Below are 115,343 nucleotides of genomic sequence, written 5' to 3'. Positions count from 1 at the left end.
AACAGTGCCTTCCCAAACTGCTTGAATTCATCCGCAACCGATGCAATCAGGAGCAGAACACCGCAGGCGATGCGCTTTCACGAGATTCCTGGCCCGAAGCGCTGCTTGCTCAGATTGAGTGTGTTGCTGCACGTGAATCGACAGGAGAATCTCCCGTTCCAGTGCTGCTCACACCCGGCACTATCACGCCCGCATCCAGCCTTGATGTTGCACTACTGCTGGCAGCGTCTAGGGATATGCCCGCAGCGATAGTGCATCAAATTGTTGAACTTCCGGGGTTTCATCCCAATGCCACCAATAGAAATAAGTTAACCCCGTTTTATCTTGCTGCAGAGTACGGAAACACAGTCTTTGCTGCTGCCCTGATGGGCCGAGGCGCAGCTTACGCCGTGAAGTTCAAAGACCAATTCCCCATGCTTCAAGTGGCCATCGAGAATCAACATCTGTCTTTTGTCCAATGGTTTCTTCAGGCATTACCTGACCATCAAAGGGTTGAAGTTGTCATGGCAAAAACCCACGAAGGCACTTCCATGGTGCACCTGGCGGCACAATACCCTGAATTCTTAAAAGCGATTCTGGTCTTCCTGCCCGATCAATTAAGGGTAGACATCTTGATGAGAATGAGATTAAAGGGAGATACCGTGCTACACACGGTGGCAAGAAATAACCCCAGGTTTCTTAAAGAGATTCTGAATTGCTTACCAGAGGCGGCAAGGACAAACGCTGTCACGGAAATGAATGATTCTGGGATTACCGTAATGTACCTAATCACAGGCAGCCACCACGAACTTTTGATAGATGTTTTGAACTGTCTGCCGGAGGCAGACAGAGCCGGAATCGTGTTAAAAACCTACTCAATGGGCAATACTTTGCTGCACCTGGCCGCAGTCTATCCAGAAACCTTACAATCACTTCTGGACTACCTTCCGAAGGAAGTATTGGCAGACGCCATAACATTAAAGAATCAAGTTGGCATTACTGTGCTCCATTTAATCGCAGGAAAATCACGATCTGATCTCCTGAAACAGTTGCTGGACTATTTACCTGAGATTAAAAGGGCAGACGCCGTGATGGAGCAGGATAAATTTAGAAATACTTTACTGCACAACGCTACAAACGACTCCCGATCCTTAATCGCGCTTCTGGACTACCTTCCGAAAGCAGCAGTGGCAGACGCTTTGAGGTTAGCGGATATGTATAAAATGACTGTATTGCATCTGGCCGCATTTAAATGCCGCGATGTCCTGATGCAGTTGCTGGATTATCTACCCGAGCCGGCAAGAACAGATGCCATAGTGGCACAGGACGGAAATGGCGATACCGTGCTACATCTTGCCGCGAGCTATTACAAAACCTTGGAACTGGTTATAAATTCTATTTCGAAGCCAGCATTGGCAGGCGCTTTGACGTTAAGAAACACATTTGGTGAAACCGTACTGCACGGCTCGGCAAACCACAGCCCAGATGTTCTGAAACAGCTGTTGGATTACCTGCCTGAGGAGGCAAGGTTAGATGCCGTTATGATGAAAGACAGCTATGGCAATACGGTGCTGCACCTGATCGCACAAAATCGTCCTGATCTCCTGGTACAGTTGTTGGATTACCTTCCTGAGGCGTCAAGAGCAAGCGCTTTGAAGGAGCGTAACGTAGATACTGTATTTCACAATGCCGTAGAAAACACCAGATACCTACTGGAACTTCAGGACTACTTTCCGAAGGCAGTAGTGGCAGAAGCAGCAGAAGCAGTGATGCTAAAGACCCCAAATGAATATACCGTGCTGCACCTGATCGCAGGAAATCGTCCTGATCTCTTGGTACAGTTGTTGGATTGTCTTCCCGAGGCGGCAAGAGCAGGCGCCTTATTGGCACAAGACTACGCTAGCAATACTGTGCTGCACCTGATTGCAGAAAAACGCCCCGATATCCTGGTACAGTTGTTGGATTGCCTTTCTGAGCAGTCAAGAGCTGGTGTTATACTTGCTCAGTACGGATATCTCATTAGAGTTCTGACGCTGGTCGAAAACGCAGGAGATACTGAATCCCTAAGTTATCTTAAAGCAATACTGGAACAAGTTAAAAATCGAACGGCTAATCAACTTGGTCCAGATTCATCCAGCCCCGATCACGATTCAGACTCTGCACTATCCCTAACCGCGTCATCATCAGATAGCGGTACTTCTGCACCCATTGGTTTCCATTCATTCTTTATCGTGGAGTCGCTAAGGCTCCAAGATCCGGACAATCAGGGAGAACAAAATACATTCAAGAGATGAGTTTTGCGCTCAGAAGAAAAAGGTCGGCCACCTCGCTTAAAGCCCTCAGGTTAAAGAACCAGCTGCCCTCGCCTCCGCGCTCAGCGTGGGGGCGGGCCTTTACAATGAGGTCGCGCAGTGCTCGATTCCTATCTTTTTGTAGAAATTACCTCACTTTTTATTCGTCATCCTGAAGAAGGTAAGAGTCCTTATTTTTAATCATGAAATTACGTGTTGTTCGTAAATCCTGACAGAATTCGCATAATCATAAGATTTGACTAAACTAAATTATATAAAAATTAAAAAGTTGAGCTTAAACAATATGGATATTACTCCTTTTTTCAAATTGATGGTGGATAAAGAGGCTTCGGATTTATTTTTTAGTGTGGGTGCTCCACCCAATATTAAAATTCAAGGAGTGACCTCTCCGATTGGACAAGCAGCAATTAAAAGCCAGCAAATGGCGGAAATTGTTTTATCGATAACCAATGATGAGCAACAAAAGGAATTTGAGGCCAATATGGAGTTGAATATGGCTTTATCGATCAACGGTGTGGGGCGTTTCCGGATCAATTTATTTCGTCAACGGGGTGAAGTGGCGATGGTGGTGCGTTATATAAAAGGGGTGATCCCATCCATAGAAGAGTTAAGATTGCCGTTGATATTAAAATCGATCGTACAGGAAATTCGCGGTCTGGTGTTGGTTGTTGGATCTACTGGCTCGGGGAAATCAACAACTTTGGCCGCTATGATTGATCATCGAAATGAAACGACCAGAGGGCATATTCTGACTATAGAAGATCCCATTGAATTTGTACACGAACACAAGAAATCCATAGTCGATCAGCGTGAAATCGGAATTGATACTTTAAGTTATGATAATGCCCTGAAAAATGCCATGAGGGAAGCGCCAGATGTTATTTTGATTGGAGAAATACGCGAGCGTAATTCCATGAAACATGCCATCGCTTACGCTGAAACTGGGCATTTATGTATTTCTACCCTGCATGCCAATAATGCAAACCAAACCCTGGATCGGATTATCAATTTTTTTCCTGAAGACGCTAAACAACAGATTTTAACGGATTTATCTTTGAATTTACGAGCGATTATTTCTTTGCGATTAGTTCCTGGAATTGACAACCAACGCATCGCGGCAGTTGAGATATTAATTAATACACCCTATATCTCGGATTTGATTGAGAAGGGTAAGGTTGAGGAAATCAAGGAAGTCATGGCTCGAAGCACTGAGCAGGGGATGCAGACTTTTGATCAGGCATTACTCAATTTATATAAAGACGGTAAAATTACTAAAGAAAGTGCTATTAAATACGCTGATTCTAAAAATAACGTAGGATTACAAATTCGTCTTAATGAAGAAAAGACCTTTGATTCTAAAGACGATAATTTGACGATTCAACCAGATGATTTGGATAAATTGTAATAAAGACGCTTGTTTTGATTATTTTGCACAGTGTGGTAAAATAATGATCTATTAATTTAAGTCGTATCCTTATGGTTTCATTTTATAATATTAATGATATTAAACTCGGAAAGCCGTTCCATTCCGGGCATGAAACCTATCCGGACGCAAGCCATATTCCTCCTGGTAGAGGTGGGAAGCCGATAAGGATTATTTTTAAAAAAAATAAATTCAATAATCCTCAGTATTCACAACTGGAAATCGCTTTTAGCAAACTGGCTCGCTTGTTTATGTTCGGGAATTCGATTCCTGATCAAAAATTGGTAGTGGATGATTCTAATCATATTGTCGGATTGGGAATTGAGCACCTTTGCTATATTGTAGAAAAAAACGAAGGGTTAAATCACTCTTTTTATTCTTTGAAACACTCGGTTTCAATCAAGGAATTGAAGAAAAAAACCGTACGTTCTGCAGAGAAGATTCCGCTTTATTTTCTCGATCAATTACCACCAGCTTTCTTCAAATCACTTTTGAAGGCAGAGAAGTCTGGTTCCGTTCGTATTGATTATGCTTCTTTAGCCAGCATATTCGCTAGCTCGTTCACTTTGGAAGAGGATGATCTGCATAAAGGAAATTTTGGTTTTTATCTGGTAGAGCATGATGGCAAGCCCAAGGTTGTTTTTTTTAAAATCGATCATGATTTAATGTTTGCCGATAGCATTATGTCTTATTTTTTTGCAAGACCATCGCATTGGATGAATAGCGATAATGCATTTAATATTACGGCAAAAGACTTGTTGAATTTTCCCAATATCAGAGATTCTGCTAATTCCTACTGGCCCACCAAACTCAGTTTTTTTCCAAATCCATGGAACAATAAAGAGTATCACAATCAAGCTGAAGTTGAGTCGTTCTCTCGATTAAAGGATTTACCTGAGTTTAAAAAAGCAAAATGGCTGTCGTTTTATAAGCATATTTTATTGCCCGATGAATTAATTGTGCGCGCTTTAAATGAGTGTCTGGATGCTAGTAATTCCTGTGACAGGGCGCGAATCGCATTATTTACTCAGGCAACGGCAGCAAGACAGGCTCAGTTAAGATCAGTGCTTTTTTCAATAAAAGAATTTCGTCATTTTCTCGTCGATTTAACTGCAGATGAGAACAATGCTTTAATCAACGAAATATTACGAGATCATGGGCACGATAATCAATTGATTGTTGAGCAGATAAAACAGACCATGCAAATACATCAGCAGTTATGTGCTCCTGATGGTGGAATAGATGACGGCGATACTCCCCTTCATATTGCTATCAAGCTTGGTGATTATCGTTATGAAGAAACTTTGCAAAAGTACGGGCATTTAATTAATAAAAAAAATAATAAAGGGCAAACTCCCCTGGATTGTGCCCTCGAGAGAATACCTTCAGCTGAAGCTCATCCTGCAGATGTTCGTCAGGATCTTCGCTTTACCATGCGGCATTTACTGGAACATGGTGCGTCACAATCAAAAGAATTTAAATTATTTAATCAATTGGAGAAGGTTGAACAGTATAAATTTGCCACAGCTTATCTGGACAGGGTTACACAAGTACAAACTTATGATCAATTCAAAGACATTCTCAGGGACATTGGTGAAGATCACCGTTTTTGTTTAAAGAATAAAAAGAATTTAGCGATACAATGTGTTACCAGATACACGAAAGAAAATAGAGCAAACCCTGAGTTTAAACAAATACTGACTCAGTTAAAAAAAGATATAAATGGGCGTTCACCGCAATTGGAGTGTGCGGGACTGCAATACATTCGTCAGTTACGAAGCAGATTATGGATCATCCGACAAATCAGAGGGTTATTTGGGTGGACCAGTACTCAAGGTGAACTGAACAGCATCATTGATCATGAGTTAAAGCGATTTAAGCCTAATGGGTTTAATTGCTTTTCTTTCTTTTGTAACGCTCCTGCAACTGAGCAGCCTTCAGAAGTTGTGCATTCAGGGTTGAAGATTACGTAAATCGTGTGTTCCTCAACCCTCTCCCCCGAGCTACGTGCGGTGGAGAGGAGATTTGATCGAAAGAAGCTCAATTTCCCCTGACACTTGTGCGCTTACGCGGGAACGACATGCATTGTGTTTGAGGTGTCACCCGGTTATCCCGGAAGTCAACTCATCCTAAATAAGCCCATAAATGATTGCGGAGATGGAGATAAACCCCATGATGGTTATAAATACATTACTGATTTGATTACTGTATTTTTTCATCGCAGGAACTCGGGCAATGGCATACATTGGCATGATGAACAGCAGAACTGCAATGACCGGTCCTCCCAATGTCTCTATCATTTTCAGAATATTAGGATTAATTGTAGCGACGATCCAGCAGGTCAGTATCATGAATACTTCAATGACTCGTTGCAACGCGCTTTTACTGATCGTTTTTCCAGATGACTTCAGGGTTTTTACGACAATGCTGCTCATGCCTTCTTTAGCACCAAGATAGTGACCAAGAAAGGATTTTGAAATCGCAATAAACGCAATAACCGGGGCTATGTATGCAATGATGGGAGTATTAAAATGATTGGCCAGATAGGACAAAATCGAGATGTTTTGTTGTTTTGCCTGCATTAAATCCTGAGGTGACAGACTAAAAACACAACTAAATACAAAGAACATGACTGAAAAAACCATGAGTAAATGGCTGTATTTCATAATTAATGAGCTTTGTTTGTCTGCCTGATTACCGTATTGCTGCTTTTGACTGACAGCAAAGGAAGAGATTATGGGGGAATGATTAAAGGAAAACACCATTACGGGAATGATCAGCCATAATGTCATTAATAATCCATGCCCGCCATTAGCCTGCAAAGAGTTGCTTTGTTGTAATATGGCATTGTTCCAATTGGGAATTAAATAAAGTGACAGGAGCAGTAAGATGGTTGCGAAAGGATACACCATTAATGACATTGATTTTACAATGATTTCCTGACCGAAACGTACTATTCCCATTAATGCCAGTATGAGTACGATAGCCAGAAGTGCTCTGGGCGGAGCATTGAGTCCGAGCTGATTCACGATGAAGCTTTCTGTCGTGTTCGTTATTGCCACGCTGTACATTAATAAAATGGGGTAAATGGCAAAGAAATATAACGCGGTTAACATCCGGCCTGCGAAGGTACCGAAGTGCTCCTCTACTACCTCAGTGATGTCATTGTGTGGTGATGATCCGGATAGTACAAAGCGGCATAAGGCACGGTGCGAGTAGTAGGTCATTGGGAATGCCAGCAAGGCCATAATGATTAGAGGTACAATCCCATTAAGTCCTGCATCTATAGGCAGAAAGAGTGTTCCTGCGCCAATCGCTGTACCGTAAAGACTTAACATCCAAACTGTATCTTGTTTTCTCCACTCTGAAACTTTATTTTCTGATATAGGTGATACTATTGCTGCGGATTCATTTAACGACATGAAAAGATCCTCATTTCATTGCTAGTATTTTTAGAGACATCCCCTTTATAATTGTGCAATTTTAACACTATGGTGCCAATATTTCAACAATCACGATATAAATCATATCCAAGTCGTTTAAACAAAGCAAGCAATGTTTGAGTGTTATTCAGTTGACTTTTTAGAATAAAACAAGGTGTGTTGATTCTTTCAAAATCGGTTTTAATTTTTTAACAAAGAAAAAATTCTGTAATAACTTATGCGATCCGAATCTGTTCTGCAATAGGCTGGATGCCTTTATTATTCCCCTGCTTCAATACATTGATTTTCAGCGTTTTGCTGACATGCATCTGAACAGGCAAGATCATTCGATTTTTCACACTGTGCCATGCAGGCTTGCACCGTTTGTTGAACGCAGAGTTCCTGATCTTCCAATTCAGAAGCGAATACCGCTTGAAATGGCACTAAACTCAGTCCTAAAAGTATCCATATAAATTTTTTTGACATGATGAACGTTCCTGAGTAAAGGATACTTTAAATTTAGCACATAAAATAAGCACTGTACGTGAAGATCAAGAAAAAGGGTTCAGTGTTTTTTCCCTATCAAGATTGCTTTTTCAAGTAATATGAATCCAGAATGTATTTTATTGAAACGAAAAGAACTTGATGCCCAATCAAAATGAAACGTCCTGATACTCTTAAACTTTGGCTATAGCGGATTCGAGATCAGACTTTAAAATGGGTACGATGAGTTCCTGTTTATTTAAGCAAGAGATCGATAAAGTAGCTAACAATCCCTTCTGAATTCTATTTTAATGCAGACTGCTCTATTTTTGCCTGATATAATGATGATTTTGTACGGTTAAATCATCACTATGGATTTGTCATTTGTAACGGGTTTATTTGTGGGTTGTCTTGCTGGTATAGCAGGAAAATACCTATTGCAAAACTTGATTGTTAAAAGACAAAATGTTGAAGACAATAAAAATATACGATTGGAATGGGAGCAACTGGGCAAGGATTACCCTCACTTTATAAGTCAGATAAAAAAGGACATGAATAATCCGGAACATCAAAACATAAGGGAATTTTTTGTTGTGGATCCGCTGGCTATATTGAATACTCAGATTCCTCGTTTGAGATACGATCTAACGGATGAGGTTCTTTGTGTCGTGGATCGTCTGGAGCATTTGGGCTATATAGAGAAGATTAAAACTAATTGCCTGCTTTACAAAATGAAGGATGATTTTATTGCATTAATAAGAGCAATATAATTCTTTTGTCTTGTAAGGAGTCATGCCTGCGTGGGCAAGACAGGTTTTTTTTCATGCACAGAGAATTTTTTTGCTAAAATGTCACTTTGAGTCTAGTCTTTAGTCATAATGAATAATTGTGGTTATGGGATTATTGTTTTCAGGAAACTCGAGTGAGACGTGTGCTGTAATCTTGGGTTCTATCTGGGTTCATCTGGCTCATTAGGTCGTCCTGACGTATTTCACGTGATGCATCCAGGGATTATGGGAGGCGGGGCATGAAAGGAAGCATGTATCTTGGTTTGAACGTAATGCTCATGTTATGTGGTCTGTCAGCTTTTGCCAGTAACTCTACCCAATCTCATAAATTACCTGTTAGAGGCAATCCTGTGTACCTGGAGAATCCTGGATCCATTTATATAGTTCCAGACTATTATCAGACTAGCTCCGAGGGTAATTTTGTCATTTTAGATAATGTAAAACATGTGTGTTATCTGGCAGAGCAACCAGAGCTTAGAGCATTAAATAAGAAAATCATAACTGCCGAAATTAAGGGGTCTATGCTGTACTGGACTTGCTACCAATTTGACCCGAATTATTTCATCATCACACCTTAATCATCTCGATTAAGTTCCATGTATGCTTGTTAACGCGATTTTGCTGGAATGGTTTTAATCAGGGTATACACTGTAGGCAATACAAAAAGAGTAAACAGGGTGCCAAGACATAAACCACCGATTAAAACGGCTCCGATTGCATGGCGTGATTCTGATCCGGCGTCATGAGATAAAACCAGAGGAATAGCACCAAAAACCATAGCTCCAGTAGTCATTAAGATGGGTCTTAATCGCAAAATCGCTGCTTTTTGAATGGATTCTGCAAATGAATTACCTTCCTGATGTAACTTATTAGCAAACTCCACCATTAAAATACCGTGTTTACTGATTAATCCGATTAAGGTAATCAAACCTACCTGGGTGTAGATATTAAGTGATTGCCCTAATAGATAGGTGCACAGCAAAGCCCCTGAACAGGCTAAAGGAACAGTAAACAGAATAATCAAGGGGTCGATGAAGTTTTGGAATTGAGTCGATAATATGGCGTAGATAAATGCCAGGGATAATAATAATAAAAACAGCATGGCATTAGATGACTCAAAAAAAATTTTGGCAGCTCCTGTCCAAGTAAGCTTATAATGTTGCGGTAATTGTTCTTTGGCTGTTTTCCAAAGGTAATCAATACTCTTTGCCATAGAGTCTTTTGGATGTAATTGCACACGCAGGGTAGTTGAGCGCATCTGTTGATAATGATCCAGAGTGGCTGGTTGCGCTTTGGGCTTCATTTGAGTAATAGCTCCCAGGGAAACCCGTTTCCCTTCATTAGTAGTCAGATAGAGTTCATTAAGCGTCCATGGAGAGGTGCTGCCTTTAATCGACATATTATAAAGCACTCCATTTTGTTCAAAATTCAGTGATTTATCTCCACTAAAAAAGACTTCTATTGTTTTGGCAACCTGATTGGGTGAGAGTCCCAGCCTGGCGATCTGATTGTGATCCAGTTCAATAGAGTAGCCCATAGTATCCAGGCGAAGATCAAATTGGGTTGATTCAAATTTTTTGCTGGCATCTAATGTTGCTTTGAGCTGTTCAATCTGGTTAAAAAGCTCTTTGTAACTATCCGGGCTTGAAATAACCAGAGTCAATGCTGAGCCGCTTCCTGCGTTATCAATTCCCGGTAAGCCAGTATCCCAGCTCCATACATCAGGATCGACTGAGGGGAATCGGTTAAACGAAGGTTTTAGTTCATCAACAATCTGAGTTGCAGAACGTTTTCTCTGTGAATGAGGCTTTAGTGGAAGAACTACGCTGGCTCCCCAATCGCCTATAAAGGTCAGTTTTTTATCTGATTCCGGTACTTTATTCAAGGTTTTTTCTATGTCGATTATTTTCTTATCCAGTTCATTGATGTCCTCTCCGGATACGGGGGCAGTATAAACACCAATCAGTCCCCGATCTTCTTTGGGAGCGGTTTCATGACTAATCATCTGATACAAACCAATGCTTGCAAGAATAGAAAATAGTGCTGCTGAGAGTGTGATTTTCTGATGATTAAAAACGAACTTAAGTGCTTTTGCATAATTTTGAGCCAGATGTTCCAGTGCATAGTCCACCTGGGGAAACCAGTTTTTGGAGTCGCTTTTTAATAAACGGGCACACATCAGGGGTGACAGGGTGAGTGCAACGATCCCTGAGATAATGACGCTGCCTGCGAGAGCCACAGCAAATTCAATGAACAGTTGCCCCAACATTCCTTGAATAAAGGCAATAGGCAGATACACACTTGCCAAAGTGCAGGTCATTGCAACGATTGCAAATCCGATTTCCTTTGCTCCTTTTAGGGCTGCTTCAAAAGGGGATAATCCTTTTTCAATATGACGCCAGATATTTTCTAAAACGATAATGGCATCATCAACCACCAAACCAATCGCCAGCACCATGGCCAATAAAGTCATCAGATTAATAGAGAAGCCAAATATTTTGAGAAACAGTAATGAACCCAGTAGCGAAATCGGGATGGTTACTAAAGGGATGATCGTCGCACGTATATTGCGTAAAAATAAAAAGACGATGATCAGGACCAGCAGTATTGCTTCGGTGATTGACGAGCGAATGTTTTTTATTGAGGCATTAATAAAATCCGATTGATCAATGATGACATCTGCTTTCAGATCATTAGGTAGACCCTGTTGTAATTCTTTAAGCAGTTGGCGAATGTTCCTGGAAACTTCAATTGGGTTGGCGTCATTCGCTCTGTTGATGGACAGTACCAGGCCAGTATGGCCATTTACTCGAATCCGTACCTGGCTCGTATCCGTTTCAAGTGCTACCTTGGCAACGGATTTTAAAAATATGGGATTTTTATTCGTCGTTTTTATTAACAGATTTTCGTACTCTTCCTTACTTTGGGGTTCTGATTGCAGGGTGCTGGGAATTTTATTTTGGTAATTTCCTGCTGGAAGTGAAATGCGGCTATTGGCTAGTGAACTGACTACTTCATCAACATTGACTCCAAAGGAATACAGTTTATCCGGTTCCAGGCTGATGGTGTAGGTATAGGGCTGTCCCCAGACGTCAACTGATGCGACGCCCGGTACGCTTCGGAACGCATTTTTGAGATTGAGATTCGCGTAATGAGTTAATTCACCAAATCCACGCGTTGAGGATTCTAATGAAACGCCAATAAAGGGTAATCCTGTCGATTTTCTTTGACGTTGTACATAGGGAGGTTTTACTTCAGAGGGTAAAAGTGATTTTGCTAACCCTACAGCATCCTGAGTAGCACTCAACGCTCTGTCCATGGAAGTTCCTGCACGGAACAGCAATGTAATCTGGGCACTTCCCGCATTGGATTTTGATGTGATGGTTTCCAGGCCTTCAATTCCTGCCAATCGGTCTTCAAGGATGTTGGTTACCGAACTTTCAACCAAGTCAGGGCTGGCGTTAGGATAAGAAGCATAAACAGTAATAGTTGGAAAACTGATATCAGGATATTCTCTGATGGATAAATTATATAAACACAATAACCCGATAATAACCATCATACTGTTCAGGATGATTGCAGAAACGGGATGTTTAATGAAATAGTCGGTTAATTTCATAGGTTATCAGCTGTGGCTTGCTTCAGAGGAGGGTTGATGGATCTCTACCGTCATTTCGGAATAGAGTCGATCCTGTCCTTTAATGATTAGTTGTTGTCCTATTTTTAATCCCTCAGTAATTTCTATGGTATTTTCTTGTTGCAGACCTGTTTTTACAGGCAACAGAACCACTTTATCCTTTTCTACTATGTAGACGAAGGGTTGGCTGTTTCTGAGAAACAGGGCTTGAGTTGGGATGACAATGGTGTTGCTCTTTTCTGCAACAATCAAGTCAACGTTGATTGTTGCACCAACAAGGCAATTATCGCATTGAATATCAACGTCTGCAGGACACATATGCGTGGTTTCATCAATCATTCTCTGAAAGTGGGATAACGGGTATTCTTTGCCAAAAATTCGTACTGGTTGTCCTTCATGGATTTCAGTCAGATTGCTGCAGGGGATATCAAAATCGACAACCAGGGAGCTGGGATCATAAATGGAAACGACAGCTTCCCCAATAGTGACTTCTGATCCTTCCCGTTTTTTATAGGCTCCTATGATTCCATCGAAAGGAGCATAGAAACGCAGGTTATCCAGTTCAATTTTGGCTTTTGATAATTCTTTTTGAGCATCCAGCCAGGCCTGTTTTTTCTCTTCAACTTCCTTTGGGCTTACAAATTTAGTCTTCAGTAAGGGTTTAAACCGATCCAATTGCGATTTAGCCAAGGCTTCGGTGCTGATTGACAGGTTTAAATTTTTTTCAACTTCGGGGTTATCAATTTTGGCGATTAATGTCCCTTTTTTTACCTTTTGGCCAGTAGGGATCAGTTCATCCAGCATTCCGTTCCCTTTGGAAACTAATACGGTCGTATGCTTGGGGTGCAGGGTACCTAATAGACGTATACTTTGTTGCAGTTTTTGTGAGGTGACGGTTTCAACTTCAACCAGTTTATTCGGTGGCACTGGTGTTTGTTTTCCGTAATGAATGAACTGTCTGCCAATAAAAAAAAGGATGCACGTGGCGAAAAGGGCGGCTAATGCTATTTTCCAATGATATTTTGATTGCCAATTTTTTATATGAAACAGGTTTTTTAACACGTTATTTGCCAGTCATTTTATTGGAGCTTGCTGTGAGTTGCATACGATACCATAAATTGGGTTCTGGATTAACCACTATTTGAGGGTATAAGACGGTGATATTGGCTTTTTGGGTATAGGCAACCGGATGATAATATGAAACTATATATTTTAGCTAAGTAAGGTTTCAAACTCTGAATTAGGTTGTTATTTGATTTAATGGGTTACGGTTATAGGACAGGGAATGCGCATTTTATTATATGTCATGATGTTTTTATTCAGTCTGATGTTTCAGAGTATTCACGCGAGTTCGACTTTGACTTTTAAACAAGCCTTAACTCTTGCTTATCAAAATAACCCTGAATTACAGGCCGAGATGGATAATGCCAATGCTATGAAAGGGCGGTTTATTCAGAGTAAATTGTATCCTAATCCTCAATTATCTTTTACATCTGAAAATATGGGTGGATCAGGCCAGTACTCCGGTTATGAGTCCGCCGAGACAACCTTATCCGTCACTCAACCTATTCCATTGGGACATCGTTTAAAGTACTTGCAAAAATTAACTTATGCCGATTACCTGGCTTCACTGGCACGCATCAAACTCAATAAATTTCAACTTTTTAACGCAGTAGGAATTGCCTACATTGATGCTTTGTATGCGGATCAATGGCATTTAGTTACCAAAAAATTAGTTCAGGTGAATGCTGATATTGTCTCGGCCATTCAGCGACGTGTTGAAGCAGGTGCAGGGGCCGTACTTGATTTACGCCTGGCGGAGGTTCGTTTGGGGGAAGCACGTATTCAAAAAATGAAAGCAGGTCGTGATGCATTAATGCAACGTGCCCGTTTAGCCCGGTATTTAGGAAGCGAGTTACGGGTGGATAAAAAATTGACGGATGAAGGATTACAACATACTCATTGGACATGGCCGCAACTGGATAAAAAATTGCCGCAAAGTCCTCAGTTAATTGAGAAACAACTTCTTGTTAAAGCAAAACGTGCGGCAATTCTCTCCGTTAAAAAAGATGTATGGCCTGATTTAAATATTCAATTGGGCGGACGCCATTTTTCAGATGACGGGAGTAATGCCGCGGTTTTTTCAGCATCCTCGCAATTACCCATTCATAACCGGAATCAGGGTAAAATTTATTCTGCGGAAGCAGAATTTACTCAAGCACTGCATGATCTGAAGGGAGCCCAACTTGAATTAAGACAAAACGTGTATACGGCTTATTTGCGGGCAGAACAAGGACTATTTGAAGTCAATCTGGTGACTGATTCACTGTTGCCCTTGGCACGTAAATCTCTGCAGGTAGCCAAGGAAGGATATCAAATGGGACGCTACACTTATATCGAGCTAAGTACGGCATTGAATGCCTTGTTCGATGAAGAGCGCCATTACCAACAGGCTCATGCAGATTATCATAAAGCGTTATTGACTATAGTCGGCCTTTTAGGCCTTGATAGTTATTAAGGAGAACACTTGAACGTATCATCATTCAAAATGCAATGGATTAAATGGGTCATTCTATTATTGATTCTGGTTTGCAGTCCCATTTGGGCTGATGACGCTGGGCATCAGGCTTCGGATACGGTTAAAGGGGAGCACGGGGGCCGTCTATTGGAACAGGATTCCGTTGCATTGGAATTAAGCCTTTTTGAACAAGCGATGTTACCGCATTTTCGCGCCTATATTTATCAAAATGGTGTGCTTGTTTCTCCAGATCAGAGTCAATTGGAAGTTCAACTGAAACGCTTTAATCATCAAGTGGAAACCGTTACCTTTAAGCCGATTGATGATTTCTTGCAAAGCGAACAAACTATTCGGGAGCCTCATTCATTTGATGTAACCGTCGTTTTAAATTATCAGGGCAAGAAATACAGTTGGAATTACTCCAGTTATGAAGGACGTGTCAAAATTGTTCCAGCCCTGCTTCAGGCCGCAAAAATTAAAATCGCACCGGCAGCAAGTGTCACCCTGGAAAAACAATTAAAGGTGGTTGGCAAAATAACGCCTAATCGCGACACCATGGCACCTGTATATCCTCGTTATTCAGGTATTATTAAATCGCTTACCAAAAATCTGGGTGATGAAGTCACTAAAGGTGAAGTATTGGTGATCATTGAAAGTAATGAGAGTTTACAAAATTACTCCATTCTTGCCCCAATTTCAGGTACGGTCGTGCAAAAATATGCTACTACAGGTGAGTTAGCCAAGGGAGACAAGCCCATTTATGACATTGCTAATTTGGCCAATGTATGGGCAGATCTAACCCTCTACCGAAAAGATGCCCCTTTGGTCAAACAAGGAATGAACGTGCTGGTTACCGGCGATGAAGGAAAACCACAATCTCAAAGCATTATTAATTACATTTCTCCTTTAGGCATTGAAGACAGTCAAACGATACTGGCTAGAGCCATATTGCCTAACACAGAGCGTAGCTGGTTACCGGGAATGTATGTTAATGCGGTTATTACGATTGAGAAAAAAACAGTTTCGGTTGCAGTGCCTCATACGGCATTACAACGAATGCAGGATAAAGATGTGGTTTTTGTTCAGCAAGGTGATTTTTTTGAAGCGACACCTGTAGTTCTCGGTGAGGAAGATGAGCAATGGGTAGAAATAAAGTCAGGTCTTGAACCAGGACAATACTATGTTAGTGACAACAGTTTCTTCCTCAAGGCGGAAATTGGAAAGGAAGGCGCAGTCCACGATCATTAAGGAGCCAGAATGCTCGAACGCATCATACATTTTTCCCTGAAGCACCGATGGCTGGTTTTGTTGTTTACTCTGATTATTGCCGGACTTGGGGTTTATAATTTTCAGCAACTTCCAATTGATGCTGTTCCTGATATTACCAACGTTCAAGTTCAAATCAATACCGAAGCTATAGGGTATACTCCACTGGAAGTGGAACAGCGGATTACTTTTCCGATTGAAATTGCCATGAGCGGTATCCCGAATCTTGACTACACCCGCTCTTTATCCCGTTATGGTCTCTCACAAGTCACGGTAGTTTTTAAGGAGGGCACTAATATATATTTTGCCCGCCAGCTGATCAATGAACGACTTCAGGAAGTTAAAAACAAGTTACCTCCTGAAGCAGAAACCAAATTAGGTCCTATTTCTACCGGATTAGGTGAAATATTCATGTATACCGTGAATAACAAACCTGGGACTCCAGCCAGTAAACAATTCAGTTCTACTGAACTGCGCACCATCCAGGACTGGATCATCAAACCGCAACTTAGAAATGTTCCCGGTGTAGCTGAGGTCAATACGGTTGGTGGATATACAAAGCAAATTCATATTACCCCTGATCCAGGAAAACTGGTGCGTTATCATCTTGGCTTAAAAGAGTTGATAACTGCTTTGGAGCGTAATAATGCCAATATAGGTGCAGGGTATATTGAGCGAAATGGGGAGCAATACCTTATTCGAGTACCCGGCCAGGTTCAAAATCTGGATGATATTAATAATATAGTCATTGAGAGTTTCGAAGGCACACCCGTTCGTATACTTGATGTGGCTGAGGTAAAACAGGGTAGGGAATTGCGAACCGGTGCTGCAACACAAAATGCTAAAGAAGTGGTTCTTGGTACCGTCTTTATGCTGATGGGGGAAAACAGCAGGACTGTAGCCCAGCGTGTGGCAAAGCAATTGACCTTGATTAATAACTCCTTGCCTGATGGAGTCGAGGCCCTGCCTGTTTATAATCGCACAACACTGGTCAACGCGACGATTAACACAGTAAAAAATAATTTACTTGAAGGTGCTTTGCTGGTGTGCATCGTTTTATTTCTTTTTCTCGGTAATATAAGAGCTGCTTTGATTACGGCGATGGTTATTCCTTTATCCATGTTATTAACCATTAGCGGAATGGTCAGTAATAAGATCAGTGCCAATTTAATGAGTCTTGGCGCTCTTGATTTTGGTTTAATCGTTGATGGAGCGGTGATCATTGTTGAGAATTGCATCAAGCATTTAGGTCATGCCCAGCAAGAGCTTCAACGCGTTCTTAATTTGGAAGAACGTCTGCAGGTGATTGCTGAGGCGACCACTGAAGTCATTCGCCCCAGTATTTTTGGGGTATTTATCATTACTGTAGTGTACTTGCCTATTCTTACCTTGACTGGTGTTGAGGGGAAAATGTTTTTGCCTATGGCGGAAACGGTGATTATCGCACTGTTGGCCTCCATGGTGTTTGCCCTTACTTTTGTTCCGGCAGCTATTGCGATTTTTCTCAGGGGCAGGGTTCAGGAAAAAGACAATATTTTGGTACATTACTTAACAAAAGGATATGAACAAATATTAGCTGTCTGTATCCGTGAGCGAGTTAAGGTACTGATTTCAGCACTGATGCTGGTGGTCGTGAGTCTGATGCTGACCTTTCATTTAGGAGGGGAGTTTATTCCCAGCCTGGATGAAGGGGATATTGCCATGCATGCCATGCGTATTCCGGGGACCGGATTGGAGCAGGCCATTACCATGCAACATCTTGTTGAGGAAAAGATCAATCAATTCCCTGAGGTAGAGCGTGTATTCTCTAAAATAGGAACAGCTGAAATTGCTACTGATCCTATGCCCCCAAATGTTGCAGATACCTTCATTATTATGAAACCTCGGAGTCAATGGCCTAATCCTAAAAAAAGCAAGCAACAACTGGTGCAGGAAATTGAACAGGGCGTGAAGGAAATACCTGGCAATAATTATGAGTTTACCCAACCCATCCAAATGCGTTTTAATGAGTTGATTTCCGGTGTGCGCAGTGATGTTGCAGTAAAGATTTTTGGCGATAACATGAGCACTTTAACGGCGATTGCCGAGTCTATTAGCGAGCAATTAAAAAAAATACCGGGCTCTGCGGATATTAAAGTGGAACAAGTGGATGGATTGCCTCTTTTTACCGTGGCAATCAATCGAAATGCGTTATCGCGATATGGATTACAGATTGCTGACGTACAGGATGCTATTGCCATCGCGATTGGTGGTAAAAAAGGTGGCGAACTGTTTGAAGGGGACAAGCGATTTGATTTAGTGGTGCGTCTTCCTGAACAATTACGAACGGATCCCCAGGTGTTGCGCAGAATACTCATCCCCTTACCTCTTGCCAAGGATGGAGAGCGTCATTTTATTCCGCTTAGCGAAGTAGCGGCATTAATACGTAGTGAGGGTCCCAATCAAATCAGCCGTGAAAATGGAAAACGGCGTGTGGTTGTTAGCGTTAATGTGCGGGATCGGGATTTAAGTTCTTTTGTTAATGAAGCACAATTGAGTGTGGAACAGAACGTCAAAATACCAAGTGGTTATTGGATAGTCTGGGGCGGTCAGTTTGAGCAGATGGAATCAGCATCACAACGATTGGCTCTGGTAATCCCGGTCACTTTGCTGGTCATTTACTTTTTGCTTTTTATGAGCTTTGGCAGTGCACGGGATGCTTTGTTGGTTTATTCCGGTATTCCAATGGCACTAACCGGAGGAGTGTTTGCCTTGTTATTACGAGGTATTCCGTTATCTATTTCAGCCGGGGTTGGTTTTATTGCTTTGTCTGGGGTGGCGGTTTTAAATGGTCAGGTCATGATAACGTTTATTACTAAATTACGTGAACAGAAGCATCTTGGTTTGGAGACGGCAATCCTGCAGGGTTCAATCTCCCGATTACGTCCCGTATTGATGACTGCCCTGGTGGCTTCCCTGGGTTTTGTTCCTATGGCTTTAGCGACTGGGACGGGAGCCGAAGTTCAAAGACCTCTGGCAACTGTTGTCATTGGAGGCATTATCTCTTCGACTTGTCTGACTTTGTTGGTCTTACCTGGATTGTATTATTTATTTCATCAGCGCGACAAAGAGTAGGCTGGCTGCTTTGATGTTAAGAAGCCCAACGATTTGAATGGATATTGGGTAGCCATGATTGGATTTTAATTCATTCTGATAGCTGCCCCGTATTTTTATTTAACTGTTCAGCAGGTCGGTTTAGATAGGATTTATTATTTAAACGCCAGTAAGAACGTTGAGCAATAAAAGGCATGAGCAACAAGTTAATGATTTTATTGTCCTTTTTCTGCAGGTAAGCTGGAACCCCGATGGTAATTGAATTCTGAAACACATTCAGTTTTATAGTCTTATGCAGTCTATCCCAAAAAGAAAATACCACCCCATAATTACGGTTTGTTTCATCCATATAGTTTGAATGATGGATGCCATGCATTCTTGGCGTGACAATCACTTTATTCAGTACTTGCTCAAGGCTTAAAGGAAGGCGTGTATTGCTGTGTTGAAAATAGGTGCTGGCCTGAAAAATAAATTCATAAAATAGGAATGTCAGAGGATCGATGCCAATAAAGGTTAACTGAACTAATCTGAATGCACTGGAGTAGGCAATTTCAACCACATGAAAGCGCATGGATGTGGTTACATCCAAATCCGGATCGGCATGATGAACATTATGAAATCTCCATAACAAGGGGATTTCATGATTGAGTCTATGCCAATAATAAAACGTTAAATCCATTAACATAAATCCTAATAAAAATTGGATCAGGGTATTGGAAGGGAACAAAGACAACAACCCAAAGTCATGAGACAGGGTAAGGTTGATTGTGAATTGCACTGCTGGGACAATAAATATTTTGGCACTAAAATAAACCAGAATGGTGAAGGAAAAGTTAACAATCCAGCGATCCATTAATCGTCTGACTGGTTTTCTTAGGGGCTTTTTGTATTCAAGGAGTAATAAAGAACTGTAAATAATGGCCAGTGTTATTGCGCTAATAAACTGTATTTGGGTGAAATCACTCAATGAAATCATGTCATTATCCTCATGCTTCTTTACAGCCTGAATTATTCTATTATGAGTTGTTTGGTTTATTTTATTAAGTCATTACGCTTTATTTACTGCAGAAACCTCAGGATGTATTAATTCCCTTTTTTGATCTAATCCCTCGGCAAAGAACTCCAGCTGCCATCCAGACTTAGCTGGTATGTTTATTAATTGATTGAAGGATGTGATGAGTTCCTCATCGGTCTTTTTATAATTATCAATGGTTGGATAGGATTCTGCGTCTTTACGATGGGGTTCGAAAGCATGAATCAGCTTTTCAAAATAGGACACTGTAACGAAATCATCACGCTTTGCGATTCGCATACTGGTTTGTTTCTGTTCGCAGCGGACATAAATAAAATGCAGATCATCGAATTCAGCAAGAAACCATTGTCTGTCGGATTCACGTAGCATGGCCTGAGATACAATGATTAATGGGTTGTTTTTCTTGAGTTCTTTTATTTTATTAGCGATTGTTGTGCTTAGTTGGGCTGTCATTTCACGTGTGAAGGGTTGTTCCTCGCGGACTGCCCGTTTCATTTCGTCAGTTAAAGCCTCGTCGCCATCCCAATAACATGCTCCAGACTCTTGTTCCATGAGTTGACCAATGTAGGTTTTCCCTACTCCGGGTAAACCAAATAAAAAGACTATCATAGAGTTCCTTTTTTTGTCACATCATTGACCTAAAGTGTGGGGTCGTGTGTAAAAATCGTATTCCTCACTCAGGGAAAAGTAAAGAGCGTTGTGTTGGCTAATGCATGAATTAGAAATTATATGATTATTTTGCAATACATCTTGAACCTTGTACACAGAATAAGTTATTAATCAATCTGAGCTTGAAAGAAGCTAAATACCAAATAAATAGATTGGCGATCAAATAAAGGACTAAAGATATGTATCATGACAAACTGATCGAGAAAAGGCCAAAAAGAGCATCACCACCTAATGCTACGCACAGTCGTGCACTTGCGAGTCGCTTTATTCTGAATGCTGAGGCTGATAGAACGTATTATCTGAGAAGCACCGTTCAAGGGATAGGCAATTTTATTACGACCCGGGCATCAGAGCTTTACAAAACTCTGGCACTGACTTTTTCATTAGATTCAATGGATTTCACCAGTTTCAAAACATACATATGGCCTGTAATTTCATCAGGAGCTGCTCTAGTCATCGGTGAATACGTCATGGGAGGAGTCAGTGAATTTCAAACCGGTGTTCCTGAATATGATTTTATTTACAAATTCTTTTTTGGTGCGGCAGTCTTAGGTTATTGCGCGATGCAACGTATTACGGAAACTGAATTTAAAACCACGGCAGGACTTTCTGCTGCTGTCGCTAGTGAAGTGGTAGCAATTACCTATCTGTACAGCTCGATTTTCAGCGGCACCCGAATGATGATAGGTGATTCTTTATCAGAGGGCTATGCCTTTGTTGCCAGTTTAGGTACCAGCGCTCTGGTCGTACCAAGCAGTATTGCTTTTTTGACCCAAAAGCTGCAGGAGGTATTGGTCAGGTACCAATACGGTCAAGGGGCACAGCGATCTGATACTGCAGTGATAAGCAGCGGGTTAACCCCATTGTCCAATCTTTATTTTCAGATAAATCATTTTCTGGTTTCTGAATTGATATCCAGTTCTCGTTTGTTTCAGTTAGGATTAATTTCACACAATATTCTGAATGCGGAGCGTATTGTTCAGAAGTTCAGAAATCTTCCTGCTTTATTAGCCGACTTAACTCCTGCAACGATTCGAAAATTGCTTGATCAGCAAAAAAAACTCAAACAGGATTATGACTACAATAATACTGTCCACAAGGTACTTCGATTTACTGCTCAGGGAGCTGCATTTGTTGAAATACCAAGATTTCGTTTGAGAACAGGCGATTTGGTTTACTGTGATGAGCGTGTTGATTTGTCCTCAGTGCCTTTATCTGGAGAACTTATTGCATTACAAAGAAACCAGGAAGGGCATTTTTTAGAAATTCCGGAGCAAAGAAAATTCAGTGTCAATCTGAGAGCTCAGAACGGGGAAGACGTCTGGATAGAGCATTTATCCAAACCTGATTTTACCAGTAAATTCAGTAAAGTTGATTTACATGCCATTCATGATGGAAAGCAGGCCGGTGTATTGGTTGGTGATAAATTGAATCTGTATGGGAATGATAATATGTTCATACAGATTAAACCGGAGAAGGAGTTATTGCTAAGCGGTGGTTATGAGAAAAAATCAGTTATTAATCTAATCATCGCTGAACGCAAACAAAGAAGTGTTTTACATTCAATTCTGGCATCCATCGTTATGGCTGGGTTTTTACACAGAGACATCACTACTCTGCCCGCTGAATCCTTGCGTTTAATGTTTACTTTATTTCAAACCATGATTCCTTTTTCTGAGGCATTCTTACGTGATGCAGTAAACAGTCGATTAATGAAAAAATTGAATAAAAACATGGGCGATAAACCTTTTGAAACGATTGATGCGCTCAGAATAGTGGATTTATGTAATGCTCTCGGAGGTTATTATCATGATCGATTTCCTAATGGTGTAGCGATTATTTCTGATAAAACCGGAACGTTGACTACGACTAAAATGGACATTCTGGGTCTGTGGACTATGGGGATGCCTGAAAATGTTCAGCAGTTATTAAGTGAAAAAAAGGAGCCGCTACTTCCAGAAGAAGGCTTACAACGGGAATCATTTGAAGTGTTCGCCAGTGCGTTTACCAATAACAAAAAAGAATTGGAACCAGAAGAACATGCAATTTTGCAATTATTCAAGTCATTAGTACACAATGAGCAGTGTTTGCAGGTCACCATTCTAGGCAATAATCATTTTAAGAAAATCATTACTGTTGAGGGCAGAGAGAAGGAAATTGAAACCTTTCATCTTGGTTTATATCGTACTTTCGGTGGGCGTTTTACTTTGGTTGATGAAGGTAAAGCCCATTATTTGGTATTTTGTGGTGTGCCAAAGCAAGATGCATTTAATAACAGTACCTTATTGCAGCATTATTCAGCAATGCAAAGTAGAACGGGAGTGTTATCCCGAGACTGGTGTATCGCCCGAACGCCTGTTTCAGAGCAGGAGTTGATGTGTTTAAAGCAGTTATTTGATGAGGATAATAAAAAGGAAATTGAAGCGTTTATTCTGAATCATCCTGAAATAATAAAAAACATGCGGCATTATGTGACCTTCATTATTGATAACCCGGTAAAAAAAGGAGCAGAACGATTTATCGGACAATGCCGGGACATTCAGGTTCCTGTTTTTGTGGCAACGGGTGATACGACCAAGGCTGCGGAAAATATAGCCCGAGTTTTATGTCCTTCCTTTGCGAAAAAAATTCGGTCAATTCGTGCGGATAGTGTGGCGCATTTGGATCTTGACGCTCTGGATGAAGAAGCTATTCCTGCTGATTCCACGATTATCTATTCTGGCATCAATCCTGTTGTTCTTTCCCACTTCAAGCAATTGTTAACCAGGGAGAAAGCGATGCGGCCGGTTATTATTTTTGCTGAAATGAGTACAGAAGGAAAAGGTATATTAGCTCAATTCCTTAAGGATAATCAGTTTTTTGTCGTGGCCAATGGGGATGGTACTAACGACGTTATGATGATGAAAAACTCAGATGTAGTCATTGCTCATTATTCTGATGACAATACCTTTGCACCTGGTGTTGACTCCTTATCCAATATAAGCGATGAACAACTGCGTCATCTTTTTGGATCGAAACAATCCTTTTATGAGTTATTTGATATTCATCTTCCAGCTAGTTTGTTTACGCAGCAATTTACTCCTCTGGCTAATTCGCAGGAAAAACCCAGTCTGGCTTTGGCACTTAAAAGTGGAAAAATGAGTTTTGAATTAGCTCATGCTGTTGGAGTGACTGGTGTGAAAGAAATGTATCAGCAGCATTGGTTCAGTGTTGCCTTTGATTTGATGTGGTTGTGGATTGCTTTCTACGAAATTAATCAAAGCGCTGATTTACCAATGGACAACCAAAATATAAGTGCCTCTCATTTTATTTCTCAATCCATGGGGATAGTCATGATGATTGCTGTTGTTCAGTCACTGGCTAACTATGTTCTGGCTGGAGAGTCTACCAATTTGACGACCATGCTTCTTATGTTATCGATTCTACCTATTGTACTTAAGAGTATTTTCTCGGGATTCAGAATGGTGCAGGATCAATTGTATCCAGCTCCTGAAGTGCATGAAAGCGAAGAAGTTGAGGAACCGCAAATTTCTTCTCGTCGAGGCATTATGGGGTATTTGGGTACTTTATTCAGACCAGCGCGGCAGAGTATACAGCCTGATCGAGCAATAAAAGATATGCCGCAATTAAACGATGTACCTGAATTTAACTGATCAGTCATATTTTTTTAAAAGCGTCTATAATCAGTACGAGTTTCAATCATAATTAGGGAATACATCATGTATAAAAAATTTCTATGGATGGCCGCACTTGTTTGCTCTATGGTTTTGAGTCAATCCTCCTTTTCGGATTCATGGGGGTGTGGGGAAGGTTTAAAATCCATGTTGCAATCGTTGAAACTGGATGATGAGCAAAAGGCTAAAATTAAACCTATGTTAGATCAACAACAGGCATCAATGAAGGATTTTGGTACTCAAATGAGTGTTTTGGATGCGCAAATCGAACAACAAATTAATGCCACCAAATTCGATCAATCTGCCCTTGATGAGTTGATTGATAAAAAAGCAAAACTGATTGGTTCCATGATTAAAACGAAAATTATGACCAAAATGCAGATATATTCTGTTCTTAGCGCCGATCAAAAAACCGAACTTCAGAATATGATGAAAAAACTGGAAGATAAAATCGCGGCACAATTTAAAATGTGCCACCAAAATGATTAGAGCCGTTGAATTATTAATCTCAGGCACCTGAATGTATTTTCGGGTGCTTGTTTCTCATGCTAACTAATTGATTATTCATTATATTACCCAGATAATAAAGTTCTGGTGAGTGTCTCTTGAAATCGTCTGGAGAGTCTATGACTAAAAAATCCCATATTCTTTTAGCTTGGGTGCCGCATTTATTTTTATTTTATAAAGAAAAAGTATTTAAAAAACTGATGCCCATCATGCTGGTTTTGACGGCTTATGCCATAGTGATCGGTATATGGTTTAAAAATGCTTCGGGCTATGATCTGGGGCAATTTCATTTAATTTTCAGTTTTATTTTAACCATCATTATCAGCTTTAGAGTCAACAGCAGTTATGGACGATGGTGGGAGGGACGTACGCTTTGGGGATCTATTGTCAACAACAGTCGAAACCTGGGATTAAAATTTGATACTTTTTTTGGATTGAGTCAGCATCCTGATTTTTACCTTTTGTTAAAGAAATTGCCTCTCATCATCAAGGCCAATTTGCGCAACGATACCAAATTATTAAAGGATGAGTTGAGCGAGTTAGGTATTACGGAGTATAAATCGCAACAACCTGTTCTTTTGGTAACCCAGCCCATGTATCGAATCATCAACTCGTTACGCAATGGCACTCGCGACAGAGCGGAACAATGTACTCAGTTGGAAAACCATTTAGCTGCTTTAATTGATATGTCCGGAGGATGTGAACGTATAGCAAACACCCGGGTTCCTCCTGCTTTTGCCTTTTTTGTGAAACAGGCATTGTTGTTTTATTCGTTAATGTTCCCTTTTGGATGGGTCCAGACCTTCGGGATTTTGATCATTCCCATGATGCTCATGATCGTTTATGTTTTATTAGGTTTGGAAATTCTCTCTGAAGAGTTAGAGGATCCTTTTAAAGTGTGCGATAACGGATTAAACCTTGATGTGATTGCTCGGAAGATTGAACTGAATATAGTGCAAATCGCAGAGAATGATTTAAAACCCTGATTTGCGGCTAGCGAGTCCAGGGAATCTTAATTGGCGCTGTTTCCGCCATTTCGAATCCTTGGACTTTGTTTCGCAGATCATGTTTCTCTCAATTAAGTTCCAGAAAGAGTATCCAAATTAAGAGAGTGGTTGCTTATTCGATTTTTCACACGTACATGAATCAGATAGATAAGCACACTGCCAACAAGCGCACAGACAGGTATGACGGTCAACGCATGTTGAAAGCTTGCAACACTGTATTGTTTCATTCCTTCCGGATTTAACGAACCGTCCCAAGACCAGTCCATGACTCGTCCAATCAGAGTGTGAAAGAAGGAACCGCCTAACATGTTGATGCAGTTTAAGAATGCGATGGTTATTCCAAGCTGTTTATAGGAAACCAGAGTAGAACCAGCAGCAAATACAATAACTTGATAGCAGCACATGAGACCAATGATAAAAAACAACAGGCTTAATAACCAACTGTTCATCACGCTATTGGATACCAAGAGCATAAAAGCCAGAGCCAGGCCTGCACCACACATCCCTATAACGAAATAATTACCCAACTTTTTACTTAAAAATGCAAGTACAGGACCACCGAAGATCATGCCTATATATATAAATGAGATCAATGAGGCTGATTCTGCTTTATCAAAATGATAGGCGGTCATTAAATAAGGAACTCCCCAAACATCTGCAAAGCCTTCCAGGGCTCCTACCATCAACAAGTTTGCCAGGGCCAGAGTCCAGATGATCCACGATGAGAATAAAGAAGACAGGTTGCATAGCTGGAGATCCTCTGTTGGTTTATTTACTTGATTCACAGGACTACGGACAACCAAATAGGTACACAATCCTATGGATATTGCGATTAATGCAAGGGCGAAGCCTACTTGCTGTCCATTATAAGTTTGAATCCATTGGGTGAGCGGTTTTCCACCATAGACAGCGCCCATAAGACCCACGCTAAAGGAAAACCCAATCATTTTGGCGTAGCTCTCACTGCTAAACCATTCGGAAACGACTTTGGATATCCCCAGAAACCCTACAGCAGATCCTGCACCTATCATCAGTCTGCTTAACAGAGCCAGATAAAACGAGTCGGTATAACTAAAAATAAAGGCTCCCATACCGCAAAGCAAAGCGAATGTGAAAACGACTGTTCTGGCTCCAAAATTTTCGAGAAGAAAGGCCATAGGAATTTGCATTCCTGCATATCCATAATAATAAAAAGCGGCAAGAAGACCAAAACTTCCTGCATCAATTGCAAAATGGGTCATTATTTCCTGCATCATTAATCCAGGCCAAAGGCGCAGCATGAATTGAAAGGCAAAAAACGATAAGGGGAAAAACCACATCAAAAATGGTAGGTAATTTTTTGGGGTATAGTTCATGTTAAACCTCAAATATAAATCATCTGTTAAAAATCTATTGGGGCAAATTAACCGGATCAATGCGTGATCTTGCGCAGTATTGGTAAATGGGTTTAATCAGTGAATTAAGTGTTTTCGGTCTGTTATCCCGAGTCTTAAAGTGAGTTTGAGTCATAGTACCCTCCAGTTTCATCATCAGTTATTGCGATTATTCGTTCAACCTCCCTAGAGAGGTACGGTAATTGGCAATAGCTGACCGCTCTAGGGTAAAGAGGGCAAGATAATAATTACTAAGTGATTTGTTGTGGATAATACCGTACAGCATGACACGACAACTGCAGTGGAATCTGCAGAGTCAATCGTATTTTTTTGAGTACTGTACTTTTTCATAGAGTGATTAATTTGGTTATATTATTACTTCTAATCAATAAAAATAACAAAATGCGCATTGATTTGTCAATAGTAAGGCTGCTTTCTGGCACGGCTGTCCCATGAAAAATGTGACGTCTTTCCGAGCGTAGCGAGGAATCTCCTGCAAATTGGCACAATCTGAATTAATGCATTAATTATCATTACCTTTTAAACTCTTTTTTTATAAGGAATTTAATGATGTCATCAGAAGATATACTTGGATTTTTATATCATTTCGACTGATATGATTTTAATGGCCGCATTTTAATGGGATCGTGCAACCTTGCAGGAGATTCCTCGCTACGCTCGGAAAGACGTCATATTTTTAATGGGACATCCGTGTGATTTCTGGCGACCAATAGCCTGATATTCATTCGAGCAGGAGCTGAGAATGTTTTGATTACTCGGGGACTGTAAGCGATTATAGCCCCAAAGAATTTTTAGTAAGGGTTTGTAACAAATCCTCCAGCAACCGATTCATCAAATGACGTGTTCATCAGTTCGGTTAAATGGGTTAAATCCTTTGATCCCTTTCTTGTTCCTTGAGGAGCGGTGCATGCTCCTGCTGAAAACAGACCTAATCCACTGAGGGTTATTCCAATACCTGGTACCATAGAGGTACCGCAAAGGGCCGCAGTAATCATTAAGCCTGCTGCACATAAAAAGATTCCCAGGAGTATGAGTGATACACTGATGGCTTGCCACATAGGTGACGGATTCCTTGCTGCAAGGGTGCTCATCTTTTCCAGGTTGGCAATATTGTCCCTAGTCGGATGATCTATGACTAATTGAGTTTCTTTAATGTATCTTTGTACTTCAGTCAGATCTTTTTCAGTCAGAATTAATGCCTCAAAATGCTGGAGCACAACATTCATTTGACTCATAAGCTTATCATTTTCGCGAAACTGAGCATTATTTTGAATGGATTTTCTGAGTTGTTTGAGGTACTTGTTTGCCATCAGTTTATCAAATTCAGTTTGCGGGAGTTTATTTGCCTCTCTGAAGGTTTTGATAAAACGATTTTTTTCCTGTTCCGTGATAAAAGTAACCAGAACAAATTGATTAAGAATCTGTGTTAATTTATTTTCATCAATGTGCTCTACAAATTCAACGTGAGTATGCCAATGTTCTTTGGTGAGCTGATCCTGGTGCAATAGTCCATGTGTAGGATAATTACGTAAAATACAAACTTTTTGGCCTAAACTAGACCAGGCTTGATTGAGTTTTTGTGTTGCTTCACTGGTGCGATAATCACGTTCGTCGAGGGGAACGCCATTTAATTTGGGGTAAATTGTTAATGTGTTACCAAAAAGACTGAAGTTTACTTGTGCGCACAATTGGGTAAATATTGGAACAGAAGTTCCATTGCTCTTATCAGAAATGCGTTTTCCAGACATTAAATCCCCTTTGTGGTATTTTCATGAAACAAGAACTCGCATTGTATATTTTAATGCGCACGTGATCAAATTTTCTTCATTTTGATTATTGTGATGCGATGGCATAACTATTCTTTAAATACTCAGTTCATCGAATTTATTTCATTTATCTAATATTTAATCCACATGGTGTTGCTTGTCTCAATCATTGGCTTAAAATATACCGGATATGAAGCAAAGTGCATTAAATTAATTCTGGTTGGTTTAAGACATGAGTTTCCTGCTGATGTGATGTTCCTAAAGGAGATTGAACAATGAAAGTAGTTATTAAAGTTGGCACGCAAAGCATTTTATCTTCTGATGGAACTCCTAATGAGCCGGTCATGTTGCATTTAGTGGAGCAAATAGTCAGTTTGCAAAAAGCAGGGCATCATGTCGTACTGGTTAGTTCTGGGGCTGTAGGTTTTGGCAGAAAAGCAGCACATCAATTACTTGGCCGTGAATTTGGCAGTTCTCTGGGGGAAAAACAGGTATTGGCCTCTATCGGTCAACATGAATTGATTCATGTTTATTCCGCTATGTTTAAAGCCCATAATATCCTTGCCTCACAATTATTGCTAACCAAACAGGATTTTCAAACCCGACATCACTATTTAAATATTGCCCGATTACTCCGGGTTATTCTTGATCATAAAAACATAGTTCCTATCATCAATGAAAACGACAGTGTGGCAGTTGAAGAGCTGATGTTTACCGACAACGATGAGTTAGCTGGTTTGATAGCGGCTCAAATGAATGCGGATAAATTGATTATATTGAGTAATGTGGCGGGCGTTTTTACAGGACATCCAAGCGAACCAGGTTCTGAACTGATTTCTGTGATTAATCCTGAAGAGGGTTGGCCTGAAGTTTCTGCAGAAAAAAGTGCTCAGGGTCGCGGGGGGATGCTCAGTAAACTTGGAACAGCGCGTAAAATGTCTGTTTTGGGCATCACCACTCATATTGCCAGTATTGATCAAATCAATGTCCTTAAGCGGATTTTGAATAATGAATCGGTGGGAACCTGTATTTTACCCCGTAAGAAAAAATCAAACATTAAACGCTGGATGGCCTATAATAGTGATAAAAAAATGGGTTCAATATCGGTGAATACCTGTTTGCATGCCCTTTTAAAGGAAGGCAACCGTGCTATCAGTCTATTGCCTGTTGGTATTGTTGCGTGTACTGGCGATTTCAAAAAAAGGGATTTGGTTGAAATTGTTGCTCCGGATGGGGCAAAAATAGGAATTGGTATTGCACAATATGATGCCAATAAATTACAAACCTTCCTGGGCCAGAAAGACAAGCCTGAATTTATTCACTACGATCATTTGCATCTTTTTTAGGAGTTGCCCGGAATGAATGATGTTATTACTCAAATCAAGGCAGTCAAGAAAGCCAGTTATGATTTATCATCCTTAAGCGAGGAACAACGTAATCGAGTCCTGTTGAGTCTTGCGGAATTAATACGGCAATCGGTGGCGCAAATAATCCAGGAGAATAGCAAGGATCTCGCCTTGATGGCAAAGGACGATCCTAAATACGATCGATTGATGCTTACCGAACAACAGATCAATGCCATTGCTGATGATGTGGCGCTTGTCGCATCTTTGCCAAATCCTGTTGGTCAGATTCTAGAAGAAAAAATACTGCCTAATGGTTTGCTCATTAATAAGTTGTCCGTTCCTCTTGGCGTAGTTGCAGTGATTTATGAATCAAGGCCCAACGTGACCGTTGATGTGTTTACCTTGTGTTTTAAAGCAGGAAACGCATGCATACTGAAGGGGGGCAAAGAAGCCGAACACAGCAATCGTTACCTGCTGTCTTTAATTCATAGGGCTTTGAATTTACATGGTATTGATGGCAATTGCGTCTATTTATTACCCCCAGATCGTGAGGCTACTCATCAGTTACTTGGCGCAGTTAATCTGGTTGATGTGTGCATTCCCAGAGGCAGTCAGGCTTTAATTAATTTCGTTCGGGAACACGCTAAAATTCCTGTCATTGAGACTGGTGCGGGCATTGTGCATACCTATTTTGATATCAGCGGCTCTGTAGAGAAAGGGCGTTTAATCATTAATAATGCAAAAACAAGAAGAGTCAGTGTATGTAATGCCCTGGATACTTTGGTCATTCATCAACAATGCCTGGATAAATTGTATGCATTGGTTGAATTGTTGGCAGCACATCGGGTGGCGCTTTTTGCCGATGAGTCAAGTTATCAGGTTCTGAAGGATGTCTATCCGTCTGATTTGCTGCATCACGCAAAACCCGAGGATTTTGGTACCGAGTTTTTATCGCATAAAATGTCCATCAAATCAGTAGGTTCTCTAGCTGAAGCAGTAGAGCATATCATGTACTACACTTCAGGCCATAGTGAAGCAATTATTGCAGAGGATAATGAAGCCATTCAGTATTTTATGAGTCATGTTGATGCAGCAGCACTCTATGCCAATGCTTCAACGGCATTTACTGATGGCGGTCAGTTTGGCATGGGGGCAGAAATCGGAATCAGTACCCAAAAACTGCATGCCCGAGGCCCTATGGGGCTGGAAGCATTGACCAGTTACAAGTGGGTCATTTATGGTGACGGGCAAATCAGAAATTGAGTAATAAGTGAATGAAGTAGAGCAGTAACTTCGTAATATCCTGGTTAATCAAAAATTACCGCATAGGAGGTACAATTGAACATTGTCGTGGTAGGAGGGGGAGCTGGAGGATTGGAGCTGGTCGTGTCTCTGGCTCGTGCTTATCGCCACAATCCGGATGTACATCTTACTTTGGTGGATCAGTCCTTGACGCATGTATGGAAACCTTTGTTTCACGAAGTAGCCAGCGGCAGTCTCAATAATATTTACGATAAAATGAGCTATCTGGCAATTGCTAAAAAAAATAAATTTCATTTCGAACTTGGTCAATTAATAAAAATTGACCGCGTGAATAAAACTCTACTAATCCGCAATCCAGATGCGCTTGAGACTCCAGAAGAGCTTATAATTCCTTATGACCTATTGATTTTGTCTATAGGCAGTGTGACCAATAATTTTAATACTCCGGGGAGTAATGAATATTGCTATTATCTTGATTTTGAACAGCAAGCAAAAACCATTCACCGTGTGTTGTTTCAGCAGTTAATTAAAAATCATTATGAGAAGGGATCCAAACCCATTCAAATAGCGATTGTCGGTGGGGGAGCCACTGGTGTGGAATTAGCGGCAGAATTACGAAACTCCTTATCGCAGTTAAGCGCGTTAATGTCACAGAAATTTAATCCTAAAGAAATTGCACGGATTCACATAATTGAAGCTGCTTCCAGAATTTTATCTCCATTGCCAGAAAACATTTCAGTAGTAACCCAAAAACAGTTGGCTGAAATGGATATTGATATTTTAACGAATACTCGGGTTATTGAGGTTAAAGAACAGGGTATTATCACTCATGACAATCAATTCATTCCTGCTGATATGATCATTTGGGTCGCAGGAATAAAAGGGCAGGAACGTGTGAAATCTCTTGCCGATTTTGAATTGAACCATGCGGGTCAAATTAAAGTAAAACCCACTTTGCAAACTACTGTTGATGATTCGATTTTTGCTTTTGGTGACTGTGCCTGTTGTATCCTTTCAGATGGAACACAAGTACCTGCTCGAGCACAGGCCGCACATCAGCAAGCTAGTTTGTTAGTTCATTCCATTGAACAGGTGATAAAGAAAAAGCCATTAAAGGAATACCGCTATGTGGATCATGGGTCTTTAGTTTCTCTAAGCCAGAAAGGAACTACTGGTGCTCTGATTCTTGGTAATGAAAAAAGCGTGTTCATTACCGGTTTTTTTGCGCGAATGGTTTATTTATTGTTGTATAAATCGCATCAGATAAAAATTATCGGTTATTGGAAAGTAGGGGTAATGACTGTTGCCAATTTTTTAATGCGACGAGTCCGATCGACATTGAAATTGCATTAGTAACCTGGTCTGCGAGAGATGCATCTGTTCGGCTGTTTGTAATTAATTCCAGTGGCATTGACTGTGGAACCCGTATTTGAAGCCTGGTTGCTGGCAACCAGGATTTTATGCACAACTCTACACGTCTTCGCAAAACCAGTCCGGTTCTACTTTATGGATCCCGCGGTCTTCGCCGCGGGATTTCGAAATGAAGCATGCACTCACATATCATGCGAATTCCCGCGGCGAAGACCGCGGGATCTAAAATACCTTAATGCTACTATCATTTCTCGTTCACAGAACCTAGAATTTTTGATAAAGCCCAATTAATTCGGCGCTTCCAATCACATGTCCTGTTATGGCATTAAGCACTTTGTCTTTGCTGGCACCTTGTTCAAGATGAACCAGATTATCCAATGCATAAAGGTTAAACACATAGCGATGTACACCCATTGGAGGACATGGCCCTTTATAATTCGTTGTACCCCAACTGTTCGTACCATTCAATGCTCCATCAGGAAGAGGGCTGGCTGGCTCCAGTTGTGTCACTGTTGGTGGAATATTAAAGATTATCCAGTGAATCCATTCTCCTCCTTGTGCATCCGGATCATGAACAACCAATACCAACGATTGTGTATTGACTGGAATATTCTGCCAGCTTAAAGGTGGCGATGTATCCGTGCCCGCGCAGGTATACTGATCCGGAATCATGCTATTGGGTTTAAAGGCAGAACTTTCAAGAGTGAAATCTGCAGCATAACTATTCATATGAATTATTCCCAGGAGCGCGAATAAAAACAAAGCCACTTTCTTCATAATGGGTTTACTCCCTATAGGCTCATGTCATTAAGTATATATAAAAATACCGTTTATGCAGCGGTGAGGGCGTGCAGTGATTCGATTGAGCTGCCCTTTATAATGGGCCGAGTGATTGATTATTTTTGACCAGGGTTGTTGCGGTAATCAAGCTGATGGTTGCCATCAGAATCAAATAATAAGCTGGAGCAATTAGGCTTGTATGTTCAATGAGTAAGGTAATGACCAGGGGGGTGGTGCCGCCAAACAGGGCCATTCCGAGATTGTAAGAAAAAGCAATTCCGCTGTAGCGTACATTTTCAGGACAATTTTCAACTACCGCTGTCAGGGTGTTTCCTTGATCCATTGAGCTGATAATGGTTGCTGTACTTAAGGCCAAAAGGGTCAGTAGGAGTGAGTTGGTTTGCAGTAAATAAAAACAGGGCAGTACCAGGATAATCACGGACATATTGGTGATCATTACCATTTTTTTACGACTTAAATGATCACCGCCAATTCCCGCCAAGGGCACCAAAATGAGCATTGCGATTAACAAGCAGCTTTGTATGGTTAATGCATCGTTGAGCTGAAACCCTATATAATGCTCAAGATAAGTGGGCATATAGCCAAAAAAAACATAATAAAAAGTAGCGCTCATGCACGTAAGCCCAAAAATTTTCAATAACTGGTAAGGTGCGAACTGGATGGCACTAAGAAATGGTCTGGATTCTAAATGGTGGTTTTTTTGTAAAAGTGAATAAACTCGTGTTTCAGATAATTTAAAACGATAATAAATAATCAATGACCCGGGTAAACCAATCAATATAAAGGGCAAACGCCACGCCCAGCTCTTAATTTCTTCAGCAGTACACATGAAATTTAGCACCATCAAGGAGACGGTAGCCAATAAAAAACCTAAATTGGCGCCAGTTGCAGCAAAACTGGTTATAAAGCCGCGTTTTTTGTGAGGAGCAGATTCAGCAAGGTAAATCATGACTCCGCTGTATTCCCCACCGATGGACAGGCCCTGGATTAAGCGTAGTATGATAAACGCTATCGGAGCTATGATTCCTGCCGTTTCATAAGAAGGTATAAGGCCAATAAGCAGAGTGGACAGGGTGATTAGAATGATTGATATTCTTAAAGTACTCGCCCGGCCTCGAGTATCACCAAAATACCCAAAGAAAATGCCGCCTAATGGGCGGCACAAAAAGCCAGCGGCAAACACTATCAAGGCATTTATAGTTGATAAGGTGCTTGAGTGTTGAGGAAAAAATTTGGCGCCGATAATTGGAGCCATGAAAATAAACAAGCCAAAATCAAACCATTCTATAGTATTACCTATACTTGAAATGAGTATTTCCTTGTTTTTCAATTAATCAACTTTTTGTTTGATGAAGTCATTGTTCATTGTGCATTAAAACGCATTGAAAAGGGAGGGTAATGAATTTTTTTCTCTCAGGTATTGAGGACGGGTGTTGTTTCCCCTCAGTTCGAGGGGAGGAAGGCTGAATCGTTAATTTATTTTGCGGTGTTTGCTTTTTTAAGAGTGACATACCGCACGATGAGAAAGCCTGAAATAATGCCCGCAAAATTTATCCAGTAAAATGGCCAGGAAAAGAGACCCAGACCAACAAGGTTTGGACCTGGGCAAATCCCTGCAATTCCCCATCCTATTCCAAATAACAAGGCACCAACGATTAGTTTCCAGTCGATTGTGTTTTGCGAAGGAAGATCATAGCAGGAGTTCATTAAAGGTTTAGCCAACCATCTGCGTAATTGAAATAATAGAAAAGTGACCAACAGAGCTGTTACAAAAGTAAGATACAGATTGATGCGGAACGTTTCGGCGCCAATTTTCAATCCCGCTATAATAATATCAGGACTGTACATGCCCGTTAAAATTAACCCGGTGCCGAACATTAATCCGGTAAGTAATGAAATGAGTTTTTTCATGAGTAATTCCTTAGTGAACCAACCAGGCGGTTATGATGGCAACCGGAAAAAAGATGGCAACTGCGGTAATGGAGCGTTTGCGCAATAGCGACATGCCACATAGACCATGCCCGCTGGTGCATCCATTAGCCAGATAGGTCCCTCCGCCAACTAACAATCCACCGGCAAATAACATCCACGGACTGATTTTAAATACAGCCAAGGGGTTAGGGATTTGTTGAGTGAGGTTAAAAATGATGCCGCTGAGTACTAACCCTGCAATGAATAATAGATTATCGTAATTGGGTTTGAATCCGGAAAAATCCCAAGAGCGAAATAATTTGCCGCTACAACCCAGAATCTGACCACGAACCAGAAGCATGATCCCTGCTGCCAGACCGAGCAAGACACCACCCAGTATCACTTTCATATCAATAATCATTTTTATGTCCTCTTATCTCCAGTACACCGTTGTATTTTTTCATGGGTCCCCGCTTTTGTGAGGTTGATAATTAAATCTTGTAGATCATTCAGGAAGAAATCTCCGCGGTTTGAAATCGGAACAGTCAACAACCCTTGAATTCTTAAAACGATCTGTAATTATTAAATTAACACGAAAGAATAAAATGTTCATGTGTCTGAGCAGGGATATTTAGTATACCTCTCACGGCTGTCCCATTAAAAATGTGACGTCTTTCCGAGCGTAGCGAGGAATCTCCTGCAAGGTAGCGCGATCCCATTAAAATGCGGCCATTAAAATCATATCAGTCGAAATGATATAAAATTCAGGTACATCTTCTGATGACATCATTAAATTCCTTGTAAAAACACAGAGTTTAAAAGGTAATGATAATTAATGCATTAACTCAGATTGTGCCAATTTGCAGGAGATTCCTCGCTACGCTCGGAAAGACGTCACATTTTTAATGGGACAGCTGTGGTATACCTCTCAGGTCAGTTGACAATTCAGATTTCGACGTCCCGCGACTTGTCCTTGAACGCGGGATCCAGTGTTTTAGCACTGTCATAATGGTTTTCGCTGCCAGCAGTGTTTTTTTATTTGAAGGTTCAGGTGAGACAACAAGGGCTCAAATCAATGATGCCCCTGTTTATGGACTGTTATCAGGATGAACTGGTCTCTGCACATCCCAATCCAGGAGTACTGCTTGATGCTGTGGGTACAATGATGTCGTTCTTAGGATCGGTTATGCCAAAAAACGACATGGAGCTGGAAGAGGCGTTTGATGTCGAGTCTGATTTAATTTCAGATATTTGTTGTTTCTCTCTGGCTTGAGCCGCAATAAATCCTTCAATCGCTTTCCTGAGAACATCTCTTCGTTCAAGATGTTTTGCTTCCTCTTCATTGGGTAAGCTGGCGAGATTAGCTGTTTTTATTGAAGAGGTATTTCGTAATTCCTCTAAATAATCCAGTCCCATTCCGATGATGAAGGCTTCGGCAGACATGGAAAATCCAATATAATCTGGTGAGCAACCCTGTTGTCGTTCTTGTTCTTTATCGACCAGCACCATCAGCTTAACAAATTCAGGATATTGAGTTAAAAATAAGTCTTTAATTGATTTTAAGGTTTTTCCAGTGTCACAGACATCGTCAATCACTATAACAGGTCTACTGAATAGTTTTACTTTGGGCAGCGCTCCCATGGTTAATTCACCTGAAACCAATTTATGGCCGTAACTGCTGACTGACATGGTGGTGTAGTTATAATTATAATGACGTGAATTCAAAGCCGAGCAGAGTAGAGAGGCAAAGGGGGTGGCACCATCCATCAGACCAACAAGGACAGGATTTGCTCCTGGAAATTCTTTTACAATTTGATCAGCGAGTTGATTGACCCGAATTAGAATATTCTCTGATGTTAATGGAGTCCCATTTTTGTCTTTAGCTTCAGGAGAGTTCTCCCAGACACGTTGAGCAATATCAAAAGCAAGTTGATCCAGTTTTTTTAACTCCGCCAGCCATTCTTCAATCATAGTTAAACTCCGAACTCAGTATTTGTATTAATAAGGCGCGCATTCTCGTTGAGAACATAAAAAATAACAACTGTTTTTTTATTGCCTTGATGCCTTCTTTAGCAGAGTTGAGTCATAAACACACCCTGGGGTTCTGCAGTGGTTTATCGGATATAAGGGATTTTTTTTGACAAATAAAAATGGCGAGCTATGCTTTACATGGTGCAATGCAACATAAGGACTATCATGCTAACTAAATCTCTTTTAAATACGGATATAAATCCTATAATCAAACCAGTTAATGAATTGATGGAATTGAATTTTAAAACCATGCAACGACTCACTTATATCACTCCAGTTGATTTTTTAAGTGTCCGTAAACCTGAAGACATCCTTCATAAAAATATGAATGCTCTGATTAAAAATGGGCAAACAGTTCTGGATTATGTGCAGGATATGTTTCATCTTTTTGAAGAAAATTTGTTTAGTAATCAAAATGGTGATGTATTGATGAAATCATCACTTGCTCCGCTTTTTTCTGCTGTTGGTCACGAAATATCAAGCACTGCAAAGACAAGTAAACATTCTGTGCGTACTGGAGTTTCCAAATCCAAAAAATCAGCAAAAACGTCCACTATGAAAGCGAAGTCTGCTGTTAAAAAATCTGTTTCGCCAGTTCATATAAGTAAAGCGAGTGCTTCTGGACAGAGTAATGTTCATCCAGTGAATAAAACTGGTGTAATGAAGCAGGCTGCTAAAAAACCAAGCCCTACTCTGAAAGAAGCGACAAAAACTGAAGTTAAGCCTGAGTTGAGCAAGGTGAGTTCATCCATCACTAATCCTCTGATCAAGCTAAGCCCTGATTCCAATAAAGACTCTTTAAAATAGGTTTTTATGAGTGAGCCGGACACCATCCTTTATTAGTCATCCTCGCGAAAGCGAGGATTGACATTAGGTACGAATATTCAGCACAACAGAGAGTCTGGCATCACCAGCCCCATTGTATGATTTGAATTAAGCAAATTGGTGATTAAAGCCCAGGTTGCTATCACTCTCCCAGGATGAATCACAGGCATCTGCGAGAACAGCAACCGGATAAGTCACAAACATCGTGGCAACAGCAAGCAAAATGGCAACAGAAGCGATGGCAAAAGTAACTGAAGCAAGCACTGGTAAAATAGGGATAACAAAGGTAAGAATACTGGTAACCACACTGGCAGCGACAATATTGACGAAAGGGTCATTATTTTTATCGTTGGCTATCGCCATAAACGTATTGGTGTAGGGTGACAGAGCGAATTTGGTACATCCCCAGAAAAAAGAACCGTAACTACTGCTTAAAGAAAGGGTGGCTGACATTTATATTCTCCAAATCAATTCAAATTGAAAAAGCTAGATTAAACCCATCCTCTGGTTGCAAATTGGGTTTTATTGATCTTTTCCGGACCATTTTTCCTGGCGGATTGTACCTATATTTTATTAACAGAATCTTAAGAATGGTCTGTTTTTTTTTAAACATTAAATTGGAGCAATACAAACAGGATAGAAGGTTGAATGGAGCCGAACCCCCAATTGGGGGTAGAGAGTAATTCGGGGCTCAGCTCCGTTTTCGTCTACAAAACACAGATTATCAATGGGTAAATTGAGATGTTGAAGTTGTGGTCATTTGTTTTTCACCTGATAATTTTGGGCTAAACAGACTAAAACCTCCCAATAATTGGCCAACAGACGCAGAGTTGTCCAATTCATTTTCTCTTGTGGCTTCAACTGGTTCTTCAATGTTATCACTTGAACGACGCAATAATTCACTGTTCACATCACCTGGAAGACGTTGCTGCAACTCGTTTATTATTCCTTCAATGGTCTGCAGTGTTTGAGAAGCAAATTTATTTTCATGTTTACTTTTAATGCTTTTTGCTCTCAAGTGCAATATTCGAGCATCTCGTGGTTTTTCAGAATCCAGGAAACTTTGGGCTTGAGCGCACAACGCTCTGATTAAATTATATATAATTTTTTCTTGCAGAGCGGCAGGTTGATCTTCAGCAGAACAACTGTCAATAACAGACAATGCGGTATTTGCCGCAGAAATTGCCTCTGAATAAAGTTTTTCCTGTAAATATACTACCGTCAAATTTGAGTATATAGGAATTTCTTTGACGGCATGCTTGCCAACAAAGCCATCCAGGTTGTAAATACTCATTGCTTTTTTGTAGGCATCTATGGCCTCCGGCATTCGTCGGCTTTTGAATAACGCATTTCCAACGTCCTTCCAGCTGACCGCTAAATGAAGCAGGTGCTGCTGAATCTCTTGATGTTCTGTCACAAAGGGTGCAGGTAAGTTGGCATGAGCCATTAATAAATTACTTTGAATCTGATTCAGTTTAGCTATAACAGTATTAATATCACTTTGATTCAGCACTACCTGATGCGCTTTATTATGACATTCAGAAAAGTTTTGACGTGCTTTATGATAATTTTGACGTGCTTCTATTTCCTTTAAAATATCACTGATGATGCCTCTTTCCTCAGGAGTTTTGCTCAGTAATATTGCTTGTCTGAATTTTAATTGTGCTGTTTCAAGGGCATTAACAAAAGTCCGTTTTACTCGTTCAGCTTCATCTATCACTTCTTGTTTGTGCTCGCGTAACAGATCGTTAATCGTTATTAAATACTCTTCAGAGTCAAAATAATGAATTTCATTATCAAAAGCTTCCATATGTTTAAATAATGCATCAATACGCTTCATTCCATCTTTAATACCATGCGCCAGATAATAGTCAAAATCAATTTGCGCATCGCCGAGAGCAATTACTGTAGGTAAATTTTTTCTTTTACAGGAGACATCCTGAAGTGCCTGGGCACTGGCAGGGAAAGACAAGAATCGCGGTTTGGGCGAAGGGGCTAAGTGAGTGTAACTAATGGATTTTGTATAACATTCGAGAACTGTTTGTACCCAATCATCATAATGTTCTTTAGGCAGATTATCGGGAGCATGTAAATACAAACATATTTTATCCTTACCAAAGCTCACACCATAACACCGGGGAAACTTGAATTCCTTCCAGCCCATTGTTCTGAGTTTCATTATTGATTGAGCAAAGGATAAAGCATCCACCATTTCTGGAAAATGCTCAATTTGAGTGCTGTCATATTGAAAACGACTCCAATCGGACTGATTTATTTTTACATAGGCAAGAAAGTGATTGCGCACCGGAAGGTCGGTAATGGTGGTCATTTTTAAAGGTGAATCAGGTACCAGATGATTCAGTGCCGCAACCACTTCTCGTCGTGATCCTGTACAATCAAAGACATAATCTGCTTCAACACGTTCTTCCACACCATCATTGTCAACAATAACACCTGGTTTTCTGGCATCCTCATGTAAGCGTATAAAGCGTTTTCTTTCGATTGTGATGCCTAATTTAGTGGCTTGTATATAGAGTGCATTTTCCAGGTCTTTGATGTGTCCAATTTTATTTCCGGACCAAAATTCAAACTGCAGTCCTGATTCTGCAACCTTAAAAACGCTTCCATTCAAGTGTCCCGGCCGAGTATAGTGACCAGCACGAGGATCATAAACGACTAGGTCACGAATGCCTTTTTTGTGTAATTTAATTGCTGTATATAAACCTGCCGGCCCCGCACCAATAATGACTTTTTTCATTACATCACCTAAGGTAATTGAAGGATTAAATCATATGATTATGATTTGAGTAAGTTGGTGCATTATAATTCGATAAGATTAAGGAATTATTAAAGACTGTTGAGTCAGCAGAGTTTTTTAGCCGTGTCGTTTCATTGGCAGTTACCGAAACAGAGCTTAATTTTTTTAATGAATAATTTTTTGGGGGAGCATTATAATTGGGGCAAGATTCGGTCCAACCATTTAGGTAAATACCAATTCCAGCTTTTGAACAGCGTCATGGTCGCTGGCACCAGAGCAGTTCGTATTAAAAAAGCATCGACAAATACCGCTACGGCAATGCCCAGACCAAAGGCTTTGACCATTAATACATGCGCCACCAGAAAGGAAATGCAAATAAAAATAACGATGATTGCGGCACTGGTAATAATTCGACTGCTTTTTTCTATACCAAAAATGATGCTTTTTTCATTGTCTCCAGTTTCTTCATAGGCTTCCTTGATGCGGGATAATAAAAACACCTCATAATCAATAGAAAAACCAAATAAAGCGCAAAATATAATAACCAGTAAGCTGATATCCAGCATTCCCTGAGGCTGAAAGTCCAGCAGTTGGTGTAAATATCCATCCTGAAATACCAGCACTAGGGCACCATAACAGGCGCTAAGGCTGAGAATGTTCATGATCAGTGCTTTTAATGGCAGAAATAAGGAACGAAGTAAAACCAGTAATATGAGGTAGGTCAGTACCATGATCCATAAAATAGCATAAGGTAGCAGTTTGGAAATCGTATTTAAAACATCGATATTAATAACAGGAGTACCGGTTATCTGCATCGTCATGCCATAGCCAACCGGAGTATGACGAATTTCATCGACCAGGTTTGTTGTTTGAGGTGAATTAATCGAGTATTTACTGATGATGGTCATAATGGTTAGATATTGACGGGTTGAGGTATCCAGCATCTTTTTGATGTCTGTGTTCATTTCCTCTTTCGGTTGATGATATAAATTGTAATATTGTTTTTTATTGAGCTTTGAGCTGGTTGTGACGATGCTGATTACCTTTTTGATTAAAGGATTGTCGTTTAAATTTTGTGCTAAATCATACAGTCGGGCGATGTTTTTGGGGGACAGTATCGGGCTGGGTTTCGATTGGATTAACACGAGAATGGGACTGAGTTCATTGACATTAAACTGTTTTTCATAGGCATCATAAAAATCTCTGTGTTTTGAATGTTCGGGTAGAATATGAAAATCGGATACTCCAAATTTTGCAGACAGGAAGGGATAACCTAGTGACAATAAAAAGATAAGCGTAACAATAAAGGTCAGATGGGGCCTTCTGACAATTTTTTCAGCGATCCAGTGCCAGTAACTAAAGCGTTTATCTTTGTTTTTTGTTGAGAGTGTTACAGGAATTCGATTGATGTTGTTTTTAAGCAGGGAGAGAATCGCGGGTAAAATAATAATGGCAGTTAAAACAGCAACAAAAACGGCGGTCAGCCCTCCTACAGCAACGGAAAACAGTATATTGACTGGAAATAATAATAAAGCGCTCAGGCTGGCAAAAACCGCCAATCCACCAAAAAATATCGCTTTTCCAGCGGTTGCTTGAGTTACTGCAATGGCCTGGATAATATCCTGATTTTTATCCAGTTCATCACGAAAACGGTAAATAATAAACAATGAATAATCAAGACTAAGGCAAAGCCCCAGAAGTAGGGCAATATTTAAGGTAAAAATGGAAAGAGTAAACAGATGTCCTAGAAAATAGAGTGCCGTCAGTATAATTAATGCGCATCCTCCGCCCAGGATAATGGGAATCACTGCCGCAACCAACGAGCCGAAGACAAGAATTAGAATAATAATTGCTAAAGGAGTGGCGATAAAGTCAGCTCTATAGAGATCCGTTTGAGTTTGTTTATTGACGCTTTCCACAAAGACTGGTTCTCCACCGAGATGCATGGTCATGTTCTCGGGGGTTTTTATCGAGCCTTGAAATTGTTCCAGTAATTGGTTATTGACAGGATCTTTATTTTTGATGATGACTACAACATAAGCGGTGTGTTTGTCCTTTGATATTTGGTTTTTATTGTTTTCAGGATAAATTATTTCGAGATCCAGGGGAAAATTGTCGAGAGCTTCCAGGGATTTTTTTATCTTGTTTTTATAAAGCTGGCTTGTCGCCAAAAGATTGTTGCTGTGGTACAGGATCATAAATTTATTTTTATTATTATAACCCAGTTTGTTATTCATCAATTCTTCTGCTTTGGCACTTTCCGAGTATTCATCAATAAAGCCGGTAGTCTTAAAGGGACTGATAATATTAGGGAGAAAAGGAAGACAGGATAAAATGATTAGAACCCATAATACGAGGAGTGCCCATCGGCAGTGATAAATCAATGAACCTAATCGGTAAAATTTGGTTTCTTGCATGAACAAACCTTCCTGGTTAAGTCAATTGAATAGCTATTATTCATTTTAGACTTAAAAAGGGCGAATTGCTTTATTTTTATTGATTTGTTTCAGTTGATTTGTGAGGATTTCCCTGGGATGACGTTTCAATTCTGAGAACGTTAACCTGAATGTAGTGCTGTGCTGGCTTAAGAAGAGCCATCGCTGTGCTCAGGATGACTTCATGATGGGGTAATGAACTTCATTTCTATTTAAAATAAATAAGCCAGTCGCAGAGAGACAGAATACAGAAAGGGAATGTAAGTGTTTGTTGGTTCTAATTGAGACTCACCAAATCCGGCAGTGTAATTTGCCCCCAACTCAGTCATAAAATGCTCTGAGACGTGGAAATTGATACCAGCGCCAAAAGTTGGGCTCATAAGCCATTGATTAACCAAAAGATCATTTCTGTGCACGTCGGCAATTCCCGCACTTGAATAAACGCGAAAAGTGGAATTGGGGAGGATGAGCATTATCTTTCCCATCAGATTGACCGTTTCTGTTTCAGTTTTAAATTCACGTTGGCCATCATTGTTAAAACTGAATAAACTCATGGAGTCAAAATAGATTTTTGCATCAGGGTAGCGCATATAACTTGTTTCAATAGCAAAATAAGGGCTTAATTCATAGCCGGCCAGAATCCCCCATACGCTACCCCCTTCTCTAACCTCTATCGGAGTAGACATCATCAAAGCCATATTCTGATTTTTTGAATCAGGAACCAATCCTTTCCAGGTAGTCGAGCCAAAACCGCCCAGAACACCAGCATAAACTGGGTGGCGGTTTTGGACAGTTTCCATTGAACCTGCATCACAACCTGATGATAAAAAAAGGAACGCTGCAACCAAAATAAACGGAAACTGTTTTTTAAACACAATAAAGTACTCTATGTTAAATGGGTTATCGACAGGCTTGACGGGTAGAGCTGCATAATCTGCCACGTGAGTCCACACCACCAAACAGATAGCAATTCCAATTATCCAGGCAATCCTGGGTACTCGTATACCGCTGGAATTCACATGCTTTTTGTAATGAACCAAAAGTACTTAACATGCGATTGTATAAAGCGTTCATGTCCTGACACATACCAGCAGGAAGACCCGATGACGTACAATAACAGGTTGCTACAGACTTGAATGAAGTACAAAATCCAGGGTGGTCTGTTGGTAAAGCGTTGGAACAGGTAAATCCGGTTACACTAAAAAAGCAGAGAACTATAACTAAAATCTTTTTCATCATTCCTTGACCTTATAGTTTACATATACAGGGTATTTGACTGTATCAGAAAAAATGTTATTAAAAAATACACGGTACATGAAAAAAAAAAATAACTTTATTATTCATTTGTAGAAGCTGCTAGACGTGAAAAATGGTTTAAAAATTGGTGCAGGCAGTGGAAGTTAAATTTGGTTGAACATCAAAGTCCAGAATGGTGCGACCTATATGAAGAAATTTGCTCTTGATTCAGAACGCCTGGATGCCGCGAACAAGTCCTGAGAGATGGTCACAATTAGTGAGTATTTCTCAGGAACAAGTCGCGGCACGTAGACTGCGGAGTTGAATTGTAAACACGCTCTATTGGTTAAAGAATTAAAGGAACTATTTTATAGGGAACCTGCTCACAATATCTTACCCAATCCTTGCCGTATTTTTGGGAACACCGTTTGTCATCACGAAAGGCTCTGTCTATGAGCAATATCGACAGAAAACAAACATAGAAATAGGGAGATAGATTGGTAAACAGGGCAGGAACAGACCAGAAGAAGGCCGCTGCAATTTCAGGAACATAGTGAAAATGACGCGCTATGCCCCACCAGCCTGAAGCCAGAAGCAAGGTTTTTTCGGCTTTGCCAAGCTCGGTTGTATAATGAGCCTCCAGCGTTTTAGGTTTCTTACCCCAAATTCGACAATTACCCTGCGTTTCTCTGGTGATAATTCGTTGTTTGTCGGCCCAATAGTTGACCATAATGCAGGTTGTGCCCAGGACAAAGATCAGACTTGCCCATCCATAGCTTAAATGAATTGGATGGAGGACAAGGTACATGCTGGGGGATGTGTAGATACAGGGAACCCAAACCATGCAGCCCCAACAAATATAAAATCCAGCCCGATCATGCATGATGTCCAGAGAGCGTAAATAACCCGTCTCCCATGTGAAAAATTTGGCTATGTAAATCAATTGCAATCCAACGGATACCAACATCGAATTGGTTAAGCCACCCAGTTCTGCTTGTTTTGCGCAGTAGGAGAGCAGTAATATCCCCCAACTCATCATTCCGAATCTGCAGGTGATGAATTTTTTAATATTCCAGCCAAGGAATTGGGGGTAGAGTTCAGTACCCCAATAATAATCAAAAATGAGGTTATTGGTCGTACTTGCATCAGAAGAGGAAGGTGCGAATCTTCCTTTGAAATACAATAAGATACAAAAGATCAGGCTGGATATATTAAGGGCTGCAAACAGGCTGCCCAGATTATCGTAGAGTATTGAGGCCGGAAACAGATTGAGTCCAAAGCTGGCAATGGAGAATGTGGCAATACTGGTAACAAATGCCCAAACTCCATTAGCCTTGTAGACTGGAACATTTCCTTTAGGTGTGATGGGTCCATAGAATGTTTTTCCAGGCAGAATGCGCATTAAAGCCAGTTCAAATACAACGAAAACCCCAATAATAATCCAGGCGGTGCTGGAGCCCCAGAAGAGTGGATGCCAAATGGTGTAAATCGTTGAAAAAAAACCGGTTTGATTCATCATATTCCATAGATGGGTAAATGAACCATCCAGCTGAGTATTGGTATACCACATGAGCATGACAAAAGGGGGACATACCAGGGTGAGAAATAATGGTCCCAGAGTATTACGAATTTTGACCCACATAATAAATCCTTATTTTAAGGGGTTAAGAAAGTGTCATCGGACAGGAGTCATTGCGATTAAGTTGAGGAGTGTTCCTCACCGGTTTACTTGAGTGGGCGAGTGATGATGCATATCAACTTAATGGCTTTGTAGACTGGAGTAGGCTCACACCTGATCCTGTTTACGGATAACGCGAATTATCTGGAAGTACTATACCATTTATTGGCAATTGATCCAGGGGTAGTTGGCATGAGTTCTATCACCTGAATGAGCGCGCTTTTCCGGGCAAGTATATAAACCCCCTCACCTTAAACCCTCACCCCCAAGCTACGCGTGGGGGTGAGAGGATTTTATCGAAAGAAGTTCGATTTTCCCGGGCAGAGTAGTTCGTTATCGCGAGGATGATGTTGAAACGCACAGCTTCCTCCGTGGCAAATAATGTCACTTGATCGGAGATAGATGATCAAAACACTCTATTTTTTGCTATCAATCAACTGCTGTTGTACCTGTTTTATTTGATCCTGGAGTGTTGTTTGTATTTTTTGCATCTGATCTTGGGTCTGGGCGTTTACTTTTTGAATTTGATCCTGCAGCTGTGTTTGCATTTGTTTGATTTGATTTTGTAATTGGGTGTTCAGTGCATCGACTTGCTGTTTTTGTGTGGTCTGAATTTGCAGTAATTGTGCTTGTAATTGCGAATTTAGTTGTTGAATTTGTTCGCTTGGGGTTCCAGTTAACTGTTTCGGACCGGCATCGTCAGCAAAAGCCAGATTAAAAAAGGAACCGAGCATAAAAACTGAGAGTATGGATAGGATGGTCTTGTTCATTGTGTACTCCGTTGGTTAATACAATCCTACTCTTTACTGTAGCTAATTTTATGTTGATTGCAACCCAGTGTGCTTTTGTCTTTATCCCATTCGATTCGCACAGGTACTAATTAGCGACTGTATGGGGAACTGACAATTGAATTTATTCATGTATTGATTTATGGGGAGTTAATATGTATTAATGGTTAATAAGGTGCCAATTATTCTGAAATCTAAGGTCAGCTCATGAAACTGGAAATTCATAAAACAGGATGCAACGAAACCATAACCTTGAATATTGAGCCAACAGCGACAGTTTGCGATTTAATGCGGCAATTATACGACAGACGAGATGTCTTATTAGCACCAGTACCCTTTGATGCTTTTCAACAAGTGATTTCAGTGAGTAGCGTCAATCTTTATTCTGAACACTTTGCGACAAAACTGGTACCGGGAACACCGTTGGCTGATTATGCTTTAGATGAATCGAGTTACATCATCCTGGATAATTATAGTGTGGATAATTTTTACTCCATTCTGAATCAATTAAAATCATGCCATTATTCTATGGATTCTGTCATTCTGACAACGCGAACCCGCTCTTATTTTTTTGGAGACCGTACTACTACCGAAGCCTGTCAGGAGCATGAAGACAATAAAGCGTTATTTGAAATGAATGCAGGAAGTTAATGAATTCCAGTTACTGCATTGAGTTTCCTATTGGGTAGAAAACAATTCATTCTGATGAGGAGGAGCCCTGGAGCGCCAAGGTTTCTGCTTCTAAAAATCCAGGTTTTTCTTCATTCCATGATCTTTTTTATTGGGATGTGATTTTTTAATATCGTTCCTGGTTTTATGTCACTCAATCCTCGTTTATGTTTAATACGCGCACTGAATATAAAAGATCTGTTATGGGATAGCTCCTTTTTAATAAATTCTCATGAAATTTTCCCCATTTTTATGTCCCTTTTTGCTCTCGATACTATTATTTGTGAGGCAATCCGAAAGATCTTTACGGGATTGTATTTTAGTTGAATTTGATTTAAAATTAAACAATATGACTTTTGTATGGGTTTTCTTGGTTCCATAAATGCATTGTATCAGTTCAGTACTTTGATTAAGTGTATCCAAGGGTATAGATGTAATCAGGGATGTGGGCTTTTTGGTAGAACTGCCTTGAGCGCTCTTCAGGCCAACCATGTTTTTTAGTGAGGAATAAGTATGATTAATGACGTGTCTACCAAAGAAGAGGTTCTTAAGGCTATTAAAGCTGATCCTTGGATGTTCATCTATGCCAGCAAAGACCTTCAAAATGATCCCGAAGTTGCTATTGAGGCATTTAAGGGTGCTGGAATCTTGCTCCAATATGCAGCAGAAACTTTAAAAAGTGACGCAGTAGTTGTTCTTGCTGCGGTCCAGCAAAATGGTTTGGCCCTTCAATACGCTGATAAAACTTTAAAAGAAAACGAATCAATTGTTCGTGCTGCGGTGCAGCAGAATGGCCTGGCGCTTCAATACGCTGATAAAACGTTTAAAGAAAATGAATCAATAGTTCGTGATGCGGTACAGCAAGATGGCTTGGCACTTCAATACGCTGATAAAACATTTAAAGAAAATGAATCAATTGTTCGTGCTGCGGTACTACAGAATGGATTTGCTCTTCAGTATGCACATGAACGGTTCAAAGAGGATAGAGATATTGTTCTTGCAGCGGTAGAGCAAAATGGAGCGTTCATTAGACTTTTAAACAGAAAGTTCCATGATGACAGAGAGGTTGTTCTTACTGCAGCAAAAACATTTTCTGAAGCGCCTAGATTTGCAACTAGCCAATTACGAGAAAATCGGCAGTTCCAGCTTGAAGCAGCCAAGATAAATTCAGGTGTTACAAAACATTTAAGTCATCAACGGATTTTAGAATCTTTACTGAAAGTGCATGCTCTGGTTAATTCCTTGAAAGAACCTGCGAAGAGTTCAGCGACCAAGTTGGTTGATCAGCTGGAAAATTATTTTACACACATAACAGATAATGCACTCAATGCAACTTTAAATGAAATATTAAATGCCACAGTGCTTTTATTAGATCGAAATATTTGGGCTCCTTCTAATCAAGAGGACTTTATTGAACTTACTATAAAATTATTAAGGAACTCGTCACCTGAACTGCAGTCAGTAGGTCGCGCGATGATGGACCTGTTAACACTTAATAACAACCCTGAGGCGATTAGCAAACACATCTGGGCATTGGAGTTTGTTGCTGATGAATTGAAAAAAGATAAAGATTTTATTATTTCAGTCGTACAACTTAATGGTTTTGCCCTTCAATTTGCTGACATAGAATTAAAAAATAATTCTGAGGTTGTACTTGCAGCAGTAGGAAATAATGGAGAGGCGCTGCAGTTTGCAGGTGAAGACCCTAAAAATGATTACCAGGTTGTCCTGGCAGCCGTGTCGCAAAATGGGGAAGCATTGCGTTATGCGAATAAAGCATTTAAAAACAATCGTGAGATTTTACTTGCGGCAATGAAAAGTAATCCTAATAGTATAAGTGATGTCGGGTTCTTTCCGACAAAGTATTATGCCTATTTTTCTGAATTAAATGCAAAGGTAGAAGAACTGGATAAACCCCGGAAAAATGAATTATATCAATTTCTTGAACACGTTGAAGAACTGTTTAAGAGCCCTGATTCCGAGTTGGAGCAGCTTGCAGGAGCATTAAGTTCAGTAAGTGAATTACTGGGCAAGGAACCAGGTAAGCAATTAACGTTACAACAAATTTCTTCGATTCAAAAGTTATTAAGAAATCCTTCTTTGGAAATGAAGTCCTTAGGGCATTTTGTACTGAAGCTGATTGTTCCTGTAATTGATAAAGAGGCGATAGAACAACACGGTTGGCTGCTTGAATTTGCTGATCATGAGTTGAAAAAGGACAGAGAGGTTGTTCTTGCAGCGGTACAACAGGATGGTTTGGCGTTGCGATTTGCCGAGCTGGAGCTTAAAAAGGACAGAGAGATTGCTCTTGCCGCAGTAAAACAAAAAGGCGCAGCCGTATTTCAAACAGATCAAAGTTTACAGCCGTTTTTAGATTCTTATTTGCTTTTTAGGGCTAAGAAAGATGAGCTAAAAGATGCTAAAGCCTTGGAACATGCGAATAGTCTTCTTAGCCAGGTTGAAGAGTTTTTTAAAGACGGTAGTGTGGGTCTTGATCAACTCAAACGAGTGCTGGATAAAACCCATGCGTTTATGAGCAATAAACCAAGTGAACAACAGACAAAAGATTATACCTCGTTCATTCAATCTTCTTTAAAAAGCCCCTCTAAAGGCCTGCAAATCCTGGGTAAGTTGATGATGGCACTCGCAGTTGCTCTTGCTGGAGCGTCTATTGTTCTGGGAGCAACCGGTGTGGGTGTAGTACCTGCTGTTGGAACAGGTTTATTGGCAGTTGGATTGTTTGGTGCGGGAGCAGCCCTTGCTACAAAGCAATCAAAGGAGGCAAAAGAAAACAACGAGCTTATTAACACCTTTACACCAAAATCTTAAATGTACAAACGAAGGGGGTTGTTCCTTTTAGTGAATATTTTCTATCGGACTGGCAGTAACTGGAATTGCTCTACATGACAAAAAACCTGCCATGTGCAGAGCTAGAATCAAAAAATAGTCTATAATTTAAACAGAGCATTATCATATGGGTTGTTCTTACATGACTACACTGCAATATCCCTCCCAACTCTATAAAAAGCAAATGCAAGAGAAGGCCTCTTCTCAAGAAGCAACAGAAGTCAGAGAAGCTCGAGTTCAGGACAGTATAGAGACGACTTATGATCCTAATGACATGCCTTTAGAGGTTAAGAAAAATCTGGAAAGTAATTTGGGGCCAATTGATACTGAAGGCGAAATCAAAGCTCATGGACTTGATGAAGAACCCGAAGAAGAGCTCTATGACCGTCCTCATCCTTGATGAATTTATTTTTTAGGGCCTACGAAAAACGCTCCATTTCTTGGTTTCAACAAAGGACTCCTTTCCAAAACGAGTTTATGGCTGATTTGTATGGATATCGTGTGTCCTCAGTTTCTGAAGGCTGTTCTGTCAGTACTCAATCGTTGTCATTTTAAAAGAACGAAAGGGTTAGGGGTGCTTCTAAAATGCTTCAGAAATCATGAATCGGTTTAATGCGTTGAGTTCAGGCAACCCTGACAACATGCTTTAATCGTTTCCATGAAGGTGGCATTATCACTTTGTGTTGAAATTCCCAAGCCACAACCTACCAGGCATTGTACTCTGTCTTTTGCAGTGCCTTGGCTAGTATATTGAGCAATACAACTCTCGATACAGTTTTTATCTCCTTTGCAAAATACCATGCATTGGGACAGGCCATTAATGTTTTGAGCAGCTTGAATTGGAGTTGTTATGAGCAATAGCCCACTCAGCATGGATAAAATAGTGACTAACCTGTTATGTGTACCCATTACTTTTCCTCCTTATTCAATCCATTTTATTAACTAAAACTAACTGCTTATTGATTTATAACGGGGTGTGCCGGAGCGAATGAAATTGCTCGTTCGCGAGGGTTGACCTCTTTTTAATAATTAAAAATGGTGTGCCTCCAATATAAGTTATTATAGACCAGCTTTATGATCTGGGACCAGGCGGTTCATACAGCTCGATTCTGTTTTTACCTAACATTTTAGCTTTATAGAGTGCTTGGTCTGCGGCTTGGATTAGTTCATCCATTGTGGTTCCATGCTTGGGAGCTATGGCCAAACCTATAGAAACAGTGACCACAGGTAAAATCTGGTTATTGAAAAATACCGATTTACTTTTAATCGCTTTCTGAAACTCCTCTAATCGTTGGATGCAATCATTCAATTCGGTATGAACCATTGTGATTAAAAATTCTTCGCCGCCAAAGCGACACGCTGTATCACCGACTCTGAACTTCTGGTTGATGATTTGTCCAATTAATTTCAAGACTTCGTCACCGGCTTCATGCCCATAATCGTCGTTAAATTTTTTAAAATTATCCAAATCCATCATGATGACATTCAAAGTGCTTTTTTCGCGCATCATTTTTGCCAGTTCATTAGGCAGATATTCATTAATATAACGTCGGTTGTATAAGCCGGTCAGTGCATCGCGTAATGACTGCTCCCGTAGCTTTTCACGCAATTTAATATTTGATAAGGCGATTTTAACCATATTACTAAATGTTAGTGCCGTATCCTGAAGATGTTTGGGTATAGGAATGGCGGATTGTGCAGAAAGATGGATTACTCCTAATAAATCATTTTGCACGAATAATGGCAAGACCATATATCCACCCACTGGAGGATTCAGGTAATGAGGGCAAGCTACCCATGTTTCAGGATCATCAATAATGGTGATGCTGCCTTCGCGAATTGAAAAACAGTCTTCTGGCGAAAATATGTTGCGTAATATTTTATCCTTTCCCCATTGGATGACCGTTTCCAAACTGTTGTTGGATTTATTGAGTACAGACAGGGCGCCATTAAAACCTGAAAAAAGCTCTTGAGCAATCAAATTGATCCTTGGATAGGTTTCATCCATGGTGATGCACAGTTGCAGCATCCCATTCAGTTTATTGACAAGCTTTTCATTTTTTTCAAGAAGGGTTAATTCATTTAGGGTCGAAATGGTTTTATTGTTAAGATCAAGGATTTTATGTTCATTTGCTACCCGATCGCTGATATCAACTATCTGAGTAAGGAATACTTTAAGGTTATCGTATTGATGAATTATCGTTCCACTGCTAATGGCCGTAATAATGCTTCCGTTTTTATGAATGTATCTTTTTTCTAATCTAACAACAGATGTTTCTCCGTTAATTAATTTATGAACGGCATGGAGTGAGTTTTCAAGATCATCAGGATGAGTAATTTGCTGATAACTTAATTTGCTTAATTCTTCCTTGGTGTAGCCAAGTAGCTCCAACACCACATGATTGGCATCCAGATATTTCCCATCAAGAGATAAGAATGCCATCCCTATAGGAGCATTTTCTATGATGTTACGAAAGTTGTCTTCACTGATTTTTAACTCCTCAATAAGGAGATTATTTTCCAGAGTTTTTAATATGGAATTTCTTAAAGTTTGATGAGCGGATAAAGAGCCATAACTTAAAAGTACCAGTAATATGATTACCCCCAGAAATAACTCTAAACTGACTGAAGGAGAGATGGATAGGGATACCAAAAAAAGCATGATGCCTATTGGCACTTCAAATGCGATGAATGCATATTTTATTGCTATCATTTTAAGAGCAGGAGCCGTTAATATGGCTATTAAAACAAGGAAAATGATGCAACGGTGCAAAGGATCATCAACGTAAATAAAAATCAATCCACCAATTGCCCAGAAGATGCCGGCAACAAACGAAGTTGCTATATAATAGAAATTCCAGAATTTCAGATTTTGAGGTTTTGAATTCTTGAGTTGATTATGGTAAAACCATAAAAAAATTATCCTGATGACATCATTAATGATAATTTCAGAGACGAGCCAGTAGATTAAAACGGTTCTATTGGATACGTAATCCCATAATACGCTGAAGTAAATTACTGCGGCTGCAATATCACTGATTACAAGAAATATATAATCCTTATAGCATTCGATAACCAATCTTTGGTTTAACTGTTTACTGATCTCGTTATCTATAAGCATTAAGATGGCTCCTCTTCATCTAAATGAAGTGGTAATTCTAATAAAAGTGCTCTTACTGACTCAGGGATTTCCATGTGCCCCCAATTTGATGGATAAATGACACCAGTTTGATTCAGTCTCATTAGTTCTTAAAAGAACAATGAGGCGAATTAACTTCAGCTTATTTTATGATTATAGTCTATTTAAGTGAGAGTATTTTGAGGTAGTCATTACCAACGTCACTAGCTCAGGTGATTGTCGCCGATCACCTGAGCCAGATTAAAAGTTAATGAATCACGCAATCCTGCGATTTTTTTGAAAAAATTACTTTGAATTTAACCATGAAGTCATAGGCCATTAGCACGGCAGCAAGGGCAAAGACAACATCTCCTGGTATGCGTAACCATTGCCAAAGCAGGGTGGTGTCATAAAATTCAAGGCTGCGCGCATAAGTGAGCCCTTGTTCATAAACTGCCTGTAATTGTGGCCAACCTATGGGGAAGAAATTCAAAACTATCCATAAAACAAGTCCCAGATTATAAAGCCAGAAAGCCCATGTTCCCAATCGATCACTCCATTGGAATCGATCTCCGGCTGCATAACGAAGGCAAAAGTAGACCATCCCCAGCGCAAGCAGGCCAAAGGCGCCAAACAAGGCGGTATGGGCGTGATTTAATGTTAAAAAAGTACCGTGTTCGTAATAATTGACCAAGGGGGCGTTTAAAGTGCCTCCGCCAAACACTCCGGCACCAACAAAATTCCAAAATGCAGCACCCAGAATATAACGATAGGCCAGGGACTGTTTAAAATCTTTATGCCGTTTAATTTTTTGTTGTTCCTGAATGGCATTGATGATCAGCAAAGCAATCGGCAACACTTCAATAAAAGAAAACATGGATCCTAAAGGTACCCACATATCTGGGCCTCCAGTCCAATACCAATGATGGCCAGTACCTATGACACCGCCTAAAAAGATGAGAATCGCTTCAAAGAATACGGTACGTTCGGCTAAAGGCCTGGATACCAAACCGACTCCCATGAGTAAATAGGCCGTAGCACAGGCAGCAAAAAACTCAAAAGACTGTTCTACCCAGAGATGGACTACCCACCAACGCCAAAAATCAGTGATGGTAAATGATTTTTCAATACCAGTTAAAGGAATCATGCCAAAACAGTATAAAACTGCGATGTTTATAGTGCTCGCCCAAAAGAGATGTTCCAGTTGAATTTTGCCGGTCCAAAATTGGATGGATGCTGTTTTGAGTCTGTCCCATGTTGGCCACATTCCCCTGAATACAATGTAACTCCATAAAAATAGACCTGCGCAAAAACCAATTTGCCAGAGTCGACCCAGTTGCAGGTACGATAATCCCTGATTACCAATCCAGAACCAGGCTGTATCAATCACGCCCATGATCCCCAAATAATCACCGATTATGGCTCCAGCGACGATAAACAAGGTGACCCAAAATAATACATCGACCAGAACGCCCTGCCATTTTGCTTCTTTACCACTGATGATGGGGGCCAAAAATACCGCCGAACTGATCCAGGATAGAGCGATCCAGACTATTGGTGTCTGGGTGTGCACGTCACGCAGGAAATTAAAGGGGAGGTAGTCGTTAATCTTGATTCCATAAAACCCGGTTCGTTCCGTGTAGTAGTGGGCCAGTAATACCCCAACTGCAATTTGAGTTAACAATACTACAGCGACGATTAGAAAATATTTACCTACTTTTCGCTGACTTGAAGTCAGTGAAGAAAACGCTAATAACACAGGGGTCATTGGTGCTGTATCCGGATCGTTCAGATAACGATGGTAGAGGTACAGAACAGCCCCAAAACCAAAGAACACAAAGCAAAAGGAAACCCAGGTCCAATAAAAAGTAGAAGGTGTCGGGGTATTGCCCATGGTGGGTTCATAGGGCCAATTATTGGTATATGAAAACTCTGTCCCAGGACGATGAGCGATTGTGGTCAGCGATGAGTAAATAAGAAAATCAGCAACCTTCAATGCACTGTCTTGATTCAGACTGTATGCTTTTGTCCATCCTTTGATTGGATTATGTTGAAGTAGTTCGGCTGCAATTTCTGTTTGCATCTGAGTTATTGCTGTGGCAACAGCGTCAGGTATGGTTGTGGATTCGTGAGACAAATCAATGTGTTGAAGCATGTTTTGCATGGCTTTGCGCGTGGTGTATTGTTCGCCCTCCGATAATTCGGCAAATGGTTTATTAAATTGCATTTGAGCGATGTTATTTTCAGTTTTTCGACCTAAATCCAACAGATATAGTGAAGTAAAATCTTCGCCAAAATAAGAGCCCATTCCATAAAGGCTGCCATAATCCATCAGATCTGCTTTTTGAAACCCCGCTTTTCCAGAAACGATGTCCTCATCGGTCATGAGGATTGCTCCGGAAGAAGTGAGAAATTGATGAGGCAGTGGGGGAGCTAATTGATAGGTTTTGACAGTTCCCCAAATCATTACAATAAAGCATAGGATTGCTGTAATTAACAATACCCATTTTAAAACATTAGACACTGGATCTACCAGGATTGGAGTTCCCTTTATTTCTTTACTTACGTCCATTTTAATCCTTTAAACACGTTTAATAGTTAGGGTCTGTTGACAATTCAAGTTTCGACGTCCCGCGACTTGTTCGCGGGATCCAATTCACTCTTTATAGGCGCAATATATTCTTGTTTTGCGCACTATCTATCGATTCCGCGAATAAGTCGCGGAAAGTAGGCTTGAACATAATGAAATATCAACAGCCCCTAGTGAATGAATGAATTGATTTTAAATGAAACATCAGTTTTGCTGTGTCATGATAAAACCAGCAAGCCTGTATGTTCAAGGAATTACTATATCATGAATACCTTAATTGACATCAAAGTATGCTATTGTAATTTTTTTGTTAGACGGACTATGGCATACTGTTTTTATGATTGGTTCAATCGTTTTGCATGTGATAAAACACCCTGCATAAGGACATGATTATTAATACAATTTTATCGGGTTTATTATGAGCGAAACGTATTCCACTTTGACGCTTAAATATCTAGGTATCAATACCTTTAAAGATCCCATCATTTACATGAGAGAGGATTGTTATATCTGTAAATCGGAAGGATTTACGGCTCAGACACGGGTGAGGGTGACTTTGAAGGATCGTTCTATTATTGCTACTGTGAATACTGTTGAAACCAAATTGCTGCGACATAATGAAGCAAGCCTTTCTCGTTATGCTTGGGACTTATTGGCAGCTCAAGTAGGTGATGAAGTGACGGTTACTCACCCTAAGCCTCTTGATTCATTGAGTTACATACGTTCTAAAATTTACGGTCATGAATTGAAGACCAATGAAACCCGACAAATCATAGAAGATCTCATATCCGGACAATTATCAGACATTAATATTGCCATGTTTATCGCGGCCAGTTCTGATGATCGAATGTCCAAAAAAGAAGTGATTGATTTAACTAAAGCAATGATAGAAACAGGCCAACGGATTACTTGGCCATCATCCATTATCGTTGATAAACATTGTGTTGGGGGGCTTCCTGGAAATCGAACGACACCCATAGTGGTTTCTATTGTTGCTGCATACGGTTTGATGATCCCTAAGACCTCATCAAGAGCGATTACCTCCCCAGCCGGAACAGCGGATACTATGGAGGTATTTACTTGTGTGGATCTGGATTTACCTGCAATGCGAAAGGTAGTAGAGAAGGAGAACGGATGTCTGGTCTGGGGAGGATCCATGGCTTTGAGCCCAGCAGACGATTTATTGATCAGAATTGAGCGAACGGTCAATATCGACAGTGAAGGGCAAATGGTCGCCTCCATTTTGTCAAAAAAAATTGCTGCTGGATCAACCCATATTGTTATTGATATGCCGATTGGAACGACTGCTAAAGTCCGTTCAATAGAGCGAGCAAGAAGGCTCAAAAATTTTCTTGAAGCAGTTGCCCATGAATTTGGTCTGCACATAAAAATTGTATTTTCTGATGGGGCGCAACCTGTGGGCCGAGGTATCGGTCCGGCTTTGGAAGCCGTTGATGTGCTCTCTGTGCTCAATCGCGATGCTGACGCACCGCAGAGCTTGAGAGAGCATGCATTGTTGCTCGCTGGACAAGTCATTGAATTCGCTCAGGATATTGCTCCAGGTCAGGGGCTAGCCCTTGCAACGGAACTGCTTGATAGTGGCAAAGCTTTGGCCAAGTTTCAAGCGATTTGTGAAGCTCAAGGTGGTTTTAGAAGTATTCCAGTCGCGCCTTTTTCTCATACTATAGAATCCACTGTGTCGGGTACGATAGTCAATATTGATAATCGCCATATTGCCCGTGTTGCTAAATTGGCCGGGGCGCCTGAAGAAAAATCTGCAGGTGTTGAATTATTTGTACCTCTCCATAGTGTGGTCGCCAAATCCCAACCTTTATTCAAAGTCCATGCGCAGACCAAAGGACAGTTGAATTATGCGCTTGATTTTTTGAAACAGGAACATGATATATTTCAGATTGAGGTCAGTTAATGAACAATAAACCCATTCTATTCCCTTTATTTGACTACGATGAGTTGGCTCATAAAATTCAAAAAAACTGCGATTATGAATCAGGTATAATCAATCAACATCAGTTTCCCGATGGGGAAACCGTTATTAAAATTGAATCAGAGGTATCAAATCGAACTGTACTCTTACTCACTAGCCTGGATGCACCAAACCCTAAAATTATGCCATTAATATTTGCTGCTGAAACAGCAAGAGCCTTGGGGGCTTCCCAGGTGTTTCTGATTGCCCCTTACCTTGCATACATGCGTCAGGATAAAGTATTTGAACCAGGCCAGGGGATTACATCACAATTTTTTGCCAAACTGATTTCGGCGTACTTTGATGGCTTAATTACTTTAGATCCTCATTTACATCGTTGGCATGCCTTAAATGAAGTTTATGAGATTCCCACCCAAGTGTTGCATGCAACCCGACCTATTGCGCACTGGATACAAAAAAATATCAATGAGCCATTACTTGTAGGGCCTGATGAGGAAAGCATGCAATGGGTCCAAAATATTGCGGGTGAAGCAGAGGCGCCTTTTGTGATTTTAGAAAAACACAGAAGAGGGGACCATTCTGTAGAGGTCTCGATCCCCAATCTGGATTGTTACCCTGGTAGTACGCCCATTTTAATTGATGATATTATTTCTACAGGCATGACAATGGTTGAAACAGTAAAGCATTTGAAGGCGTTGAAAGTACCTTCACCAGTGTGTATCGGTGTGCATGCGATCTTTGCCGGAGATGCCTATCAAAATTTAATGGCTGTTGGCGTCAAAGAAATCATCACGTGCAATACGGTTAGGCATCCTTCTAATGCGGTAGACATAAGTCATGAAATAGTTCAGTTTTTAAAAACCACGTCATGGTTTCAACACGATTAAGGGTATTCCCATTAAAAACCTTTACAATCTCTCCTGGTTGATGCTTAAGCTGTTCAACCGCCACTACCCGGTTTTATTTCACGTGCAACAATACTCTCGTTTAACTGATCCACAAGTTTTACGCTGTCTGTTTTATTGAAGAACGTATAATGACCAGTTACTTGTTTATTAATAAGTAGTGCTGCAGCATAACCGATTCCAAGCAGCAGTATTCCAACAGCGACATTGGCCAGTATGTATTTCCATTCTTCCCTATGATGATTTAATACCTCTTTGGAGGCATTAATGTGTTGGCCTGCCTTGATTTTAAAATCATTCAAAGCAATCTGTTCATTGGGCTCTTGATTTTCTGCATAGAGTTTCATTTCAGTGCGTATTTGGGAGGCCAGAGCGAATGCGGCATTGGCTGCCTTGGTTTCTTTTCTTTTTACCAAACTGGCCGCTTTCATTTCGATATTCTCGATTTGAATTAAGACTGGAGCCATTCGTTCCAGGCGGGCAAAATGAAGAGGCTTATTCTGTTCCATGGCAATGTCATATTTTTGTTGTGCCTTGGCATCTGCTTGAACCAACTCCTCTAATGGGTTTGCTGTTGTTTTACGTTTTTTCAGTTCATTTTGAAGCTGAGTTATTTCTGTTTTTAGCTGGTGCTGGATTGCATCATCTTGTTCATTTTGCCTTATCGATTGAGGCGAATGGTGTTCCTCTGTGCTCAGAATAGATGGAACTGCGTTTTGCTGCTGCAGTTCTGAAATAGCTCGGTCTTGTTCAGCCAATTGCAGGTGCAGTTGCTCTATTTGCCTTTTTTGCAGTTCGAGTTCTTCTGACAGCTTTTGAGCAGACTGTTCTGCGTCAATTTTAGCTTTTTGCTCTTTTTTAACCTCTGATTGAAGTTCAGTATTTGCTGTTTGCAGGGTGAGTATCTGTTCGTTTAATTGGGTACTGTGCGATTCCTGTTCATTTATCTGCTGCATTAGCGAATTTATTTTTTCGGGGTCTTCGCTTGGTAAGGCTTCAAATAATTGCCTCCATTCGTGGGCTTTTGTGATTTTTTCCACAGGATTATCAAGTCTTGGGTTAAAGACAGCAGTATTAAAAGACTGACTCATGCGCAGCCACAAGGCATCGTTTTTTATGATTCGGATGATTAATGGGTTTGGAACAAAACCATTCATCTCTTCCAGGTAGATTGTGGCCAGTTGATCGCCAGTCATTTGATTTAATTCCATATTGTCTATGGGATAAAAAAAGTGGCTTTCTTGAACAGGGTTCTCTAAAAAAGGTGATTGTGGATTGTCCAGAAGTTCACGAACCTCAGCTTCGGCCTTAAGGAACTCAGTCAGATTCGTTTTAAAAAGCAGAATGTTTTGGCTGATTTCTTCGTCCATTCCAAATTTTTGGATCTGGTTTGCTATATTAAGGAGCATGATTAATTCTTGACCCAGTCCTAGCAGGGTTTGAATTTTTGTCCAGGCCGAGCCGTGATGTTCTTTGGTATATTGTTCTATCGCGTGCTCAAAGGCTGCAAATCTTGGTGTATTAAGAGTATGTGAATCAACTGAAAATAAACGGCGCACTATCGTGCTTTCTTTATATTGGGGAACAAATGCATGTCCGTGGATTTGTTCTCCTTGTCCTTTATAATAGGGCTGAAATATATTGGCATTATTGGTTTGAGAGTGCGCCCATTGGTTTGTGGCTTCGCACTTGAGTGCGAGATCTGAAACGTACTGATTAAATATTTGTGCCAGATTTGAGAGATTTAGTCCAGAGAGATCAATTGGAGCATCGGGTTTTATTGTGCTACTCCAATGCTTTATAATTTCAGGGAAAGAGGTAAATCCTTCAGAGGTCAGTGTATAGGGTAGAACATGTATCACGCTTGCATACAAATGTTCTGGAATTTCCTGAGCAACAAAATCTTTTAATTCGCTGATTTTATTCATGCGCTGTTCGAGTATTTGGGCCATTTCTGTAGCGAATTGGTCAACATGAGCCTCTGGGCCTAGCTGAACTTCTTTAAAGGATGGCATAAACATATAACCTGCTAATTGATTTTTGGTTGTTTGATCAAGGAGATCAGCAGGGATTTTTTTCAATGCACTGACTACTATATCAAGGAGGATATCTTCCGGCAATTTAGGGAGTAAGGTTTTGGCTTTTTCAGCCATGGCAGGAAACAGGCCATTGATTTTTTTGAAATTGAGGAAATAGTCTTTGGTAAATCGTCTGTAATTGAATATGCCTCGATTTTCATAGGCGTAAAGAATATTCGAATTATTGTCCTTATGAGCAAAATTGCGAAATGCGTCGCCCCAGTCGATTCGGCCGAATTGCGTGCTGGTACTGTTTTCATTTCCTTTGAGTACGACAATGTTACCGCTGTGAACGCTGTGGGCTCCGAGTAATAGGGAAAACATCAATGCCATCGATAAACCAAAGGATTCCCCCAGTTTGGTTACCGTTGTATAGTAATCAGGTCCGGAAAGTGCTTCTTTTAACGGATCTCGATCGCTTCCATCACGATAGCTGGTCCCAATAATTTTATGCAACTCGTCAAAATCCACCAAAGGCTGGATCAATCCGTAGGACTGGTCCTCAAATTGAATGACATCGGCACAAATAAGCGAAGGAAAATAAACTTCGCTGATTATTTGACGGCTTTTAAATTCATTGAGTAATAATCCGGCAAATAACTCTGCAAACAATTCACTCTTATCTGCAGGTTTTTTTATGAAAAATAGTTCGTTATCTGTGTTTTTATAAAAGCCATCGACATTGCTATTATTTTTTCCACCGGACTTTTCTTTATAGCGAGTTAATTCTTTACCTTGATAGAGTGTAGGCATTTGCTTTATGTTCCTATTTGACATTCGAGCAATTATAGCAATGGAGTGTTAAGATATTATTAAGTTTGTGCTAATTTTCGTTTAACAGAAATTAAAATATGTGACTTCAATAACATTCAGGCGGGAAAGATACAGTTGCTCGCAATCAGTATTTTATGAGCACTAGATGAGCTTCGATTTAGAATCTTTAGAAATCAGCCCCCTGTTTGCGAGCAACTGTCTCTTGATCGCATTTTTGCCGAAAGCCAGTGGATTTGATCGCGGAACCAGGATGGCTGTGCTAAAACATTGGATCCCGCGGTCACAGCCGCGGGAATTCGCTTAATATGTGAGTACATGCTGTATTTCGAATTTCCGCGGCTGTGACCGCGGAAACCAGAGTGTAGAACTGTACTGGTTTTTCTAAGAGGTGTAGACGATTCAGTTGCAAGCAAACAGTATCTACAACTCCTATTCTCCCGCGGTCATAGCCGCAGAATTCGAAGAATGGTAATTGCTCATATCTTTGCTGAAGGCCAGTGGATTTGATCGCGGAACCAGGATGGCTGTGCTAAAACATTGGATCCTGCGGTCACAGCCGCGGAATTCGAAAAATGGCAATTGCTCATATCTCAACCGAATTCCCGCGGCATCGACCGCGGGATCCAATGGGTTTAGTTTGTGTAGGTAGTGCCATTAGGCCTAGGTCCAATCTACGCTTAAAAAAGTGAAGATTGCTCAGGGAAAAGCCGCGGCACTTAGTCGGAAGGTGAAATGGCAACAGACTTTAATGAAATACCTTTTTAGGCAGTTTCTTGGCTTCCTCTATCCAGTGAATTACCTGAGGAAGTCCTGGGATGTGTCGTACAAGATGGCTGACTTCATTTTCCTCTTTCAAAATGGAATAAAGGTGTTCAGGATTGCGATGAGCCAGTTCTGGGATGGAGTCCACCCCTGCTTTTTCCAGTAATTCTGCATACTCTTCACTAATGCCGTTGACACGTGCCAAATCTGCCTGATTCGTCCATTTCAGAATTAATTTATGACTAATCCCTGTTTGTTCTGCTAACTTGAGACGTCCTCTTCGGCTGCTGCAGATGTGTAATAAATCTTCCTGATCTTCAATTCCTGCTTGTTTGAGCATTGCCGCAAATTTGGGACCTATACCTTCAATTTGAATTAACTTGTACATGTGATCTCCGAACTTTAATGCAGGTACATTTAAAATTATAGTTCATTTTGATTTATTTTTTATCAGCCACTGCATCAAAAAAGACGTTTGGAACAATAAACGGGATCAATAACGTTACTGATTTTTTATTCCGAACATCAGATGAGATGAACTGTAACCTTAAGGCCCATGAACTCATAGACTCTTTGTGTATTATGATACACAGGCTGAAGTGTCTGAAGTTGATGAGGATATTTTGCACCTAACTCATTGATTATCAAATATCAAGTGATTACAATTAAATCAATAAGAACTGCTTTTGTTTGTAAGGAACTACTGTGCGTCTTTTTCTGGCTATATTTTTACCCTTTACGGTCTTTTTCACTATTGGACGACCTATTCAGGGTATTATCTGTTTGCTACTACAAATCACACTCATAGGATGGGTCCCCGCAGCTCTTTGGGCTGTTTATTCACTGTCCCAATACACTACGGATAAAAAAATTCGTCAATCCCGCCAAAAATAAAAGAGGTGTTTGGTTTCTGTCTGTAAGCGGTCAGAGCCTGTTACAAAGCGCTCTATAAATTCCAAAAATAAAAAAGAAGGTGAATGTTATGATGAAGAACAAAAGCACTGCGCGAAAAGTTTGTGGAATTGTGCTGGGTGTGCTTGTCTGTTCCGTCAGTCAGGCCTGGAATGGGGGTGTGGTCCGCGTTGGTTTGGGCGGCGGAAATGTCCATTATCACGGCGAAGACATAACCGTATATAACCCTGGAGGTCATCCCTATTCAGGGGGCTATCCATACTACAATCGTGGTTATTATTATGGTGTTGGACCAACGTTTGTTGTTCCTAATGTTATCATTAATGTTCCAGTTCAACGATACTACGCTCCGGTTTGTGAGGAAGTTGAAGTATGTGATTCTTATGGAGAGTGTTGGCTGGATCAATACTGCAAATAGGTCTATAGTTTTAAATCATCATGGGTTTGAGCCGGTTTATGATGACCAGGTAAATTTATTAATTCAGTTTAGTGTAAGGACAGATTATGTCAGCAACTATTGGTTATGCCGCCCTGCATAAAGGCGCTCCCCTGGAACGTTTTAGTTTTGAACGCCGTGAGCCTAATGCACAAGATGTCGCCATTGATATTTTATATTGTGGTATTTGTCATTCCGATATCCATCAGGTGAACAATGATTGGGGATTTTCTCAATATCCTATGGTTCCTGGACATGAGATAGTTGGACGGGTTACCGCAGTCGGTGCAGATGTTACACGTTTTGCTGTGGGTGATTTAGTCGGAGTTGGATGTATGGTTGACTCCTGTCGCCATTGTACAAATTGCCAACATCATGAAGAACAATATTGCGTGGCAGGTAGCACACAGACTTACAACTCTAAAGATGCTCATTCTGGAGGAGTGACATACGGTGGTTATTCCAAAAAGATTGTAGTCACCCAGGACTTTGTATTACGCATCAATCAATCGATGGATCCTGCTGCCGCAGCGCCATTATTGTGTGCAGGTATTACTACATACACGCCATTGAAAAAAGCTCAGGTTGGAAAGGGCAGTAAAATAGGGGTAGTAGGATTAGGTGGTTTGGGACATATGGCTGTTAAGTTGGCTCACGCTATGGGTGCCTACGTCACAGTCTTCACTACTTCGGTAAATAAAGTGGATGCAGCAAAACAATTGGGTGCTTCCGATGTTGTGCTCTCTACAGATGAACAAGCCATGAATGCTCTGGCCAATCAATATGATTTTATTCTGGATACGGTATCAGCCCAGCATGATATGAGCCGTTATCTGAACCTTCTTAAGGTTGGTGGGCAATTTACTCAGGTGGGCTTGCCGGCTGAACCAATGGAACTGCCTTTATTACCTATGATTTTCAAGCGATTGAATGTTAGCGGTTCGTTAATCGGTGGAATAAAAGATACGCAGGAGATGTTGGATTTTTGTGCCGAACATCACATTACTGCCGATATTGAGCTGATACGGATAGATGAAATTAATACGGCATTCAAACGTATGGAACAAGGTGATGTAAAATATCGATTTGTTATTGATATGTCTACACTCGCTTAATTCACGATCCAGTTAATGGATTATCCTCTCTTCATGGTGTATCTCGTACACCAGATATCATTTATTTGATGATATCTGGGTATATATTCTCTGTTTTGGGGATTATTTTAATTTTTATAATGGATGAATCCTGAACCTGTTCAACTAATGCATCAAACTCAGTAAATGAAATTATCTCCCCCTCTTTGGGCAATTTTCCATGACGAGTGATGATAAGACCGTATAAGGTGTTCAGCTCTTCCTCTTCAGAAGACAGAGTGATATCGCAATCCAGAGCTCTCTCGAGCGAATAAAGAGAGCAGTCTCCTTTGGTACTGATCGAACCGTCTGGATTTTTTACCCAATCATCATGGGTTTTATGAAACTCATCTTTAATACGACCAATCATTACGTGCAACAGATTATCCAAGGTTACAAATCCGATTAAAGTCGATTTATTCTTGTATACCAAGGCAAAATGCGGCATACCTGCACGAAATTTACGGAGTAAATCCATTGCCGGGAGCTTATGGGTTACCTTTAAAATAGGTCGTATGTAAGGTGTCACTGTGTTTATTTCTTTTTGCATTAATAAATCAGCAAACAGGTCTTTAACATGGATGACTCCAACCATTTCCTTTTTTGCCGTGTCATATACAGGATAGCGGCTGAATCTGTTTTTCAGGATTTTTTGAGCAATGATTGCAAAAGGCTCATCAAGATTTAACGCGACCATTTCATCGGCAGGTCGCATGACTTCAGTCACATTAAGTTCGGCTAAATCCAGGGTATGTTCGAGGATTTCACGCTCATCCTTATCCAATTCTCCATGAAGATGACTACCACTCAAGATTAATTTGAGCTCATCACTGGAGTATGTTCCTTCATGATGGCTTGAGCTGTTTAATCCCAGGATTGAAAGAAAGAAATTGGAACAACTGTTTAACGCCCAGATTGCTGGATACATTAACCAGTAAAATGCGTATAACGGTATCGCTGTCCAGATTGAAATAATCATTGATTGTCTGATGGCAAGAGACTTTGGCATTAATTCACCAACAACAATATGAAGAAAAGAGATAATGCTAAAGGCAACCAGGAATGAGGTGAAGGTAATGATTTGGGGTGATGTGATTCCGGCAAATAGAAATAATGGCTCCAGCAATTGAGCAAACGCTGGCTCCCCAATCCACCCAAGTCCTAATGAGGCAAGGGTAATCCCTAACTGACAGGCAGATAAATAGGCGTCTAACTGACGATGCACTTGTTCTAAAATACGTCCTCGGAGTCCGTAACGGTCTTTTAGGGCTTGTATCTTGGTAGCCCTTATTTTAACCATTCCAAATTCTGCGGCAACGAAAAACGCATTAAGTAAAACCAGCAGGAACGCTAAAAAAATTAACATCAAATTATGCATTGATGATATCCATGATCAGTAGGTATTCTTTCATCACTCAATAAGCCTTAGTCTAATGATAACAGAAACTGGCATTAATGTAGTCGTATTAGAGGGAGTCAGCCAGTACAATGCTCATCAAGCCAATCAAACATGATTCGTTCAAATTGAGCGCTGGCATCGACCTCACAATGTGCGCCAGCCCCTGTTTGGGCTGAAAATACAACGTAGGTCTTTTCGCAGGTTAAGGCATCATAAAATGCTTTACTGGCGCTTGCGATAACGTCATGGGGATTACCGCAAACCAGGGTGGGGCATCTAATCCCCTCTATGCGATCTTGCAAAGTATATTCTTTAAGGCAATTCAGGTAATCAAACACAGAATGCAAGCCATGGGCAGACATCCGCGAATAAAAATAAAATTCCTTCATAGGATCTTTGCTGAATTGTGCCGAAAAAAAGAGATCCACTCGTTCTTTATTGCCCGTGTTCAGCCAGTCAAGAACTTCAGGATTAAGCATCTTTTGGAGATTGGTACCCAGGTTCATTTGAGCAGGATCGCAGATTAATCCGGACAGGCGTTGTTCGCTGCATGCTGCACGTGGTACCAGATATCCTCCAAAGCTGCGTCCGATGCCAATATATCGATGATTGCGTGCATTGATATCCATCCAGTCCAGGATTGGAGAGCATGCTTTTTCAAAATCCGGACGCATGGTTAATCCATATCTTCTAAGCACATGTCCTTGCCCGGGACCATCAAAGGTCAGAACATCATAACCTCTTGATAAGGCCGCGTTCACTAATGGGTATTGCTCTTCAACCGTACTGTCATACCCCCCGGGTATGAGCAGAGTGGCTTTAGGTTCGGTTGGGGTTGTGAAATAGTAGCCATCCAAACTGTGATGGTCAAAAGGCACCCTTACTTTTATCGCGTTGGGATGCAGGTGATGAAGCGCTCGTTCATAACAGGACTGCAGCTGATCATAGATAACCATAATTCGAGGATCTTCGAGGTTAGCCCTTAAAAAGAATTCACTGGCACGATGATATTCTGCAGCACGGAGGAAGGCTTTTCCGGCACTGTAAAAATACCCTGATTGTTCACTTTCCTTACCCATTTCGGCTACTGTTTCAGCCATATCATGCCAGGCCTTGTACCAGCTGTTAAACTCTTTGTCTTTTATCTGATGCAAAGTAATAAAACATTCCCCAATGTCTGCGCATTGAGCATGAGTTTTTCCCAGGGTTCTTATAAACTGGCTGTAAAACTCAGATGAGAAAACGGGATTTTTTTGATAAAAATCATAGTAATTAGCAGTCATTGCAGAAACACCTCCGTTTTGTAATTCCGATTGCATGGAATAATAGGATTCATGCTCATCATTATAGGACAATCCTTAATTAGTGGATACAAGGAACGGATGCGCTCTTTGTAAATAAGTAGTCGTTGCAAACGAAGTGAAGCACTAAAGCATGCGAGCAAAGATTCGATCTGCTTCGCTAACGCTCGTAATGATGCATTTTTTATGAGATAAATACATTTTGTTCACAAAACCAGGTGCTTCGTTCTTAATTTCAGTTGTAATGGTGTTCAATAGGGTAGGCCACAAATCGTTTCTTAATAAATTGAGTGAAGATAAAACTAATTCTCGTTTATGCATCAAACGAAACAGAAGTTTGATTGAGTAATCCTGTTTCTATTAGATGTCGAACTAATTGGATTTTATTTTTGCTGCCAAAGCGATTTTTCAGTCGATTAAAATAGACTTCTACTGTTCTGGGGGAGATATTTAGTAAATGTGCAATTTCCATGGATGTTTTCCCTTCGAGCAAATATAAAGCACATTGCAGTTCACGTCGTGATAATTCTAAAACGGGTTGAGCCAAATTTGATTTTACCTGAATACTGTTCAGGTAGTCCTTAATAGTCACTGATGTGAGTGAACTCGAAAAATCTACTTTGATGATGTGTGATCCTGTAGTGTTATTAATTTTGTAAGGTAATTTATAAGCTCGATTCAGTCTGTCGTTAAGTAGCACGGAATGTTTGTAGTAGGCAATAAATTGTTCCAATAAATCAATATGTCTGAAATAAAATTCATTCATATAATCTTTATGTGATTTAGCTGCAAAATGATAATAGTTTTGTTCATTCCCGGCCCGTTCAATGACAGTAAAAATGTAGAAAAGGCCAAATTCTATCCCTGATTGGTAGAGTTCCTCTGCTTTGCCTTCTCGTTTGACCAAATGCCAGAGTACATAACGTTGCGGTATGTCAAATTGTGCTGTATGCAGATCGGATTGATGGAAGCCTTGCTCAAAATAAAAACGAAAATACTCGGGATTACTTGCATTGGCTGTCATTTCATTCTGCGAATTAATCATCACGTGGCTGAAATAATCAATGCCTAATTTAAAAAGAGGTTGGCAAATTGTTTTCATGTCTTCAGCAAAGATCAGGGTAGGGTGATTTTTTAAGTATGAGTTAAGCTCCATCATAGTTTTGGGCTGTTGAGTTGATAATTGATTGAAATTTGGATTGGTGATAATATTTTGTCCATTTTTAGGGGGGATTCTATATTGCCCTCGTAATGGAGTCAATTAGAATGTCTGTACCTGGTGGTTTAGTTCGTGGTTTTTTGAGTACCCTTAAAAGTGCAGGATCCAGTAGTAGCTCCGTCGAAACGCGTGCTCTTTGGGAATACAGCCGCTTAAGAAATTCAACTAATTATTTAAACAATATAGCACCTCCAAATAATGATGAGGTGGATCTGAGAAGAACGCCCTCCTGGATCATGCGTTTTAATAATGTCCATTTTCGATCGCCCTTAAAGGAATTGGTTTTTGCTTATCATCCTGAAGGATATTTATCCTCTATTGTTTATCCCCGACCGTTTGTAGCGAGAAAGGTGTATTCCCATTTTAAAGGCAAAGGCCCTCATTTTATTTTTTTTGACAGAAGTGTTGATGCCAATCCACGATTGGGAATTACCAAAGATTTATTTGATATTGAAGAGCGGACGGAAGCAAGGCGCTTCATAGAAACTATTGATAGTCTGGCTCCATTTAGTTCTGTTGAACAGTCTCTTTTTGAATTAATGCTCGATCCATGCCCGGAAAATCTCCAAAAAATAAATGAGATTGAGTGCGATACAACCACAGACAGACCTTATTTTGGATCTATGAATTCCTTGGCTTTTGGTGGTGCTGTTCAGCAGTTCGATGAGCGTTATGATCGGGTTGTTCCTGACGGCATTCCGGAAATTCATCAAGCCATTCTTGACGTTGACGAAGAGCGAGTACGTCGATTATTAGAGGAAGATCCACATCGTGCCAATGTCAAGGATCCCAGGGGAATGCCGGCACATGAGCTGGCTGCTTATCTTGGTGTGTTGAGCATTGAAAAACTCTGTTTTGAGGCTCGGCAACATGAAGGAGTGATGACGGGACGGATGGATTTTAATCAACAGAAAAAATATGAGTTTATTTTAAAGGTTGCGGAGCGGGACGGAATTTTACAATTACCGTGGATAGAACAGGTAAGACAAAAAAGTTATTCCATGATTATTTGTATTCCCAGAGTGGTGTTAGACGATCCTATGGCTCACTTTTTAGACTTGCGAGAACAGTATCTTGCTGAAGTAGAGAAGGCACTGAAAAGTCCTCGCTCATTAATGCATCAAAGCTGCATTGACGGTCATTTGGATGTGGTGCAGGGTGAGTTGAAGAAGGATCCGGGGCTTCTGGAGAGCAAAGATCCATTCGGGTTTAGTCCTTTATTGTTAGCCATTGCGAATGGTCATTCAGCCATAACAGAGTATTTAATTAGCCAAGGCGCTTCGTTGAGTAACTACTCTCATGAATATCGCAAGGGTTCCTTATACTTCAGACCGATTGATAATGCTAAAACTCCTGAAATCATGGAAACGCTTCTCTATCGAGGTGTTACGCTCGATGAGGTGAACAGTCGCTTGGCTGATGCTGTGCGCATGAATGATTTTGCTATGGTACGCATTATCTTGTTTTATCTGAAAACCTTGCCAGAAAATAAAGTTGGCCTTACTCCTTTTGAACTGGCTGTTAAATGGGCCAAGCCAGATGATTTGAGAATTTTGGAGTTCTTTTTAAAATATTGGACCAGACATGTTCCTGATGGCCCTTATGATCAGGAACGATTTTCTGAAGTTCCTACTGATCCGATAGTCACCTCTGAAATGGAGGACTTGTTCGTAGCCCATAACAAGCGTCTGGATGCCAGGGCGCAGCGTAAACGAGTAGGGCAAACAAGGATTGAGCAACCTGATTTTTCATTGGATAGGATCGTGATTGAAACCCCGATTATTTTGGATGGGAAAAATTATCGCTCAATGATTAAACCGGCTCATTTGTTAGCTCAGGAAGAACTGGATGAGTTGATACAAAAACCGGATATTTTTAAATTTTTGGGTGGTGAACAGGCCAGAAATCAGGCTGATTATTTCAGAGCCATGTTATTGCCTCAGCAGACGGATGCAGATCGTCAGTTTTATGTGGATGTTTGGAAGTCAGAAGACAATTCAATAACAAATTTTTTTGCTTTTGATGTGGAACGCATGTCCCATCCTAAATATGGTGATTTAATTTTGTTTCATGGCAAGTTGGCCTGTAATTTCAGTCCGATAGGTGTTGCTGATTTGAATTTTCATAGAATATCGCTAAGTCTGGCTGAGAATAATCCTAAAGCAACAGTTTTTGTATTTTTCAGAGCCATACCACCGGGATATGGAATGAGTTATGTCCCTCCGGGAATGACTTTTTACCCTAAAAATCATTTGCCTGATGAACTGGTAACCAGTATTTTCGCAACGAAGGGGATTAAAATTGAGCATCGTATCGTTGGTACTGATGTTAATGCGAAAACATTACCTCCATTTTTTCAGCTCCCTCAAGAATATCATCGGTATCTCACGAGTGGGTTGTCCGATAAAGCATTACCAGTATGCTATCGTCTTGGCAGCGATAATGTTCAATTGGTTTGTGCCAAACTGGCCAGTTATGGTTTTCATGATAACCGTGAATTTGCTCGATGTTGGGAAGAGCTGGAATCAATAGAGTCCGCAGAGCAATCAGAGCTCCGCGTGAACAGATAAATTGTCACTATGCCTGTTTGTATATTACCTAATGGGTAGCGTCTGAATTAGATGATCTTTAAACAATACCAAAACGGTATAGACAACAGCAAAATGCCCAATTTCAGCAGCGCTAAACAGGAATTAAAGCGTAAAAGAGGTTTAAGCTGGAAATTTTTTTTCTTGTTGAGTAACTCTTCAAAGCACAGATAATAATTGGATTGATAGGGAAATATCCATGCTTCAGTAGCCATCAGGATAATAAAAGCAACAAGCCAACTGTTAATCCCTGCTTTTTGAGTCACGGGCATGATTACTGCAAACAACAATGCAGGAGCGGTCATAGTACCCAGTATTAATCCGCACAACCAGCTTATCAGATAAATACCGATAATGATGAATATGATGTTGCTATCAGCAAAACTCGAGATCAAGTTCAATTGGTTGCTGAGCCATAAATCAATACCGGTATTTTGTATGTAACGCATGATCCCAATGATGGCTCCGAGGTAGAATAGAAATGACCAGTTAATTTTGGTTTTAAATTCATGCAGTTCTATTGCTCCGGTAAGGAACAGAACAAAAAACACAACACTACAAATAAAGAACCCGGGAATGGGATGCCAGGCATTTAAGAAGAGTCCGATAAGCAACGTTGCTATTCCTGTAATTGCTGCCCATTCTTCGACAGTTAATGTGCCTAAAGAGAGTAACTCCTTCTTCAGTCTGAATTTGTTGATGCTTATAGAGTGATTTATTCGAAACAAACGGGATTGGACAATAAAATATAACCCAGTCAGTAATACTCCGGGAAAGGAGGCAGCTAATAACCAGTCAAACCAGCTAAACTGTCCCATCTGCTGTTGGGAAAGCATGGCATAGAGTATTGAGTTGCTTGATTTTCCTGTAAGAAATACAGTTGATAATAAAATACATCCATTAAAACCGGCACAAGCTAATGCATTTGCTGAAGCACTGCGGGGATTTATTTTGCTGCTGGTTACGAGGTCATCCAGTAGGGGAGCCATAAGAGTAACTCGAGCACTTTGGACGCTGATGACCGGGGTCATTAATGCTCCCATAGTAAAAAGTGTTTTTTGCAACAAGGATTGACTGGGTGGCAGGCGACACAGTAAAAATAAGGAAAATCGATAAAATAATTGAGATTTGATTAACACACAGCTAATACCGAATAGACTTAAAGTAAGAAAGAAACTATCGGAAATAAAGCCAGAAAGAATAATATATTGTGGGTTAAAATTAAAAAATAATGTGCTTAAAATAATACAAACAGCTGGAATACTTTCGGGAACAAGGCGAAAAATCCACATCCCCAAAGCAGCACAAAAAACGACTGCAAAATGAGACAGATTGGCATTTAATGCCGTATTGTGAACTATGATTTGCATGATAAGCGTGCAGATGATGGTGGTACTCCATCCCAAAATGGTGCGAAATACTGTCTTGTCATTAATGTATGACAGCATGTGCATTCGTAGAATTTGTTTAGAATACATCCTAATGTTCCATAAATAAGCCATTAAAAAGAGCGGCGATTATTCTCTAAAAGGACTTATCAGTCATGTCAGTAAAATTACCTATTTTGATGTATGGATTGCCCCTTAAGGACTAAGTGTTTTTGTCCCTACAGGCAATAATCGGCGTATTGGATCCACATTTATGCACATAAGTGTCCAGTAAAATTGAGCTTCTTTCGATCAAATCCCCTCCACCGAGTGTGGCGAGGGGGAGAGGGTTTAGGGTGATGGGGTTAAAATAGTAGGAATTTGAGAGTTGTGGCTAATAGAGCCAGAAGAATTAACCTTGGTTTTTAATGGCACAAAAACAATCAATAGTGTGATCATTTACCAGACCAACTGCCTGCATGTATGCATACATGATTGTTGATCCAACAAAAGTCATCCCTCTTTTTTTAAGGTCTTTTGACAAGGCATCTGACTCAGGTGTGTTGGCAGGGATATCTTGTAGGGTTTGGGGGCGATTGATTTTAGGTGTACCATCAACGAAGCGCCAAATATAGGCATCAAAGGAACCGAATTCTTGTTGAATTGCCAAAAAAACACGAGCATTTTTTCGCGTTGAGTAGATTTTAAGACGATTACGAATAATTTCAGGGTTCGTCATGTGCCGTTCCAGCTCTTCATCGGACATTTGCGCAACGTGGTCTGGGTTGAATTGTTTAAATGCTTCTCGATAACCTTCTCGCCTTTTTAAGATAGTCTCCCAGTTCAAACCGGCCTGTGCTCCTTCAAGCAATAGCATTTCAAAATGCTTTAGATCGTCATGTACTGGCACACCCCATTCGGTGTCATGATAGTGTTCATAATGTGGTTTATTTAGTCCTACCCAGCCACATCGTTTTAAAGGGGTCATTTTGTTCATAGTGCTCTTGGTTCGTAATGTCTATAAAATTAAGACATTATACTGTAACAATATGGTTTTCAAATAAAATCCTGTCATAATTATATGCAAAAAATGAGATGAGGTCGACGTTTCATGGAACAATTGATACCTAAAGGTTATTTAAGCTATTTCGTTCATACAGACAAGATGGTTAATATTACCTATGCGTTGTGTTTGTTTGTAATTGGTTATTTTTTTGCAAAACGATTAGGCATATTGGCTGAACGAACATTTATAAAACGGTTTTCTCGCCATCAGACCATGCTCATCAGAAGAGTTGTTTTTTATGCTGTGTTCACTATATTTGCAGTGACCAGCTTGCAGCATATTGGATTTAAGCTGAGTGTGTTACTGGGGGCTGCAGGAGTGTTTACCGTAGCAATCAGTTTTGCTTCACAAACCGCAGCTTCAAATTTAATCAGTGGCATCTTTTTGTTATTTGAACATCCCTTTAAGGTGGGCGATACCGTAGAGGTCAAAGGCATAACGGGCGTTGTGGATTCAATAGATTTACTTTCTACGAAACTCAAAACATCCGACAATAAATTAGTCAGAATACCGAATGAGGCCATGATAAAATCAGAGATTACCAATCTGAGTTATTTCTCAACTCGGCGTCTTGATATTATTGTAGCGGTTGCTTATGACTGCGATATTAGTCAGGTTAAATCCATGCTCCTGGATATAGCACAACACTGTGAACAGGTATTAAAAGATCCTGAACCTATGGTAAACATTAATAATTTTGCCAATTCTGCTGTAGAGCTCAAATTTATGGTATGGGTTAGTACTAGCGAACTATCGGCTGCACGGAATATTGTGCAGGAACGCATAAAACAGCAATTTGATCGAGCGGGTATTGAGACTCCTTTGCCACAATATATGGTACCCGCTTTAAAGGTGTAAGCCGCTTTGTGATGAAGGGTCATCCATTGGTTTCATTGGAGCATTAGCGATTATGTGATTTAAACTTCCATGCCTGCTGACTAGATCTCCTAATCTTCCTTCTTTCAGTGCTTTTATTTCTGCTTTGTTTAAAGGCTCTGGTTTGGGTTGAGCGGGGTCAAGAATTCGTTCCAGCTTTGCTGCCGCACTGATTTTTATTTCCCGATTTTTTGTATTGAAATGATCGGTACCTAACAGCATATCCTGGATAAAATACAGTACAGAGACAATTCCTAAAAAATTATAATGAAATTCCCATTCATTCTTCCTGGTTTTTTGATATTCTGCCAACTCATGGGCCAAGGATACAGGTTTGGATTTGGCATGGGCAAATTGTTCCTGTCGGGTTAATACAACAGATGCATGGGTGTTGTTGTATTTAATGTTTTGCCCGGGTTTATTTAGCTCAGCAAGGGTTGCTTTGCATGGGGGATAGCCCTGGTTTGTAATGATCTGAAATATTCGGGCACATCTTTGTTCAAGTCCAGCATAATCATGTTGGGTTTGGTGGTTTGCTGAACTCAGAAACGATGCCGCTGCTTGAAACAACGTTAAGCTGGAGGCTAGTTTTCTCGCGTCAGTAGCGCCTCCCATCAGTGTTTCAACGGGGATTTTTTGTAGTTGACGTTCGATAAGGCTGACAATCTCATTATAACGTTTAAAAAGAAGGGGGTCTCTTAAATAGTCACAGGCTTCTTTAAAATCTGCTATACCATAGCGTTTGGCACGTTCACTGTATCCCAGTGATTGGAGTTGCGGAATAATATACCAAATCCAATGGCTGGTTTTTCTGCCTTTTTGGAGTTCTGATTTGGCTTTATCATAGCCTGGTTGTCCTTTTTGTGCTTCATGATATCGCTTCAGGCTCATAGATGCGCTCTCGTAATCAATGTGTTTTTTGTATTATAAATAAACAATTTCGTTTTGTCATTCAGAGTCTTACTGCAGAGTCATATTTTCATAAGCGATGGGATCGTTATCAGCCTGATGACTTTTTTCAAGTTGCTCCGCAGTGACATTCTGTCCAAAGTCAAAGAGCGTCACGTGTTCGTTGGGGCGAGGAGAATTGATGATTGCAGGTTTCGGTTCCTCTGTGACGGTTTGTTGAGGATTTAAAAGATCGTACATGTGTTTGGAGTGACTTGAATTTCCTTTTGAAGCAGAATTATCCTTTCCAAGATTCTGCTCATGCATATAAAGGGATTCATCCAGAATGGTTTCTTTTTGGTGCTCTTCTTTTTTTCTCAAATAGGTTCGCTCATCGTATTGTGTTACCTTTTCAGCTATCCATCGTATCAAGCCGGCAATGGCAAGGCTTATACCTATACCCACCATAATTGGAACAAATACATGAGGCGCCGCTATGACACCTAATCCTAGAAGCAAGCCCATAAATGAAACCAGAGTTGCGGCTACGTTTAACATAAATGTACTAAACGATATACTAAGCTTATCGGAAGCGATGTTATTTTCAAAATTAAGCTCTTTGATAGGTTTAGTAATAAGAGCAATGTCTTCTTCTGTAGTTAATATTGCATTTTGAATTTTTTGAATTTCGTCAAGAATATCATCATGTCCTTCCAGTTTGGTTGCTTCAGTGATTAAAGACAGCTTTTCTGCCAATTCTCCCAATTGGTCTTGATGAATTTTATAGAGCTCGGAGAGTTGAGACGCTGTATTTTCTGGATTTTGGCCGATGATTATTTCTTTTTTGTTGAGAATACCTTTTATGAATCCTAATTCATTCTTTAATTTTCTTTTGGTTTCTTTTTTAAATTGATTACCAGCAAGTAGATGTTCCAGTTCTACCGCACGAACTTCTAATTGTTCATTGTATTTATCCGTTTCAGGATATCTTCGTTCTTGAATCAGAGTCACAAATTCGTTGCTTTCATTATAGCGGTTTGATTTTTTAAATTTATCAATCACTCTGGTGGTGAAATTATAACCCTCCAGTAAAGTGAAGATCGAGGAAAAAACAGTTCCTAAAATCAGGGTCGCTATATTTCCAAGCATAAATGCAGCAAGGGCAATGCCACCAACTACCAAAAGAACCAAGCCAGTAATTGCTTTTTGGGTAAATGTGATTTTGGGATCAGCAATGAAGGAAATAGCTTGCGGTATTGTTGCAATGGTTTGGAATACACTGCCAATAATGGGTATTGTTTTAAATGAGCTTAAAAATGAGGCAATTACATTAAATACATTGCTAATACCTGTAGTGACTAAGGAGGCAAATCTGCTGCCTTCGTACACCTGTTCCATAAGGGTTTTTCTTTCTAAAAGCAGAGCAAGTATGTTCTCTTTTAATCTCTGCATTTTATCAGATAATCTGGATTGTTTTTTTGAACCCTTAGTCATAAAGATACCTTCTTACTTAATAAATCGAAGATGAGTTCTATTTTACTACATTTTTGGCTTAAATAAACCTTTTTTTTCTAATTTTACACAATCGGTTATTTTTTTTGTTTAAAGACCATTTAAAAAAGGGAATAGTGTGCACATCGTTAGAGAGTATGAATGTGTTTAAAAAGAATCGCATATTCGTTATTCCAATGATTTGAATCATGAGAACTCGAAGTTAGAGTGATTGATTTAACTTTTTTATTATCCAAAAAATGATTCTGAGTGAACATTAATCCAAACTCAGCAGTTTCTTCAATTAATGGGGAGACTAAGAAACCTGATTTTGCCATATTGGCAATTAAACGGAACTGTCTTTTACTGCCATTATTCAATTCAACAGTGACTTGGATGGGGTGGGGTTTAAATAAAACTGCTGCAATCGATCCCCAAAGGGTTGGTTTTATAATGATTTCAGCAAATACGGGAAGTTTAGTCTGAGGCACTTGGACTTTTTCTCCAAAAACATGTTGCTCCTTGTTTATCAAGTGCAGTGGTTTGGCGATTTTATGATGTTCATTTTTTTTTAAAATTAAAAAATCATTAGCTAATTGAACGGGGTGGTAATTATTCAATAGCTCGGGCCAACTGGCACCATCATCAAGAGAGGGGATTCGTTCATCAATAGCCTGTATTTTAAATAGAATATTATCTGGCCTGCGGTTACTTAATAGGTGATTTTTATTTTTTTCCGCCATAACTGGAGTAAAAACGGAATAACTTTGAAAAATTGGGCGAGGAGACCAGAGTGCATCCGAGGCCAATAATAAGCTTTGATCATAAGAATAGATGTCTGCAGTCCCTTCTAGCTGTGGAAGGGGGTATTGATTATGCAAATAGATCATGCTGACACGATAATTTTCCTTTACCCATTGGGGATCTTGAACCCGGCTTTTCAAACCATACCATGAGGTTGAATAAGTAGAGATAAAATTATTAAGTAAGGAAATTTTAGTGTGCTGACCGTCAATATAACTGGTTGTATATAATGAAAAAATAAGAGTGACTATGACCCATTTTGAATGAAACAAAAAGGGCAGAAGCAGTGCTGCAATCAAAATAGAGGTACCGGTAATAAATGAGTGGCCAAAGTGCCGGGTGAAACCAGCCTTGAAAGAAAGAAATAGAAAAATTATAAAAATACTGAAGTAAAAGACTCGGGTAACAACAGATGTTTGTTTTTGTCTGATAATGGTGAAGAGAATGAGAGCTGAAGAGATCAAATAAAGCGTTATTTCTTTATTATCTCCATCTAATGCCATAGCCTCTGTAAATCCTGATGCCAGAAGAATTGAGTTGATGACGTAATAGGGGAAATCGATAATCGATTGACCTGATATACTCCAAAACAAAATGCCTGTGCTCAGAGGAGAAAGAAGGCATACAACGGACATGATTTTTTGTTTGTTCAGGGCAAAAAATACGGCACACAGGAAGGAAACAACCCCGCTTATTACGAGCAGGGAGCCCTTGATTAACGCTAATAAGCCAAGAGGAGCAAACAATAAGCTCAATAAAACCCAGGTGATTTTATTTGAATAAAGGATACGAGTTTGAGGGCTCAGATATTTGAAGCATATTAGACTGATCATTAATGGATAGGAGAACAATAAGGAATCCCTGGCATAAATCATCCCAAAAATAAGGACTGCAAAAGAAATACTCCAGCGCCATTTAGTGTCTTGCATCAATAAAATAATACAAAGCCAGAAGGACAACGCCAGATAGATACTACCGCCTATCATCATCGAATCCGTGAATGGGTGATAAAATTTGGTGTATATCGAAGAATAGGGGCCTAAGGTAAAAATAACATCTTTACCAAATGAGAGTCCCTGGGCTAAAGCCTGATTCAACCCCATGGCCCAGGATGCATCAAGTCCAGGTGCCGGCATTTTTGGGGAAAATGGAACGATGACCAAAAGCAAAATCATGAGAAAAACGAGTTTGATCAACCAGTCGATTAGAGAGTGTAGACTGAAGAACTTATAGCCATCACCTGCAGTACTCGTTAAGAACATCCTGACTTCCTGAATTCATATGAGTTATGTGTGGGGGCATGCATTATTGGGGTATTTAATATCACCGATCCCGATAATCTGAAAGCCCTCTTGATTTTCCACGTTATAATACATTATCTCTGATTTAATTCATGCATTTTGATGCGTCAGATCTATGTGCAGGACCCCAAAGCTGTCTTGCCCGCACAGGCAAGACAGCTTTGGGGGCATGTGCAGAGGCGTCAGATTGTGAATAGAATCAAGCCGTGATTTTAAGGATCACGGCTTCAGGTGGATGTTCTTAAATTAAAGGGTAATAAACATGGAACAACAAGAACAGGCCTACCAAGAGGGATACAACTGCGGCAATTTTCATTTTTACTGGATTATTCAGGAAAGATTGCCTCATTTTATTGGCCGTATCAGGGCAGAACATACGAATTAATCCACTGATTAAGACCAGCCAGCTAAAAATAGTAATCACTACAGGCCAACTCATGACCCATATGTTGTGGCTCGTAACCAGAAGCAATCCTAAAATTAATGTCATAATTGCTAAAACAAAAAACAATCCGCGTTGTCCCATAATTTCAGCCGCAACTGATTTTAACTGTTCGTATTGAAATAAAGAATAAAGGCCAACAATGACAAGATACCACCCAATCACCGTTGCCAAAAACAGGGTAGTCATAATAAATCTCCTAAACATCTTCCTTAATTTAATTATAGTACTTTTAAGGAGATATTATTGAATAACTTCATGTTTCTTTTTTATTTTATTCAGTGCCAATAAAGATACAATCCAAATTTATCTGGTACTATAATGACCGTATTGTTATTTATGGAATAAGTATCTTGAACAGATATTTTAGGACTGTTTTAATCGGGTTATTGATAAGCCCATTGAGCTCTTTGTATGCCGAAGAACAAGCAACAAAACGTATAGTTCAATTCACCAATAGTCAAGTTAAGGTATGGCAAACCACTATATATCCTTCGTCTGCTAAAGTGCTTCCCATGCACAGACACGATCATGATCGCGTTTTGGTTGCGTTGACTGATGGTGTATTAAAAATAACGAATAATAATGGCGCAGTACATTATTTAAAGCTGAAAAAAAATAGTGCCTATTTCCTGATTAAAGACGTTCCAGGTGAATTGCATAATGATGAAAATATGAGTAAACATCCCATAAAAGTGATGGTTGTCGAATTAAATTAACTTGTTTTGTTTGTTATCAGCGTTCAAGGTTACTCCCTTCTCTTATCCCTCATCCTCTGACTATCTGTGCTATCATTAATTCAGTGGTGAACCATTATTCTGGTCAGTTATGTATACGCACAGAGGGTTAGCCGTCACGACCGATTCAAATGAAGTGATGGAATGTATTAACTCCTTTCATCAACAAATAGTAGGATCAGGCCCTAATGCAGGATTAATCATTAATGCTGCAGGACTATATCCTGATACTGTCCTGATTCAACTCTATGCTGCGGTTTATTATTTATATGCTCAAGAGGATGGGGCAAATGGAGTTGCGAAAATGCATCTTCTGGCAGCTGAACAGTATTTATCCGGAGCGAATAGCCGAGAGCGTTTATTATACAATGCACTACTTAATTGGTCCGATTTAAAATATCCTGAAGCGATCACTCTGTTAGAGCAGTTAATACAACTTTATCCTCGTGATACCTTGGCCATGAAATTGTTGGAGTGGCTTTTCTATTGTACTGGTCAGGCATATCAAGCCGAACATTTTTTGCGTGTTTGCACCAGGTGTGCTGCAGAGAATCAGGATGAATCTCATTTTCTTGCGATTCATTCATTTGCCTTGGAGCTGTGTGGTCATTATGCGCAATCCAGGGAAATGGCTGAAGCCGCAATCCATATGGAATTAGTTACTCCTTGGGCGCACCATACTTTGGCGCATGTTGCATTATTAACTCATGATTTGGATGGAGGAATTCAACGCTTGCATGGCTTACAAAGCAGTTGGCAGAGGATTCATCCTTTACTCAAGGGGCATAATACCTGGCATTTGGCTTTATTTTATCTGGCTAATCGCAATGAGAACGAGGTGCTCCAACTGTACCCCGGTATTTCCGGTGCTATGCCTGATACCGTTCTTGAACAAATAGACGCAATATCTTTATTATGGCGTATGGACATGGCGGGGATGCCTCAAATTCAGCAATTAGGCAAGATTGCAGAGCACTTGGGTACCCATCCTTCAGAACATTATATTGGGTTTAATAATGCTCATTTTATTTATTGTCTTGTCAGATCAGGACAAAAAAAGAAAGCAATAGAATCGTTGAATAAAATGAAGCACTACGCGGATTCAACTACTGATTCATTGTGGGCCAAGGTCATTTTGCCACTAAGTCAGGGTATTTATGCGTTTGCTGAAGAAGATTACAGTAGAGCTTACTCCCTTTTGACTCCAGTCATGGACCAATACATGCAGGTAGGAGGCAGTGATGCTCAGGTAGAGTTGTTTGCTCAGACTTATTTGCAGACTTTGTTGCATACAAAACAAATACACAAAGCTCAGCATTTTTTTTCCCATCATCTTTCTCATTATCAAAACACGCCTTTGGGAGATTTTTGGCTAATGCCATGTAAAGCGATTGGGGGCTGCTGAGATTTCATCTATTATTTGTCACGGGTTAGGTTAAATGAGCTATACTGGTATAATAGTACAAAATATGAGCAGTGCGTTTTTGATTTTCATTTAAAAAGTCATTGTAGTATTACTAATTGGCAAATTGGCTTTAAAAGGAAGTAATCAGGATGAACAATCCTTATAACTTTCTGCTTGAACACATGTTTGATGGTGTTTTTATTTATGATGATATGGGAAATGTCAGGTATGCTAACTCTAATCTTTGCGGCATGCTTGAGTACAGGGAAGATGAGATAAAAAAACTCAATATCAGAAATATCTTTCATGATTCAGAAGCAGATTTAATTGATCATAAAAAAAATGAATTTGTTAAAAATAATAATATTATTTATCAGTTTCATTTGGTTCGTAAAAGCGGGAACAGTTTTCAGGCCCACATCAAATTTCTAGGTGCAGATAAGCATTCGATTATGGCTTTAGTATCTGATCTTCGTGAGTTAAATAAAACACAACAAAAACTGAGCCAAAGCGAGGCTCTCTTTCGTCAGATGGCTGAATCCATCAATGATGTGTTTTTTCTGATAGAAAACCAGTCAGGGAAGTATTTATATGTTAGTCCTGCTTATGAACAGATTTGGGGGCGGCCTTTATCTGAACTGTATACCGTTTCGGATGCCTGGATTAACTCAGTACATCCTGTAGATAAAGAACGAATTTACTTGAAGTATTGCAAGCAGATAGAGACAGGTTATTTTGATGATGTTTTTAGGATTGTACGCCCGAATGGGGATTTAAGATGGATTCACGCTCGAACTTTTCCAATTTTTAATGAATCCAATCAGTTGGTTCGCACTTCAGGGATAGCTGAGGATATTAGCATCAGGCATGAAGCACTGGAGCAATTGCGTGAAAGCGAGCGACGATTTTCACATATGCTGCATAATGTAGAGTTAGTTTCAGTCATAGTGGATCTTGATGCTACCATTTTGGATTGTAATAATTTCTTATTAAAATTAACAGGTTGGTCTGAAGAGGAGATTTTAGGCAAGAACTGGTTTGATACGTTCATTCCCAAAGAACACAAAAAGACTATTTTGAAGATATTTAACCAATCTCTTAAAAATGAAGAAATGGTATCTCATTATGAAAATGAACTACTGACTAAGAATGGAGAGCGTATATTAATCCATTGGAATAATTCGTTGTTGCTGTCTCCATCTGGCGAAGTTATTGGTATCGCTTCTATTGGAGAAGACATCACCGAGCGTAAAAAAATTGAGATTGAGCGGAAAAATCATGCCCAGGAAATGTTACGCAGTATCAGCGAGTTGGCGGTGGCTTTAACGATTGCGATGAAGCAAAGTGATCCTTATACGGCAGAGCATCAACTAAGGGTTGCATGTCTTGCTGCCAGGATTGCCCGTGAATTAGGCCTTTCCGAAGATCAGATCGCGGGTCTTAAACTTGCAGCAGAAATGCATGATATCGGTAAAATCGGTATCCCAATTTCAATTCTCAATAAACCGGGTCAATTAACCCAACTTGAATTTGAACTGGTTAAAACGCACACTACAGTAGGTTATGAAATTTTAAAAAATGTACACTTTCCCTGGCCTATTGCTGAAATTATTTTACAGCATCATGAACGATTGGATGGTAGTGGTTATCCTCGTGGTTTAAGGGGGGATGAAATTCTTCTGGAAGCGAGGATACTCGCTGTCGCGGATGTTGTTGAAGCGGTGACTTCACACCGACCATATAGGCCAGCCTATGATGTTGGGTTAGCCTTTGACAAATTGCAACAAGGCAGAGGCATTCTGTTTTCTGAAGAAATAGTGGATGCCTGCATTAAAGTGTTTCAGGATAAACACTCGATTTCTGACTTATAATTCTATTGATTGAGCTAAAATAACGACATGAACACGAAGCAATTTGATGCACATGATTTTAAAGCGGTTGAATTTCACAATCAGCTTCATCCTCGCCTTAAGGTCGATCCGGTCTATTTTAATTTTGGGTTTAGTCCTCGACCTCAAATATATGGCCGATCTATAGTACTGCGCAGTATCTTTAAAGTTCTTGACCATTTGCCTTCTGGATATGGCATCCTGGTGTGGGATGTTTATAGGACAAGGGCAACTCAAGCCGCTCTATTTGAATGGATGCGTGGAGAAATCAAGAAAAAAATGCCACACCTGAGTGATGACGATAATTTTGCAGAAACTCTTAAATTTGTCGCCCTTCCCTCTGCACCAAATGATGATTATTGTGCACCTCATTTAAGTGGGGGAGCAATAGACTTGACTTTATTTGATAGACAAACCGACCTTCCTCTAAACATGGGAACCCCATTTGATGAATGTTCTGACCGGGCACACAGGGATTATTTTGATGCGCTGAGAACGTTAACCTCTGAAGATAAACGAATCAGGGATAATCGAAAACTCCTGAGGAGCGCAATGGAGCATGCCGGATTCACCTCTTATCAATATGAGTGGTGGCATTATGATATGGGCAATCTTTTCTGGAGTCTTAGTCTGAATCAGCCTGCTGTCTTTGGGCCATTATTTGGAGATAAGGAATGGCCCGAATAACATTCAGAATCTGTTTTGTTTTATTTAATGGTTCTAGCTGCAATTTTTCGCCCTTTGATCAGGGTACCATTTTTCAAAGCGGTAAGTGCCTTTTCTGCCTGACTGTGGTGAATAGCAACGTAGGAGTTGAATAATGAAATATCAATTTTTCCTATTTTACTACCATCCAGTCCAGCATCTTTTGTGAGTGCACCTAAAATATCCCCCGCTCGAATTTTATCTTTTTTTCCAGATGCGATGCATAAAGTGATCATCTCTGGTGCAATGATGCGATCATTGCTGTTGGACAATTCATTGGTATTTCCCCAGGTTAATGGATGGTGCAGTTGATCTTCAATGGCGCAAATACGTGGTGCATCTGCTGGGGTGGTAATACTTAAAGCCAATCCCTTATTTCCTGCTCTTCCAGTTCTCCCAATACGATGGATGTGGACATCGTGTTCAAACGCAAGATCATAATTAATTACAGCTGGAAGTTCTTTAATATCAAGCCCGCGGGCAGCGACATCTGTTGCAACCAAAATGGAGCAGCTTTGATTCGCAAAGCGCAGAACCGCCAGATCGCGATCGACCTGTTCCATATCACCATTTAAGGCTACAGCGCTAAATCCTTCGTCAATCAGCTGATCGGTTACATCTGCAGTTTGTTGTTTGGTGTTGCAGAAAATCAAGGCCGAGCTGGGTTTGTAATGTAATAGCAGGGATTTTAGTAAGGGGAATTTATTAGCAGGTTTACTTACTTCATAAAATCGTTGCTCGATATCAAATTCAGCGTGAGGAGTTTCAATCAGTACTTCATGGGGATTTCGCATGAATTGTTTTGATATTAATTTGATTTCTTCGGGGTATGTTGCTGAGAACAGCAGAGTTTGTCGAGAGCCTGGGCAGGATGAAATGATGGTTTTAATGTCATCCAGAAATCCCATATCAAGCATTCTGTCTGCTTCGTCTAAAACCAGCGTTTTTATTTTTGATAGATTCAGTGATTCTTTATTTAAATGTTTTAGAATTCGCCCGGGTGTGCCAACAATAATATGAGCCCCATGGCGTAAAGAATCCAGTTGAGGTTTCATGGGGATACCACCTGATAGATTAATAATCTTTACATTAGGCATCATACAGGCAATTTTTCTTAGAGCCTGGCTGACTTGTTCTGCAAGTTCACGGGTAGGGCAAAGAATGAGGGCTTGCGCGCCAAAAAATTCTACTTTTAAATTATTGAGTAGCGCCAAACCAAAGGCGGCCGTTTTTCCACTTCCAGTCTTTGCCTGTGCAATGACGTCTACATTGTTGAGCATCATAGGCAGAGTGTGGCTCTGAATAGGGGTCATGATTTCATAATTCAGGGTCGCTATACTTTTGAGTAATTCCTGCCGTATAGGTAATTGAGAGAATGATTGTGGTAATTCATTATTGTGATTTATGGATTGAGTTGATTTCATTGCATCGCTTAAGCTTTAAAATTAGTGGGTAGATTAGCACGAATCAGTTCAAATTTAAATCAGTTGTAGTGATTTATAAACCTGAACATCTACTTAGCTAGTCTGTTGACAATTCAAGTTTCGACGTCCCGCGACTTGTTCGCGGGATCCAATTCACTCTTTATAGGCGCAATATATTCTTGTTTTGCGCACGATCTATCGATTCCGCGAACAAGTCGCGGAAAGTAGGCTTGAATATAATGAAATGTCAACAGCTCGAGAGTATATCTCGAAATATATACTCATAACACTCGTTTTATATAGAGATGATCCTGAATACCGGCTATTTTTCATTATTTTGTTTATCGAATAATGAACCCCAGGCTGACCGCCGGGAATAGAATCAGGCGCTGGCCTGAATTCCATCCACCTCGGTGTCATCTGTAGGTGTTATTTGACGTTTAAACAACCATGAAGAGTAGAGAGCACAAACCCCGCAGCACATTAAGCCTATTGGCAAGGCATTGAGATTTTTAGTTAATAAATATGCCACTAGCATGGATAGAATAGACGAACCAAACAGGCGAACGGTGCTTATGAAAGCAGTCGCTATTCCCGCATTCTCTTTAAAATCAGAAAGTGCCAGAGACATGGTTGGTGCAGCACTCACGCTGATTCCCAGATTACAGATTAAGGCAAAAGATAAAGCAATGAGACTAAAACCATAAAGTTCTGTACTTAATAACATGGCTAATCCGCCCAGTATAATGAGCCAATTTCCCATGAAAATCGTTGATGTCATGCTGAAGCGTTTTCTTAGCCATATACCAATATAATTTCCTATGATGATATTGATTCCATTAAAGATAAAGATAATACCAAAGGCCAAAGGTGAAAATCTAAGGACATCGATAATCAGGTAGGAGGAATTAATAACGGTAAGCATCACTGCTGTAAAACTGAACATCATAATAAACGAAGCAGACCATAAGGACATTTTAGGTAATATTGCTTTGTAGGAGCTGACTAGATTGTTTATTTTAAATGATGTTTTTGGTGGACTCCAAAACGGTGATTCAACCAATATCCTGCGTGATTGAATGTAGAGAATCAGAGCCATTCCTGCCATTACTATAAAATTAAATTGCCATCCAAGCCAGGCAAAAATGAGAGAACCCAGAACTGGGGCAAATATGGGGGAAGCTGATACTATCATGGAGATATAGGAGAGAATTTTGGCGCGTTCTACTTCATCTTCAAAGTCTCGAGACGTTGAAAAAGCGATTAAATTGGAACAACATAAAGCGAAACCCTGAATAGCTCGCCCTATTATCAACAGGGTTATATTGGGTGCAAAGGCGCAGAGCACACTTCCAATCAGAGCAAGCAGCAGACTTCCCGGTAGGAGCGCGCGTCGTCCATAATGGTCAATAAGGGGGCCCCAAAAGAGATGCGTAACCCCAAAAACAAACAAATAAACACTTAAAGTCAGTTGGCTCAGGCTGAATGTGGTTTCAAATAAATTGGTAATGTAAGGAAGCGATGGTTGATATAAATCAAACGTTACCAAAGAGAATGCTGAAAGGAGTCCAAGAAAGAGAATGGAGTTACGTGATTTAGCCATGATGCTCATCAAATAGAAAGAGGGGTAATATTTTATCAGGGTTTGTCTTATTTTTGAATCATATGAACCTCGTTTGTTATTTATTTCCACTAAAACAGGATGGTTTTTTTAACGCCCCTTTTGCCGGCAGTTTTATTTGCACCATGCCGCATTCATCTGTTCTGTAAAAAGGGATGTTCAGGGTATTCATATTCTCCATTGTTTTATTATGTGGAAAATGAAAGCGATTATCGAATCCCAGGGAGGCAATGGCATATTGAGGTGCTGTTTCCAATAAAAATCGATAAGAGGAAGAGGTTTTGCTGCCATGATGGGGAACAATCAATACATCTGAGGCCAGTTGATCACCATAAGTTCGTACCAGATAATCTTCTGCTGTTTTTTCTATATCGCCTGTTAATAAAATGCTGCCGATTGAAGAACTTATTTGTAATATACAGGAGTTATCATTTTTATTATTAAAGTTAAAATGAATAGGAAAAAAATGGAAACGAACCCCATTCCACTCCCATTCCGGATAGTTATGGCAATTAAAACCTCGATGATAAAACGAAGGATTGTTGACAATCAATTGATCAACTTTGACTTCAGCTTCAATTGATTTTAGTCCTCCAAGATGATCTTTATCAGGGTGACTAATGACTATTTTGTCTACTTTTTTAATACCAAGATCCGTCAGGAAGGGAAGGATAACGATTTTACCCAAGTCACTACCCTGAAAAAATTGATCTCCCGTGTCATAAAGCATTACATGATCCCGGGTTTTTATCACTACGGCTAATCCTTGCCCCACGTCCAGAACTCGAATTAAAGCCTCCCCATGTTGTATGGCCTCTTTATAGGGAAAGAAGGGAACCAGGAGCCAGATTATGGCAAAATATCTAAAGGGTTTCACAGGAAGTATGATCCCTGTTAATAAAGCCGCCATGATGGAAATTACAGATATTATCGAGTTCAATGACCCCATGATGTTTATTCCAGCCAGATGTTCGGTCCAGAGCAACATTTTAAATAAGAGCGCAACCAGCCAGGATAGGGGATGCATTAAGAAAACAGACCAGCTGAATGAACTGATTGCCAATGCCATTAATGCTAAAGGAACAATAAGAAACCCTACGAGCGGAATTGCAAATAAATTGGCGATAAATCCATTAATTGAACCATAGGAATACCAATACAGGGTCAGCGGCATCAAACCGATTAAACAACTCAGCTGTAATGCCAGATTGCCTTTGATTCCCTTCAGCCCCCAGCGTTGCTGGGTGAGCAGCAGACAGGCAACGGCGAGAAAAGAAAAGTAGAAGCCTTGCATAAATACGGCATGCGGTTCAAGGCACAAGACGCCAAAAAGAGCATAACGCCATACTTGCCATATGGTGTATCGTTGGATTCCAATGCAGCATAAAGTATAAAAAAAACACCCAATCAGTGCTCTTTGTACTGGCGGTTCAAAACCCGCCATAAATGAATAAAGAAGAGCTACTCCAAACCCACCAATACTGGCAATCGAGATCGCCGGAGCAAACAAACAACAACGGACACTTCGGGACCACAGCCAGCGCAAAATAAAAAATACCATCCCGGATATTAAAGCAATATGCTCTCCTGAAATACCAAATAAATGGGTGGTTCCAGTGCGTCTGAATAATTCCCATTGTTCCTGGCTGATGTGAGTTGTTACATTTAAGGTAAGCGCTTCTAATATTCCAGCAGTTTTTTTATCCGGGCTTCGCTGTGTCAATGCGGTACCCCATTGCTCCCGGAATTGCAACCAGCCTGTAGTGTTATGTTCTTTGATTAATTGATTAACCCCGGAGCGAACATAACCAGTCCAGTATATATGGCGTGCTGATAGGGTTTTGACGTAATCGGAGCTCCCAGGATTGCGGTAGTTTCGTGGTTTTTTTAATTTGACCGATAATTGCCAAAGTTGTCCCGAATGCAATTCAGGCGCTTTGTTATACCATGCTAACTGAATAAGGCCCTGGGCTGGATGATTATTGATGCATTCAATTTGAAAATGGAATTTTGTTTTTTCGGCACTGACAACGGGTATTGATGCTATCGTTCCCACGATTACCGCATCAGGTAGTACCGCATTATCAGGCATCCCATGTGGTTCAATCATCCATTGATGAGTCCAGGCCAGAAGAACTCCCATGAAAAATAAGATTGGAATTGAGATGCGTGGTGTTATATAGAACAGTAACAGCGTTACCGCAGGCAGGTAATGATTACAGGTATACAGATAGAGTATGCCCATGAAAAAGCAAAAAATTTCCATTGATTATCGTGTTGGACTTTCCGTTGGAAGGGAACTGTAATGGAAGCAACACATTGAAGTAAAGAATAATTTAGAAAATCTGGGATCGTTTTCATCAAGTTTTGTCAGGTAGCGTTCTACACGACGGCTTATGCCAGCATTGGCAAGGGGAATCTTGTTTTAAATTTCGTTGTTCAAGAGATTTTAAAACTAGGGATTCCAACATTCGGTTTGTACTGTTGCTGTTGAATCAACGGCTGTTTTTACGTTAGCTTGATTCACACTTATACTGGCACATTTAGTATCATCAGCCTGGCTGCCCTGTGGTGTTGCTGTCAAGGTATAGGTTGTAGCAGTGAGGTTTGACACGTTGATGGTATAAAAACCTTCAGGGGTGGTTTGAGGAAATGCGGGTAAAGCACCGCAGGCTGCAACATAAGAAAAATTTTGAGAATAACAGCGTTCGAAAATAATTTGATCCTGAGTGAGTATCGCCAAAGCATCTGACCGACGGGATTTTTGGATAAACTGTAAATAGGATGGATAGGCAAAGGAAATCAGGATTCCAATGATTACCAATGCAATGAGAAGCTCGATTAAAGTGAAGCCTTCATTGGATTGCTTGATTTTAATCATTAACAGTTTATCCCTATTCATTCTTTATCCTTTATTGAATTTGCCACCAACCGATTTTCCTTGGAGTATTATTAGGATTGATTATTGAAGTCTGGACTCCATTGGATTGGGTGATTAATATGACGATGTGATTGCTCTGGTTAGGTCCTAATACGGTTGGGGAGTTGGCATAGCTGTTTGACAAGGTAATACCTACAGGATATGCACCATTATACTGATCCTGAACATCAAAACCACCATCCCCATTAATATCAATTTGTGCACGGAGGAATGATCCGCCTGTCAGATAATTCAGTTCCAGTAACATTGAGGAAAATCCTACCCCGCATGCGGTTAACGGAGGAGTATTTAAAGTGGCAATGAACGTTCCATTAATCAATTCCGGATTCGTGATTATGCGTTGGCCTGCAACGGCAAGATCAGCAAACCAGCCCAGTTTATTATTCCAGTTAATTGTGTTGGCGGTCACGGTAAGAATGGAGGAGGATAAACCGGAAGTGCCGGGCGCAACCAGGCTCAGTGTTTGTTGTTGCAGATCGTTTCGAGTGTAGGTAACTGTAGTTAATGGTTTATCCCATACTCCGTAGACTGTTTGTGTTTGAGTGTTCAGCAGATCACTGGGGGCGAGTAATTGTCCAGTGCCGAACAGAATAAATAACCCTTGTTTTCTCGGGTAATTCGGATTGAGGGTGACTATAGGAGCTGTTGTAATGGGCTGCGCAGTACCGCCAGAGTCGCGTGCCTGAAATAACAAGCGAACGCTCCAATTAGCCGGATCAGCATCACTGACATTGACAGCCCAAAGGTTCCCCTGGAGATCTCCTGCATAAACTACGGTAATGGGTTGCCCTTGTAAGCCATCTTTGTGAGCCAGAGAGACAGATGATAAGCCCTGAGGCAAGGAGGTATTACAGGAGCCAGATATAGCGGCACACAGATCAATTTTTTTTATGAGTGCTCCCGTTTGAGGATTGATCGCGTAGAGTATTGAGGAATTAATGGCGCTGTTGTAGCCATTACCAAAAAATACGGCAAAAGTGAGTGGGGTAGAGGTAGTTGTTCCTATTTGACCAATTTGCGGTGTGCTGTAGGTGTAGCCCATATCCGTATCGGTGAATTCCCAAAGCACGGAACTGGCGACATTAGCTTCTGAAGTTAAAGCGGAGGGATAAGTAATATCCAAGGCATAAATACTCTTGCCCCCGGCATTTTCACCACCAACCAGAATGGTATGCCAATTACCATCCGAAAATTGTACATCACCGCTTTGTGGCGATCCATTGACATAGAATATATGGCTCTGGTTATAGAGTGGGGCAGTGAGCTTGTCTAAATTATCAAACACTGCATTGGGGATGAATGCAAAAAGCTCTTCACCATTGGTCGCATTAAAAGCATGCAACATGCCATCATTTGCTCCTACATAAAGTACGGGTTGACGGTTGATCTGTGCCTTGGCGAAAGCGACATATCCTGGATCCAGATAAGGGGCATCAGGAGCACCGACGTAAACAACCTGACTGTCCACGATATCACCCAGTATGTGAGAGCGATTTCTGAAGGTACCGCCATTTCTTTTTTCCAGAGCTGAGTTACCACGAAGGTATTCCAGGCGGCTTTGTCCCAATAGATCAGTTGGCTGGAGCAGAGCCTTTTGAGTGGTATTAATGCTGTCCCAACGAAAAGGTATTCCGGATACAGCCACTGGATCCCAGGTAGCGATAAAACGATTGGTTGACCATCCTGTGCCTGCTACCAGATTATCCAGTTGAGTTTGAGCTGACCAGATAACGGTTGAAGTCGGAGCACCGGTAGCAGGATCCAATTGTATGGCAAATAAATTACCCGTCCAATCCAGATAGGGTAAATCACTGGAAACAAAATTGGCTTGATATTCTACCGTGTCACTATTCAGATGAGTGGAGCTAACTGCAGCGGCTGAGGTTGTGAAGGTTCCATTTTGTATGGCCACCATAATAGTATTAAGGCTGTTAACCAGGGTTTCAGGGTCAGTAGCAGGGTAATAATTATCCGTACCCCCTGCTACAGCCATAGCGGTAAGAGTGGAAGCGGCCTGTGAATTAATGGTTGGATCAACTCCAGCTCCTAATCCAATTACGTACGTCAATATTCCATTGTTCTTTAATGTTTTTATGGTATTTATGGCATCAGTTAAGGCCTGATTGTTGGTCGTGTTCAAGGAACCATTGGCGTTAAACGTAGCCGTAACTCCATACCCAGCCGCAGCGGCGCTTCCTAATGGCGGCCAACGTTTTCCACTGAGATCCATGGTGGGTAGTCCATCAGAAATTAATATGACGAATTTTTGCTGAGGACAGCCATTACCGCTGGTAGAACCCAGAGTAGTAAGATAACTATTAGCTTTGGATAGTAAACCCGCAATAGGTGATTGCAAGGCAGAGGCCTTGATTTCAGTTGTTGATGTCGAGTTGGTTTCAGGTTTTAGATACGGTAAAAATAAATTGAGTGCGTTAGTGACACTGGTAGTTGTTGGAATTGTACCTGCTGAAGTCATTTGGACGAGTACATTACCTGTAGATGCCGATTGATTACCGTAATAGCCAAAACCTCGTCGGGCATAGATGACCTGTTTTGAATAGGGCACAAATCCTGCGTTGGTAGGGCCTGTACCGAAACTTCCTATATTCGGCAGGGACTTGGAATAGGAAAGAAATACATTACCTGCGTTGTAGTTGCTTAAAGAAAAATTGGGTGGAAATGGGGTGGCTGGGCTTGGTCCAGTATACGTTAGAAACACTCCTGCAAGAGAACCGGAAGAATAGAGGACGTCGCTGATTTCCGGGTCGTCACTGGATGCTCCTATTTGCATGTATTGGCTGGAAGATACCAGAGTTGTTCCATAAAAACTGGCTAGCGAGCTGCAATTGCTAGATATTGTGGATGATGCCGAGCCGTAATTGTAACAAGGATTTATAACGTACCGATTTCCTGCGACCTGGGTATTGGTAAAGCTGAAGTTACTACCTGTTGGAGACATATAGTAAACCCAGGTGTTGTATGACTGGACGCTGCTCGTACTGTAGGCTGCCAAAGCAAAATCCGTTGTGGGCAGGTAATTTTCAAGAATAGCCTGGACTCCTTGTTTGGCGACATTTAATCGGCTGGGGCTGTTATCAACAAGAACTCCACTCTGTGTGACAGTATATGGCGCCTGACCCGAAGCATCTGCTGCTTGCACTGGCGGGGTAAAACCGGTAGGTACCAGGTATTTTAATGGTGAGCTTGAATTGCTCAGAGAACTTAAACTGGATGCCAGAGAACCTGAGCCGGTCATAATGGCCCCACTTAAATTACCATCCATGGATTCCGAATTTCCTATGGCAATAAACACTTGGGGATGAATTGGACTGGCCATGATTAGTGGGATGTTGGGAAGGTTTAAAGCAGGAGCGGCATGAACAGCAGGAATCGGGAATGTTATGGCACAAAACACCAATAACGCCAGGGATTCTATGGCTATTCTCCATGGTTTCCTGTTTCTTATTCTGTATTGAAGCGTGTCTGTTGGCCTGTCCATAATAATAACCTATTGTTGAATTTGTATCGTACTTTGAATTAATACAGAAGACGTTCCGTTTGCTCCAACCGAACGCGCGGTAATTCGATAAATACGGGTAGGTGATTTCATGTTTTGTCCGGGTTGGATGACGGAAGGGAGTTGTTCAATGATGTAACTGGATTGTGTTCCTGAACTTCCTTGGAAACTATTGATTACGGCTGCGCTGCTGGACCAGTTTACAGTTTTCCAAATCGGGGTTGCGCTTGAGTCAAATACATAAAGTCCATTTGTATTATTGAGAAAACTTTGGGGGGTGTAGGTTGAGTTCAGTAGCTTGTTCACTGCTTCATTCAGAGCCCCTTCAGTCTTTTCAAAACTGATTTCTGAATCAGTGGCGTTAGTCGCTACACGGGTTTGTGATGTATTATGTGACGATTGAGTTAAGGCCATCATAGTGAGCATGCTCATTAATACGAGAGTAGTAATCAGAATATACCCTTTTTGTTTTAATTGAGTGAGTGAGGATAAGGTGTTCATAATATAGCATTCCTCAAGTTAATGGTCATTTCAAATACATGACGAAGGCGATTATCAGCAGGTACGGTGACAACAGTATCCAGAACTGTATATTGAGTGGTGGATAAAGTACCTGATCCGGTTTTTCCTGCAATCAAAAAGCCCAATCGTACCGAATAGACTTGAGTCCAGTCGGTTACCGCATTAGCCGAGACGTATCGGTTCACCACCCCATTCGAGCCAATACCGTATTGTACTTTCATGATATCAATGCCCGATACAAGGGGTTCAATGGTCCAGCTGTTTCCATTTAATCGTGCACGCATTAAGGCACTTTGCCCTCCCTGACCCTGCCCAACAAAAAAAGCGGTTTGTTGCATTTGAACGAATTGCGAACCCACCTGAAAATTTATTGGAAAGCTGCTTGATATGTTTTCCAGAATACCAGTACCTGCATCATGAATAATTGTTGTTCCGGCTACGCCAGTAATTTTAAATAATACTGATTTGGTACAATCAGATACTGCCCCAAATTGGCCACTGGACAGGTTGGCTCCGCTGACACTTTGAACCGACAGGGAACTGCTTCCTGAATCGATTGTTGTCACTCCCAAAGGAACAGTATTGGGAGCGGAACCCAGGATTATAAGAACATCATTACCTTGTTGAACAGAACCTACCAGTGAAGCAACCAGTGCAGGACTCCAGTTATTGGCATTGCTGCTGTTGGCAGGGTTTTCCTGAGTGATGGTATAACTTGAGGTACTGCCATTGTAACCCATCAACATCGCAGGACTGGTATTGATTGAGCCTAAGGGTGAAGGGCCGCCGGGGTTGAGATTCGAGACAGCCGATGTCACATTACCACAACCGGTAAAGCCTGCTGATCGAATGACAGGGGCAATTAAATTGATTATGGCATTTTCTGTACTTTGAACCAGATCCTGAGAGTTAGACGCTTTATAGAGTTGACTTTGGGCCAGATAAATTTCCAGTACGGCATAACTCAGCAAGAGACCAATAACTGATGCGACCATTAACTCAACCAGGGAAAAACCATTTTGATGTGCTGAGTACATTTTCATATTTGACTCTGTATGCTTAATTGTACGAAATTAGGATTAGCCGATGCAGCACTACTTGCTCCTAACTGATTTTGCGCCAGACTATCATCCCATTGCACCGTTACAGTTATCACTGTATTTCCTGCAACACCTGAAAGTGCCGAAGTTATTGAACCGCTACCATTAGGTAATTTGGCAACGTCTTTCGTTAGCCAATACCATGTATCGTAAGTAGCCATTTGTGATGGTGTGCACGTAGAGACATTGCACATGACTGAAGGTGTGGCAACAGTCGTTGGCAAACCATTAGTACCCATATTACTGATATTGTAATTCCCATTGATTGCCGCTTGAGAATTGGCACGAATTCGATCAAAAATATCATATACTGATTGAACCGCCTGGAGTTTTGCATAGCTTGAGTTATTGGCTTTATTAGACAGCATTAACATACTGGCTATTCCAAGCAAGCCAATTGCCAATAATACAACCGAAACCAGGACCTCCAATAAAGTCATTCCTTTTTGTAGTGTAAATGTCCTCAATCCCGTATACATAGTAAACTCTCCATCAAGGACAGGTTAGGGAACCGTTATTCCAGACTGCTTGCCCTGGCGTCGATCCGCTTTGTATGTAGCCTGTGGTGAGCACCTCAACAGAGTGAGCAAAAGCGTTTCCTCTACTGTCGCATAGAGTGAAATTACTTTGGGTGGTAGAGAGTCCAAATCGATCAAAGAGAACTTCTGTGGTATTCCCTGTTAAGGAGGGATCGTTATTCGAGCTTTGCTGGCTTTTAAGAAGCACAGCTGTTCCCGTGGTTGGTTGGGTTACGATAATCCATCCTGAACTCCAATCTGTGCCGCAAGTCGTTGAACCAATAGTACCCAGGGGACATACTTTTATGGTCATTGCCTGATTTAATGCGCTGCTGCGTGCATAATTGAGGGCATTTACCAATGAATCAGTATTTGAGGCCAGGCGATTATTTAACACCATAGTTCTGAAAGCTGGTATTGCTACGGTGAGCAGGATGGACAGAACACAGAGAGCGACCAACAGTTCAATCAAGGTAAATGCTGCCAGACGGTCTTTACTCCGGGTTTGAATCAATTGTGCCTTACTGTTTTTTATTGGCTGAACTTGTGTTTGCAGAGACATAGGAAGAGAGTAAACGCGTAATAAGAGAATATTATTCGCATTATCTGGTGTCATAGTATGTGAGCCACCTAACGTCCTGTTCAATGTGAGTCCCTCAAAGTACCCTGGATTTACTACTCTATTAATTATAGTCTATTAATTGATCTTTTATTTTGCAAAGGAGGATATTAGAGCACTGCAGATGAATTAATAGATTAAGCCGAGAACAGCAGGAGCTCTCTGATTGGACGGTATTCTCAAACCCGTTCCCTCAGCACTTGGCATGAAGGTTTTTATTCATAATCCTGAACCACTACGTCATCCTGAACCACTACGTCACCCTGAACCAGTACGTCATCCTGAACGCAGTGAAGGATCTCCTCCAAATAGCACAATTTTATTTGGTTTACGCCATTTATGAGATCGTTTACTTTGCCCAGGGTGATGAATTCTTATTCATCACCCTGGATTTGACGTCATTTTCCAGAGCGTTTGGCAAAAGGCTTTCGTTCTGTTTTTTTAGCTGATTGAGGCTGGGGAGACTTCTTTTTAAACGGTATATTTCTTTTGGGTTTAACTGGGCCAGGTGTATTAGGAAGGTTATGCGTTGGTTCAAAATCATCAATTTCAACGCGATCCAGTTTGCGTTTAATTAATTTTTCAATTGCATTCAATTGGCCAATTTCATCTGCACTAACCAGAGAAACAGCCAGCCCCGATGCTCCGGCTCGTCCAGTTCTACCAATTCGGTGAACGTAATCTTCTGCGACTTGAGGCAAATCAAAGTTCACAACACAAGGCAGTTGATCAATATCAATACCTCGAGCTGCAATGTCTGTAGCTACAAGAATATGCAGTTCACCTGATTTGAATTCAGCTAATGCTTTGGTACGTTGTGATTGTGATTTATTTCCGTGTATGGCTGCTGCGTAGATATGGTTTTCGGCCAGTTGTTTTACCAGTTTATTCGCACCGTGTTTGGTGCGGGCAAATACTAGAGTCTGTCCCCATTTGTTGCTATGAATAAGATGGCTCAATAAGGCGGATTTACGGCTTTTATCTACTGGATGGATTCTTTGCTTGATCGCAACAACTGTCGTGTTGCGCGGAGCAACATCTATTTCAACAGGTTGATTCAGTATTCCTTTGACCAGGGTGCGTATTTCTTCAGAAAACGTTGCAGAAAACATCAGATTTTGACGGTTTCTTGGGAGCAGTTTAATGATGCGTTTGATGTCATGAATGAAACCCATGTCCAACATGCGGTCTGCTTCATCCAATACCAGAGTATCTACCTCATCAAGTTGAATAGCTCTTTGTTGATGTAAATCAAGCAATCGCCCAGGTGTTGCGACCAGAAGTTCAACTCCGGAACGTAAACGCATCATTTGAGGGTTTATTTTTACTCCTCCAAACACCACTGCAGAGCGAAGTGACAGGTGACGTCCATATTGAAGGATGCTCTCGTGTACTTGTGCCGCCAGTTCACGAGTAGGAGTTACTATTAATACTCGGGTTCGATTATTTTTGGCGCGAGGTTTATCGCTGAGTTTTTGTAAAATGGGTAAAACAAAACTGGCCGTTTTTCCGGTTCCTGTTTGTGCTGATGCCAGAACATCAGTGCCACGTAATACAGCAGGGATGGCTTGAGTCTGAATTGGTGAAGGTTGGGTATAGCCTGATTCTTCAACTGCTTTGAGTAGGGGCTCTATTAAACCCAATGATGAAAAACTCATGTTGTTTCCTTAATTATTCTCAGTAATTCTGGCGCATTATATGGTCTACGGCCCAGATTTTGTTTGACTATTTTTGGTGCAATTGTACCATGAATATTGCATGATAAGTTGGATTAGAGGAAATTAATTAATAATGTATTAAAGTAGTTGTTGGGCGTTCAGCCCAACTGTGAATTTTAGCTTAGACTTAAAAAATGCCAGCATCATGAGCAAAACAGATCAGATGTTATCAATCCCAATCGACGAAAGATTCAATATCTGTGTCGGTAACGGTAGGGGTCTTCACTTTATTTTGGGCAAGAATACCGGGTTTTAAGTTGGTTTGAGGACAGTGTGCGGAGTCTTTAAACGTTTTAAGGGCATCTTCCAGATTAACAAAGGTATAGCCTTTTTCTTTGTATAAATTAATGATATCAGGCAAGACATAGGCGTTCAGCAAATTGGCATGAATTAACAGTATCTGTGCCTGATCCGGATTATGATGATATTCGGTATGTTCTTCCGCTTTTACCGTCTGCTGCCAAATGAAATCAAGGTAAAAAGGTTTCATTTCCCCGAGATAATCCCGTCTGTTCACTTCAGGTACAGACAACAAACGTTGATTAAAGACAAAATCTTTGCTGTCTATGGTGATGGGTGCAACCTGATAGTTCTTTTTGGCAAGGTAACAAAGAATTTTATTTTTTTTGCTTCCTGAACTCATTGCCAAATAAGGGTATCTGAAATATTTGGGTTCTGTAAGAACTGGAGCCAGAATCGTGTCAGCCTTCTTAATTTCTTTAATGTATTCTTTGGTCTTCAGGATGTTGAGGTTCGCATGGGAATAGGTATGATTACCAAGACCAAACCCCGAGTCACGGAATTTTTGCAATAGTTCCCAATTGTCATTGCGGACTTCTTTCGCAATGATAAAACCGGTAGCAGGAATCTGCTGTTCTTTCATTGTGTTCATCATCATATTTAAATGAAAGTTTCTGTATTCACCTACAAAGGGTAGATCATCAATTGTAATGGCGATCTCTTTTTTGTGAGCGAATGACATGGACGATGCCAGAGTAAAACTCATGCAGCAAAATAAAAGGGTGTTAGTAAGTGATTTGATTTTCATTAGAAATTAGCTGTCTTTAAGGTAATCAGGTTAATTTATTAGGGCTATTGTAGCAAAATTTAAGCTAAATGGCTTATTCCAATTGATAATATAGAAAAATATTCATTACCAAAGATGAAGCAGCAGTTAATATGGTCAATAATAACTGCTGCCAGTCTAAATTAATTCAAATTATGAATCAGATGATTCAGTATATTTAAATTAAATGGACAGTTGTGACGTTCCGGATGAAGATGATGAAGAGGAACATGCTGCATTAGATGTTTCTTCATGTTGAGCATCCAGTTCTTCCTCTTCTTCGGGTACTTTCGGAGTCTTTTTCCACCAGCTGTATATAGTAGAACTATAGGACGAACTGGCCTCTTTGGGTTTGGCTGCTTCAATTTCTTTATTTAATTGAATCGCGCAAAGATCAATGGCTTTATCACGGCATGAACGAACTATATTTTGTGCCATTGATAACATTGGAATCAGTGGGAAGTTCTCGATGCTTGTGAAGATGTGTGCAGGTTTGATTGATTCTTTTGCGTCTGCGGTCTGAACTGTCATGTGGCGGATGTACTGATTGGCTGCAGTAACCAATACCTCAATATCTTCTACAGCGGTTGCTTTAGCATTAAGAATTCTGGTCAATTCAGTATGGACTACAGAGCCATTTCGCAACAGCGTTGCTGTAATATCTTTGTGGCTTAATGGTTCATGTCCATATTCCACGGCAATAAATCCGCGAATAAGATACATTGCTCCAGCGAGGATTGCAGTTTTTTCTGCATCTTTGATTCCTGATGCTTTAGGGCTTGAAAGGCTCTGTTCCAATGATTTGAGGAACTGAAGCTGAAGTGCTCTGTTTTCATCCAGAGACGAGATATCTGCTGCATTTTTATCTGCAGTTTCTGTAAGAATTAACTTATGCAGCTCATTTGCTAAATCAGCATAGGATTTAAATGGAGCCACAATTGAGCCTGATGCTTCTCTAAGAGGTTTATACCAAGCACCATCCGCTTTTGTTGTCTCTCCGGCAACAAGACTGCTATTGACGTTGTTTTGTTCCGCTTCTTCGAATTCGAAACCTATTTTTGTAAATTTCACTAATTTGTCCATGGGGACGGTTTGAAAAATATGGCCTTTTTTAAACCCATTTCGTGAATCATTTTCAACATAAATCTGTTTCATAAATTGATTAAACGATTTATAGAACATTACATATTGTTCCGCACTGGGTTGGTGTTCAGCGGTAATTCCCATGGCAATGTTTAATCGATCTTTAACTTTTCCACTTGATTCATAGGCAGATTTGCTTCTATCGATGTCCGCAATGATTACGTTCATAGCCGCATAAAGTGTGTTGACTGATCTTGCTGTCACTGCCCGTTTCTCAGTTGCTTTCGCCTGAGTAATCAGAGTATCCAGTTCCTGGATTAAAGTGCTTAAAAATTGAAGTTCGTCCCTTCTTCTGGGGGGTAGATTTGCAATCTCATTCTTCTTTTCTCGTAAAAGTACGAAGGCGACACAATCATTAAAATGGCTTTTTAAATGTTCAAAATCCTTTAAAACTAACGTCATGTTATTCTCCAAAATTCCAAAATAATATAATGTAAGAACTCCTTACAGGACTCAGTGTAAACTAAACTTTTCTTTACGTCATGTATTTTCATTATACAATTTGCGTTTTCATGAAAAACAAATATAAATCATTATGTTAGTCTTTATTTTGGCTGAAAAAACATCTTGTCAAGTCAAAATAATATTGAACAAATTTATTTAAAGAGTACTATATTCAGCTTTTTAGATCGTAATAGGATTTAAATGCGCGCCCAGAGCCACGCATCAGCATTACGTGGTTCGATTTTGAGAGTTTATTTTGACCCATACGATTAATCGATTTGCCAAGGTCTTCTATATGGAAAAGCTTTTGCAGCTTGTAACTGATAGAACGCTTTTCTTATAAAATGCATTCAGTTTAATCTTTATTTGTGTTTGATATAAGCGCGCCATTCTGAAATCTATTGGATACCGTTTTTGAGGTATAAATTGAATATCAAGAGTGATGATTTGCATAGGCAGAAATTTTTTACAAACGCAGTATTTGTGTTAATTGTTCTTCTGCTATGTCGGATTATAGCCAGTTACTTTATTCCACTTAATGATTCTACGGAAGCGCGTTATGGTGAAATAGCACGGAAAATGCTGGAGACCGGGGATTGGGTGACCTTGCAGCATGACTATGGAGTTCCATTTTGGGCTAAGCCCCCTTTATCCGTGTGGTTCTCTGCCATCTCCATGAAAATATTTGGTATTAACGAATTCGCTGTGCGCTTGCCAGGGCTAGTGCTTTCCATAGGCGTATTATGGCTCATATGGGATCTGGCGAAAAAACACAGTGGCTTGGTTGTGGCAACAGCATCTGTCTTAGTGCTTGCTGGAACTTTATATTTTTTTCTCGATGCAGGCACTGTTATGACCGATCCTTCGTTGGTCTTTTGTACCACTTTGGCAACCGTTTCGTTCTGGCATGCCGTGATGTATCACAACAGAATCTGGTCTTATGTGTTTTTTATCGCACTAGGTCTTGGATTATTGGCAAAAGGTCCCATAGCCATTGTTCTGGTCGGAATTCCTGTGTTCTTTTGGGTGTTATTACGTAATGAATGGGTGAATTTATGGAGGCGGTTACCATGGATCAAAGGCACCCTGCTCGTTCTGGCTATTGCACTTCCCTGGTATATTCTCGCTGAAATTCGCACCCCTGGTTTCCTCAATTATTTTATTATTGGCGAACATTTGAATCGATTTCTAACTCCTGGATGGACGGGCGACAAGTACGGGATGGCACATAACGAACCTAAAGGCATGATTTGGCTTTATGCTGTTGTTGGGGTATTTCCCTGGTGCATAGTTGGGGGTAAGTGGTTGTTACAGCATGGAAAAACCCTGCCTTCGCTTTGTCGTGATGATGATGGATGGATGAGTTATCTTTTCTTGTGTATGATAGGGCCTCTCGCCTTTTTTACTTTTGCCAGCAACATTATTTATCCCTATGTATTCCCCTCTTTGCCGGCTTTTGCTTTATTTTTTACGGAACTTTGGAATCGTTCAAATAACTCCTTGGAAAAAAGCCAGTGGATCCTGCAATTATCATTAGTTTGCGGTTTGTTTTTTTTGGTTGCAACAGCAGTTTTTGAAGTTAAACCGGAGCTTGTTGCTAAAACGCAAAAGCCTATAGTCTCTGCCTGGTTGAAACAACATCCTGCTCCAGGAAGTAACCTGGTTTATTGGGACTTTTTTACCTGGTTTTCTGCTCAGTTTTATTCATCAGGCAAGGTAATTGCCACACGAGATATTGATTATTTATGCAGATTGTTCTCCAAAAATTTAGATAATTATTTGGTGATCAATGCGCTTAATGTAGGACAGATACCTCCTGAGTTATTTTCTAAATTTACACCTGTTACAACAATTCACTATAAAGAAAACAAAGTATTTTTGATGCATTCTCCTGCGCTTAGTTGTTAATTGGGTGGTTATCACGTTTTCCTGAGCGTAGCGAAGGATCTCCCCATGCAGGCACAGTGCCACATTCAGGAGATCCCTCATTGCATTCGGGATGACGTTTCCAATCCTGCGAATAAATATCTGCTCAGGAATAACAGAATTTAATTCTCATTATTGGTAGTTTCTCAAATCAAGTCATAGTAAAGTAGCAACATTCCGGATTACATACTTACTCCATGGCAAAATTATATTTCTATTATGCCGCGATGAACGCGGGCAAAAGTACCGTATTACTTCAATCCAGTCATAATTACAGAGAGCGGGGAATGCAGACGCTGTTATTCACTCCCCTAATCGATACACGTTACCAATTTGGTACTATCAGTTCTCGAATAGGATTAAACGAGCAGGCCTTCGCATTCAACGAAACTGATGATTTGCACGCAATTACCTGTGAATCGCAGCAACAGGGCGCACAATACGCTTGTGTGCTTATTGATGAAGCTCAGTTCTTGACTCGAGATCAGGTTTATCAATTAACGGAAATTACTGATAATTTGTCCATACCAGTTTTGGCCTATGGTTTACGAACTGATTTTAGAGGGGAGTTATTTCCGGGAAGCCAATATTTACTTGCCTGGGCAGATGAACTGATTGAGTTAAAAACCATTTGTCATTGCGGCCGAAAAGCAAATATGAATATGAGAATTGACGCTGAAGGTAAGGCTGTGGTGGAAGGGGAGCAGGTATTAATTGGCGGGAATGAATCTTATGTCTCAACATGCCGTTTGCATTTTAAACGCAAAGAGGCGGGAATTTTAGAGATTCATAATAAATTGTTCAATAAAGATACCAATCTTCTTTAGATTTTGATATAATTTGCCGCAACTTTTAGGCCTTGATTAGGAGTAACAGTGTCGCATTCTGTCGCAGTAGATTCGAGATCATGTGTACCTCGTGGTGACTTAATGGCTTGGATCGTCTGCTTATCTGCAGGCCTATTCTTTCTCTATGAGTTTTTTCAGCTGAATATTTTTGATGTAATCAATCAACCATTACGCGAAGATTTTCACATTGATGCCGCACAATTGAGTTGGATGTCCAGCGCTTATTTATGGGCCGACATACTGTTTCTTTTGCCGGCAGGTATTATTCTGGACCGTTTTTCTACACGTCGAGTTATTTTGACTGCCATGATGGTTTGTGTTGTTGGAACTGTTGGCTTTGCGATGACCGACTCATTTCTTCTGGCTTCTTTTTTCCATTTTCTTTCCGGAATTGGAAATGCGTTTTGTTTTCTTTCATGTGTCGTATTGGTTTCTCATTGGTTTCCTCCGCGCAGACAAGCTCTGGTTATTGGTTCATTGGTTACCATGGCCTTTATAGGTGGCATGATGGCCCATACTCCCTTCGCTTATCTTTATGATCTGTTTGGATGGCGGAAAGCTTTATTGATTGATGGAGCGGTTGGGGCAGTTTTATTAATCTGGATTTACTGTGTTGTTCAGGACAGACCGGCGGACTCTCCTATAAGAACTCGTACGACTCAGGGTGATGTTGCATCCAGTTTTATCAAGGCATTGTTTAACCGCCAAAACTGGTTGGCTGGATTATTTACTTCTCTTCTTAATTTACCCATTATGGTTTTGTGTGCTTTGTGGGGCGCCAGTTATCTTCAAGTAGTACATCATTTACCGGATATGGCAGCCAGTAATGTTGTGAGTCTGATTTTTATGGGAAGTGTTATCGGTTGTCCTTTGGTTGGTTGGCTTTCTGACTCACAAGGACGTCGCAAGCCTTTGATGATTGCTGGGGCTATTGCGACTTTGATTACTGTCATTCCATTGTTTATGCACGTTGTTCTTTCTCAAACTCTTCTAAGTATTATCTTTTTTGCCCTGGGATTGTTTACCAGTGCCCAGGTCATATCCTATCCTCTGGTCGCTGAAAGCAATCAACCTGAAAACACGGGTGCAGCTACCGGTATCGCCTCTGTGATTATCATGGGCGGAGGCGGCGTGGGGCAGATATTATTTGGCTGGCTTATGTCGCATCATGCCGGCACAGCCGTGACAGAATATTCGGTTGCAGATTTTCAATTTGCCATGTGGATGTTTCCGATTGCAGCGGTTGCGGCGTTAATTGCTGTGTTAGTGACCCGAGAAACGTATTGCAAACGATAATAAACTAGAGGAGTAATAATGCAGATAGTGGATGAGTTGAGAGGATATGATGATATGAAATCATCTTTATTACCCTGGATTGTATGCTTTGCCGCAACTCTGTTTTTCTTCTATGAATTTATTCAAGGAAATATGTTTGCCTCTATCGCGGCCAACATCATGCAGGATTATCATATTCAAGCCGATAAAATGGCCTATCTATCGAGCATTTATTATTTATCAAATGTCATCTTTTTATTCATAGCCGGAATGATACTCGATCGATTTTCCATTAAAAATACCATTCTTATTGCAATGTCGCTTTGCGTGGTCAGTACTTTTATTCTCGCTTATTCACACTCTTTTTATGTTGCATTATTTTGTCGGTTTATAACCGGTATTGGAAGTGCATTTTGTTTTCTTGGCCCTGTTCGCCTGGCTTCTCATTGGTTTCCTCCCAAACGAATGGCGTTAGTAACGGGAGCTATAGTCACTATGGCAATGACTGGAGGTATGCTGGCTCAGTATCCCTTAACCAAACTTGTCGCGTATGTCGGATGGCGGCAGGCTGTTCAGGACGTTGGAATACTTGGATTTGCCATGTTGGTCGTTATGTTTTTTTGGATCAAGGAAAGGCCACAGGTCGCTATTAAAAAAGAAGGGCAACCCATCAAAATTTTTGCTGCGGCGAGAACTGCCTATTTAAATCCTCAATATTTACGTGCCGCGCTTTATACCAGTTTAATGAATATGGCGATTGCAGTATTTGGAGCCATGATGGGTACCTTATATCTGGAACAACGCTTGGGCGTAAGTCCAGAACAGGCTTCTATGGTGAATGGCATGTTATTTTTTGGAGCTATAGTCGGAGCGCCTTTGGTCGGTTGGATCTCGGATAGAGTAGGATTACGAATTTTGCCAATGAAAGCAGGTGTGCTTGCGTCCATGCTGACATTATTAGCTGTACTGTATCTTCCGGTTTCTTTAAATACGATGGCCGTTCTGTTTTTCCTCCTTGGGTTCTTTACCTCTGCTCAGGTAATCAGTTATGCCCTGGTTGCTGAAAGCAGCTCTCCCATGATGACCGCAACGGCTGTTAGTGTGATTTCCATACTGACTCAGGGTGGTTATCTTGTTTATCAGAATCTCTTTAGCACTCTTTTAACTAATTATGGCGGTATGCACTTGATAAATGGAGTGCCTGTCTACATGCTGGAAGCCTATCAGCATGCTGCAATAATATTGCCTGTGGGACTCGTGATTGCTTTTCTGCTATTATTTGGATTGAAAGAAACGAATTGTAATCAAGCCGAGTATAAATAGTGACAGGACGAGTTTGTATCTTATTAATGGACTCCTTTGGTATAGGAGCCAGTCTGGACGCATCGCGGTATGGGGATGAAGGTGCCAATACTTTTGTTCACATTCATGAAGTCTGTGAGCGTGGTTCTGGCGATATTCTTGGCGTACGCCAAGGCCCTTTAAAATTACCTAATCTGGCCAAGCTGGGATTATACCATGCTGCGGTTGCCAGTTCAGGTTTGCACTTTGTCGATTTGGCGACGCTGCCAGAACCAGAAGGTCATTATGGCTACGCAGTAGAGCAGAGTTTAGGTAAAGATACTCCAAGCGGACATTGGGAATTAGCCGGTGTACCCGTTTCTTTTGAATGGGGGTATTTTCCTGATAAGCCTCATTGTTTTCAGAAACAACTGATTGATTCATTTATTCAAAAAGCAGGCTTACCAGGGGTTTTGGGGGAAAAGCATGCTTCCGGAACAACCATACTCGATGAGTTGGGAGAGGAACACATTCGAACCGGAAAACCTATTGTGTATACTTCTGCTGACAGCGTTTTTCAAATCGCTGCGCATGAGGAATCTTTCGGTTTGCAGCGCTTATATGATATTTGCGAGATTGCTCGAAATCTGGTGGATGAATATCAAATTGGCCGAGTTATTGCGAGACCCTTTACTGGTAAACCGGGGTCCTTTAAGCGCACCGCTAACCGTAAAGACTATGCTACATTACCACCTGAAAAAACCTTGCTGGATTTTCTAAATGATGCAGGCAGAGAGGTCATATCCATAGGAAAAATTGCTGATATCTATGCTCATCAAGGGGTAACTCAAGAAATTAAAGCAGATGGCAATATGGCTTTATTCGATGCAACTCTTGAGGCAATGAAAACTGCACCTAAAGGCAGTTTGGTTTTTACTAATTTTGTAGATTTTGATTCCTCATACGGACACAGACGCGATGTTGCTGGTTATGCCCATGCCCTGGAACAGTTTGATGCCCGATTACCCGAGTTGTCTTCTTTACTCAATCCAGACGACATTGTCATTATTGCAGCAGATCATGGCTGTGATCCTACTTTTCCTGGTTCAGATCATACCCGTGAGCATATTCCTGTTCTAGCCTATGGTCCCAGTTTGACTGGTCGCTTTATCGGGAGACGCGATAGCTTTGCAGATGTTGGACAGAGCTTGGCCGAGCATCTTGAAATACAGCCTTTGTCTCATGGCATTTCATTTTTTTAACCATATTCCCATTGAATTTTTAATTATCATCCCCATGTGTAGACTTTCAGTATGACTTGAGGGTTTAATTTTGGAACAATATCGTGGGACAACAATACTATCCGTACGACGTGGTAATCAGGTTGTTATAGGTGGTGACGGTCAGGTTACCTTGGGTAACACAGTGATGAAGGGCAATGCCCGCAAAGTAAGGCGATTGTATAAAGATAAAGTGATTGCCGGATTTGCAGGAGGCACTGCTGATGCGTTTACTCTATTTGAACGCTTTGAAAGCAAACTGGAAATGCATCAAGGCCATTTGGTCAGGGCTGCAGTTGAGCTTGCTAAAGACTGGCGAACCGACAGAATGTTAAGACGGCTTGAAGCAGTACTTGCCGTAGCAGACAGTAAATCCTCTCTAATTATTACCGGTAATGGCGATGTCATAGAGCCAGAAGAAAGCTTAATCGCTATAGGTTCCGGAGGTCCTTTTGCCCAGGCAGCAGCTAAAGCATTGATGGAAAATACCAAATTGTCCGCTTTAGATATAGTGCGTAAAGCATTAACTATTGCCGGAGACATTTGCATTTATACCAATAATAATTTAACCATAGAAGAATTGAATAATGACAGCAAATAATAGTGTAGTAATGACACCTAGAGAAATCGTTCAGGAACTGGATAAACATATTATCGGCCAGGATGATGCAAAGAGAGCGGTAGCAATAGCTTTGCGTAATCGTTGGCGTCGAATGAAGATTAAGGATCCAGTTTTACGCAGTGAAATAATGCCCAAGAATATTTTAATGATTGGCCCAACAGGCGTTGGTAAAACAGAAATTGCCCGACGTCTGGCAAAATTGGCTCAAGCTCCGTTTATCAAAGTTGAAGCAACCAAATTTACTGAAGTTGGTTATGTGGGGCGTGATGTTGATTCGATTTTGCGTGATTTAACGGATATAGCGATTAAGCAAGAACGTGAATCTGCGATGAAGAAAGTGGAGCACTTGGCTGAAGATGCTGCTGAAGAGCGCATTTTGGATGTGCTCTTGCCTCCTGCTCGAGGCACATTAACACCAGGGGAAAAAGATTCTACGGCAAGACAGGTGTTTCGCAAGCAATTGAGAGAAGGTACTCTTGATGATAATGAAATTGAAATCGACATTGCTGTTGCCCCTGTTGGCATTGAAATAATGGCGCCTCCTGGTATGGAAGAAATGACTAGCCAGCTCCAGTCCATGTTTCAACAAGTCGGCAGTCATCGTACAAAAACACGTAAAATGACTATTGCCAAGGCGATGAAAATATTGCGTGAAGAAGAAGCCGCTAAACTGATTAACGAAGAAGACATCAAAGTCAAAGCAATAGAAAGTGTTGAGCAGAACGGAATTGTTTTTATTGATGAATTGGATAAAGTTGCCAAGCGTTCTGAGGGGAGTGGAGGGGATGTATCCCGTGAAGGGGTACAGCGAGATTTACTTCCATTAGTTGAAGGCACTACTGTATCAACAAAATATGGCATGGTTAAGTCAGATCATATTTTATTCATTGCATCTGGGGCATTCCATGTTGCCAAACCATCCGATCTAATTGCTGAGTTGCAAGGACGCTTGCCTATTCGGGTCGAGTTGTCAGCACTAACAGTTGATGATTTTGTTCGTATTCTGACGGAGCCCAGTTCTTCATTGACTCTGCAATACGCTGCATTGATGGAAACTGAAGGTTTAACCCTAACTTTTGATGAAACCGGTATTCGGCGTATCGCTGAAGTCGCCTGGCAAGTTAATGAGCGTATGGAAAATATAGGGGCACGCCGATTGTATACTGTGATGGAACGTTTGCTCGAGGTGGTCTCATTTGAGGCAACTGATAAATCGGGAGAATCCGTACATGTAGATAGAGCCTATGTGGATAAAAATCTTGGCCAGTTGGTTGCAGACGAGGATTTGGCTCGTTATATTCTTTAACCCTCGGTTAATGGTTAACTGCCAATAAGGATTGGAGCGTTCATGACCAATGCTTCCGGTAAGTTAACCATTCTGAATTTTCAATTACTGCAGTTATTGATTTAAGTTGCTATTTTGAGAGCATGGCTTCAGATTTTTTAAAATTATTCATGATCCCAAAGATTTTTTGTTGTTCATCATGGCTTGTTTATGTATTATTTGTAATACGTTTTGTTTAACCAGTACAATTTATGCCTCAATTTGACCTGAATAAATTAGTTGTTTTGCATTTATATCAATATTCAAAACCACGCGGAGAGCAAGACCCTCTGTACCGAGTTGAAAAAACTTGTGATGCTGTAAAGCTATCAACCTGTACACGAATTATTTATATTTTAACCAGTGATTCGCTCGTTTCAGAAGAACAATCTGCTGCATATAAGTCGCTTACCGATTTTCTGGGTAGACAAGACATGTATTCAGGTGGCATTAAGTTTGAACGTTTAGATGGTGATAAAGCGTATGAATTTTTATTGTATTGGATGATTGGTGGCATAAATCCTAAAAAAACTTTAAATGATCCGAGAATTTTGGGAGATGTGAGAGCTTTGTGGACAAAAATGACCGCATCACCCAGTGCAAGAGCACAGAAATTAGTTGAAATTTTTTCTGCATTTTTTAAAGACCTGTTTACAGACAGTGCCAGTCTTCACAAATTATTATCCGTTAATAAGCATTTGGATCAGGCTACTTTAGTCGAAACCTTTAAGAATGCTTGTCAAAATTGCACCTGGGCTAGAGTTAATGGCTTTTTAAGTTGTCTGAGTGGTTTTACTTATCAACATTTTTTAGATAATACTTATCTAGAGCATTTCGAAATCAATCTTCGTTTAGTCAAGGATAAAATCTTGAATAAAGTTGAATTATCACCCACTGGTGCAGTTATTTCTTTTTTTCAACCTAAATATGAACCATCCGAGGAACGATTAAAAGGAATAGAGCATCGTTTGAAGACTGTTAATGAATTAATAGCCTATTTAAATGCATTGAAAGCAAGTAGTGTCGAGGTTAAGCTTTCTGCACAGGCTTTAATAAAAGATTCACAAACTCCCAAAGTTGATGATGAACTTGTGCTTTTGGATGTTGAGAGTTCAACTAAGGATGAAAATGATGATTCAACAATAAATCATAGTTCAAACAACACCAGTTGCCAATTATAAGAATACTCAAATTGAAACTAACAGATTAAATCGATTTAGCCAGTAATTGAATTGATATCTGGATATACATTCCTGATAAATTATTGGCGACAATCAATTCCAGTTAAAAAGAACATCACAGATCACAACAAAACATTTCTCTCCAGGATATTTTTGGTTTATTTAGCAACACCAATAACCAGCTAATAAACCAAATAAATGTACCATATCCATTGCTTATAAAATTCAGACTCAAGTTAACAAAGAATCGTTTACAGAAAAAGCTATTTAACTGTTTAGCTGGCACTTTTGTTAAATAACTCTTCCAGATTAATGTTCAGAGATTTTTGTAAATCCTCATCATTTTTTCTGAACGCGGCACGCCATTGTTCTGCCAGAGACGATTTTGAATAATCAAGTTCTAAATGAGTGGGAAGGCGGTAGGGTAACAGTTGAGTCAAATCATATAAAGTAATGTGACTCAGATCCCTGCTTAGCATGTAGTGACCGTCTGCTGTCGCATGAATCAGTTCAAGATGAATTAGGGCATTAATCATTTCATCAACGTCTACAGTAAATGGCTGACTGCTGGCATCTACCAATTCGTTAAAACTCAGACCTCGACCATTCTGTTGAGCTACCCATAACTGATGCAACCAGAGCAAGGCATGTGAGAAACCATCCAGGGATTTACCTTCTCGCCGTTGATGATGGACAGAAAATGCATAACTGATTTCTGCTCCGAGAAGAGTAATAAGCCAAACCCAGTAAACCCAGATAAAAAATATAGGAACTGTAGCAAAAGCACCATAAAGTAATTCATAAGTATTAAAACGGATCAAATAATAAGCAAAGGCCTGTTTTGCAGATTCAAATAAAATTGCTGCTACTAAACCGCCCCAAAAAGCATGCATTATATTAACTGGGCAATTTGGGACGATAATATATAAAAATGTAAAACCTATTAAGGAAAGAACTATTGGTGAGTAATGCAAAAGGATAAATGGCGGTTGGTGTTCGAGGAACATCGGCATGGAAAATAAATACGAACTGGCTGCCAGGCTCAATCCTAAAATCACTGGTGCCAATGAGATTATAGCCCAGTAAATCAAGAAAGCCGGTACGCCATGACGCGATGAAGACACCCGCCAAATTTTATTTAAAGCCCGTTCAATGGTGAACATGACCAGCAAAGCAGTAATAACCAGAAAAAAAATGCCCCAGATTGACAGTTTAGATACTTGAGATGCAAATTGTTGTAAATAGGATTGAACGACTTTCCCTGTAGCAGGAACAAAATTCTCAAATATGAAATTCTGAACAGGATCGGCCAAATTTTGAAAGATAGGAAAAGTAGAGAATATTGCCAGGCCTACAGACATCAATGGCACTATGGCTAGTAAGGTTGTGAACGATAAAGCTGATGCAATATAGGTACATTCATCCTGAATAAAATGTTGAATGACAAAACGCACAAAACGATCGCAAGCATAGTATCGGTAAATAAACCGTTCTTTCCAGTTTAATATTTTTGGGGAATTTTTTTTCATAGCACTTATACCATATAGCCTAATCGGTAATTTATGTAGGTTGTCTACGACTTTGTTTAATTTTAATCTTTCTTTACATACTTGTAATTAATAAACTGATGTTAAATTGATATTTATTCATTTAATAAATAATGAATTTATAGATTATATAGGCGTCAACTACGCTTCTATGAACGTCTTATCGATTAATTTGGGGTAATTCAGGATGGCACTGGTGAGCTAATCCAGGATGATTCAAATTTTAACAGTATTGTTACATTTAATTGGGCATTAAGTCTATTTTTTGAACTATTCTTAATTTGGGTAGCTGTAATTTTATGGGGATAAAAGATGGTAACTCAAGCAGTCATTGGCGTTGTCAGAGCTTTAAACGGAATACTTGAAAAAATCAATGCTCATGGAGAGGCACATATCGTCAAGTCGGGTGCTCCACTACACCAAGGAGATATCCTTACCTTATTAAGTGGTGAGGCATACATTCAATTTGTTCAGGGCTTTCCAGAAGCGTTAGCTTTAAATAAACCCTTTCCCCTTGATGGAATTTCTCCTGCATTGAAATTTGGTGCTTTAAATGCCAATGAAGAGCTCATCCAGGAGGCAATCGCTAAAGGCATTGACCCATCACTGGTTCTTGATGTGCTTGGTGCAACTGCGGCCGGTGTTGAGGTGCTTGGATCAGGCGGCGACTCCTTTTATATAGATCCCATGTATGGCGCAGGCCTGGTTTCCTCTGGATACAATTCCCTACCGCTATCGTTTGACAATTACAGATCACTAATGGATCCCCAAGGAATTGTATTCAGACCGATATCAGAAACTGCAGCAGAACCATTAATATCAGCACAATCTGATGCGGTAGTTATACCCGATATTACTATCCCTCCATCAGTAATAAATGGAATTTTTACTGGAGAGGTAACGGAATCCGGTGGTTTAAATAATTCTATCCCTGGAGCACCAAAATTTGCAGCTCAAATTACGAGCGTTGATGGTTTTATTCCCGGAGATAAAACAGGGCCATTGGGTACATTTACAATGGATTCTACTGGAAAATGGACTTACGAACTGCATGATAATAGCCCTTTGGTTGATGCACTCAAAGCCGGTGAAGTACAAGTCGTGACCTTTGATGCAGTAGCGACGGATGGCACCATACAAAAAATAACGGTTACCATTCATGGCGAAAATGATGCTCCTTATGCGCTTCCTGAGAATGGTGTTGCGCGTGAAGATACTGCAATCACGGGAAATCTATTAATCAACGATAAGGATCCAGAGGGCGATCCTATATCCATTACTACCTTTACATTGGAAGGTAATACTGTTGTATATCAAGCAGGACAGACGGTTACGATCGATGGCAAAGGCCAACTAACTATTCTGGCTAATGGTGACTACAGTTTTACTCCATTTCCCAATTACAATGGTCCAATTCCGTTAATGACTTATACTTTGTCTGATGGCACTATAGAAAACAGTACCAATTTTTCATTGAGTGTCAGTTCAGTTAATGACGCACCGGAAGGTACTGATAACACTATAACGACCGCGGAAGATACACCAATTGTTCTCAATGCGGCTGATTTTGGTTTCACTGATCCTAATGATAATCCTGCAGACAGTCTTCTTGCGGTAAAAATTAGCACACTACCGCTTGATGGCTCGCTATATTTAAACGGAGCCGCAGTTACCACAGGACAAGTGATTAGTACTGCAGCTATTAATGCGGGTTCTCTGGTATTTGTTCCTACTTCCAACATGAATGGCACCATAAACTTTACATTTCAGGTGCAGGATACCGGCGGTACCTTAAATGGTGGTGTGGATCTCGATCCAACTCCTAATACTTTGACCATCAATGTGACTCCAGTGGATGATGCCTTTAGTGATGCCGATGAAACTTTAAGTGTTGCGGAAGACAGCACCTTAAACGGTACCGTGCTCAGTGGTACGAGCAGTGTGGATGGTCCGGTGACGGTAACCGGCTTTAACGTAGCAGGAGATACCACCAACTACAGCGCTGGCCAAACAGCGGCGATTGCGGGTGTGGGCAGTTTGCAAATTAATGGCGATGGTACGTTCAGTTTTATTCCTGTTGCCAATTACAACGGTCCAGTGCCTGAGATCACCTACACGATGACCGATGGCAGCAGTGGCGATACCTCGACTTTGACCATCAACGTGACTCCAGTGGATGATGCCTTTACTGATGCGAATGAAGTCTTAAGTGTTGCGGAAGATACGACCTTAAATGGCAACGTCCTCACTGGCACGAGCAGTGTCGATGGTCCCGTAACGGTGACGGGCTTTAATGTAGCCGGTGATACCACCAACTACAGCGCTGGCCAAACAGCGGCGATTGCGGGTGTAGGCAGTTTGCAAA

86 protein-coding genes and 1 pseudogene (1 of these 87 running past the window's edge) are annotated in these 115,343 nt (G+C 40.5%); 40 read left to right on the top strand and 47 right to left on the bottom strand.

The window, feature by feature from the left end:
* The 3 genes from ELY21_RS07690 to ankK all read left to right on the top strand — a co-directional run.
* Nucleotides 1-2,273: the 3' portion of an ankyrin repeat domain-containing protein gene (locus ELY21_RS07690; RefSeq protein WP_127108392.1), read on the top strand. The gene continues 1,720 nt to the left of window position 1, outside the view; only the last 2,273 of its 3,993 coding nucleotides appear in the window; its start codon lies beyond the left edge, outside the window; the stop codon is at nt 2,271-2,273.
* 301 nt (nt 2,274-2,574) lie between these two features.
* Nucleotides 2,575-3,696 (top strand): PilT/PilU family type 4a pilus ATPase, encoded by a 1,122-nt coding sequence (locus tag ELY21_RS07685; protein WP_028384289.1) that lies wholly within the window; start codon nt 2,575-2,577, stop codon nt 3,694-3,696.
* Between the two features lie 71 nt (nt 3,697-3,767).
* Complete coding sequence (gene ankK / locus ELY21_RS07680; protein ID WP_127108390.1) at nt 3,768-5,687, top strand: Dot/Icm T4SS effector AnkK/LegA5; 1,920 nt, start codon at nt 3,768-3,770, stop codon at nt 5,685-5,687.
* Between the two features lie 156 nt (nt 5,688-5,843).
* Here the strand turns inward: ankK and ELY21_RS07675 are convergent, their stop codons facing one another.
* Both ELY21_RS07675 and ELY21_RS07670 read right to left on the bottom strand, forming a co-directional pair.
* Nucleotides 5,844-7,136, bottom strand: coding sequence for a serine/threonine transporter (locus ELY21_RS07675; RefSeq protein ID WP_127108388.1), 1,293 nt, complete (start codon nt 7,134-7,136; stop codon nt 5,844-5,846).
* A 279-nt stretch (nt 7,137-7,415) separates the two neighbouring features.
* Nucleotides 7,416-7,622: a hypothetical protein gene (locus ELY21_RS07670; RefSeq protein ID WP_127108386.1), complete on the bottom strand. Its 207-nt coding sequence runs from the start codon at nt 7,620-7,622 to the stop codon at nt 7,416-7,418.
* A gap of 368 nt (nt 7,623-7,990) precedes the next feature.
* Here ELY21_RS07670 and ELY21_RS07665 point away from each other — a divergent pair, with 368 nt between their 5' ends.
* Both ELY21_RS07665 and ELY21_RS07660 read left to right on the top strand, forming a co-directional pair.
* Nucleotides 7,991-8,389, top strand: coding sequence for a hypothetical protein (locus ELY21_RS07665; protein ID WP_127108385.1), 399 nt, complete (start codon nt 7,991-7,993; stop codon nt 8,387-8,389).
* A gap of 257 nt (nt 8,390-8,646) precedes the next feature.
* A complete protein-coding gene (locus ELY21_RS07660; RefSeq protein ID WP_127108383.1) occupies nt 8,647-8,985 on the top strand; it encodes a hypothetical protein in 339 nt (112 codons plus the stop codon).
* A gap of 29 nt (nt 8,986-9,014) precedes the next feature.
* Here ELY21_RS07660 and lpeB read toward each other — a convergent pair whose 3' ends face one another.
* Both lpeB and ELY21_RS07650 read right to left on the bottom strand, forming a co-directional pair.
* On the bottom strand, nt 9,015-12,026 hold the full coding sequence (lpeB, locus tag ELY21_RS07655; RefSeq protein WP_127108381.1) for a multidrug efflux RND transporter permease subunit LpeB: 3,012 nt from the start codon (nt 12,024-12,026) through the stop codon (nt 9,015-9,017).
* 6 nt (nt 12,027-12,032) lie between these two features.
* Nucleotides 12,033-13,106: an efflux RND transporter periplasmic adaptor subunit gene (locus tag ELY21_RS07650; protein ID WP_199741670.1), complete on the bottom strand. Its 1,074-nt coding sequence runs from the start codon at nt 13,104-13,106 to the stop codon at nt 12,033-12,035.
* 223 nt (nt 13,107-13,329) lie between these two features.
* On the opposite strand from ELY21_RS07650, the gene ELY21_RS07645 reads away from it, so the two are divergent.
* From ELY21_RS07645 to ELY21_RS07635, 3 genes are read left to right on the top strand one after another with little or no spacing between them, the layout of a single operon-like run.
* Entirely contained in the window at nt 13,330-14,562 is a 1,233-nt protein-coding gene (locus ELY21_RS07645) for a TolC family protein (protein ID WP_127108379.1), read from the top strand.
* Nucleotides 14,563-14,592: 30 nt separating this feature from the next.
* A complete protein-coding gene (locus tag ELY21_RS07640) occupies nt 14,593-15,810 on the top strand; it encodes an efflux RND transporter periplasmic adaptor subunit (protein ID WP_127108422.1) in 1,218 nt (405 codons plus the stop codon).
* 9 nt (nt 15,811-15,819) lie between these two features.
* Nucleotides 15,820-18,942, top strand: a complete 3,123-nt coding sequence (locus tag ELY21_RS07635) for an efflux RND transporter permease subunit (RefSeq protein ID WP_127108377.1) — start codon at nt 15,820-15,822, stop codon at nt 18,940-18,942.
* 70 nt (nt 18,943-19,012) lie between these two features.
* On the opposite strand, the gene ELY21_RS07630 is transcribed toward ELY21_RS07635, so the two are convergent.
* Both ELY21_RS07630 and ELY21_RS07625 read right to left on the bottom strand, forming a co-directional pair.
* Nucleotides 19,013-19,897 carry a sterol desaturase family protein gene (locus ELY21_RS07630; RefSeq protein ID WP_233588685.1) on the bottom strand — a complete coding sequence of 295 codons (885 nt, stop codon included), beginning with the start codon at nt 19,895-19,897 and terminating at the stop codon, nt 19,013-19,015.
* Between the two features lie 72 nt (nt 19,898-19,969).
* On the bottom strand, nt 19,970-20,563 hold the full coding sequence (locus ELY21_RS07625; protein WP_127108376.1) for an AAA family ATPase: 594 nt from the start codon (nt 20,561-20,563) through the stop codon (nt 19,970-19,972).
* Nucleotides 20,564-20,802: 239 nt separating this feature from the next.
* Here ELY21_RS07625 and ELY21_RS07620 point away from each other — a divergent pair, with 239 nt between their 5' ends.
* From ELY21_RS07620 to ELY21_RS07610, 3 genes are all read left to right on the top strand, one after another.
* Nucleotides 20,803-24,276 carry an HAD family hydrolase gene (locus ELY21_RS07620; protein ID WP_127108374.1) on the top strand — a complete coding sequence of 1,158 codons (3,474 nt, stop codon included), beginning with the start codon at nt 20,803-20,805 and terminating at the stop codon, nt 24,274-24,276.
* A gap of 66 nt (nt 24,277-24,342) precedes the next feature.
* Nucleotides 24,343-24,786 (top strand): Spy/CpxP family protein refolding chaperone, encoded by a 444-nt coding sequence (locus ELY21_RS07615; RefSeq protein WP_028384274.1) that lies wholly within the window; start codon nt 24,343-24,345, stop codon nt 24,784-24,786.
* A gap of 137 nt (nt 24,787-24,923) precedes the next feature.
* Nucleotides 24,924-25,790 carry a bestrophin family ion channel gene (locus ELY21_RS07610; protein WP_127108372.1) on the top strand — a complete coding sequence of 289 codons (867 nt, stop codon included), beginning with the start codon at nt 24,924-24,926 and terminating at the stop codon, nt 25,788-25,790.
* A gap of 92 nt (nt 25,791-25,882) precedes the next feature.
* Here the strand turns inward: ELY21_RS07610 and ELY21_RS07605 are convergent, their stop codons facing one another.
* Together ELY21_RS07605 and ELY21_RS07600 are read right to left on the bottom strand one after the other, a co-directional pair.
* Complete coding sequence (locus tag ELY21_RS07605; protein ID WP_127108370.1) at nt 25,883-27,166, bottom strand: MFS transporter; 1,284 nt, start codon at nt 27,164-27,166, stop codon at nt 25,883-25,885.
* An 830-nt stretch (nt 27,167-27,996) separates the two neighbouring features.
* On the bottom strand, nt 27,997-28,953 hold the full coding sequence (locus ELY21_RS07600; RefSeq protein ID WP_127108368.1) for a hypothetical protein: 957 nt from the start codon (nt 28,951-28,953) through the stop codon (nt 27,997-27,999).
* Between the two features lie 293 nt (nt 28,954-29,246).
* Here ELY21_RS07600 and proB point away from each other — a divergent pair, with 293 nt between their 5' ends.
* The 3 genes from proB (at nt 29,247) to ELY21_RS07585 (ending at nt 32,933) form a co-directional block, all read left to right on the top strand.
* Complete coding sequence (gene proB, locus ELY21_RS07595; RefSeq protein WP_127108366.1) at nt 29,247-30,317, top strand: glutamate 5-kinase; 1,071 nt, start codon at nt 29,247-29,249, stop codon at nt 30,315-30,317.
* A gap of 12 nt (nt 30,318-30,329) precedes the next feature.
* A complete protein-coding gene (locus ELY21_RS07590) occupies nt 30,330-31,580 on the top strand; it encodes a glutamate-5-semialdehyde dehydrogenase (RefSeq protein WP_127108364.1) in 1,251 nt (416 codons plus the stop codon).
* A gap of 75 nt (nt 31,581-31,655) precedes the next feature.
* Complete coding sequence (locus ELY21_RS07585) at nt 31,656-32,933, top strand: NAD(P)/FAD-dependent oxidoreductase (RefSeq protein WP_127108362.1); 1,278 nt, start codon at nt 31,656-31,658, stop codon at nt 32,931-32,933.
* A gap of 282 nt (nt 32,934-33,215) precedes the next feature.
* On the opposite strand, the gene ELY21_RS07580 is transcribed toward ELY21_RS07585, so the two are convergent.
* The 5 genes from ELY21_RS07580 to ELY21_RS07560 form a co-directional block, all read right to left on the bottom strand.
* A complete protein-coding gene (locus ELY21_RS07580) occupies nt 33,216-33,728 on the bottom strand; it encodes a YbhB/YbcL family Raf kinase inhibitor-like protein (RefSeq protein WP_127108360.1) in 513 nt (170 codons plus the stop codon).
* A 97-nt stretch (nt 33,729-33,825) separates the two neighbouring features.
* Nucleotides 33,826-35,082: an MFS transporter gene (locus ELY21_RS07575; RefSeq protein WP_127108358.1), complete on the bottom strand. Its 1,257-nt coding sequence runs from the start codon at nt 35,080-35,082 to the stop codon at nt 33,826-33,828.
* Between the two features lie 146 nt (nt 35,083-35,228).
* On the bottom strand, nt 35,229-35,663 hold the full coding sequence (locus ELY21_RS07570) for a DUF6691 family protein (protein ID WP_028384301.1): 435 nt from the start codon (nt 35,661-35,663) through the stop codon (nt 35,229-35,231).
* Nucleotides 35,664-35,673: 10 nt separating this feature from the next.
* Nucleotides 35,674-36,084: a YeeE/YedE family protein gene (locus ELY21_RS07565; protein ID WP_127108356.1), complete on the bottom strand. Its 411-nt coding sequence runs from the start codon at nt 36,082-36,084 to the stop codon at nt 35,674-35,676.
* 680 nt (nt 36,085-36,764) lie between these two features.
* The gene (locus ELY21_RS07560; RefSeq protein WP_127108354.1) at nt 36,765-37,634 is read right to left on the bottom strand and encodes a phosphoribosyltransferase; all 870 of its coding nucleotides are present in this window, start codon (nt 37,632-37,634) and stop codon (nt 36,765-36,767) included.
* 225 nt (nt 37,635-37,859) lie between these two features.
* Between ELY21_RS07560 and ELY21_RS07555 the strand changes: the two genes are divergently transcribed.
* Nucleotides 37,860-38,501 (top strand): hypothetical protein, encoded by a 642-nt coding sequence (locus ELY21_RS07555; RefSeq protein WP_127108352.1) that lies wholly within the window; start codon nt 37,860-37,862, stop codon nt 38,499-38,501.
* A gap of 126 nt (nt 38,502-38,627) precedes the next feature.
* Here ELY21_RS07555 and ELY21_RS07550 read toward each other — a convergent pair whose 3' ends face one another.
* From ELY21_RS07550 to ELY21_RS07530, 5 genes are all read right to left on the bottom strand, one after another.
* Nucleotides 38,628-38,972: a hypothetical protein gene (locus ELY21_RS07550; RefSeq protein ID WP_127108350.1), complete on the bottom strand. Its 345-nt coding sequence runs from the start codon at nt 38,970-38,972 to the stop codon at nt 38,628-38,630.
* Between the two features lie 271 nt (nt 38,973-39,243).
* Nucleotides 39,244-41,277 (bottom strand): FAD-dependent oxidoreductase, encoded by a 2,034-nt coding sequence (locus tag ELY21_RS07545; RefSeq protein WP_127108348.1) that lies wholly within the window; start codon nt 41,275-41,277, stop codon nt 39,244-39,246.
* A 191-nt stretch (nt 41,278-41,468) separates the two neighbouring features.
* On the bottom strand, nt 41,469-43,694 hold the full coding sequence (locus tag ELY21_RS07540; RefSeq protein ID WP_127108346.1) for an MMPL family transporter: 2,226 nt from the start codon (nt 43,692-43,694) through the stop codon (nt 41,469-41,471).
* A gap of 230 nt (nt 43,695-43,924) precedes the next feature.
* Entirely contained in the window at nt 43,925-44,653 is a 729-nt protein-coding gene (locus tag ELY21_RS07535; RefSeq protein WP_233588684.1) for an outer membrane beta-barrel protein, read from the bottom strand.
* On the bottom strand, nt 44,613-44,951 hold the full coding sequence (locus ELY21_RS07530) for a hypothetical protein (protein WP_081675616.1): 339 nt from the start codon (nt 44,949-44,951) through the stop codon (nt 44,613-44,615). Before ELY21_RS07530 ends, ELY21_RS07535 begins: the two co-directional genes overlap by 41 nt.
* A gap of 110 nt (nt 44,952-45,061) precedes the next feature.
* Between ELY21_RS07530 and ELY21_RS15845 the strand changes: the two are divergent.
* Nucleotides 45,062-45,175: pseudogene (locus tag ELY21_RS15845) on the top strand (GIY-YIG nuclease family protein); the annotation flags it as partial.
* Between the two features lie 119 nt (nt 45,176-45,294).
* Here ELY21_RS15845 and ELY21_RS07520 read toward each other — a convergent pair.
* Together ELY21_RS07520 and ELY21_RS07515 are read right to left on the bottom strand one after the other, a co-directional pair.
* On the bottom strand, nt 45,295-46,590 hold the full coding sequence (locus ELY21_RS07520) for a 7-dehydrocholesterol reductase (RefSeq protein ID WP_127108344.1): 1,296 nt from the start codon (nt 46,588-46,590) through the stop codon (nt 45,295-45,297).
* 452 nt (nt 46,591-47,042) lie between these two features.
* Complete coding sequence (locus ELY21_RS07515; RefSeq protein ID WP_233588683.1) at nt 47,043-47,396, bottom strand: hypothetical protein; 354 nt, start codon at nt 47,394-47,396, stop codon at nt 47,043-47,045.
* A gap of 225 nt (nt 47,397-47,621) precedes the next feature.
* Here ELY21_RS07515 and ELY21_RS07510 point away from each other — a divergent pair, with 225 nt between their 5' ends.
* The 3 genes from ELY21_RS07510 (at nt 47,622) to ELY21_RS07500 (ending at nt 51,330) form a co-directional block, all read left to right on the top strand.
* On the top strand, nt 47,622-48,065 hold the full coding sequence (locus ELY21_RS07510; RefSeq protein WP_127108342.1) for a hypothetical protein: 444 nt from the start codon (nt 47,622-47,624) through the stop codon (nt 48,063-48,065).
* Between the two features lie 531 nt (nt 48,066-48,596).
* Nucleotides 48,597-50,912: a DUF4116 domain-containing protein gene (locus ELY21_RS07505; protein WP_127108340.1), complete on the top strand. Its 2,316-nt coding sequence runs from the start codon at nt 48,597-48,599 to the stop codon at nt 50,910-50,912.
* Between the two features lie 160 nt (nt 50,913-51,072).
* The gene (locus ELY21_RS07500) at nt 51,073-51,330 is read left to right on the top strand and encodes a hypothetical protein (RefSeq protein WP_127108338.1); all 258 of its coding nucleotides are present in this window, start codon (nt 51,073-51,075) and stop codon (nt 51,328-51,330) included.
* A 209-nt stretch (nt 51,331-51,539) separates the two neighbouring features.
* Here the strand turns inward: ELY21_RS07500 and ELY21_RS07495 are convergent, their stop codons facing one another.
* From ELY21_RS07495 to ELY21_RS07485, 3 genes are all read right to left on the bottom strand, one after another.
* Nucleotides 51,540-51,839 (bottom strand): hypothetical protein, encoded by a 300-nt coding sequence (locus tag ELY21_RS07495; protein WP_127108336.1) that lies wholly within the window; start codon nt 51,837-51,839, stop codon nt 51,540-51,542.
* Nucleotides 51,840-52,002: 163 nt separating this feature from the next.
* A complete protein-coding gene (locus ELY21_RS07490; protein WP_233588682.1) occupies nt 52,003-54,051 on the bottom strand; it encodes a sensor domain-containing diguanylate cyclase in 2,049 nt (682 codons plus the stop codon).
* A gap of 265 nt (nt 54,052-54,316) precedes the next feature.
* Complete coding sequence (locus ELY21_RS07485; RefSeq protein WP_127108334.1) at nt 54,317-56,620, bottom strand: nitric-oxide reductase large subunit; 2,304 nt, start codon at nt 56,618-56,620, stop codon at nt 54,317-54,319.
* A gap of 436 nt (nt 56,621-57,056) precedes the next feature.
* On the opposite strand from ELY21_RS07485, the gene ELY21_RS07480 reads away from it, so the two are divergent.
* Nucleotides 57,057-58,565: a thymidine phosphorylase family protein gene (locus ELY21_RS07480; RefSeq protein ID WP_127108332.1), complete on the top strand. Its 1,509-nt coding sequence runs from the start codon at nt 57,057-57,059 to the stop codon at nt 58,563-58,565.
* The gene (locus ELY21_RS07475; RefSeq protein WP_127108330.1) at nt 58,565-59,470 is read left to right on the top strand and encodes a ribose-phosphate pyrophosphokinase; all 906 of its coding nucleotides are present in this window, start codon (nt 58,565-58,567) and stop codon (nt 59,468-59,470) included. Before ELY21_RS07480 ends, ELY21_RS07475 begins: the two co-directional genes overlap by 1 nt.
* A 53-nt stretch (nt 59,471-59,523) precedes the next feature.
* On the opposite strand, the gene ELY21_RS07470 is transcribed toward ELY21_RS07475, so the two are convergent.
* Together ELY21_RS07470 and ELY21_RS07465 are read right to left on the bottom strand one after the other, a co-directional pair.
* On the bottom strand, nt 59,524-62,319 hold the full coding sequence (locus ELY21_RS07470; RefSeq protein ID WP_127108328.1) for a LepB GTPase-activating domain-containing protein: 2,796 nt from the start codon (nt 62,317-62,319) through the stop codon (nt 59,524-59,526).
* 766 nt (nt 62,320-63,085) lie between these two features.
* Nucleotides 63,086-63,490: a DUF4332 domain-containing protein gene (locus ELY21_RS07465; RefSeq protein WP_127108326.1), complete on the bottom strand. Its 405-nt coding sequence runs from the start codon at nt 63,488-63,490 to the stop codon at nt 63,086-63,088.
* Nucleotides 63,491-63,807: 317 nt separating this feature from the next.
* Here ELY21_RS07465 and ELY21_RS07460 point away from each other — a divergent pair, with 317 nt between their 5' ends.
* From ELY21_RS07460 to ELY21_RS07450, 3 genes are all read left to right on the top strand, one after another.
* Nucleotides 63,808-63,996, top strand: a complete 189-nt coding sequence (locus tag ELY21_RS07460; RefSeq protein WP_081675615.1) for a YqaE/Pmp3 family membrane protein — start codon at nt 63,808-63,810, stop codon at nt 63,994-63,996.
* Between the two features lie 88 nt (nt 63,997-64,084).
* Nucleotides 64,085-64,432, top strand: a complete 348-nt coding sequence (locus ELY21_RS07455) for a hypothetical protein (RefSeq protein ID WP_199741669.1) — start codon at nt 64,085-64,087, stop codon at nt 64,430-64,432.
* Nucleotides 64,433-64,518: 86 nt separating this feature from the next.
* Nucleotides 64,519-65,565 carry an NAD(P)-dependent alcohol dehydrogenase gene (locus ELY21_RS07450; protein ID WP_127108324.1) on the top strand — a complete coding sequence of 349 codons (1,047 nt, stop codon included), beginning with the start codon at nt 64,519-64,521 and terminating at the stop codon, nt 65,563-65,565.
* Between the two features lie 61 nt (nt 65,566-65,626).
* On the opposite strand, the gene ELY21_RS07445 is transcribed toward ELY21_RS07450, so the two are convergent.
* From ELY21_RS07445 to ELY21_RS07435, 3 genes are all read right to left on the bottom strand, one after another.
* Nucleotides 65,627-66,961, bottom strand: a complete 1,335-nt coding sequence (locus ELY21_RS07445; RefSeq protein ID WP_127108322.1) for a hemolysin family protein — start codon at nt 66,959-66,961, stop codon at nt 65,627-65,629.
* 98 nt (nt 66,962-67,059) lie between these two features.
* Entirely contained in the window at nt 67,060-68,265 is a 1,206-nt protein-coding gene (locus tag ELY21_RS07440) for a S9 family peptidase (protein ID WP_127108320.1), read from the bottom strand.
* 331 nt (nt 68,266-68,596) lie between these two features.
* The gene (locus ELY21_RS07435; protein WP_127108318.1) at nt 68,597-69,544 is read right to left on the bottom strand and encodes a helix-turn-helix transcriptional regulator; all 948 of its coding nucleotides are present in this window, start codon (nt 69,542-69,544) and stop codon (nt 68,597-68,599) included.
* A gap of 5 nt (nt 69,545-69,549) precedes the next feature.
* Between ELY21_RS07435 and ELY21_RS07430 the strand changes: the two genes are divergently transcribed.
* A complete protein-coding gene (locus ELY21_RS07430; protein ID WP_127108316.1) occupies nt 69,550-72,072 on the top strand; it encodes an ankyrin repeat domain-containing protein in 2,523 nt (840 codons plus the stop codon).
* 47 nt (nt 72,073-72,119) lie between these two features.
* Here ELY21_RS07430 and ELY21_RS07425 read toward each other — a convergent pair whose 3' ends face one another.
* Together ELY21_RS07425 and ELY21_RS07420 are read right to left on the bottom strand one after the other, a co-directional pair.
* Complete coding sequence (locus tag ELY21_RS07425; protein ID WP_158618529.1) at nt 72,120-73,568, bottom strand: SLC13 family permease; 1,449 nt, start codon at nt 73,566-73,568, stop codon at nt 72,120-72,122.
* Nucleotides 73,569-73,869: 301 nt separating this feature from the next.
* Entirely contained in the window at nt 73,870-74,445 is a 576-nt protein-coding gene (locus ELY21_RS07420) for a DNA-3-methyladenine glycosylase I (RefSeq protein WP_370272553.1), read from the bottom strand.
* A 123-nt stretch (nt 74,446-74,568) separates the two neighbouring features.
* Here ELY21_RS07420 and ELY21_RS07415 point away from each other — a divergent pair, with 123 nt between their 5' ends.
* Entirely contained in the window at nt 74,569-75,381 is an 813-nt protein-coding gene (locus ELY21_RS07415) for a mechanosensitive ion channel family protein (RefSeq protein WP_127108310.1), read from the top strand.
* On the opposite strand, the gene ELY21_RS07410 is transcribed toward ELY21_RS07415, so the two are convergent.
* The 4 genes from ELY21_RS07410 to ELY21_RS07395 all read right to left on the bottom strand — a co-directional run bounded on the left by ELY21_RS07410 (nt 75,370) and on the right by ELY21_RS07395 (nt 80,514).
* Entirely contained in the window at nt 75,370-76,290 is a 921-nt protein-coding gene (locus ELY21_RS07410; RefSeq protein ID WP_127108308.1) for a DUF1810 family protein, read from the bottom strand. The two genes, ELY21_RS07415 and ELY21_RS07410, sit on opposite strands and share 12 nt — an antisense overlap.
* 69 nt (nt 76,291-76,359) lie before the next feature.
* Nucleotides 76,360-77,781 (bottom strand): T4SS effector SidA family protein, encoded by a 1,422-nt coding sequence (locus tag ELY21_RS07405; RefSeq protein WP_127108306.1) that lies wholly within the window; start codon nt 77,779-77,781, stop codon nt 76,360-76,362.
* 146 nt (nt 77,782-77,927) lie between these two features.
* Nucleotides 77,928-79,844, bottom strand: coding sequence for a hypothetical protein (locus tag ELY21_RS07400; RefSeq protein WP_127108304.1), 1,917 nt, complete (start codon nt 79,842-79,844; stop codon nt 77,928-77,930).
* Between the two features lie 280 nt (nt 79,845-80,124).
* Nucleotides 80,125-80,514: a DUF308 domain-containing protein gene (locus tag ELY21_RS07395; RefSeq protein ID WP_127108302.1), complete on the bottom strand. Its 390-nt coding sequence runs from the start codon at nt 80,512-80,514 to the stop codon at nt 80,125-80,127.
* 164 nt (nt 80,515-80,678) lie between these two features.
* Here ELY21_RS07395 and ELY21_RS07390 point away from each other — a divergent pair, with 164 nt between their 5' ends.
* The 4 genes from ELY21_RS07390 (at nt 80,679) to ELY21_RS07375 (ending at nt 85,043) form a co-directional block, all read left to right on the top strand.
* Entirely contained in the window at nt 80,679-81,044 is a 366-nt protein-coding gene (locus ELY21_RS07390) for a hypothetical protein (protein ID WP_127108300.1), read from the top strand.
* 109 nt (nt 81,045-81,153) lie between these two features.
* The gene (locus tag ELY21_RS07385; protein ID WP_127108298.1) at nt 81,154-82,467 is read left to right on the top strand and encodes a tetratricopeptide repeat protein; all 1,314 of its coding nucleotides are present in this window, start codon (nt 81,154-81,156) and stop codon (nt 82,465-82,467) included.
* 149 nt (nt 82,468-82,616) lie between these two features.
* Nucleotides 82,617-84,338 (top strand): PAS domain S-box protein, encoded by a 1,722-nt coding sequence (locus ELY21_RS07380; protein WP_127108296.1) that lies wholly within the window; start codon nt 82,617-82,619, stop codon nt 84,336-84,338.
* Nucleotides 84,339-84,365: 27 nt separating this feature from the next.
* Entirely contained in the window at nt 84,366-85,043 is a 678-nt protein-coding gene (locus ELY21_RS07375) for a M15 family metallopeptidase (protein WP_127108294.1), read from the top strand.
* 20 nt (nt 85,044-85,063) lie between these two features.
* Here the strand turns inward: ELY21_RS07375 and dbpA are convergent, their stop codons facing one another.
* From dbpA to ELY21_RS07330, 9 genes are all read right to left on the bottom strand, one after another.
* The gene (gene dbpA / locus ELY21_RS07370) at nt 85,064-86,485 is read right to left on the bottom strand and encodes an ATP-dependent RNA helicase DbpA (RefSeq protein WP_127108292.1); all 1,422 of its coding nucleotides are present in this window, start codon (nt 86,483-86,485) and stop codon (nt 85,064-85,066) included.
* 382 nt (nt 86,486-86,867) lie between these two features.
* A complete protein-coding gene (locus ELY21_RS07365) occupies nt 86,868-88,088 on the bottom strand; it encodes an MFS transporter (RefSeq protein WP_127108290.1) in 1,221 nt (406 codons plus the stop codon).
* Nucleotides 88,089-88,164: 76 nt separating this feature from the next.
* Nucleotides 88,165-90,372: a DNA internalization-related competence protein ComEC/Rec2 gene (locus ELY21_RS07360; RefSeq protein ID WP_127108287.1), complete on the bottom strand. Its 2,208-nt coding sequence runs from the start codon at nt 90,370-90,372 to the stop codon at nt 88,165-88,167.
* A gap of 189 nt (nt 90,373-90,561) precedes the next feature.
* Nucleotides 90,562-91,008: a type IV pilin protein gene (locus ELY21_RS07355; protein ID WP_115343466.1), complete on the bottom strand. Its 447-nt coding sequence runs from the start codon at nt 91,006-91,008 to the stop codon at nt 90,562-90,564.
* 10 nt (nt 91,009-91,018) lie between these two features.
* Nucleotides 91,019-94,546, bottom strand: coding sequence for a pilus assembly protein (locus ELY21_RS07350; protein WP_127108285.1), 3,528 nt, complete (start codon nt 94,544-94,546; stop codon nt 91,019-91,021).
* 9 nt (nt 94,547-94,555) lie between these two features.
* Nucleotides 94,556-95,065 carry a pilus assembly protein gene (locus tag ELY21_RS07345; RefSeq protein WP_127108283.1) on the bottom strand — a complete coding sequence of 170 codons (510 nt, stop codon included), beginning with the start codon at nt 95,063-95,065 and terminating at the stop codon, nt 94,556-94,558.
* On the bottom strand, nt 95,062-96,129 hold the full coding sequence (locus tag ELY21_RS07340; RefSeq protein WP_127108281.1) for a PilW family protein: 1,068 nt from the start codon (nt 96,127-96,129) through the stop codon (nt 95,062-95,064). The genes ELY21_RS07345 and ELY21_RS07340 overlap by 4 nt, the downstream gene beginning before the upstream one ends.
* On the bottom strand, nt 96,126-96,665 hold the full coding sequence (gene pilV, locus ELY21_RS07335) for a type IV pilus modification protein PilV (RefSeq protein WP_127108279.1): 540 nt from the start codon (nt 96,663-96,665) through the stop codon (nt 96,126-96,128). The genes ELY21_RS07340 and pilV overlap by 4 nt, the downstream gene beginning before the upstream one ends.
* A 13-nt stretch (nt 96,666-96,678) precedes the next feature.
* A complete protein-coding gene (locus ELY21_RS07330; RefSeq protein WP_370272544.1) occupies nt 96,679-97,350 on the bottom strand; it encodes a GspH/FimT family pseudopilin in 672 nt (223 codons plus the stop codon).
* 139 nt (nt 97,351-97,489) lie between these two features.
* Between ELY21_RS07330 and ELY21_RS15590 the strand changes: the two genes are divergently transcribed.
* Nucleotides 97,490-97,666 carry a hypothetical protein gene (locus ELY21_RS15590; RefSeq protein WP_158618528.1) on the top strand — a complete coding sequence of 59 codons (177 nt, stop codon included), beginning with the start codon at nt 97,490-97,492 and terminating at the stop codon, nt 97,664-97,666.
* A gap of 55 nt (nt 97,667-97,721) precedes the next feature.
* Here ELY21_RS15590 and ELY21_RS07325 read toward each other — a convergent pair whose 3' ends face one another.
* From ELY21_RS07325 to ELY21_RS07315, 3 genes are all read right to left on the bottom strand, one after another.
* Complete coding sequence (locus tag ELY21_RS07325) at nt 97,722-98,981, bottom strand: DEAD/DEAH box helicase (RefSeq protein ID WP_028384261.1); 1,260 nt, start codon at nt 98,979-98,981, stop codon at nt 97,722-97,724.
* Nucleotides 98,982-99,210: 229 nt separating this feature from the next.
* Nucleotides 99,211-100,089 (bottom strand): polysaccharide deacetylase family protein, encoded by an 879-nt coding sequence (locus ELY21_RS07320; protein ID WP_127108277.1) that lies wholly within the window; start codon nt 100,087-100,089, stop codon nt 99,211-99,213.
* Between the two features lie 201 nt (nt 100,090-100,290).
* Complete coding sequence (locus ELY21_RS07315) at nt 100,291-101,652, bottom strand: type IV secretion protein Dot (RefSeq protein ID WP_127108275.1); 1,362 nt, start codon at nt 101,650-101,652, stop codon at nt 100,291-100,293.
* 468 nt (nt 101,653-102,120) lie between these two features.
* Between ELY21_RS07315 and ELY21_RS07310 the strand changes: the two genes are divergently transcribed.
* The 8 genes from ELY21_RS07310 (at nt 102,121) to ELY21_RS07275 (ending at nt 111,431) form a co-directional block, all read left to right on the top strand.
* Nucleotides 102,121-103,602: a glycosyltransferase family 39 protein gene (locus tag ELY21_RS07310; RefSeq protein ID WP_127108273.1), complete on the top strand. Its 1,482-nt coding sequence runs from the start codon at nt 102,121-102,123 to the stop codon at nt 103,600-103,602.
* Between the two features lie 215 nt (nt 103,603-103,817).
* The gene (locus ELY21_RS07305; protein WP_127108271.1) at nt 103,818-104,447 is read left to right on the top strand and encodes a thymidine kinase; all 630 of its coding nucleotides are present in this window, start codon (nt 103,818-103,820) and stop codon (nt 104,445-104,447) included.
* Nucleotides 104,448-104,495: 48 nt separating this feature from the next.
* On the top strand, nt 104,496-105,764 hold the full coding sequence (locus ELY21_RS07300) for an MFS transporter (protein ID WP_199741668.1): 1,269 nt from the start codon (nt 104,496-104,498) through the stop codon (nt 105,762-105,764).
* Nucleotides 105,765-105,782: 18 nt separating this feature from the next.
* On the top strand, nt 105,783-107,066 hold the full coding sequence (locus ELY21_RS07295) for a nitrate/nitrite transporter (protein WP_127108267.1): 1,284 nt from the start codon (nt 105,783-105,785) through the stop codon (nt 107,064-107,066).
* On the top strand, nt 107,066-108,286 hold the full coding sequence (locus ELY21_RS07290) for a phosphopentomutase (RefSeq protein ID WP_127108265.1): 1,221 nt from the start codon (nt 107,066-107,068) through the stop codon (nt 108,284-108,286). Before ELY21_RS07295 ends, ELY21_RS07290 begins: the two co-directional genes overlap by 1 nt.
* A gap of 70 nt (nt 108,287-108,356) precedes the next feature.
* Entirely contained in the window at nt 108,357-108,905 is a 549-nt protein-coding gene (gene hslV / locus ELY21_RS07285) for an ATP-dependent protease subunit HslV (RefSeq protein ID WP_028384269.1), read from the top strand.
* Nucleotides 108,892-110,232, top strand: a complete 1,341-nt coding sequence (gene hslU, locus ELY21_RS07280; RefSeq protein WP_172463052.1) for an ATP-dependent protease ATPase subunit HslU — start codon at nt 108,892-108,894, stop codon at nt 110,230-110,232. The genes hslV and hslU overlap by 14 nt, the downstream gene beginning before the upstream one ends.
* A gap of 230 nt (nt 110,233-110,462) precedes the next feature.
* Entirely contained in the window at nt 110,463-111,431 is a 969-nt protein-coding gene (locus tag ELY21_RS07275) for a hypothetical protein (RefSeq protein ID WP_127108263.1), read from the top strand.
* Between the two features lie 275 nt (nt 111,432-111,706).
* Here the strand turns inward: ELY21_RS07275 and ELY21_RS07270 are convergent, their stop codons facing one another.
* Complete coding sequence (locus ELY21_RS07270) at nt 111,707-112,960, bottom strand: YihY family inner membrane protein (RefSeq protein WP_127108261.1); 1,254 nt, start codon at nt 112,958-112,960, stop codon at nt 111,707-111,709.
* A gap of 330 nt (nt 112,961-113,290) precedes the next feature.
* Between ELY21_RS07270 and ELY21_RS07265 the strand changes: the two genes are divergently transcribed.
* Nucleotides 113,291-115,343: Ig-like domain-containing protein (locus tag ELY21_RS07265; protein ID WP_127108259.1), on the top strand; the 2,053-nt coding region annotated here is incomplete at its 3' end.

This window comes from Legionella sp. km535 (assembly GCF_003990085.1).
In the GTDB taxonomy this organism is placed as follows: domain Bacteria; phylum Pseudomonadota; class Gammaproteobacteria; order Legionellales; family Legionellaceae; genus Legionella; species Legionella moravica.
This window is presented reverse-complemented; position numbering and strand designations above follow the sequence as displayed.

What these genes read in the sequence shown, in the direction of transcription:
- ELY21_RS07685 (WP_028384289.1), top strand. Translation starts at nt 2,575, where the DNA reads ATGGATATTACTCCTTTTTTCAAATTGATGGTGGATAAAGAGGCTTCG.
- ankK (WP_127108390.1), top strand. Translation starts at nt 3,768, where the DNA reads ATGGTTTCATTTTATAATATTAATGATATTAAACTCGGAAAGCCGTTC.
- ELY21_RS07675 (WP_127108388.1), bottom strand. Translation starts at nt 7,136, where the DNA reads ATGTCGTTAAATGAATCCGCAGCAATAGTATCACCTATATCAGAAAAT.
- ELY21_RS07670 (WP_127108386.1), bottom strand. Translation starts at nt 7,622, where the DNA reads ATGTCAAAAAAATTTATATGGATACTTTTAGGACTGAGTTTAGTGCCA.
- ELY21_RS07665 (WP_127108385.1), top strand. Translation starts at nt 7,991, where the DNA reads ATGGATTTGTCATTTGTAACGGGTTTATTTGTGGGTTGTCTTGCTGGT.
- ELY21_RS07660 (WP_127108383.1), top strand. Translation starts at nt 8,647, where the DNA reads ATGAAAGGAAGCATGTATCTTGGTTTGAACGTAATGCTCATGTTATGT.
- lpeB (WP_127108381.1), bottom strand. Translation starts at nt 12,026, where the DNA reads ATGAAATTAACCGACTATTTCATTAAACATCCCGTTTCTGCAATCATC.
- ELY21_RS07645 (WP_127108379.1), top strand. Translation starts at nt 13,330, where the DNA reads ATGCGCATTTTATTATATGTCATGATGTTTTTATTCAGTCTGATGTTT.
- ELY21_RS07640 (WP_127108422.1), top strand. Translation starts at nt 14,593, where the DNA reads ATGCAATGGATTAAATGGGTCATTCTATTATTGATTCTGGTTTGCAGT.
- ELY21_RS07635 (WP_127108377.1), top strand. Translation starts at nt 15,820, where the DNA reads ATGCTCGAACGCATCATACATTTTTCCCTGAAGCACCGATGGCTGGTT.
- ELY21_RS07630 (WP_233588685.1), bottom strand. Translation starts at nt 19,897, where the DNA reads ATGATTTCATTGAGTGATTTCACCCAAATACAGTTTATTAGCGCAATA.
- ELY21_RS07625 (WP_127108376.1), bottom strand. Translation starts at nt 20,563, where the DNA reads ATGATAGTCTTTTTATTTGGTTTACCCGGAGTAGGGAAAACCTACATT.
- ELY21_RS07620 (WP_127108374.1), top strand. Translation starts at nt 20,803, where the DNA reads ATGTATCATGACAAACTGATCGAGAAAAGGCCAAAAAGAGCATCACCA.
- ELY21_RS07615 (WP_028384274.1), top strand. Translation starts at nt 24,343, where the DNA reads ATGTATAAAAAATTTCTATGGATGGCCGCACTTGTTTGCTCTATGGTT.
- ELY21_RS07610 (WP_127108372.1), top strand. Translation starts at nt 24,924, where the DNA reads ATGACTAAAAAATCCCATATTCTTTTAGCTTGGGTGCCGCATTTATTT.
- ELY21_RS07605 (WP_127108370.1), bottom strand. Translation starts at nt 27,166, where the DNA reads ATGAACTATACCCCAAAAAATTACCTACCATTTTTGATGTGGTTTTTC.
- ELY21_RS07600 (WP_127108368.1), bottom strand. Translation starts at nt 28,953, where the DNA reads ATGTCTGGAAAACGCATTTCTGATAAGAGCAATGGAACTTCTGTTCCA.
- proB (WP_127108366.1), top strand. Translation starts at nt 29,247, where the DNA reads ATGAAAGTAGTTATTAAAGTTGGCACGCAAAGCATTTTATCTTCTGAT.
- ELY21_RS07590 (WP_127108364.1), top strand. Translation starts at nt 30,330, where the DNA reads ATGAATGATGTTATTACTCAAATCAAGGCAGTCAAGAAAGCCAGTTAT.
- ELY21_RS07580 (WP_127108360.1), bottom strand. Translation starts at nt 33,728, where the DNA reads ATGAAGAAAGTGGCTTTGTTTTTATTCGCGCTCCTGGGAATAATTCAT.
- ELY21_RS07570 (WP_028384301.1), bottom strand. Translation starts at nt 35,663, where the DNA reads ATGAAAAAACTCATTTCATTACTTACCGGATTAATGTTCGGCACCGGG.
- ELY21_RS07565 (WP_127108356.1), bottom strand. Translation starts at nt 36,084, where the DNA reads ATGATTATTGATATGAAAGTGATACTGGGTGGTGTCTTGCTCGGTCTG.
- ELY21_RS07560 (WP_127108354.1), bottom strand. Translation starts at nt 37,634, where the DNA reads ATGATTGAAGAATGGCTGGCGGAGTTAAAAAAACTGGATCAACTTGCT.
- ELY21_RS07555 (WP_127108352.1), top strand. Translation starts at nt 37,860, where the DNA reads ATGCTAACTAAATCTCTTTTAAATACGGATATAAATCCTATAATCAAA.
- ELY21_RS07550 (WP_127108350.1), bottom strand. Translation starts at nt 38,972, where the DNA reads ATGTCAGCCACCCTTTCTTTAAGCAGTAGTTACGGTTCTTTTTTCTGG.
- ELY21_RS07545 (WP_127108348.1), bottom strand. Translation starts at nt 41,277, where the DNA reads ATGAAAAAAGTCATTATTGGTGCGGGGCCGGCAGGTTTATATACAGCA.
- ELY21_RS07540 (WP_127108346.1), bottom strand. Translation starts at nt 43,694, where the DNA reads ATGCAAGAAACCAAATTTTACCGATTAGGTTCATTGATTTATCACTGC.
- ELY21_RS07530 (WP_081675616.1), bottom strand. Translation starts at nt 44,951, where the DNA reads ATGATGAAAAAGATTTTAGTTATAGTTCTCTGCTTTTTTAGTGTAACC.
- ELY21_RS07520 (WP_127108344.1), bottom strand. Translation starts at nt 46,590, where the DNA reads ATGTGGGTCAAAATTCGTAATACTCTGGGACCATTATTTCTCACCCTG.
- ELY21_RS07515 (WP_233588683.1), bottom strand. Translation starts at nt 47,396, where the DNA reads ATGAACAAGACCATCCTATCCATACTCTCAGTTTTTATGCTCGGTTCC.
- ELY21_RS07510 (WP_127108342.1), top strand. Translation starts at nt 47,622, where the DNA reads ATGAAACTGGAAATTCATAAAACAGGATGCAACGAAACCATAACCTTG.
- ELY21_RS07505 (WP_127108340.1), top strand. Translation starts at nt 48,597, where the DNA reads ATGATTAATGACGTGTCTACCAAAGAAGAGGTTCTTAAGGCTATTAAA.
- ELY21_RS07500 (WP_127108338.1), top strand. Translation starts at nt 51,073, where the DNA reads ATGACTACACTGCAATATCCCTCCCAACTCTATAAAAAGCAAATGCAA.
- ELY21_RS07495 (WP_127108336.1), bottom strand. Translation starts at nt 51,839, where the DNA reads ATGGGTACACATAACAGGTTAGTCACTATTTTATCCATGCTGAGTGGG.
- ELY21_RS07490 (WP_233588682.1), bottom strand. Translation starts at nt 54,051, where the DNA reads ATGCTTATAGATAACGAGATCAGTAAACAGTTAAACCAAAGATTGGTT.
- ELY21_RS07485 (WP_127108334.1), bottom strand. Translation starts at nt 56,620, where the DNA reads ATGGACGTAAGTAAAGAAATAAAGGGAACTCCAATCCTGGTAGATCCA.
- ELY21_RS07480 (WP_127108332.1), top strand. Translation starts at nt 57,057, where the DNA reads ATGAGCGAAACGTATTCCACTTTGACGCTTAAATATCTAGGTATCAAT.
- ELY21_RS07475 (WP_127108330.1), top strand. Translation starts at nt 58,565, where the DNA reads ATGAACAATAAACCCATTCTATTCCCTTTATTTGACTACGATGAGTTG.
- ELY21_RS07470 (WP_127108328.1), bottom strand. Translation starts at nt 62,319, where the DNA reads ATGCCTACACTCTATCAAGGTAAAGAATTAACTCGCTATAAAGAAAAG.
- ELY21_RS07465 (WP_127108326.1), bottom strand. Translation starts at nt 63,490, where the DNA reads ATGTACAAGTTAATTCAAATTGAAGGTATAGGTCCCAAATTTGCGGCA.
- ELY21_RS07455 (WP_199741669.1), top strand. Translation starts at nt 64,085, where the DNA reads ATGATGAAGAACAAAAGCACTGCGCGAAAAGTTTGTGGAATTGTGCTG.
- ELY21_RS07450 (WP_127108324.1), top strand. Translation starts at nt 64,519, where the DNA reads ATGTCAGCAACTATTGGTTATGCCGCCCTGCATAAAGGCGCTCCCCTG.
- ELY21_RS07445 (WP_127108322.1), bottom strand. Translation starts at nt 66,961, where the DNA reads ATGCATAATTTGATGTTAATTTTTTTAGCGTTCCTGCTGGTTTTACTT.
- ELY21_RS07440 (WP_127108320.1), bottom strand. Translation starts at nt 68,265, where the DNA reads ATGACTGCTAATTACTATGATTTTTATCAAAAAAATCCCGTTTTCTCA.
- ELY21_RS07430 (WP_127108316.1), top strand. Translation starts at nt 69,550, where the DNA reads ATGTCTGTACCTGGTGGTTTAGTTCGTGGTTTTTTGAGTACCCTTAAA.
- ELY21_RS07425 (WP_158618529.1), bottom strand. Translation starts at nt 73,568, where the DNA reads ATGTATTCTAAACAAATTCTACGAATGCACATGCTGTCATACATTAAT.
- ELY21_RS07420 (WP_370272553.1), bottom strand. Translation starts at nt 74,445, where the DNA reads ATGACCCCTTTAAAACGATGTGGCTGGGTAGGACTAAATAAACCACAT.
- ELY21_RS07415 (WP_127108310.1), top strand. Translation starts at nt 74,569, where the DNA reads ATGGAACAATTGATACCTAAAGGTTATTTAAGCTATTTCGTTCATACA.
- ELY21_RS07410 (WP_127108308.1), bottom strand. Translation starts at nt 76,290, where the DNA reads ATGAGCCTGAAGCGATATCATGAAGCACAAAAAGGACAACCAGGCTAT.
- ELY21_RS07405 (WP_127108306.1), bottom strand. Translation starts at nt 77,781, where the DNA reads ATGACTAAGGGTTCAAAAAAACAATCCAGATTATCTGATAAAATGCAG.
- ELY21_RS07400 (WP_127108304.1), bottom strand. Translation starts at nt 79,844, where the DNA reads ATGTTCTTAACGAGTACTGCAGGTGATGGCTATAAGTTCTTCAGTCTA.
- ELY21_RS07395 (WP_127108302.1), bottom strand. Translation starts at nt 80,514, where the DNA reads ATGACTACCCTGTTTTTGGCAACGGTGATTGGGTGGTATCTTGTCATT.
- ELY21_RS07385 (WP_127108298.1), top strand. Translation starts at nt 81,154, where the DNA reads ATGTATACGCACAGAGGGTTAGCCGTCACGACCGATTCAAATGAAGTG.
- ELY21_RS07380 (WP_127108296.1), top strand. Translation starts at nt 82,617, where the DNA reads ATGAACAATCCTTATAACTTTCTGCTTGAACACATGTTTGATGGTGTT.
- ELY21_RS07375 (WP_127108294.1), top strand. Translation starts at nt 84,366, where the DNA reads ATGAACACGAAGCAATTTGATGCACATGATTTTAAAGCGGTTGAATTT.
- dbpA (WP_127108292.1), bottom strand. Translation starts at nt 86,485, where the DNA reads ATGAAATCAACTCAATCCATAAATCACAATAATGAATTACCACAATCA.
- ELY21_RS07365 (WP_127108290.1), bottom strand. Translation starts at nt 88,088, where the DNA reads ATGGCTAAATCACGTAACTCCATTCTCTTTCTTGGACTCCTTTCAGCA.
- ELY21_RS07360 (WP_127108287.1), bottom strand. Translation starts at nt 90,372, where the DNA reads ATGGAAATTTTTTGCTTTTTCATGGGCATACTCTATCTGTATACCTGT.
- ELY21_RS07355 (WP_115343466.1), bottom strand. Translation starts at nt 91,008, where the DNA reads ATGAATAGGGATAAACTGTTAATGATTAAAATCAAGCAATCCAATGAA.
- ELY21_RS07350 (WP_127108285.1), bottom strand. Translation starts at nt 94,546, where the DNA reads ATGGACAGGCCAACAGACACGCTTCAATACAGAATAAGAAACAGGAAA.
- ELY21_RS07345 (WP_127108283.1), bottom strand. Translation starts at nt 95,065, where the DNA reads ATGAACACCTTATCCTCACTCACTCAATTAAAACAAAAAGGGTATATT.
- ELY21_RS07340 (WP_127108281.1), bottom strand. Translation starts at nt 96,129, where the DNA reads ATGAAAATGTACTCAGCACATCAAAATGGTTTTTCCCTGGTTGAGTTA.
- pilV (WP_127108279.1), bottom strand. Translation starts at nt 96,665, where the DNA reads ATGTATACGGGATTGAGGACATTTACACTACAAAAAGGAATGACTTTA.
- ELY21_RS07325 (WP_028384261.1), bottom strand. Translation starts at nt 98,981, where the DNA reads ATGAGTTTTTCATCATTGGGTTTAATAGAGCCCCTACTCAAAGCAGTT.
- ELY21_RS07320 (WP_127108277.1), bottom strand. Translation starts at nt 100,089, where the DNA reads ATGAAAATCAAATCACTTACTAACACCCTTTTATTTTGCTGCATGAGT.
- ELY21_RS07315 (WP_127108275.1), bottom strand. Translation starts at nt 101,652, where the DNA reads ATGACGTTAGTTTTAAAGGATTTTGAACATTTAAAAAGCCATTTTAAT.
- ELY21_RS07305 (WP_127108271.1), top strand. Translation starts at nt 103,818, where the DNA reads ATGGCAAAATTATATTTCTATTATGCCGCGATGAACGCGGGCAAAAGT.
- ELY21_RS07295 (WP_127108267.1), top strand. Translation starts at nt 105,783, where the DNA reads ATGCAGATAGTGGATGAGTTGAGAGGATATGATGATATGAAATCATCT.
- hslU (WP_172463052.1), top strand. Translation starts at nt 108,892, where the DNA reads ATGACAGCAAATAATAGTGTAGTAATGACACCTAGAGAAATCGTTCAG.
- ELY21_RS07275 (WP_127108263.1), top strand. Translation starts at nt 110,463, where the DNA reads ATGCCTCAATTTGACCTGAATAAATTAGTTGTTTTGCATTTATATCAA.
- ELY21_RS07270 (WP_127108261.1), bottom strand. Translation starts at nt 112,960, where the DNA reads ATGAAAAAAAATTCCCCAAAAATATTAAACTGGAAAGAACGGTTTATT.